104 protein-coding genes and 1 pseudogene (2 of these 105 only partly in view) are annotated in these 113,774 nt (G+C 53.9%); 45 read left to right on the forward strand and 60 right to left on the reverse strand.

Annotated elements, in window-relative coordinates; genetic code table 11:
* Window positions 1–1,564 carry the 3' portion of a transporter substrate-binding domain-containing protein gene (locus K5Y32_RS10035; protein ID WP_222183335.1) on the forward strand. Its footprint begins 1,277 nt before the window's first position, so the window shows 1,564 of its 2,841 coding nt (coding positions 1,278–2,841); the start codon falls outside the window, past its left edge; the stop codon is at window positions 1,562–1,564.
* A gap of 4 nt (window positions 1,565–1,568) precedes the next feature.
* Here K5Y32_RS10035 and K5Y32_RS10040 read toward each other — a convergent pair whose 3' ends face one another.
* Together K5Y32_RS10040 and K5Y32_RS10045 are read right to left on the reverse strand one after the other, a co-directional pair.
* Window positions 1,569–5,072: a transporter substrate-binding domain-containing protein gene (locus K5Y32_RS10040; RefSeq protein WP_370635097.1), complete on the reverse strand. Its 3,504-nt coding sequence runs from the start codon at window positions 5,070–5,072 to the stop codon at window positions 1,569–1,571.
* 122 nt (window positions 5,073–5,194) lie between these two features.
* The gene (locus K5Y32_RS10045; protein WP_222183339.1) at window positions 5,195–5,824 is read right to left on the reverse strand and encodes a response regulator transcription factor; all 630 of its coding nucleotides are present in this window, start codon (window positions 5,822–5,824) and stop codon (window positions 5,195–5,197) included.
* A gap of 499 nt (window positions 5,825–6,323) precedes the next feature.
* Between K5Y32_RS10045 and K5Y32_RS10050 the strand changes: the two genes are divergently transcribed.
* Window positions 6,324–7,457, forward strand: coding sequence for a fimbrial protein (locus K5Y32_RS10050; protein WP_222183342.1), 1,134 nt, complete (start codon window positions 6,324–6,326; stop codon window positions 7,455–7,457).
* A gap of 143 nt (window positions 7,458–7,600) precedes the next feature.
* Here K5Y32_RS10050 and K5Y32_RS10055 read toward each other — a convergent pair whose 3' ends face one another.
* The 6 genes from K5Y32_RS10055 to K5Y32_RS10080 form a co-directional block, all read right to left on the reverse strand.
* Entirely contained in the window at window positions 7,601–7,894 is a 294-nt protein-coding gene (locus K5Y32_RS10055) for a hypothetical protein (RefSeq protein WP_222183344.1), read from the reverse strand.
* A gap of 113 nt (window positions 7,895–8,007) precedes the next feature.
* Complete coding sequence (locus K5Y32_RS10060) at window positions 8,008–10,551, reverse strand: fimbria/pilus outer membrane usher protein (RefSeq protein ID WP_222183346.1); 2,544 nt, start codon at window positions 10,549–10,551, stop codon at window positions 8,008–8,010.
* 62 nt (window positions 10,552–10,613) lie between these two features.
* On the reverse strand, window positions 10,614–11,318 hold the full coding sequence (locus tag K5Y32_RS10065) for a molecular chaperone (protein WP_192234836.1): 705 nt from the start codon (window positions 11,316–11,318) through the stop codon (window positions 10,614–10,616).
* 48 nt (window positions 11,319–11,366) lie between these two features.
* Complete coding sequence (locus K5Y32_RS10070) at window positions 11,367–11,864, reverse strand: fimbrial protein (RefSeq protein ID WP_222184275.1); 498 nt, start codon at window positions 11,862–11,864, stop codon at window positions 11,367–11,369.
* Between the two features lie 301 nt (window positions 11,865–12,165).
* A complete protein-coding gene (locus K5Y32_RS10075; protein WP_222183348.1) occupies window positions 12,166–12,546 on the reverse strand; it encodes an Hpt domain-containing protein in 381 nt (126 codons plus the stop codon).
* Between the two features lie 29 nt (window positions 12,547–12,575).
* A complete protein-coding gene (locus tag K5Y32_RS10080) occupies window positions 12,576–13,202 on the reverse strand; it encodes a response regulator (RefSeq protein WP_110866872.1) in 627 nt (208 codons plus the stop codon).
* A 175-nt stretch (window positions 13,203–13,377) separates the two neighbouring features.
* Here K5Y32_RS10080 and K5Y32_RS10085 point away from each other — a divergent pair, with 175 nt between their 5' ends.
* Together K5Y32_RS10085 and K5Y32_RS10090 are read left to right on the forward strand one after the other, a co-directional pair.
* Window positions 13,378–13,920 carry a TetR/AcrR family transcriptional regulator gene (locus K5Y32_RS10085; RefSeq protein ID WP_137387367.1) on the forward strand — a complete coding sequence of 181 codons (543 nt, stop codon included), beginning with the start codon at window positions 13,378–13,380 and terminating at the stop codon, window positions 13,918–13,920.
* The gene (locus tag K5Y32_RS10090; RefSeq protein ID WP_222183350.1) at window positions 13,917–15,029 is read left to right on the forward strand and encodes an MFS transporter; all 1,113 of its coding nucleotides are present in this window, start codon (window positions 13,917–13,919) and stop codon (window positions 15,027–15,029) included. Before K5Y32_RS10085 ends, K5Y32_RS10090 begins: the two co-directional genes overlap by 4 nt.
* Here K5Y32_RS10090 and K5Y32_RS10095 read toward each other — a convergent pair.
* Together K5Y32_RS10095 and blaPSZ are read right to left on the reverse strand one after the other, a co-directional pair.
* A complete protein-coding gene (locus K5Y32_RS10095) occupies window positions 15,016–15,156 on the reverse strand; it encodes a hypothetical protein (RefSeq protein ID WP_167391175.1) in 141 nt (46 codons plus the stop codon). The genes K5Y32_RS10090 and K5Y32_RS10095 overlap by 14 nt on opposite strands.
* A 65-nt stretch (window positions 15,157–15,221) precedes the next feature.
* Complete coding sequence (gene blaPSZ, locus K5Y32_RS10100; protein ID WP_222184277.1) at window positions 15,222–16,355, reverse strand: PSZ family class C beta-lactamase; 1,134 nt, start codon at window positions 16,353–16,355, stop codon at window positions 15,222–15,224.
* Between the two features lie 116 nt (window positions 16,356–16,471).
* Between blaPSZ and ampR the strand changes: the two genes are divergently transcribed.
* Entirely contained in the window at window positions 16,472–17,356 is an 885-nt protein-coding gene (gene ampR / locus K5Y32_RS10105; RefSeq protein ID WP_222183352.1) for a LysR family transcriptional regulator AmpR, read from the forward strand.
* Window positions 17,357–17,464: 108 nt separating this feature from the next.
* Here the strand turns inward: ampR and clcA are convergent, their stop codons facing one another.
* Together clcA and K5Y32_RS10115 are read right to left on the reverse strand one after the other, a co-directional pair.
* Window positions 17,465–18,847: a H(+)/Cl(-) exchange transporter ClcA gene (clcA, locus tag K5Y32_RS10110; protein WP_222183354.1), complete on the reverse strand. Its 1,383-nt coding sequence runs from the start codon at window positions 18,845–18,847 to the stop codon at window positions 17,465–17,467.
* A 153-nt stretch (window positions 18,848–19,000) separates the two neighbouring features.
* A complete protein-coding gene (locus K5Y32_RS10115) occupies window positions 19,001–19,477 on the reverse strand; it encodes a ferritin-like domain-containing protein (RefSeq protein WP_222183357.1) in 477 nt (158 codons plus the stop codon).
* 195 nt (window positions 19,478–19,672) lie between these two features.
* Between K5Y32_RS10115 and K5Y32_RS10120 the strand changes: the two genes are divergently transcribed.
* Window positions 19,673–19,945, forward strand: a complete 273-nt coding sequence (locus tag K5Y32_RS10120) for a hypothetical protein (protein ID WP_222183359.1) — start codon at window positions 19,673–19,675, stop codon at window positions 19,943–19,945.
* 17 nt (window positions 19,946–19,962) lie between these two features.
* Here the strand turns inward: K5Y32_RS10120 and K5Y32_RS10125 are convergent, their stop codons facing one another.
* Window positions 19,963–20,208, reverse strand: a complete 246-nt coding sequence (locus K5Y32_RS10125) for a hypothetical protein (protein ID WP_222183361.1) — start codon at window positions 20,206–20,208, stop codon at window positions 19,963–19,965.
* A gap of 4 nt (window positions 20,209–20,212) precedes the next feature.
* The gene (locus K5Y32_RS10130; protein WP_217548267.1) at window positions 20,213–20,374 is read right to left on the reverse strand and encodes a YnfU family zinc-binding protein; all 162 of its coding nucleotides are present in this window, start codon (window positions 20,372–20,374) and stop codon (window positions 20,213–20,215) included.
* Window positions 20,375–20,644: 270 nt separating this feature from the next.
* Between K5Y32_RS10130 and K5Y32_RS10135 the strand changes: the two genes are divergently transcribed.
* The 5 genes from K5Y32_RS10135 (at window position 20,645) to K5Y32_RS10155 (ending at window position 32,731) form a co-directional block, all read left to right on the forward strand.
* The gene (locus tag K5Y32_RS10135; protein WP_222183363.1) at window positions 20,645–29,242 is read left to right on the forward strand and encodes a GH36-type glycosyl hydrolase domain-containing protein; all 8,598 of its coding nucleotides are present in this window, start codon (window positions 20,645–20,647) and stop codon (window positions 29,240–29,242) included.
* A gap of 106 nt (window positions 29,243–29,348) precedes the next feature.
* On the forward strand, window positions 29,349–30,719 hold the full coding sequence (locus K5Y32_RS10140) for an amidohydrolase (protein ID WP_222183365.1): 1,371 nt from the start codon (window positions 29,349–29,351) through the stop codon (window positions 30,717–30,719).
* 166 nt (window positions 30,720–30,885) lie between these two features.
* The gene (locus tag K5Y32_RS10145; RefSeq protein WP_222183367.1) at window positions 30,886–31,596 is read left to right on the forward strand and encodes an SDR family oxidoreductase; all 711 of its coding nucleotides are present in this window, start codon (window positions 30,886–30,888) and stop codon (window positions 31,594–31,596) included.
* A gap of 140 nt (window positions 31,597–31,736) precedes the next feature.
* Window positions 31,737–32,180 (forward strand): hypothetical protein, encoded by a 444-nt coding sequence (locus K5Y32_RS10150; protein ID WP_222183369.1) that lies wholly within the window; start codon window positions 31,737–31,739, stop codon window positions 32,178–32,180.
* 5 nt (window positions 32,181–32,185) lie between these two features.
* Window positions 32,186–32,731 carry an RNA polymerase sigma factor gene (locus K5Y32_RS10155; protein WP_222183371.1) on the forward strand — a complete coding sequence of 182 codons (546 nt, stop codon included), beginning with the start codon at window positions 32,186–32,188 and terminating at the stop codon, window positions 32,729–32,731.
* Between the two features lie 27 nt (window positions 32,732–32,758).
* Here the strand turns inward: K5Y32_RS10155 and K5Y32_RS10160 are convergent, their stop codons facing one another.
* Entirely contained in the window at window positions 32,759–33,778 is a 1,020-nt protein-coding gene (locus K5Y32_RS10160; protein ID WP_222183373.1) for an MBL fold metallo-hydrolase, read from the reverse strand.
* Window positions 33,779–33,912: 134 nt separating this feature from the next.
* On the opposite strand from K5Y32_RS10160, the gene K5Y32_RS10165 reads away from it, so the two are divergent.
* A complete protein-coding gene (locus K5Y32_RS10165; protein WP_222183375.1) occupies window positions 33,913–34,248 on the forward strand; it encodes a gamma-glutamylcyclotransferase family protein in 336 nt (111 codons plus the stop codon).
* 78 nt (window positions 34,249–34,326) lie between these two features.
* Window positions 34,327–34,488 carry a DUF1778 domain-containing protein gene (locus tag K5Y32_RS10170; protein ID WP_255602599.1) on the forward strand — a complete coding sequence of 54 codons (162 nt, stop codon included), beginning with the start codon at window positions 34,327–34,329 and terminating at the stop codon, window positions 34,486–34,488.
* Between the two features lie 5 nt (window positions 34,489–34,493).
* Here K5Y32_RS10170 and K5Y32_RS10175 read toward each other — a convergent pair whose 3' ends face one another.
* The gene (locus tag K5Y32_RS10175; RefSeq protein ID WP_255602545.1) at window positions 34,494–35,519 is read right to left on the reverse strand and encodes an LLM class flavin-dependent oxidoreductase; all 1,026 of its coding nucleotides are present in this window, start codon (window positions 35,517–35,519) and stop codon (window positions 34,494–34,496) included.
* 145 nt (window positions 35,520–35,664) lie between these two features.
* On the opposite strand from K5Y32_RS10175, the gene K5Y32_RS10180 reads away from it, so the two are divergent.
* Window positions 35,665–36,459, forward strand: coding sequence for an MBL fold metallo-hydrolase (locus K5Y32_RS10180; RefSeq protein ID WP_222184279.1), 795 nt, complete (start codon window positions 35,665–35,667; stop codon window positions 36,457–36,459).
* 91 nt (window positions 36,460–36,550) lie between these two features.
* Window positions 36,551–37,351, forward strand: a complete 801-nt coding sequence (locus tag K5Y32_RS10185; protein WP_222183381.1) for a MetQ/NlpA family ABC transporter substrate-binding protein — start codon at window positions 36,551–36,553, stop codon at window positions 37,349–37,351.
* 41 nt (window positions 37,352–37,392) lie between these two features.
* On the opposite strand, the gene K5Y32_RS10190 is transcribed toward K5Y32_RS10185, so the two are convergent.
* The gene (locus K5Y32_RS10190) at window positions 37,393–38,502 is read right to left on the reverse strand and encodes an SDR family oxidoreductase (RefSeq protein ID WP_222184281.1); all 1,110 of its coding nucleotides are present in this window, start codon (window positions 38,500–38,502) and stop codon (window positions 37,393–37,395) included.
* Between the two features lie 350 nt (window positions 38,503–38,852).
* Between K5Y32_RS10190 and kup the strand changes: the two genes are divergently transcribed.
* On the forward strand, window positions 38,853–40,721 hold the full coding sequence (kup, locus tag K5Y32_RS10195) for a low affinity potassium transporter Kup (RefSeq protein ID WP_222183383.1): 1,869 nt from the start codon (window positions 38,853–38,855) through the stop codon (window positions 40,719–40,721).
* 342 nt (window positions 40,722–41,063) lie between these two features.
* Entirely contained in the window at window positions 41,064–41,369 is a 306-nt protein-coding gene (locus K5Y32_RS10200) for a DUF1471 domain-containing protein (RefSeq protein WP_101761538.1), read from the forward strand.
* Between the two features lie 129 nt (window positions 41,370–41,498).
* On the opposite strand, the gene K5Y32_RS10205 is transcribed toward K5Y32_RS10200, so the two are convergent.
* The 4 genes from K5Y32_RS10205 to leuC are packed head-to-tail and all read right to left on the reverse strand — an operon-like array spanning window position 41,499 to window position 45,462.
* Window positions 41,499–42,461, reverse strand: coding sequence for a LysR substrate-binding domain-containing protein (locus tag K5Y32_RS10205; RefSeq protein ID WP_222183385.1), 963 nt, complete (start codon window positions 42,459–42,461; stop codon window positions 41,499–41,501).
* Window positions 42,462–42,492: 31 nt separating this feature from the next.
* Complete coding sequence (locus K5Y32_RS10210) at window positions 42,493–43,407, reverse strand: alpha/beta fold hydrolase (protein ID WP_222183387.1); 915 nt, start codon at window positions 43,405–43,407, stop codon at window positions 42,493–42,495.
* On the reverse strand, window positions 43,404–44,039 hold the full coding sequence (gene leuD, locus K5Y32_RS10215) for a 3-isopropylmalate dehydratase small subunit (protein ID WP_222183389.1): 636 nt from the start codon (window positions 44,037–44,039) through the stop codon (window positions 43,404–43,406). The genes K5Y32_RS10210 and leuD overlap by 4 nt, the downstream gene beginning before the upstream one ends.
* Window position 44,040: 1 nt before the next feature.
* Window positions 44,041–45,462 carry a 3-isopropylmalate dehydratase large subunit gene (gene leuC, locus K5Y32_RS10220; protein WP_222183391.1) on the reverse strand — a complete coding sequence of 474 codons (1,422 nt, stop codon included), beginning with the start codon at window positions 45,460–45,462 and terminating at the stop codon, window positions 44,041–44,043.
* 456 nt (window positions 45,463–45,918) lie between these two features.
* On the opposite strand from leuC, the gene mqo reads away from it, so the two are divergent.
* Window positions 45,919–47,565, forward strand: coding sequence for a malate dehydrogenase (quinone) (gene mqo, locus K5Y32_RS10225; protein WP_222183393.1), 1,647 nt, complete (start codon window positions 45,919–45,921; stop codon window positions 47,563–47,565).
* 89 nt (window positions 47,566–47,654) lie between these two features.
* On the opposite strand, the gene K5Y32_RS10230 is transcribed toward mqo, so the two are convergent.
* From K5Y32_RS10230 to K5Y32_RS10250, 5 genes are all read right to left on the reverse strand, one after another.
* Window positions 47,655–48,905 (reverse strand): NAD(P)/FAD-dependent oxidoreductase, encoded by a 1,251-nt coding sequence (locus K5Y32_RS10230; protein WP_222183395.1) that lies wholly within the window; start codon window positions 48,903–48,905, stop codon window positions 47,655–47,657.
* A 126-nt stretch (window positions 48,906–49,031) separates the two neighbouring features.
* Window positions 49,032–49,850: an ABC transporter permease gene (locus K5Y32_RS10235; protein WP_222183397.1), complete on the reverse strand. Its 819-nt coding sequence runs from the start codon at window positions 49,848–49,850 to the stop codon at window positions 49,032–49,034.
* Window position 49,851: 1 nt separating this feature from the next.
* Complete coding sequence (locus K5Y32_RS10240; RefSeq protein ID WP_222183399.1) at window positions 49,852–50,706, reverse strand: ABC transporter permease; 855 nt, start codon at window positions 50,704–50,706, stop codon at window positions 49,852–49,854.
* Window positions 50,707–50,769: 63 nt separating this feature from the next.
* A complete protein-coding gene (locus K5Y32_RS10245) occupies window positions 50,770–51,801 on the reverse strand; it encodes a polyamine ABC transporter substrate-binding protein (RefSeq protein WP_192413067.1) in 1,032 nt (343 codons plus the stop codon).
* Entirely contained in the window at window positions 51,791–52,117 is a 327-nt protein-coding gene (locus K5Y32_RS10250) for a hypothetical protein (RefSeq protein WP_222183401.1), read from the reverse strand. The genes K5Y32_RS10245 and K5Y32_RS10250 overlap by 11 nt, the downstream gene beginning before the upstream one ends.
* Window positions 52,118–52,169: 52 nt before the next feature.
* Here K5Y32_RS10250 and K5Y32_RS10255 point away from each other — a divergent pair, with 52 nt between their 5' ends.
* Window positions 52,170–53,132, forward strand: a complete 963-nt coding sequence (locus K5Y32_RS10255; protein WP_222183403.1) for a LysR substrate-binding domain-containing protein — start codon at window positions 52,170–52,172, stop codon at window positions 53,130–53,132.
* A gap of 32 nt (window positions 53,133–53,164) precedes the next feature.
* Here the strand turns inward: K5Y32_RS10255 and K5Y32_RS10260 are convergent, their stop codons facing one another.
* From K5Y32_RS10260 to K5Y32_RS10295, 8 genes are all read right to left on the reverse strand, one after another.
* Complete coding sequence (locus K5Y32_RS10260) at window positions 53,165–54,094, reverse strand: glyoxylate/hydroxypyruvate reductase A (protein ID WP_222183405.1); 930 nt, start codon at window positions 54,092–54,094, stop codon at window positions 53,165–53,167.
* The gene (locus K5Y32_RS10265) at window positions 54,091–54,540 is read right to left on the reverse strand and encodes a type II 3-dehydroquinate dehydratase (protein WP_222183407.1); all 450 of its coding nucleotides are present in this window, start codon (window positions 54,538–54,540) and stop codon (window positions 54,091–54,093) included. The genes K5Y32_RS10260 and K5Y32_RS10265 overlap by 4 nt, the downstream gene beginning before the upstream one ends.
* Window positions 54,541–54,604: 64 nt before the next feature.
* A complete protein-coding gene (locus K5Y32_RS10270; protein WP_222183409.1) occupies window positions 54,605–55,216 on the reverse strand; it encodes a glutathione S-transferase family protein in 612 nt (203 codons plus the stop codon).
* Window positions 55,213–56,211 (reverse strand): NAD(P)H-quinone oxidoreductase, encoded by a 999-nt coding sequence (locus K5Y32_RS10275; RefSeq protein ID WP_255602547.1) that lies wholly within the window; start codon window positions 56,209–56,211, stop codon window positions 55,213–55,215. Before K5Y32_RS10275 ends, K5Y32_RS10270 begins: the two co-directional genes overlap by 4 nt.
* Window positions 56,212–56,229: 18 nt before the next feature.
* A complete protein-coding gene (locus K5Y32_RS10280; RefSeq protein ID WP_222183420.1) occupies window positions 56,230–57,378 on the reverse strand; it encodes an ABC transporter ATP-binding protein in 1,149 nt (382 codons plus the stop codon).
* 39 nt (window positions 57,379–57,417) lie between these two features.
* Entirely contained in the window at window positions 57,418–58,569 is a 1,152-nt protein-coding gene (argE, locus tag K5Y32_RS10285) for an acetylornithine deacetylase (protein ID WP_222183422.1), read from the reverse strand.
* An 8-nt stretch (window positions 58,570–58,577) separates the two neighbouring features.
* Window positions 58,578–59,252: a DUF1028 domain-containing protein gene (locus K5Y32_RS10290; RefSeq protein WP_222183424.1), complete on the reverse strand. Its 675-nt coding sequence runs from the start codon at window positions 59,250–59,252 to the stop codon at window positions 58,578–58,580.
* A gap of 13 nt (window positions 59,253–59,265) precedes the next feature.
* Entirely contained in the window at window positions 59,266–59,691 is a 426-nt protein-coding gene (locus K5Y32_RS10295; protein ID WP_008106850.1) for a RidA family protein, read from the reverse strand.
* Window positions 59,692–59,923: 232 nt separating this feature from the next.
* Between K5Y32_RS10295 and K5Y32_RS10300 the strand changes: the two genes are divergently transcribed.
* Window positions 59,924–60,313: a thioesterase family protein gene (locus K5Y32_RS10300; RefSeq protein ID WP_192234762.1), complete on the forward strand. Its 390-nt coding sequence runs from the start codon at window positions 59,924–59,926 to the stop codon at window positions 60,311–60,313.
* Between the two features lie 191 nt (window positions 60,314–60,504).
* On the opposite strand, the gene K5Y32_RS10305 is transcribed toward K5Y32_RS10300, so the two are convergent.
* A complete protein-coding gene (locus K5Y32_RS10305) occupies window positions 60,505–61,524 on the reverse strand; it encodes a LacI family DNA-binding transcriptional regulator (RefSeq protein ID WP_192234760.1) in 1,020 nt (339 codons plus the stop codon).
* Window positions 61,525–61,773: 249 nt separating this feature from the next.
* On the opposite strand from K5Y32_RS10305, the gene ascF reads away from it, so the two are divergent.
* Window positions 61,774–63,225, forward strand: a complete 1,452-nt coding sequence (gene ascF / locus K5Y32_RS10310) for a PTS cellobiose/arbutin/salicin transporter subunit IIBC (protein ID WP_222183426.1) — start codon at window positions 61,774–61,776, stop codon at window positions 63,223–63,225.
* A gap of 11 nt (window positions 63,226–63,236) precedes the next feature.
* A complete protein-coding gene (locus K5Y32_RS10315; RefSeq protein ID WP_222183428.1) occupies window positions 63,237–64,673 on the forward strand; it encodes a 6-phospho-beta-glucosidase in 1,437 nt (478 codons plus the stop codon).
* 26 nt (window positions 64,674–64,699) lie between these two features.
* Here the strand turns inward: K5Y32_RS10315 and K5Y32_RS10320 are convergent, their stop codons facing one another.
* Window positions 64,700–66,748 (reverse strand): FUSC family protein, encoded by a 2,049-nt coding sequence (locus K5Y32_RS10320; protein WP_222183430.1) that lies wholly within the window; start codon window positions 66,746–66,748, stop codon window positions 64,700–64,702.
* A 378-nt stretch (window positions 66,749–67,126) separates the two neighbouring features.
* Here K5Y32_RS10320 and K5Y32_RS10325 point away from each other — a divergent pair, with 378 nt between their 5' ends.
* Genes K5Y32_RS10325 through K5Y32_RS10335 form a run of 3 tightly spaced genes read left to right on the forward strand, consistent with a single transcriptional unit; the run spans window position 67,127 to window position 69,466 of the window.
* Window positions 67,127–67,780 carry a YfiR family protein gene (locus K5Y32_RS10325; RefSeq protein ID WP_255602549.1) on the forward strand — a complete coding sequence of 218 codons (654 nt, stop codon included), beginning with the start codon at window positions 67,127–67,129 and terminating at the stop codon, window positions 67,778–67,780.
* A 1-nt stretch (window position 67,781) separates the two neighbouring features.
* Window positions 67,782–68,996 carry a diguanylate cyclase domain-containing protein gene (locus K5Y32_RS10330; RefSeq protein WP_110866835.1) on the forward strand — a complete coding sequence of 405 codons (1,215 nt, stop codon included), beginning with the start codon at window positions 67,782–67,784 and terminating at the stop codon, window positions 68,994–68,996.
* Window positions 68,993–69,466 (forward strand): OmpA family protein, encoded by a 474-nt coding sequence (locus tag K5Y32_RS10335; RefSeq protein ID WP_101761560.1) that lies wholly within the window; start codon window positions 68,993–68,995, stop codon window positions 69,464–69,466. The genes K5Y32_RS10330 and K5Y32_RS10335 overlap by 4 nt, the downstream gene beginning before the upstream one ends.
* On the opposite strand, the gene uvsE is transcribed toward K5Y32_RS10335, so the two are convergent.
* Together uvsE and K5Y32_RS10345 are read right to left on the reverse strand one after the other, a co-directional pair.
* On the reverse strand, window positions 69,453–70,427 hold the full coding sequence (gene uvsE, locus K5Y32_RS10340) for a UV DNA damage repair endonuclease UvsE (RefSeq protein WP_192413094.1): 975 nt from the start codon (window positions 70,425–70,427) through the stop codon (window positions 69,453–69,455). The two genes, K5Y32_RS10335 and uvsE, sit on opposite strands and share 14 nt — an antisense overlap.
* Before the next feature lie 83 nt (window positions 70,428–70,510).
* Window positions 70,511–72,541 (reverse strand): choline transporter, encoded by a 2,031-nt coding sequence (locus tag K5Y32_RS10345; protein ID WP_222183431.1) that lies wholly within the window; start codon window positions 72,539–72,541, stop codon window positions 70,511–70,513.
* A gap of 255 nt (window positions 72,542–72,796) precedes the next feature.
* Between K5Y32_RS10345 and betI the strand changes: the two genes are divergently transcribed.
* The 3 genes from betI to betA are packed head-to-tail and all read left to right on the forward strand — an operon-like array spanning window position 72,797 to window position 76,584.
* On the forward strand, window positions 72,797–73,390 hold the full coding sequence (gene betI / locus K5Y32_RS10350; protein ID WP_101761563.1) for a transcriptional regulator BetI: 594 nt from the start codon (window positions 72,797–72,799) through the stop codon (window positions 73,388–73,390).
* Window positions 73,391–73,403: 13 nt separating this feature from the next.
* A complete protein-coding gene (gene betB, locus K5Y32_RS10355; RefSeq protein ID WP_222183433.1) occupies window positions 73,404–74,876 on the forward strand; it encodes a betaine-aldehyde dehydrogenase in 1,473 nt (490 codons plus the stop codon).
* Window positions 74,877–74,904: 28 nt separating this feature from the next.
* Entirely contained in the window at window positions 74,905–76,584 is a 1,680-nt protein-coding gene (betA, locus tag K5Y32_RS10360; protein ID WP_222183435.1) for a choline dehydrogenase, read from the forward strand.
* Window positions 76,585–76,626: 42 nt separating this feature from the next.
* Here the strand turns inward: betA and K5Y32_RS24890 are convergent.
* Window positions 76,627–76,806, reverse strand: a pseudogene (locus tag K5Y32_RS24890) (VapC toxin family PIN domain ribonuclease); the annotation flags it as partial.
* A 186-nt stretch (window positions 76,807–76,992) separates the two neighbouring features.
* On the opposite strand from K5Y32_RS24890, the gene K5Y32_RS10365 reads away from it, so the two are divergent.
* Window positions 76,993–77,892: an alpha/beta hydrolase gene (locus K5Y32_RS10365; protein ID WP_222183438.1), complete on the forward strand. Its 900-nt coding sequence runs from the start codon at window positions 76,993–76,995 to the stop codon at window positions 77,890–77,892.
* Here the strand turns inward: K5Y32_RS10365 and K5Y32_RS10370 are convergent.
* The 4 genes from K5Y32_RS10370 to K5Y32_RS10385 form a co-directional block, all read right to left on the reverse strand.
* Window positions 77,889–78,596, reverse strand: coding sequence for a cysteine hydrolase family protein (locus tag K5Y32_RS10370; protein ID WP_101761567.1), 708 nt, complete (start codon window positions 78,594–78,596; stop codon window positions 77,889–77,891). The two genes, K5Y32_RS10365 and K5Y32_RS10370, sit on opposite strands and share 4 nt — an antisense overlap.
* Window positions 78,589–79,899 carry a cytosine permease gene (locus K5Y32_RS10375; protein ID WP_222183440.1) on the reverse strand — a complete coding sequence of 437 codons (1,311 nt, stop codon included), beginning with the start codon at window positions 79,897–79,899 and terminating at the stop codon, window positions 78,589–78,591. The genes K5Y32_RS10370 and K5Y32_RS10375 overlap by 8 nt, the downstream gene beginning before the upstream one ends.
* Complete coding sequence (locus tag K5Y32_RS10380; protein WP_222183442.1) at window positions 79,892–81,340, reverse strand: amidase; 1,449 nt, start codon at window positions 81,338–81,340, stop codon at window positions 79,892–79,894. Before K5Y32_RS10380 ends, K5Y32_RS10375 begins: the two co-directional genes overlap by 8 nt.
* A gap of 199 nt (window positions 81,341–81,539) precedes the next feature.
* The gene (locus K5Y32_RS10385; protein ID WP_222183444.1) at window positions 81,540–82,439 is read right to left on the reverse strand and encodes a LysR family transcriptional regulator; all 900 of its coding nucleotides are present in this window, start codon (window positions 82,437–82,439) and stop codon (window positions 81,540–81,542) included.
* A gap of 97 nt (window positions 82,440–82,536) precedes the next feature.
* On the opposite strand from K5Y32_RS10385, the gene K5Y32_RS10390 reads away from it, so the two are divergent.
* From K5Y32_RS10390 to K5Y32_RS10400, 3 genes are all read left to right on the forward strand, one after another.
* Entirely contained in the window at window positions 82,537–83,589 is a 1,053-nt protein-coding gene (locus tag K5Y32_RS10390) for an SDR family oxidoreductase (protein ID WP_222183446.1), read from the forward strand.
* Between the two features lie 109 nt (window positions 83,590–83,698).
* On the forward strand, window positions 83,699–84,769 hold the full coding sequence (locus K5Y32_RS10395; RefSeq protein WP_222183448.1) for an ABC transporter substrate-binding protein: 1,071 nt from the start codon (window positions 83,699–83,701) through the stop codon (window positions 84,767–84,769).
* Window positions 84,738–85,466 (forward strand): substrate-binding domain-containing protein, encoded by a 729-nt coding sequence (locus tag K5Y32_RS10400; protein ID WP_222183450.1) that lies wholly within the window; start codon window positions 84,738–84,740, stop codon window positions 85,464–85,466. Before K5Y32_RS10395 ends, K5Y32_RS10400 begins: the two co-directional genes overlap by 32 nt.
* Here K5Y32_RS10400 and K5Y32_RS10405 read toward each other — a convergent pair.
* Together K5Y32_RS10405 and K5Y32_RS10410 are read right to left on the reverse strand one after the other, a co-directional pair.
* A complete protein-coding gene (locus K5Y32_RS10405; RefSeq protein ID WP_222183452.1) occupies window positions 85,453–86,781 on the reverse strand; it encodes an HdeD family acid-resistance protein in 1,329 nt (442 codons plus the stop codon). The two genes, K5Y32_RS10400 and K5Y32_RS10405, sit on opposite strands and share 14 nt — an antisense overlap.
* 165 nt (window positions 86,782–86,946) lie before the next feature.
* Window positions 86,947–87,735: a sulfite exporter TauE/SafE family protein gene (locus tag K5Y32_RS10410; protein WP_222183454.1), complete on the reverse strand. Its 789-nt coding sequence runs from the start codon at window positions 87,733–87,735 to the stop codon at window positions 86,947–86,949.
* A gap of 117 nt (window positions 87,736–87,852) precedes the next feature.
* Between K5Y32_RS10410 and K5Y32_RS10415 the strand changes: the two genes are divergently transcribed.
* Window positions 87,853–88,623, forward strand: a complete 771-nt coding sequence (locus K5Y32_RS10415) for a helix-turn-helix transcriptional regulator (RefSeq protein WP_222183456.1) — start codon at window positions 87,853–87,855, stop codon at window positions 88,621–88,623.
* A 121-nt stretch (window positions 88,624–88,744) separates the two neighbouring features.
* Here K5Y32_RS10415 and K5Y32_RS10420 read toward each other — a convergent pair whose 3' ends face one another.
* Complete coding sequence (locus tag K5Y32_RS10420; RefSeq protein ID WP_222183458.1) at window positions 88,745–89,623, reverse strand: LysR family transcriptional regulator; 879 nt, start codon at window positions 89,621–89,623, stop codon at window positions 88,745–88,747.
* A 122-nt stretch (window positions 89,624–89,745) separates the two neighbouring features.
* Here K5Y32_RS10420 and K5Y32_RS10425 point away from each other — a divergent pair, with 122 nt between their 5' ends.
* From K5Y32_RS10425 to yddG, 7 genes are all read left to right on the forward strand, one after another.
* Entirely contained in the window at window positions 89,746–90,597 is an 852-nt protein-coding gene (locus K5Y32_RS10425; RefSeq protein ID WP_222183459.1) for a Vmh family MBL fold metallo-hydrolase, read from the forward strand.
* Between the two features lie 337 nt (window positions 90,598–90,934).
* Window positions 90,935–92,473 carry an ABC transporter substrate-binding protein gene (locus K5Y32_RS10430; protein ID WP_255602550.1) on the forward strand — a complete coding sequence of 513 codons (1,539 nt, stop codon included), beginning with the start codon at window positions 90,935–90,937 and terminating at the stop codon, window positions 92,471–92,473.
* Entirely contained in the window at window positions 92,470–93,195 is a 726-nt protein-coding gene (locus K5Y32_RS10435; protein WP_222183461.1) for an aspartate/glutamate racemase family protein, read from the forward strand. Before K5Y32_RS10430 ends, K5Y32_RS10435 begins: the two co-directional genes overlap by 4 nt.
* A complete protein-coding gene (locus K5Y32_RS10440; protein WP_255602551.1) occupies window positions 93,195–94,229 on the forward strand; it encodes an ABC transporter permease in 1,035 nt (344 codons plus the stop codon). Before K5Y32_RS10435 ends, K5Y32_RS10440 begins: the two co-directional genes overlap by 1 nt.
* Window positions 94,226–95,092 carry an ABC transporter permease gene (locus tag K5Y32_RS10445; RefSeq protein WP_222183462.1) on the forward strand — a complete coding sequence of 289 codons (867 nt, stop codon included), beginning with the start codon at window positions 94,226–94,228 and terminating at the stop codon, window positions 95,090–95,092. Before K5Y32_RS10440 ends, K5Y32_RS10445 begins: the two co-directional genes overlap by 4 nt.
* A complete protein-coding gene (locus K5Y32_RS10450; protein ID WP_222184285.1) occupies window positions 95,092–96,768 on the forward strand; it encodes an ABC transporter ATP-binding protein in 1,677 nt (558 codons plus the stop codon). The genes K5Y32_RS10445 and K5Y32_RS10450 overlap by 1 nt, the downstream gene beginning before the upstream one ends.
* Before the next feature lie 113 nt (window positions 96,769–96,881).
* A complete protein-coding gene (gene yddG / locus K5Y32_RS10455) occupies window positions 96,882–97,769 on the forward strand; it encodes an aromatic amino acid DMT transporter YddG (RefSeq protein WP_222183464.1) in 888 nt (295 codons plus the stop codon).
* Window positions 97,770–97,927: 158 nt separating this feature from the next.
* On the opposite strand, the gene K5Y32_RS10460 is transcribed toward yddG, so the two are convergent.
* Together K5Y32_RS10460 and K5Y32_RS10465 are read right to left on the reverse strand one after the other, a co-directional pair.
* A complete protein-coding gene (locus K5Y32_RS10460; protein ID WP_222183466.1) occupies window positions 97,928–99,130 on the reverse strand; it encodes an FAD-dependent oxidoreductase in 1,203 nt (400 codons plus the stop codon).
* Between the two features lie 54 nt (window positions 99,131–99,184).
* Complete coding sequence (locus K5Y32_RS10465; protein ID WP_222183468.1) at window positions 99,185–100,120, reverse strand: AraC family transcriptional regulator; 936 nt, start codon at window positions 100,118–100,120, stop codon at window positions 99,185–99,187.
* Window positions 100,121–100,231: 111 nt separating this feature from the next.
* Between K5Y32_RS10465 and K5Y32_RS10470 the strand changes: the two genes are divergently transcribed.
* Window positions 100,232–101,065, forward strand: a complete 834-nt coding sequence (locus K5Y32_RS10470; protein WP_222183470.1) for an oxidoreductase — start codon at window positions 100,232–100,234, stop codon at window positions 101,063–101,065.
* A 102-nt stretch (window positions 101,066–101,167) separates the two neighbouring features.
* Here the strand turns inward: K5Y32_RS10470 and K5Y32_RS10475 are convergent, their stop codons facing one another.
* Both K5Y32_RS10475 and K5Y32_RS10480 read right to left on the reverse strand, forming a co-directional pair.
* Window positions 101,168–101,494, reverse strand: coding sequence for a DNA-binding transcriptional regulator (locus tag K5Y32_RS10475; RefSeq protein ID WP_101761582.1), 327 nt, complete (start codon window positions 101,492–101,494; stop codon window positions 101,168–101,170).
* On the reverse strand, window positions 101,487–101,870 hold the full coding sequence (locus K5Y32_RS10480) for a type II toxin-antitoxin system RelE/ParE family toxin (protein WP_222183472.1): 384 nt from the start codon (window positions 101,868–101,870) through the stop codon (window positions 101,487–101,489). The genes K5Y32_RS10475 and K5Y32_RS10480 overlap by 8 nt, the downstream gene beginning before the upstream one ends.
* Before the next feature lie 274 nt (window positions 101,871–102,144).
* On the opposite strand from K5Y32_RS10480, the gene ycgZ reads away from it, so the two are divergent.
* Window positions 102,145–102,396 carry a regulatory protein YcgZ gene (gene ycgZ / locus K5Y32_RS10485; protein ID WP_110866812.1) on the forward strand — a complete coding sequence of 84 codons (252 nt, stop codon included), beginning with the start codon at window positions 102,145–102,147 and terminating at the stop codon, window positions 102,394–102,396.
* Window positions 102,397–102,513: 117 nt separating this feature from the next.
* Window positions 102,514–102,804, forward strand: coding sequence for a hypothetical protein (locus K5Y32_RS10490; protein WP_101761585.1), 291 nt, complete (start codon window positions 102,514–102,516; stop codon window positions 102,802–102,804).
* Between the two features lie 199 nt (window positions 102,805–103,003).
* Here the strand turns inward: K5Y32_RS10490 and K5Y32_RS10495 are convergent, their stop codons facing one another.
* The 4 genes from K5Y32_RS10495 to K5Y32_RS10510 all read right to left on the reverse strand — a co-directional run bounded on the left by K5Y32_RS10495 (window position 103,004) and on the right by K5Y32_RS10510 (window position 105,585).
* Complete coding sequence (locus K5Y32_RS10495; RefSeq protein ID WP_222183474.1) at window positions 103,004–103,354, reverse strand: DUF3147 family protein; 351 nt, start codon at window positions 103,352–103,354, stop codon at window positions 103,004–103,006.
* A gap of 26 nt (window positions 103,355–103,380) precedes the next feature.
* Complete coding sequence (locus K5Y32_RS10500) at window positions 103,381–104,244, reverse strand: substrate-binding domain-containing protein (RefSeq protein WP_192413134.1); 864 nt, start codon at window positions 104,242–104,244, stop codon at window positions 103,381–103,383.
* Between the two features lie 122 nt (window positions 104,245–104,366).
* Complete coding sequence (locus K5Y32_RS10505; RefSeq protein WP_110866809.1) at window positions 104,367–105,008, reverse strand: LysE family translocator; 642 nt, start codon at window positions 105,006–105,008, stop codon at window positions 104,367–104,369.
* A 223-nt stretch (window positions 105,009–105,231) separates the two neighbouring features.
* The gene (locus K5Y32_RS10510) at window positions 105,232–105,585 is read right to left on the reverse strand and encodes a DUF1428 domain-containing protein (RefSeq protein WP_222183476.1); all 354 of its coding nucleotides are present in this window, start codon (window positions 105,583–105,585) and stop codon (window positions 105,232–105,234) included.
* A gap of 178 nt (window positions 105,586–105,763) precedes the next feature.
* Between K5Y32_RS10510 and K5Y32_RS10515 the strand changes: the two genes are divergently transcribed.
* On the forward strand, window positions 105,764–106,450 hold the full coding sequence (locus K5Y32_RS10515; protein WP_222184287.1) for a hypothetical protein: 687 nt from the start codon (window positions 105,764–105,766) through the stop codon (window positions 106,448–106,450).
* A gap of 38 nt (window positions 106,451–106,488) precedes the next feature.
* Here K5Y32_RS10515 and K5Y32_RS10520 read toward each other — a convergent pair whose 3' ends face one another.
* From K5Y32_RS10520 to K5Y32_RS10545, 6 genes are all read right to left on the reverse strand, one after another.
* Window positions 106,489–107,922: a 6-phospho-beta-glucosidase gene (locus K5Y32_RS10520; protein WP_222183478.1), complete on the reverse strand. Its 1,434-nt coding sequence runs from the start codon at window positions 107,920–107,922 to the stop codon at window positions 106,489–106,491.
* Window positions 107,923–107,940: 18 nt separating this feature from the next.
* Window positions 107,941–109,449, reverse strand: a complete 1,509-nt coding sequence (locus tag K5Y32_RS10525) for a PTS transporter subunit EIIC (RefSeq protein WP_222183480.1) — start codon at window positions 109,447–109,449, stop codon at window positions 107,941–107,943.
* A gap of 117 nt (window positions 109,450–109,566) precedes the next feature.
* Window positions 109,567–110,325, reverse strand: a complete 759-nt coding sequence (locus K5Y32_RS10530) for a MurR/RpiR family transcriptional regulator (protein WP_222183482.1) — start codon at window positions 110,323–110,325, stop codon at window positions 109,567–109,569.
* A 158-nt stretch (window positions 110,326–110,483) separates the two neighbouring features.
* Window positions 110,484–110,966, reverse strand: coding sequence for a glutathione peroxidase (locus tag K5Y32_RS10535; RefSeq protein ID WP_222183484.1), 483 nt, complete (start codon window positions 110,964–110,966; stop codon window positions 110,484–110,486).
* A 105-nt stretch (window positions 110,967–111,071) separates the two neighbouring features.
* On the reverse strand, window positions 111,072–112,253 hold the full coding sequence (locus tag K5Y32_RS10540; protein WP_222183486.1) for an MFS transporter: 1,182 nt from the start codon (window positions 112,251–112,253) through the stop codon (window positions 111,072–111,074).
* A gap of 156 nt (window positions 112,254–112,409) precedes the next feature.
* Complete coding sequence (locus K5Y32_RS10545) at window positions 112,410–113,546, reverse strand: alpha/beta hydrolase (RefSeq protein ID WP_222183488.1); 1,137 nt, start codon at window positions 113,544–113,546, stop codon at window positions 112,410–112,412.
* A 173-nt stretch (window positions 113,547–113,719) separates the two neighbouring features.
* On the opposite strand from K5Y32_RS10545, the gene K5Y32_RS10550 reads away from it, so the two are divergent.
* A protein-coding gene (locus K5Y32_RS10550) for a LysR family transcriptional regulator (RefSeq protein WP_222184288.1) crosses the window boundary here: on the forward strand, window positions 113,720–113,774 show its beginning. Its footprint extends 830 nt past the window's final position; the window shows 55 of its 885 coding nt (coding positions 1–55); the start codon lies at window positions 113,720–113,722; the stop codon falls past the right edge of the window.

Consider the following 113,774-nt stretch of genomic DNA (forward strand, 5'->3'; position numbering starts at 1 on the left):
GGCGCACGGCGCGATTGGATCGCAATTCTCGGTACAGTATCAGCTGAAGCGCAACCCATTCCACCGTCTACACCAGTCGCTTTCGCTGCCGGTAAAACCTTACAGCGTGGGCTTTGCCGCTCAACGAGCAGACTCACCTGCTCTCAGTATTCTCAACAAAGCGCTACAACAAACGCCTCCCGATAGGCTGATGAGTATGGCCAGTTCCTGGCGTGACACACTCCTGGCGCCGGATCAGAAATCAGCACGCGCGTTTTCCCCCACCTTAATCGCGATCACCCTGTTGCTGGGGTTACTGTTGTTCCTGTTGGTAGGCTGGTGGATTGGTCGATTGTGCCAGTCGCTAAAGGCCCTGCGTGAACGTCTCAACAGTAATCAAACTTTGATTCGTCAACTGCAGGAAGCCAAAGCAGAAAATGATCGGGTGCTCGCGGCGCGTAACGCGTTTATGAAGAGCATGGGCCACGAAATTCGCACCCCGCTCAACGCCATTACCGGCCTGCTGGAGTTAGAGCTGGAGCGATTACACAGCCAGCATCAGCACAATGAAAATTTGCAAACGGTGTATGAATCCGCCTGCTCGCTGCTCTCCATCACCGGCGATGTGTTTGATATTTTCCGCGCCGAAGCGCGTGATGAACAGAGCCGCATCCGCGTGGTGAACCTGCCTTCATTACTGAGCAGTACGGTGGCGCTATTTCAGCAGCAAGCTGAGGAGAAAGGTTTGCACCTGCATGTTACGCTCGATCCCCTTGCGCCGCGCGTGGAGTTCGATCCGCTGCTGATCATTCGGATCACCTCCAGCCTGTTACGTAATGCCATTCAACACACTCAGCAAGGCGATATCACGGTGACGCTGTGGTGTGAAACGGAGGAACCTAATGGCTATTTACCGCTGGCGATCGCGGTTAGCAATCAGAGCGACGGCTTGCTGGCCGAGCGCTGGGAAAGCTTGCAAGGCGCTGACGATACGCGCGCCTGGGCGGAAACCGGCTTTAGCCTGGCCGCCTGCCAGCGTATGGCGCAGGACGCCGGTGCGCAGCTCAAAGTCAACAGCGTTGCCGGTGAAAGCAACAGCGTAAGCTTGCACTTCTCTGCGGCACCGGTAAACGCATCGCCAGCTGCACCGCGCGCTACGGCACAGCCCACCCTTAAAGTGCTAATTGTTGACGATTATCCCCCCGCTCGCCTGTTACTGAGCCAGCAGTTGCAAAAGGCGGGCTGCGAGGTACTGAGCGCGTTAGATGGCCAGCAAGGTCTGACGCTTTGGCAGCAACATCAGCATGAGATTGGATTAATCATTACCGACTGCACCATGCCGCAGATGGACGGTTTTGCCATGAGCCTTGCGATTCGGCAACAGGAGAAAAACCAGCAGCTGGCAGCAACACCCATCTACGCTTTAACAGCGATGAGCAGTTTTGATGCCGCCGAAGATTGCCGCAACGCAGGCATTGATGGCTGCCTGACCAAGCCGATTACGCCAACAGAGTTACGTGAAATTCTGTCGAATTGTCTGTGCACAAAGGAAACCACAGATTCCGCCCAGCGCGCCGGCTTTTAACCCTTCACTCCTCTTCGGCGATATCACTCAGAACCGCTGCACTCTCCAGCTGCGCCTGATAAGCTGCCAACCGCGTAACCAGCTCACTCAAACGTGGCTGCAATTCGTCGCTTTGCTGCTGTGGATCGCGGCAGGCAATCTCCAGTTGCAGACAGGCATCAGCCAACCGATGCTGGCGGGCGATACGCACGCTGCCCGCGATGCGATGTACCAGATCGGCAATTTCAGCACGATGATGGTCGAGGTTGAAATCGTCTAACTGCGCCAAATCTTCCGCCAGCGTGGCAACCATTAAATCGCGCATGGCCGCTTCCATCTGGCGATCAACATCGCTACTCTCTGGCGCTGCAGGCACGGTGACGTCCGCTGGAGATTGTTCTGCACCAATCGCGCGCAGTGCGGCCGCCAGGCTGCTGATCGAGCAGGGTTTAAACAGACAGCTGTTCATGCCGGCTTCCAGGCAGCGTTTGATTACCACATGCATGGCATTCGCGGTAAAGCCCATGATCCAAATCGGTTCACGCCCTAAATCTCCTTCCGATTCACGAATGATCTCGGTCATCTGATAACCGTTGAGCCCCGGCATGTTGCAGTCGGTGATCACCACATCGTAATTGCCACGCTGCCACATCTGCAGCGCTTCGTGACCATCGGCGGCTAAATCTGCATGCTGGCCCAACCAGCTCAACTGTTTCGCCAGCAGAATGCGGTTTGCGGCGTTATCGTCCACCACCAGCACTGAACGAAGCGGCAGTTTTTCGCCCTCTTCGGCTTGGTCTTCCAATGTGATGCTCTGACTCTCCGCCATCGGCAGCATTAAGGTGGCGCGGGCGCAGGTGCCTACGCCTTTTTCGCTGCTCAGCGTGAGCGTACCGCCCATTTTTTCACAGATGGTACGGCTGATATAAAGTCCCAACCCGGTTCCCGCGCGGCGGTTATCGGCCTGGCTGAAGGGTTTAAACAGCGCGGCCTGCTGTTTTTCATCAATGCCAATGCCGCTGTCCTGCACTTCGATGACCAGATAAACGCGGCCTGCGGCGACATCTTTCTGCTGGGTGAGCGTCAGCGAGACGCCGCCCTGATCGGTGAATTTGATCGCATTGCTTAACAGATTAGAAAGCACCTGCTTGATGCGTAGGGGATCGGCCAGCACCTGCTCAAGACCTTCTTCAGGGATGTGCTTTGTCAGGGTAATATTTTTGTCGATCGCCAGCCCCTGAAACACCTTCATCAGGTTGTCGATCAGCTTGCCGGGATGCACCGCTTCCGGATGATATTCCAGCTGGCCGCCCTCAATGCGCGAGATATCGAGGATATCGCCAATCAGACCTACCAGACTTTCTGCCGACTCGTACGCCACTTCCAAAGCCTGCAAATCCTGCTCGCCGCTGCGCCCTTTTTTCAGCGCCATATCCAGCATGCCGATAATCGCATTCATTGGCGTACGGATTTCATGGCTCATGGTCGAGAGGAACACCGATTTAGCGCGGCTGGAATCTTCCGCCCGCTCTTTGGCTTCGCGCAGTTCGGCAAACAGCGCTTCACGCTCGGAGATGTCCATCCAACCGGCGATAACACCGACCACGTTGCCATCGCTGTCGTTAAACGGCTGAATCCACTGATAAACGGTGACGCCAATCGAAGAATCCGGGTTGTCCCACAAGTCGTAACGGCGATCTTCGACGATCGGAACGCCAGTTTTTACCACATCAATCAGCTGATTGTGATAAAACGCCGCCTGCTCTGGCGTGCGTAAGCCGGGATGTTCGGGCATGGTTTTGCCCAACGCCTCTTCATAAATCACACCGGTTTCCACTAAATAGCGCTGGTTGCAGTAGGTTAAACGACCATCTTTGTCGCGCAGTGAAACCGGGAACGGCATGCTGGTCACCAACGCTTGTAACTGTGCCAGCTGAACATGCAGTTCACGCCGCAGCTCGGCTTTTCGGCGGATAATTTGTCGCTGATACAGCGCCCAGCCGATCACCATCAACATGAGCAATACAAAGAAGATGATGCTGGCGATCAGCACCCCCTGATAGCGCTGCCAGAAGCTGTCGTAAACAATCAGGTCGCTGGGCCGCCAGCGGTTAGCCAGCTCCTCAATCTCCACCGGCGGAATGCTCAGCAGCACTTTATCGAGAATGCTGCGCAGTTCGGGATCGGCGCGTCCAACACCAAACGAAACCCACGCGGGCGAACTGCCAATCGCGCTGACCATCTTTAACTTATTCTGGAAGTGAGTTTTGATCTGATAATCCACCATCACCAGAATATCGACGCCCGCATCGGCCTGGCCCTTTTCCACCTTCGCCATCATTTCTGTGATGTTCTGTACCGGCACAATCTCGATTTCAGGATAACGCGCATGCACCATATTTTCGACGCTGGTGTTGGCGACCATCGCCAGCCGCTTGCCGCGCAGATCGGGCAACGAATGAATATCGTTGTTACCCACGCGCGTAGTCAACGCAAAGGTGCTACGCAGATAAGGTCGGGTAAACAGGATTTGCTGTTCGCGCTGAGCGCTGGGTGTCAGCGAGGCGAACATATCAAAATCGGCGCTGTTGACACGGTTTACCAACTCTTGGGAGGTATCCACGGTTTCAAAACTGAAGCGCAAGCCGGTTTTTAATGTCACCAGCGTGATGAGGTCGCTCACCATGCCACGCAGCGCGCCACTCTGATCGATAATGGTCATCGGCGCGGCTTTGTCCTGGCTGAACATCACCATTTTTATTACCGGATGCGCCAACATCCATTTACGTTCCTCAGCGGTGAAAGGTGGGGTATTCAGCGACTGGTTCATCCCCACCATGTCGGGCTGCCAAATACGCAACAGTTCGTTTTTCTCTTCCCGCGGCACGTTACTGATTGCACGATTCACCAGCGTTTGAAGTTCTGTCGCCTGCTCGGAAAACGCAAAACTGATCATCTTCTGCGGCAGCTGGCTAAAGCGGACCATGCGCAAATTATTTAAAAAGTTACGGCTGAGGGAAAAACTGTTGCCCAGATAGACACGCGCGGTTCCAAAGGAGACGGCGCTCAGCGCATCCTGATAATTTTCATACATGCGGAAATTAGCGTGCGGATAAGCCTGACGCAGCAGGCTTAAAGGTAGATAGGTCTTCACCACGGCAACATCAATATTGTGGAGATCGCCGGGCAAAGGGTCGTTATCGTTGGCGCGCATGCCGAGAACCGGTTGTTCGCTGGCATAAGGATCAGAAAAAAGCAGCGGGATCTCATCCTGCCGCGCAGTGAGCGACGGCACCAAATCGATCTTGCCACTTTTCAACGCATTGAGTGCTTGCTCCAGCGACGCATATTGCTCAATGTGCAGCGTTAAGCCGAGCTGTTTAGCTACCAGTCCAGCATAGTCGGCGCTCAATCCTTCATATTCGTCCCGCATGTTAGTCATGCCATAAGGCGGTGACTCGCTGGGAAAAATGCCCATTGCTAACTGCTTTTTATCCTGCAGCAGATGACGGTCTTCCGTCGAAAGCACTAGCGGTTTGAGCCCCTCAAATGAGGCGCGAGTCAGTAAATGGAACTCTTTCGCCTGCACAGGAACTCGCGCGGCACAGAGCAATATCAGGAAAATGCAGCAAAGCGTACGCATAGCACCGGCTATTTGATCAGGTTGTTACGACGGGCAAAATCGATTAGATCGATCAGCGACTGCGCATTGAGCTTCTGCTTTAGGCGATGTTTATAAGTGCTGATCGTTTTTTCACTCAGCAGCAATTGTTCGCCAATCTGTTTATTACCCATGCCCTTACCGATGCTGATTAATACGCTCAGTTCACGATCGGAAAGTTGTTCTAACAATCCGGCGTCATCCTGATCGCTGTAGGTTGAATCCAGCGATGAATGTGTTGATTGCGGGAAAAAGCTGTAGCCGCGCATCACCATTTTGATGGCGTCTAATAACTCGCTCATATCATCGGATTTGGTGACAAAGCCATCGGCGCCCGCCTGTTTACAGCGCTGGGCGAAATGACTGCTGGACTGCGACGTCAGCACCAGGATTTTTAGCCGCAGATTCAGAGTGCGCAGCCGCTCCAGCACCTGGAAACCATCAATCTTTGGCAGGCCAATATCCAGCAGCACTAAATCTGGCAAACATTCCCGTGTTTTCTGAATAGCGTCGACACCGTTATTGGTTTCGGCCACCACTTCCATCTCATTGCGTTCCAGCAACATTTTTACGGCAAATCGGATAACCGGATGGTCATCAACAATGATTACTTTTTTCATAGAAATGAGATCCTGATGACTACGCTGAGCGGGTTATCAATGAGTTCCCAGGGCGGATTACACTATCCGGTTTTAACAGAATGGTCTGTAGGAAATTACTTATGCTTCCTATTCCTGACCCTGAGCTTTTCAGCAGTTTTGCGCCAATCCGATCCTACTCGTCCTGCTGTAACAATATAACTTAACAACACATTTTACCAAATTGTAGGACTCAGAGAATTTTTACCCAGCGGGAAGATGGATGTGAGTCGTGGCATAGCTTTTTTCTGATACGCTCGTTGCAGAACGGTGCATAAGGATGAGAGGCGTGACCTGTGAATAAGCAGAACACTATTTTTTCAAAGTAGATAAAAATCTCGCTAACGCTGTTTGTACGAAATGCCTTACATAATTGCGATTCCACTCTGATGGAGTGCCGGTAAAACAATTATTAAAATGACGTCCAATCCCTAACTTTGCCTTTAGCACATTCCACTAAACGCGTGAATTCGAGTTTGTCATGAAGAAAATTATTGTCGCTATATTATTTTCACTGATTAATACCACAAGCCAATTGGCTTGGGCAGATCGCTGTGATTATGATCCCGGTTCTGGCCCGGTAAATTTAACTGTTCCGCTTTCAGTTGCGAATATTTCCGTTGGCGCTGACGTTCCGGTTGGCTCGACAGTGCATACCCTTAAGGTGATAGGCAGTACAGGTAAACAACCTTGGTTAGTTTGTCGTCCTGAAGGAACATCAAATGGGTTCAGTATTGACCAGTATCTTAGCCTGACCAATGCACCGGCATTAGTTCCGGGCTGGACTGGAAATTATGCGGGCGCAGTATTTCAAACAGGTGTTCCCGGTCTTGGTGTCGCCATTGTCAATAATGACGGTACTACCGCCAATCAAGCCATTACCACTTCAGCGGTAAAAAAGTGGACGACGCCTGTGGGAAATACAGCCTATCATTTTTATTATGGTAACTCATTTACTCTTCATTTTATTAAGACCGGCCCAATGAGTGCAGGTACAGTTAATGGTGCACAGTTGCCAACCGTTTTATTGACCACCGGATCTGTTACGCCTGTAGTAAATATTCCTGATACGCCCTATCGACTTAACTTCTCCGGCAGTCTGAATGTGATCGCTGCCAGTTGCACCACACCCGATGTCAACGTCAACATGGGCAAATGGGAAATCAATAGCTGGTTTGGTACAGGCAAAGCCAATGCCACCTCATGGGTGCCATTCGATATTCGATTGACTAACTGCCCAGCATTTCAGGGTAATTATTCCAATCCCAGCGCACCGCCTACTTATCATACTGGCAGCGGATTTGCCGCAGGAACCTGGGTGACGAACAGTATCAAGATTAGATTCACACCGAGTAATGGGGTCATTGACGCCGCTCAGGGCATTATGAGTCTGGACAACAGTGCTGATTCCGCACAAGGTATAGGTATTCAAATTGCCGACGGAAAGGTTTCACCTGCACCGGTCAATCTCAACCAGACGCTCGATAAAAATATGGCCAGTAACGCGGTGGGGACGGTTTTACTGCCTTTCTCCGCACGCTATATCAAAACAGGCGGCACCGTTTCACCTGGTGTTGCAAATGGTAAAGTGATTTTCAATATAAGCTATTACTGATTAAGCATTGTTAAATGAGCGGGAATAAGGTTGTATACCTTATTCCCATTTTTATATCTGAATCCCATCATGTTAGTAGGAAACGCGCAAACCAACCGTTTTGGTTAGGTCGCAGTCAATCGCGTTCCATTCACCTGCAATACTCAACGATAGGTCGTCGTAATAATTCCTTTCTGCTTTGTATTATCAATCCACACTAACTTCATACTGCCTTGATGACTAGGCAAAGCCTTGAATCGGACATCAGAGTGAATTGCTGAAATACGCGGTTGAGTGGTTCTGGGACAATGGGTCTTAACATTTTTTTGCTGCAAGGTTATCTCGCACGTCTCTTCTTTTAAATAACCCTGAAAATGAAGCGTGCTGCCCGAAGCTGGCACATTGGCTGAATATAAGCTGGTGAGAAAGGCAAACAGGATGGCGTTGCGGGGAGTCATGTTGTGGCCTCTTATCAAGAATGACACCTTAATAATCGGCCAGATTGGGCAAAACTAAAATTTTTAGCGATGTTTAACTGCCCGGCGGAGTTGCTCCATCAGGCACTTGACATTTAGCCACCACAAACCGCATTAAAGGATTGCAGTGCAGGTTTGCTGTTTTTTGCTTCAGGCATGCGTTTATAGGGTAACTGACACGATTGATTTGCATTATTACCCCAGCGCACCGTCAATGTGCCCTGCTCTTGTTCCACCAAGGCGTATGCCTGTCCAGCCTGACCCACGGAACCCACCTGCTTGCCTTTGCTGTCCAGCACATCGGCGCCAAACGGTAAAGGTTTGCCTTGCCAAGTCGCGGAAATCAGTATTGGCAGACCACGGTGCGCCTTGTATTTCACTTTCACCACCGCACCTGAATAAGGTGCGACGCGTGAAGAGGTGTTCTCAAGCTCCACGCCAGCTGACGTGCCTTTGGGATCCACCACGATCTCATTCATCTGATAGGGATTGAGATAAGGTACCAGCGCATATCCGCTGTTATCGACAAACACGCCCGGATAGGACGACACGCTCGCGCCCTGCGCACCTTTGGCTTCCACCAGTGCATAGGTATCGCCGGTGTACGGGCTCAAGGTTACACCACCGCTGTGTGCCACGATCGTACCGTTAAGTCCCACAGAACCGCTCTGGTAACCTTTACCCGTACTCAATGAACCGCTGAGGTTAGTAGCACTGGCGCGATATTGTCCATTGAGCGAGCCGCTGCTGCCATCACCTGCCGCAGCGTGACGCGCCGTTGCGCCATAGCTGAACTGGTTATTATCTCCCGCCGTACCGGCAATCGAGGCGAGTTGCCCCCAACGACCATCATTGTCATGTGAAAGTTCAGTGCGGAATAGCGGCGTATGGCGTTGATTATCACTACCCAGCGGCATACTGAAACTCAGCAAGTAACTGTTTTGTGAACTGCCATAGCTGCTGTAGCTACGGTTGACGGAAATGCCCCATGACACGGAACCGGTGCGATTGTTATAGCCAAGCTGGAACTGTTTTTCATTACCTTCACGATTCCAGTAATCCTGCACCGAGCCACTGAGGTAGACATTTCCCCATACATCCGGCAGCGTTTGTCCGGCGGTGACCGAGAAACGATTTTTGGCACGATATACGGAATCCAGGCTAGCGCCACGCTGTAGCACATCACGGCTTTGCATCGCTGTCATAAAATCCATATAGCCGGACGTTGAGAAGCGGTAAGCAGCGATTGACAGATTACTGCCGCTTTCCGGCACTGCTTTGCTGTAGCTAATACGGTAACTTTGCCCGGTTATGCTGGCATCTTGCTGCTCATCAACACTGCGCAGATGGGTGCGCGCCTGCGTAATATCAAAAGCAAAAGCACCCAGCGGGGTACCTAACGCCGTTCCGCCTTGCAGCGCGTAATAATTCTGGCTCGCCTGCAATCCTGCGTAACCGGTAACATTGTTAGTTAAGCCATATTGCCAGGTGCCCTGATAGAGCGCGACGTCATCACGAATGTAGTCGGCACGCAATTTACCCGCCGTCACGTCATAGCGGGATGTTCCTGGGCGCAGCAATTGCGCTACCGCTGCATAAGGCACGCGGAAACTGCTTTTACTGCCATCCGCTTCGATCACCGTTACCTCGAGATCGCCACCGTAGCCGGTAGGATAAAGATCGTTGATTAGGAACTCGCCCGGCGACACGGTGGTTTCATAAATCACCTGACCTTGCTGACTAACCGTTACGCGTGCGTTGGTGCGCGCGATACCGCGAATTTCCGGCGCATAGCCGCGCTGAGATTCCGGCAACATGCGCTCGTCGCTGGCCAGTTGAACGCCACTGAACGGCAGCGTATCGAAAATCACACCGCTGGTATTTGATTGCCCGACGACAACGCGTCCACGCAATGGCACTACATCATGCTGCACATAGGTATTAAGCGACTGATAACCGCTGCCGCCTTGTTGCTGCCAGTTGTAGTTGCCGTTGTGACGCAGGTACCAACCGCCGATGTTCAACCCTGCGTTCACGCCGCCAAAGAAGGATTTATACACCTGTCCCGCCGAGCGGCTGGTGTAGGCATTGGTCGAGTATCCCAACATGAAGGCCGGGATCCCTTCATCCCATAACGCTGGATCAACGTAATCCTGTGGCACCTTATTCAGATAGATTTGCGGAATGGAGATGTCGAGACGCAACTGGTTGCTGTCGTAGCTCACGCTGGCGTCCGGCAATACAGACGTTAAATCGCTGCAATCCTTTTCACTCGTGAGCAGATCCGCAGCCGACGCTGGCAGCGCCGAGGCATTAAACGGGATCTTTTTCAGCAATGATGAAGGTATGCAGGCGCGAACTTGCTTATCTGCCATCTCGCGGAAGTTGATATCCTGATTGGCAATCAAGTGTTCATTAACGTACACCAACGTGCGATAGGTGCCCGGTGTAGCCGATGCGCCCTGGTTAAAGCGCGTCAGATCGATGGCTCCCCCTTTGCTGACCTGTAAAAAACTGGCGTCAAACTCCGCCTCTTCAGCGGCAAAGGCTTGATGTGCGCCACTTAATAACGCGGTAAACACCGCGCTCGCTAATAAGGTGTAACGCAGTGGCATTGAAGATTCTCTGGTAAAAGTCATAAGCGTGCCTTCCGGCACGTCCTGACATGCCGGCTATAGGAGATAGAGATTCAAGAGAGAAGTTATTTAATGGCAGCGGTAAAAGGCTGAACGGCCCCGAAATCGTTAACGTAGTCGCCGCTGACGTTGGCACCTGCGCTGGCGCTGATTTTGAAAGTCAACGAGGAGAGTGGCGGCACCATTTCACCGTCAATCGTGCGTCCATTCACCGTAACCGTCACTAGCGAGACGTTGTAAGGCGTTGGATTGCTGGCTTTCAGCTGGCCATTACTCACAGACCAATTCAGCGATTTCACCGCTTCATTCGCATCGCCCTTCAGTCCTGCTGGACGATAAAACAGTTTGATACGGGTGCGGAACGCCATCTGTAAGGTATTAAGTTCCGCCTTGTCTTTGGTTTTAGCCGGAATCTCCAGCACGTTTAGCCATGACACTGATTCACGATCGTGGGCAAACGCGCCAGAATTGCTTAAAGACAAACGTAAAGTCTGCCCTTTCCCTGCATCAACACGGTTCACCGGTGGCGTGATGATGTAAGGCGTTTGAATGTTCTCAGGCGTCGCATTGGCATCTCCGTTATCAACCCAGCTTTGGATCAACACGGGTGAAGCTCCCACGTTTTTCAGTTGCACGGAGACTTCTTTGTCATCCTGATGATAAATAACGCGCGTCCCAGTAATGACGATGCTGGCCAAAGCCTGGCTGCTAATTAACGCGGTGCAAAACAGAGCGAAAAAAGGAAGGGTTTTTCTGATGGAGATGTTCATGTGTGAATCCTGAGATAGAAAGGTGGGATTGCTCCCACCTGACTGCGATTACTTGTACATAATCGAGTAAACGACGCTGCTTTTAACCAGACCCGCGGTAGTCGCACCTTCAGCGTAATACTGCACGGCGTACGGCAGAGTTGCGCTGCCACTCGCGACGCTGGCGTAAGTATTTTGGGTGATCTGATTCTGGTTACCCGCCTGAATCACACTTGAGTTAGCGCCATCCAGCAACTGCAAGCTGACGTTAGTTGCGCCACCTGCAGAGGTGTTCTTCAGACGGCCATTAACGGTGTCAACCGTCGCGCCCGCTTCGAAGAACGCTGAAGCAGTTTGCAGCGTGCCAGTACAGTTGGTCAGCGCCATGTTGAAACCAGTACGACCCGCAACTTGAGCAGCGTTTGTCAGCTGATTAGTTGATACCGTTGGCAGCACGACAGTGGCATCTGCCGTCTGGCCGTCAACGATAACGTCACAGGTGCTGGCTGTCAGTTCGCCGTTGAAGGTGATGGTGCCGGTTGACGCAGCTTGAGACGACGCGCTCATCACCAGCAGAGCCAAAGCGGAAGCAGCGAAAATAGATTGAGTAGTTTTGCTCACGAGAATGATTCCCTGTTTGTCGTTTTTACGTGGAGGCTAATCGCTCCGGTCCTCAGACTGAGTACCCTTAAGAAGACCTGGTGTTGCTTAAGGGAAGGTGTCCGTCTGATGGCGTAAAGATTACGGTTTACAGGGGATGTCAGGTATCAGAGCGGAGGCCTACATTTGTCAAGATAGGCTGTAATTCTTGTAGTCCATTTTGTAGGCCGCTGTAGTCCAATGTAAGCATTGATGCGGGCGTCAGGATTTATTGGGCAGAATGCTGCTCGAGGTAATCAGCAATACTGGCATTGATCTCTTCAATTGCTGGAGAGACTTCCGACCACAGATTGGCTAAGAAGATGTTGTCAGGGGGAGATTGCAGGCAGGCTGTTTCTAACTGGCGACAGGCATGTTCAGCGCGACGAGCGCCGGTGATCTGCGCGGCTCCGGCAATACGGTGCACGCTTTTGGCGAGTTCACCCCAATCCGCGCGGGCATAAAGCGCTGCAGCTACGTTTAAATCCGTGGAATTACTTTTTAGTGTCATGGCAAGCATGGCGTAAAGCAGGGATTCATCGTGGCCAGTTAACGTGCGCAGGCGCTCCAGGCTAAGTAGTGAATCTAAGGATTTTGCAGATTTAGCCAAGAGAGCCTCTTTCTGTGCAACGCAGCACACTAATCGAGATGATGACGACGCGCGAAATCGATTAATTCGAGTGTAGAACTCAGCGCCAGTTTGGTCAGGATGCGGGTTTTGTAAGTACTGACAGTTTTGTTGCTGATGTGCATGATCTCAGAGATATCGATCACTTTCATACCGCGCGCCAGATGCTGCAGAACCTGAAATTCGCGGCTCGAGAGATTTTTAATCGCATCCACTTCCGCTTCGGGCATTTTATTGGTGCCTTTATTATCGCGGCGCTTCAGTGGGAAGTAGCCGTAACCGCGCATCACGGCGCGCACCGCATCACCCAGCTCTTCCAGATTATTACGCTTACCGACAAAACCATCGGCCCCGGTGCTCATACAGCGACTCAAATAGTGGTCATCATCGCGAGCGGTTAACACCAGAATGCCACCGCGATATTCCGCTGCGCGCAATTTCACGATCAGCTCAATGCCGCTTAGTCCAGGAATATCGAGGTCAAGCACGATGAGATCGGGATGATGTTCGTTGATCATTTTCAACGCCTGGTGGCCCTCTTCCGCTTCGGCTACCACCGTATGCCCATCTTTTTCCAGTAAAAAACGAACCGCAAGACGTGCGACTGGATGATCATCAATTATCAAAATACTCGCCATCTTCACCTCTTCTACGACGACAGGAGTTGTTCCATGTAGTTTAAAATAACTTACCAATAAAACAATCAGATAAGCGGTGCGATATTCCCAATTCCGGGGAAATGTCCTACAAAATGAGCGAAATGGATGACAAGCCAAATTTGCAAAAGTAAAACGATCGGTTTACTTTTTAAGGATGAAAAAGAAACTGGACATCATTAATGCCGCTGAGCGGCTGTTCTATCTCAACGGCTTTCACGCCATCAGCACCGATCGCATTTGCAGCGAGGCGAATGTCTCGACGCGCACCTTGTATCGCTATTTCCCCTCGCGTGAAGCGCTAACGGCCGCAGTGCTGGAGGCGCGACAAGATCGTTTCTTCGCCGCGTTGCAATCGCCGGACCATCCGCAAGCGGTCAGCCACATGTTCGATGCGATGGCCGACTGGATGCAGCAATATGGCAATAATGGCTGCTTGTTTCTCAAGGCATGGGGCGAATACGCCGGAGAAGATGCCGCGCTAGCCGAACAGGCGCTGGCTTATCGCCACAAGATGCGCGATTACATTGCACGCGCCATTCAGCAGGCGCTCGGCAAGCAGCATGTCGCGCTAGCGGATGCGGTTTGGCTGCTGTTTGAAGGTGTGCTGACTTCCGCGCTGATCATCGGCGCGGCGCAGGCGTGCGAAGCCGGTAAAAACGCCGCGCTGCAGCTTATCGCGTTCAGTGAACAGACATGAAGGGTACGGCGCTCGGCATCACCGGATTTGCACTTATCGCGGTGACCTACGGTATGGCGCGTTTCGCCTGGGGCTTGATGATGCCCGAGGTGATGCACGACATCCCCTTTACCCGGCGCGTTTCTGGCGTGCTTTCGGCCTGTAGCTTTGCCGCTTACTGTGTGGCGGTGTTGATCGCGCCGATGATGACCGCCCGCGCCGGGCCGCGATTTCCTGCTGCGGTTGCCGCGCTGTGTGCCGCGTTGGGTTTGTTGATCATCGCGAGCGCGGTATCGCCGTGGATGCTCGGCGTCGGATTGTTTATCGCCGGCATGAGCGCCGGTCTCGCCTCGCCTGCGTTAGCGAGCGCAGTCAGCCAGCGTATTGAGGCTGAGCAACAGCCGCCGATGAACACGGTTATCAATGCCGGAACCAGCATGGGCATTATGTTGTCAGTGCCAATTTTGTACTGGCTGCCCGGCGGTTGGCGCATCGCCTGTACGGTTTTTGCCGCGCTGGCGATGATCTGCCTGGTGCCGATTTGGCGCCAGCTACCCAATCACAATGAAAACGCTCAACGTGAATCCTGGTTAAGCCACCTGCGGCAGCGCTCGCTGCAGCGCCTTATCTTCATTGCACTGTTCAGCGGCGTCGCCAGCGCGGCTTGGTGGAGCTTCGGCCCGGATCTGCTGCATCACATTCACGTCAGCGACCGCATGGTTAGCCTGTTGTGGCTCATCGCTGGCGCAGCAGGCATTATCGGCGCGCTCACCGGCCCGATGGCGAAATGGATGGGGATGAAGCGGGTTTATTGGCTGTCGCAATGCTGCCTTGCCGTGCCCTTATTGCTACTGGCGTTCAGCCATCACTATTCAGCCTGGCTGTTTCCCGCCGTGGCGCTGGGTGGCGCGGCGTATGTTACGCTCTCGGGCGTGTTGCTGGTGTGGGGCGCAGAAGCAACCAACAATGCCCCCGCCGTTGGCGTAGGCATCTTGTTCTTTATGTTGGCTGCGGGTCAGGTGATGGGATCGCTGCTGTTTGGACAACTCTTTATGCTGACAGGCGCGCCAACCGCATTAACGCTGTTTGCCGCGCTGCCGTTGCTAATGATGTTTGTTATTCGTCGTTAAACGGATCTTTTTTGTCGTCTTCACTGTCATCGCGCGTTCTGGGGATCTCACCGTGTTCGCTGGGATTGTCCTTGGCGGGATGCTTTTCATCATTCACGTCGCGTTTATCTTTAGGGTGATTGCTCATCTGAAGCTCCTTTATTGATCACCCATTAAGTGTAGTTGATGGGGCGAGGAGTTCGCCCCATACGCTTACTGCAACGCTTTCAGAATCTGCATCGCGGCTTTAACCCGCTCGGTATTGGGATAATTTTTGTTCGCCAATATCACAATGCCAACCTGTTTCTCCGGGATGAAGGCGACATAAGCACCGAAGCCACCGGTTGCGCCAGTCTTATGCACCCACGACGCGCTGACACGCGGATGTGATTCGGCATCCCGCACCGGCTGCGGCCCAAGCGCCACCTTGTTATCCGCGCCCTTCACCGCCATCTCCGCCTGAGCGGGCCAATCCAGCATCTCCCAGCCCAAACCTTGATAGAGCGCATCGGTGCGATAGAAACGCGTTTGCGCGAAATCCAGCGCCTGCTGCAGCGGCTTATCGTTAACCTGCTGCGGATCCATATTGGCCTGCATCCAGCGCGCCATATCTTTAATCGACGACTTCACGCCATAGGCTTCAGCATCTAGCATGCCCGGCGACACGCGCACCGGTTTGCCTTCGCGGTAGCCCCATGCGTAAGCATTTTTCGCGGCGTCAGGCACGGTGATAAAGGTGTGCTTGAGCTGCAATGGCGTGAATACGCGCTGCTGCATTGCCTGTTCAAAAGTCAGCCCGCTGGGTTTCGTCGCCAGCCAGCCAAATAAGCCGATGCTGCTGTTGGCATATTGACGCGTGTTGCCCGGCGTCCATTGCGGTTGCCACTGTTGATAGAACTTGGCCAGCGCCTTTTCACTGGTTACGTCATCTGGCACCTGCAGCGGCAAGCCGCCAGCGGTGTAAGTCGCCAGCTGCAGCAGCGTGATGTCGCGCCACTGCGGCATATTCAGTGCCGGCCAATATTTACTGGCCGGATCGCTCAGCGTAATTTCGCCTTTATTCACCGCGATGCCACCCAGCACGCCGGTGAAGGTTTTACTCACCGAACCCAGCTCAAACAGCGTGTCTTGCGTGACCGGACGTTGCTGTTTGACATCCGCCATGCCCCAGGTGAAATAGTGGGGCTGGCCTTTAACCACCACCGCCACAGCCATGCCGGGAATCGATTGCTGCTGCATTAGCGGTTTGATCGCCCGATCAACGGTTGCCTGCACATCCGCCGTCGCGGCGAACGTCATTGAGCACGCCGCTGTCAGCGCTGTAGCTATCAATGTTTGAGAAATCAATTTCACTGTTATTAACCTTCCGGGTTGTTGTTCCGCGGGCAGTTTGCCCAATTTGACAGGGTGCAACAAACTGTTAATTTTAGCGTCAGACAATAGAAAATCTTACAGGTAAGCGCATGACTCGCCCCTATATTCCCCTTAACGCCCTCAGAGCTTTCGAAGCCGCCGCACGTCATCTAAGTTTTACTAATGCGGCGATTGAGCTGCACGTAACCCATGCCGCCGTGAGCCAGCAGGTAAAATCGCTGGAGCAGCAGCTCGGCTGCCAGCTGTTTGTGCGGGTATCGCGCGGATTGATGCTGACCACAGAAGGTGAAAGCCTGTTGCCAGTGCTCAACGACTCTTTCGATCGGATTGCCGATACGCTGGATCGTTTCTCATCCGGACAGATGCGCGAGAAATTGAAAGTCGGCGTGGTGGGAAGCTTTGCCACCGGTTTGCTGTTGCCGCGCTTAGAGGATTTTAACCGCGGCTATCCGCACATTGAGCTGCAACTCTCCACCCACAACAATCGCGTCGATCCGGCTGCCGAAGGCCACGATTACACTATTCGCTTTGGTAGCGGCGCCTGGCACGGCACCGAGGCGCAGTTTATTTGTCCTGCCCCGCTATCGCCGCTGTGTAATCCGCCCATTGCCCGGCAGTTGCAGCAGCCTGCAGACGTGCACAAATTTACCCTGCTGCGCTCGTTCCGGCGTGATGAGTGGAGCCAATGGCTGCAAAGCATTAACGAACATGCGCCATCGCCTGCGCATCCGGTGATGATATTTGACTCATCCCTGACGATGATTGAAGCGGCATTGTTGGGTGCGGGGATTGCGCTGGCACCGGTGAGGATTTTCGATCACCTGCTGCAAAGCGAGAAGCTGGTGCGCCCTTTTCCTGCTGAAATCGATCTCGGCGGCTACTGGTTAACGCGTTTGCAATCGAGGCCAGAAGGCGCCGCGATGACGGCGTTTTCGGGTTGGTTGATGAATACCTTTTTGCCCGGTGCGTATTAATTAAACGAACACGTGATTTGTAGCGCGAATGCGCAGGCCGGAGTCACTTTTGGTCCGGTGGTCCTCGCGCCGCAGCAGATGCGTCAGCGCCCGCACGTAAGCCATGCATTAAGCTATCTGTTTCGCCTTCGCCAGCGTGCGCGCAAGAATTGAAGAGTACAGCGGTTTGCCGCCGAAGAACTGCGCAGCCAACGTCGCGCCGAGGCAGGTAATGATCATCGGCAAAATCAGCTGATAATTGTTGGTCATCTCCAGCACCAGCACAATGCCGGTCAGCGGCGCGCGCACCGAGGCCGCAAACAGCGCGCCCATACCGGCCACGGCAAAGGTTGCCGGCTCCAGATGTAAACCCGGCAGCCATTGCATGCAGAGCTGTCCGAAGCAGGTACCGAGTAGCGTGCCTAGCGTCAGCATCGGGGCGAAAATACCGCCTGGCGCGCCAGAGGAGAAACAGCAGATGGTAATGATTGTGCGCAGTGCGAAGAGAGCAAAGAGCGCCAGCGCGCTGTAACCGCCACTGGAGAAATCAGGAATTAAGGCAATGCCGCCATTGATTGCTTGTGGCAGCACCAGACCAATCACGCCGCACACGCCAGCCAGTAAACTTCCCCACATCACCCACGGCGCTATGCGACCCTGGTGCAAACGCTGAAACTGATCCTGCGCGAGGAAAATGAAGCGGTTAAACGCCACGCCGCAGCCACCAAATAACACGCCTAACAGCAGATAAAGCCACAGCGTATTGGTTGGCGCATCCTGCAGTTGACCAATATTGATGATCGCCTCATTACCATTGCACACGCGGAAAACAATGCTGGAAACGATGACGCCAACAAACACCGCTTTGATGGAAATCAGGCTGTAGCGAAACTGCGGACGCATCTCTTCGATAATAAACAGAATGCCGGCAAGCGGCGCGTTGAAAGCGGCCGACAAACCAGCGGCAGCGCCGGTTGCCAGCAACGTGTGGCGAGATTCAGAAGATTTAACGCGGAACAGATCGACACACATGCCGCCGATATTGCCACCCAGTTGCACGGTTGGCCCTTCGCGACCCAACACCATGCCTGAACCTAACGCGCCCATGCCACCAATGAATTTCACCGGCAGCACGCGCCACCAGCGCACCGGTCGGAGCTCCTCCAGCGCGCCTTCGATTTCAGGAATACCCGATCCGCCCGCTTCTGGCGCATAACGTCGCACCAGGAAATAGCCAATAGCGCCTAATAATGCCGAAAGGAAAAACGCACCGACTATTTTCACCAGCAGATTGTCACCGGCATCCGCGAGCCAGCTCAATCGCGTCTGCACCACTAAATTCACGGCTTTATCAAAGGCTACGCCAACCAGGCCGGTTAACACACCGACCAGCGCGGCCAGCAGCAACAGCGCGACGGGCGTTTTGTCGCGGCGTAATAGTTTCTGCATCAGCATGAAGCGCCCGGCACGTAAAATCGTTTTGGGCTCTGCGGAGTGATGATTAGCAGGCATGCAAATCCCTCTGTTTTCAGAACAGTGTTCAAACGTTAGTTTGAGAAAAGAGGGATTAGCATACTGAGAATGAAGTGATTTTTAACCCAGGAATTCGCAAGCGGATTTTTCAGGTTGGAAGAGGCTGGCTGCATTAGCCTCCTCCACGGGGAATTAATCCTGCTCTTCAGCAATCAGCGTCAGTTTTTCGTCGGTGGCTTTTTCTTCTTCCAGCGTTTCACCCAACAACTTCGCGGCATCCTGATAATCCAGTTTCAGGGCTAACGCACGCAAAGTACCGTAGGTGGCGATCTCGTAGTGCTCAACCTTCTGCGCGGCACCGATCAGTCCCGCATCGCAAACTGGCCCTTTCTCCACTTCATCGATAATTTCCTGCGCCTCTTCAGCAAGACCTTCCAGCGCATGACATTTCATCCGTTTAATCTGCACGCCTTCCGTGAGCTCAACCAGTTGATCAATACGTTCAATTTGTCCGCGCGTTTCTTCGAGGTGCTGTTTAAAAGCTGCGACCAGATTAGGATCGGAGGCGGCGCGAATCATTTTTGGTAACGCTTTAGTAATCTGTTTTTCTGCGCTGTAAATATCAGAGAGATCATGCACAAACAGATCTTGCAGTGTTTTAATCGTCATAATAATGCCTTTTAGTAGAAGAGGATATTAGGTAGGTAAAACCATGGGCGAGAATGAACAAGAAATTACGCCGGCACATAAGCCTGACTTAATCATGGCGGACATTACATAATTCACAAGCGAAGCCTGAAAATAAACTCACCATATTGTTTGAATCGTTGCCAGACTTAAAACAGGTCATTCGGAGAGAACGTGATGAAAAAGCCAGCCCCGCCAGAACTCAACGGCGAAATTATTCACGAACGCAGATTAATGCCGCTCGGTTTAATTTCTCTTTATGAAGTTACCTTCAATAATGGCAAATATGCCGTTATGCGTTTGGATAAAGCCCAACCCTTTCATCAGGGTGACGTTTTTAAACGTGTTAATGACTGCTGGTATTGTGATGAAGAATTAATACATCCACTGGCTTTTCAGTTTGTCGATCAGGCTGAAGCGCAGCGGTCATTTATCGAATATGAGCGATAATATTATCTTGCGGTCTTTCACATCGGCGAATGAAACGCAGCGAGTTGGTCCGGTTGCGCTGGCGGCAAAGACATCCAGAAATTCACATCCATGCTGGTTTCATATTCCGCATGCGCCTCAAGAAAAATATGCTCGCCGCTGCGCGATTGCCCGCCGTAAAGCCAACCGCCCTGCACCTCACCATTTTCAAATTGCACGATGCACTCCTGCTTGTAGCCGGGCGCTTGTTCATTTACATCAATCCATTCAAGAATATGGCGCATTCTCTTACTCCTCGGCAATAAACAGTGATTTACAGTGCGGGCATAACATAGCTTGTCCGCGTGCTTGCTTTAAGGAAGATTGTGGGCAAAACTTTTTACAGACTGGACACTGAGTTTTGACTTCCCGGCGTGATAAGCTTTCTAAAAATTGATTTAACCAGCTCATGATTTATTTCCTTTTCAGTTAACTTATTCTAACACACCTGATTTTTTTCATTGCCACTCACACTTGACAACAACGTTAAAGATCCTCAACCCCATCATTACGTTCAGTTAAATGTTTTAAATTAACTTTTATTTTATAAACCAACCGTAAGATCGATTTGGCACTATACTCAAATAAGACAAATATTTTCCCTCGCCCTCTCTTATACCGTCGACTTTCCTGTTGATAGTGCTGACTTTTATAATCCATTGGATTTTTTGCGACGCCATTATGAAAAATAAACTTCCCACCGGGTCATTCACTAGCAGTAGTGCGCTTCCGGCAACGGCACGCAGTAGTTTTGAGTTTTTACATCACAGCGGTGTTTACCAGGCGAACCGGCCAGATGTTTTTTCCGAGCGGCAAATGGAAATATATGGCGAGCGTCTGGCAAAAACGCATCATCTTTCCGACGCCAAAAAAAGCTATAAATTATTGCAGCGGCTGACGGAAAACGAACAGGCGCTGATAAAAAGCGCTGAAATATTAAGTACCGGTGAGAAGCGTAATTTGACACCGGCTGGCGAATGGTTGCTGGATAATTTTTATATTATTGAAGAGCAAATTCGGATGGTGCGCCATCTGTTGCCCACCAAATTTGGTCAGGGTTTACCTGCGCTGAAAGACCCCGCGCACTATTTGCGTATTCAGGCGATCGCGGATGAGATGATCAGCCACAGTGATGGCCGCTTAGAGTCAGCAGTGTTGGCGACCTTTATTCATGCTTATCAATGCGTGACGCCGCTGCTAATGGGTGAACTCTGGGCGCTTCCCGCCATGCTGCGCTTTGCGCTGCTCGATAACCTCGCACGTATTGCGCAAGGTGTTGCTGAGATTCATCAGGAGCGCAGCCAGGCCGAAGCGTGGATTAATGAGATCGTTCATCACTCCGCCAGGGACGCCACTCGCGTGATTCAGGTGATCGCCGATATGGCGCACAAAAACGATCAGCTTTCCGGCGCGTTTGTCGCCGAACTGGCACGCAAACTGAATGGGCAGAATCACTCGCTGGCGCTAACGTGGGTGGAGCAACACCTGCTGAACACCGGGCGTAATACTGCGGATGTGATTGAACAATTCAACCGCCAGCTGGCACTGAGTCAGCTCTCGGTCAGCAACAGCATTGCCGGATTGCGCCAGCTGGGCGAAATCAACTGGCAGGATTTGGTTGAGTCGCTGAGCCTGGTAGAGCAGGTGCTGGCGCAGGATCCCGCCGGGATTTATCCGCAGATGCATTTTGACAGCCGCGATCAATATCGGCATGTGGTTGAAGAGCTGGCTCGCCAGAGCGAATTCGATGAGCTAAACGTGGCCAATCAGGTGCTGGCGCTGAGCCGTCAGGCCGCATTGCCAGCGCGCCAACAGCATATTGGTTACTTCCTACTGGATAAAGGGCGTGCGCAGCTTGAGCAACAGCTAAAGCCGCGCCGTTCCTGGCTGAATCAGGCGCGCCATCATCTCAGCCAAACGCCGCTGCTCTCCTGGCTGGGCAGCCTGACGTTATTGACAACCGCTTTCAGCGCCGAAGCGCTGTTTTTCACTCATCAATCCGCGATGTCGCTGGTGCTGTGGCTGTTACTGGTGCCGGCGGTAATTTTAATCAGCAGCCAGCTCGCCCTGCAGCTGCTCAGCGAAGTGACAACCCGCACCCGCCATCCGGTACCGCTTCCGCGACTTGATTACGAGCGGGCGGTACCGGATGGCGATCGCACGCTGGTGGTGATCCCCTGTTTAATCAGCAGCAAACATGGCACCGATGCGCTGCTGCGGTCGCTGGAAACCAGTTATCTCGGTAACGCGCTCGACAACATCAGCTTTATGCTGCTGGCCGATTTCACCGACAGCGCGGCCGAACACGATGACGATGATGCAGAAATCATCGGTTATGCGGTGCTGAAAATTCAGGCGCTCAACCGCCGTTACAGCAGCAAGTCGCACAATGATGGGCTTTTTTCTCTGCTGCATCGCAACCGTGTGCTAAACCCTTCGCAGGGCGTGTGGATGGGTTACGAGCGTAAGCGCGGCAAATTGCATGCGCTCAATCGCTGGCTGCAGGGCGAAGAGGAGACATTTAACGTTATCGTCGGTGCCAGCCAGGCGCAAATGCGCACCGTGAAATATGTCATCACCCTCGATAGCGACACCATTCTGCCGCGCGAAACCGCGCACAAGCTGATTGGCATTATGGCGCATCCACTCAATGCGCCGGTATTTGATGACAGCCTGAACCGCGTAGTGGAAGGCTACGCCATTCTGCAGCCGCGTCTGGCGGAGGAGATTCCGCCTTTTGGCCAAGGCCGCTACGCGCGCCTCTCCAGCAGCGTGCCGGGCAACGATGCCTACTCGTCGATGTCTTCCGATATCTATCAGGATCTGTTTGGCGAAGGCTCGTTTGTCGGCAAAGGCATTTACGATGTGGCCGCGTTCACCCGCGCGACGCGCAATACCTGCCCGGAAAATCTGGTGCTCAGCCATGATTTGCTGGAAGGCTGTTATGCGCGCTCCGGCGTGGTCAGCAATGTGGTGCTGTATGAACACTATCCGGATAACTATCTCAGCGATGTCGCGCGCCGTTTCCGCTGGGTGCGCGGTGACTGGCAGTTGCTGAACTGGCTGAAACTGCGCGTGCGACTGGAGGATGGCGGCTATCAGGCCAATCCGCTGAGTGCACTATCGCGCTGGAAATTATTCGATAACCTGCGTCGCAGCCTGATTGCGCCCGCCTTACTGCTGCTGATGTTTCTGGCCTTTAGCTGGGTGGCGAATCCGCCGTTTTGGCTCGGCTGCATTGCGCTGTTCCTGCTGTTGCCCAGCGCCTTAGCGTTGAGCATGGAAGGCATGCGCAAAAGCAAGACGCGCGCCTGGCAGCATCATCTCACTATCCTGTCTTCGGATGCGTTAATGCGCCTGAGCCGCGCGGGACTGACGCTGGCGACACTACCGCATGAAAGCTACTGGTCGCTGAAGGCGATTATTGTCACGCTGTGGCGACTCAACGTGAGCGGGCAGTTTCTCCATGAATGGAAAAGCGCCTCGGCGGGCAGTTCCTCGCCCACGCCGTCACTGCGCCATTTTTATCAGGCGATGTGGTTTAATCCGGCGGCGGGCGTTGCACTGTCACTTTTAACCGCGCTGGTTAATCCTGAATTGATTGCGCTGGCGTTGCCGATCTCGCTGCTGTGGCTGATCACGCCGTGGCTGTTGTGGCAGTTGAGTAAACCAGCCCATTCGCGCCAGAAAAAGCTCTCCGCCGAGCAGCAACAGTTTTTGCGCCATACCGCGCGTCACACCTGGGCTTGGTTTGAAGATTTCGTCACCGCTGAACATAACCACTTGCCGCCGGATAATTTTCAGGAAGTGTTGCAGCCGGTGGTGGCGCATCGCACCTCGCCGACCAATATCGGGCTGTCGCTGCTGGCCAATTTAACCGCATGGGATTTTGGCTACATTACGCAGAAACCGGTGATAGCCCGTTCGCTCGCCGCGCTGGATAGCCTCGATCGCATGGAGCATTTTCGTGGACATCTCTACAACTGGTATGACACTTACACGCTGAAGCCGTTAAATCCGCGCTACGTCTCCACCGTCGATAGCGGCAATCTCGCCGCGCACCTCGCCACCCTGCAGGCCGGGCTTGCGCAGTGGAAGCATCTACCGGTGCTCGCCTTGCCAGTGATCATGGCCGGTCTGCATGACACCTTGTTGCTGGCGAAAGCGCAAATGGGCACAGAGCGTAACGATCGCTGGGATGAGTTAACCGCGCAGTTTGCTGCGCTGCAACAGGCCGCGCCCGCTGCGATTGCCAGTCACCTCTCGTCGCTGATCGCGTCGAGTGAAATTCTGCTGGCGCAGATGCAGCTGCCGCCGTTGCAGGTGAAATGGTTCGAACGGTTTATCCACCAGCTCAGCGATTTGCAGCAGGAGTGGACGCTGTTTTTCAGCTGGCTCACGCCGGATGATGATCTGCCTGCCGCCTTACCTTCTCTGCTGTGGCTGAGTGAGTTAGAGCGTCATCGCCCCGGCCTCCATTCTCAGCTCGCGGCGTCTGTGATGTGGGCCGCACGTGAACGCATGGCGACCTTGCTGGAGCTGGAAGGACGGCTGGAAGATCATGCAAAAATGGATTTCCGCTTTCTCTATGTTGATAAAACCGCGCTGCTCAGCGTGGGTTACAATCTCGACAGCGGCGCGCTCGATAAAGGCCATTATGATCTCTTCCCGTCCGAAGTGCGCCTGACGCACTACTACGCCATCTCTGCTAATCAGCTGCCGGTAAAAAGCTGGTTCGTGCTGGGCCGTTTGTTTACCCAGCTGGATAACAAGCCGGCAGTGATGTCGTGGAGCGGCTCGATGTTTGAATACCTGATGCCGCATCTGGTGATGCCGGTTTACCCGGATACGCTGCTGGAGAAAATGGCGCTGTCGGCGGTGAAGCAGCAGATCGCGTTCGGTGATGCCGCGCAGATTCCGTGGGGCGTCTCCGAGTCGGCTTACGCCGCGTTCGATGACAGCCAAAACTATCAATACAAAGCCTTTGGTACGCCAGAGTTAGGGCTGAAGCGTGGCCTCAACGATGATCATGTGGTTGCGCCCTACGCCTCACTGTTGGCGCTGATGGTGCTGCCGCATCAGGCCACCGACAACCTGATGCGACTGAAGAAAATGGGTGCCTGCGGCAAATACGGTTTTTACGAGGCGCTCGATTTCACCGCGCAGCGCCTGGCGCGCGGCCAGCAATTTGTCGCGGTGAAAACCTACATGGCGCACCACCAGGGCATGGGTTTTCTGGCGATTTCGCACCTGCTGCATGAAGCCCCGATGGTGGCGCGGTTTATGTCGAGTGCGCGCTTCCAGTCTTCCTACTTGCTGCTGCAGGAGCGCGTGCCGGATGACATTGAGCTGTATACCCCGCGTCGGCAGTTCGTTGACACCAGCGAGATCAAGCCGCGTTCAGATACGCCCGAACTGCGCGAGTTCAGCGGCTCGGCGGCGCATCTGCCGCAGATCCAGCTGCTATCGAACGCCAATTATCATGTGATGGTGACGCAATCCGGCACCGGGTATAGCCAGTGGAAAGGATTGGCGTTAACCCGCTGGCGCGCCGATGGCACCAGCAATCAGCACGGTATCTTCTGCTACATCCGCGATCGCCAATCCGGCGAGCTGATTAGCCCGACGTTCCAGCCCAGCGGTGATGCGCGCCCGCAGCACATTGCGCGCTTTACCGACGCCGGCGCGGAGTTTGAATCGCGCATGGAAACGCTCAGCACCCGCACTCAGGTGGTGGTGTCGCCAGAAGATGATGTGGAAATCCGCCGCATCGTCCTGACCAACCATTCACGCCAGCTGCGTGAAATAGACATCACCAGCTATGCGGAAGTGGTGCTGGCTTCTGCCGCCAGCGATATGGCGCATCCGGCGTTCAGCAACCTGTTTGTGCAAACCGAAATCGTCACTGAACTGGAAGCGATCCTTGCGCATCGCCGCCCGCGCGATGAGAAAACCGAGCCGCTGTGGATGTTCCACGCCCTGCTGATTCACGGCACCAGCGAGCGTGATACGCATTATGAAACTGACCGCGCACAGTTTATTGGTCGCGGCAGAACCGCCGCCAATCCGCAGGCGATGGCAGCCGATGGCGTACTCAGCGGCAGCGCAGGTGCGGTGCTCGATCCATTGCTGTCGATTCGCCAGAAAATCGCCATCAAAGCGGGTAAATCCGTCACCCTCGATCTGGTGTATGGCGTCACCACGCAGCGTGATGCCTGCCTTGGCTTGCTTGAGAAGTATCGTAACAATGTCTACGCCAATCGGATATTTGAAATGGCGGCCTCGCACAGTCAGGTGGCGCTGCGCCAGCTGAATATCCTCGCTGAAGATGCCAGTTTGTATAACCAGCTCGCCAGCGCGGTGATTTTTGCCAGCCCTGAAATGCGCGGCGACAGCCAGCGTCTGCAGCAGAATCGCCTGGGACAATCGTCGCTGTGGCGACACTCGCTGTCTGGCGACTTACCGATCGTGCTGGTGCGCATCGAAAGCGATACCCAGCTCAGCCTGGTGAGCAATATGATCAAAGCGCATCAATACTGGCGTCAGAAAGGATTGACGGCAGATTTGGTGATCCTCAACGGCGAGCAAATCGGCTATCAGCAGCTGTTGCAAAATCAGCTGATCAAAATGATTTCATCGGGCGAGATGCAGATGCTGACCGACAAGCCTGGCGGCATCTTCCTGCGCCAAAGCGAGCACTTTGCGGCCGAAGATGTCACGCTGCTACTCAGCGTAGCTGCCGTGGTGCTGGAAGGCCGCAACGGCAGTTTGGCCGACCAGCTGACGGTGCTGTTAAAACCGCAGCCGGTGGCGCCGCCTTGCCGCTTCCTGGCGCATAAACAGGCCTTTCCTGCGCCCGCTCGCCTCGCTGAGCCGGAAAACATGCAGTTGTTTAATGGCACCGGCGGCTACAGCGCAGATGGCAGTGAATATCACATTTTGTTGTCCCCACATCAGCAGACGCCCGCGCCCTGGTGCAATGTGCTGGCAAATAAACAGTTTGGTAGCGTGATTTCAGAAAGTGGTCAGGCCTACACATGGTATGAAAATGCGCATGAATACCGCCTGACGCCGTGGCACAACGATCCGGTCAGCGATACGTCGGGCGAAGCCTTTTATTTGCGCGATGAGGAGAGCGGCGATGTCTGGTCGCCTATGCCGCTGCCGATGCGCGGCGCCGGAGATTATTTGACGCAGCACGGCATGGGTTACAGCCGCTTTATGCATCAGGAGCAAGGCATTAGCAGCACGCTCACCACCTTCATAGCTGGCGAGCAGGCGGCGAAAATCACCCTGATTCAGCTCAGTAATCTGTCTGGCAAAACCCGCCATTTGTCGATCACCGGCTACGTCGAATGGGTGCTGGGTGAGCTGGTGAGCCAATCTGCCCGCCATGTACAAACTTCTTCGGCGATGGTTGCGGATGGCAGCGCCATTCTGGCGGTAAATCCCTATACCAGCAGCGGATCGATGCGCACCGCCTTCTTCGCCGCATCCGGCAATCAGATTGCTTTCAGCGGTAATCGCCTTGAGTGTCTGGGCCGCAATGGCTCGACGCGTAAGCCAGCGATGATGCAAGCGCGTGGCTTGTCGGGTAACACCGGCGCGGGTCTCGATCCCTGCGCCACTCTGCAAACGCTGACCACCTTGATTGACGGCGATACGCGCACGCTGGTGTTTGTGTTAGGCGCGGCGGAAGATACCGCAGCGGCGTTGACGCTGATGCAGCAATTTCTTCCCAGCGAACAGGCGGAAGCCGAACTGGCGAAAGTGCAGCAGCAATGGCGCAATCTGTTAAACAAAGTCGAGGTGCAAACGCCCGATACAGCGGTGAATCTGCTGGCGAATAACTGGCTGCTGTACCAAACGCTGGCCAGCCGTTTGCTGGCGCGCAGCGGTTATTATCAGTCCGGTGGCGCATTTGGCTTCCGCGATCAGTTGCAGGATACGTTGTCGCTCACCCACGCCGCGCCAAACTTACTGCGCGATCAGCTGGTGCTGTGCACTTCCCGCCAGTTCCTCGAGGGCGATGTGCAGCATTGGTGGCATCCGCCTGCCGGACGCGGCGTGCGCACCCGCTGCTCAGATGATTATCTCTGGCTGCCCTTTGCACTCTGCCACTACATCACCGCCACGGAGGATCTTGCGCTGTTAGAACAGCCGATTAGCTATCTTGAAGCGCCACTGCTCACCGCCGAAGAAGAGTCAGTTTACAGCCTGCCGAACGTCAGTCAGCTGCAGGAAAACCTGTGGCAGCATGGCTTGCGTGCCATCCAGCATGGTCTGCGGTTTGGTGAGCATGGTTTGCCGCTGATGGGTTCCGGCGACTGGAATGACGGCATGAGCGAAGTGGGTATTGCCGGTAAAGGTGAAAGCGTCTGGCTCGGCTTTTTCCTCTACAGCGTGCTCACGCGCTTTGCCGCGCTCTCCACCCGTATCGATCAGCCGGAAGCCGCCAGCTTGTGCGAAAAACAGGCGGAGAAGCTGAAAACGGCGCTCAATCAGCTCGCCTGGGATGGTGAATGGTTCCTGCGTGGCTACTTCGATAACGGTGAAACCCTGGGTTCGCAGCGCAACGCCGAATGTCGCATTGATGCCATCGCGCAGAGTTGGTCGGTGCTGTCTGCGGCTGGCGATCACGACAAATGCGCCTCGGCAATGCAGGCGCTCGATCAGCAATTGGTGGATAGCGATAACGGCCTGATTAAACTGCTGACGCCGCCGTTCAATGGCGCAGGCCCCAATCCGGGATACATTCGCGGTTATCTGCCTGGCATCCGTGAAAACGGTGGGCAATACACGCACGGCGCGCTGTGGGCAATTATGGCGTTCGCCGAGATGGGCCAGGTCGAGCGCGCATGGGCGTTGCTGGCGCTGATCAATCCGATCAATCACAGCCTGGATGCGAATGCTGTTGCAACTTACAAAGTCGAACCTTACGTGATGGCGGCGGATGTTTACAGCGCCGAGAACCATGAAGGTCGTGGCGGCTGGACGTGGTACACCGGATCGGCGGGCTGGACTTATCAGCTGATCATCGAAAGCCTGCTCGGCATCACGCGCCACGGCGATACATTGCGGCTGCGTCCGCGTCTGCCCAAAGCATGGCCGGGCGCGAAGGTGATTTATCACGAAGGGGCCGCGCGCTATGAGATTGAGATGCTGCGCACGCCTGGCGCTTATCAGCTGTGGCTGGATGATGTGCTGAGTGCCGATGATGCCATCAGACTCAGCTCCGACGTCGGGAATCATCAGGTACGAATTCATCTCGCTGAGTAGTAATCACTAAGGTCATTAGTTTTCACCATAGCCAGCAGTGGAAAATATCGCAGCGCCCTGCCAGCGGCTATTTTAGGGTTATTCTCCCCTACAAGGAGAATGACTAATGAGCCTCTTATCACCCGGCAATCGCCGGGATTTTCTTTCCGCCGGCATGAAACTCACCGCCGCAGGCACCTTACTCAGCGCGGGCATGAGCCGCAGCGTTCAGGCTACTGAAACCTGCCAACCGGCGCCTGCCAGCCGCGTTGATGCCACACACTATCTGCTGCGCAATGTGCGACTGGAAGAAGCCTTTATCCGCAAACAGGATGTCATCACCGCCACGCAAACCGGTTTGTATGATGTCGAGGTGAATGCCGGTAAGATTGCCGCCGTTCATCCTGCGGGCGTCAGCCTTAATCTGCCAACGTGGGACGCCGCAGGTTATCTGCTGCTGCCCGCCACGCGCGACATGCACATCCATCTCGACAAAACTTTCTACGGCGAAAGCTGGCGCGCCCCGCTGCCGCGCCACAGCGTGATCGATATGATCCATCAGGAAGAGCAGATTCTGCCCGAGTTGGTTCCGACTTCTGAAATCCGCGCTGAGAAACTGATTGGCCTGCTGCAATCCAAAGGCAGCAGTTCTGCACGCAGCCATTGCAACATCGATCCGGTCAGTAAATTACAAGGTCTGGAACATCTGCAGCAGGCGATTGCCAACCATCGCGATGATTTTCATGCCGAAATTGTCGCCTTCCCGCAGCACGGATTACTACGCTCAAACGTTGAAGGCATGATGCGCGAAGCGATGAAGATGGGCGCGAATTATGTCGGCGGGCTGGATCCGACCAACGTTGACGGCGCGATGGAGAAGTCGCTGGATACCCTGTTCAGCATCGCGCTCGATTTCGCTGCACCGATCGATATTCATCTTCATGAAACCGAACCGCACGGTGTGGCGGCGATCCGCTACATGCTGAAAACGGTGCGCGACAATCCGCAGCTAAAAGGCAAAGTCACCCTCAGCCACGCCTTTGCCCTGGGAACGTTACAGGGTAACGAATTAGCGGCGATGATTGAGGAACTAAAAGAGCAGCAGTTTAGTATCGCCACCACCGTACCGATTGGTCGCGTAATCATGCCGCTGCCGCAACTGCGCGCCGCTGGCGTGCCGGTGTGGTCGGGCACCGACACCATCGCCGATCACTGGCAGCCCTTTGGCACCGGCAGCATGCTGGAGAAAGCCAACGTCTATTCGCAGCTCTATCGTGGGCCGGATGAGTATTCACTGAGCCGCGCGTTGGGTATCGCCACCAACGAGGTGCTGCCGCTGAATAGCCACGGCGAAAAGCAATGGCCGAAAGCGCAGGATCACGCCACCATGATGCTGGTTAACGCCAGCTGTTCTGCGGAAGCTGTCGCGCACATCGCGCCGGTGATGGCGACGTTCTTTAACGGCAAACAGACGTTTGGTGGATTGGCGAAGAAGTAGATTTCCTGCCAATAACGATGATGGTCGCCATGAATGGCGACCCTACGAATGGGCAAGGTTTTCGTTGGGGGCGCATTCATGCGCACCAGGTAAACATAGTCATTTTAGGCATTTGCCTGCGGCCGTCCTTTTCCTTAGCTTGACATCATCAACAGGAGAGGAACCTATGACAGCATCAGCATTACCGGTGGCGATTGTCACCGGCGGCAACAGCGGCATTGGCCTGGAAACCGCGAAGTTATTGGCGGCCGACCATCAGGTTTACGCCATCGGCCGCAATCAGCAAACGTTGCAGGCTTTAGAACAGGTCACCAATGTGAGTCCGGTTGCACTGGATATCACGGATTTTGCCGCCGTAGCCGCGTTCACTGCCACATTAAATCGGGTTGATGTGCTGGTGCATTCAGCGGCGATCTCGATTCTCAGCACCACCTTCTCCGCCACGCCTGAACTGTGGCAACAGCATCTGAATATTAACGTTATCGCGCCTGCTGAACTCACGCGCTTAACCTTGCCCGCACTGCGCGCCGCGCAGGGCAAAGTGGTGTTTATCAACTCCGGTTCGGGAACGCTGGCGCTGGCGGGACACGTCATTTACTCCGCCTCGAAATTTGCCCTCACCGCGCTGGCGCATGCGCTGCGTAGCGAAGAGAGCGAACATGGCGTGCGGGTCGCAACAGTCGCGCCCGGCCCGACCGATACGCCGATGAATCAAGCCTCGCGTGCCCGCGCGGGCAACCATGCGCCGATCAATCCGCAAGAGTATCTCGATGCAGCTTCGGTGGCGCGCGCCGTGCGGTTTATTGTGGATAGCCCGGAAGATACGCAGATTGCAGATATTGTGATTCGTCCGCGCCGCGATAAAGCAAAACGCTGATTAAGCAGTAAAAAATCCATAACGCGAGGCTGCCATCCGGCGGCCTTTTTCTTTTTTACGTTTTTTTAGCAATATTCTCACCGCTCATTCGTCTACCTCATCACCAGCAGTTATCCGTTAATGTAATGAGGACACAAACAATGAGAGATTTTGATATGCACAGACACGGTCATCGGGATCATTTTGGCGGCCATCGCCTGGCGAAACCGCTGCTGATGGGCGCGGTGATCATCGCCGCACTGGGCTTGTTGGTGATGTCGCTGTGGAATGCGTTGCTGCCGGGCATCATCGGCGTGAAAAGCATCAGCTTCTGGCAGGCGCTGGGTTTGCTGGCGTTGTGCCGCATCTTGTTTGGCGGTTTGGGATTCCGTCCGGGCATGTTCGGCATGGCGCGACGCCGTATGCACGAGCGCTGGATGCAGATGACGCCGGAACAGCGTGAAGAGTTTATGCAGCATCGCCGCAATCGCTTTGGTCATCGTGGCCACCACGATCGTTGCGACTGGCATGGTCGTCGTGATGAGCGAGGCGAAGCGCGTCCGCAGCCGGAGAATAATCCGCCTAAATCCAGCGACGCCGAGTAAGCGTGATGGCGCAGGATTCACTGCTGATGTCGGCAATCACCGCCTGTCGCACCAAGCTGAATGCGTTCATTCGCGGGCGAACCGTGATACGTGAAGATGCCGACGATATCTTGCAGGAAGTCACTTATAAGCTGATGCAGGTGGAGCAGCCGGTGGAGAATGTCGCCGCCTGGCTGTTCCGGGCGGCACGCAATGAAATGACCGATCGGGCGCGGAAAAAGCGTGAGCTGCCGCTGGCCGATTTATTCGGTGGCAACGAAGAGCAAGATTTCCCGGAAGATGAGCTGGCAGAAACCTTATTTGGCGTGCCGCAGACGCCAGAAGATGAATATCTGAAAACGCTGCTGTGGCAAGAACTCGAGGAAGCGTTAGCCGAATTACCTGACGCGCAACGCGAGGTATTCGAGAAAACCGAACTGCTCGGCTACAGCTATAACGAGTTGGCGCAAGAGAGCGGCAGCAGCGTGCAGACGTTATTATCGCGCAAGCACAAAGCGGTGCTATTTCTACGCACGCGGCTGCGTAACCTGTATGACGAAATAACCGGATAACCCGATTGCCTGGCAATCGGGCATCATTTACCACCACTTTTTCTCTTGCTGCGGCTGCAAAAATTGCACGCCCTGCCCAAGTTGTGGCATCGACACATTTATCTGCTGTTCCTGCGCCAGCGCCACAATTTGATTAAGCGGATCGTTCCATTGATGAAAGGCTAAATCGAAAGCGGCATTGTGAATCGGGAACAGCCATTTCGCGTTGAGATCGTTAAAGGCTTTAATGGTGTCCTGCGGCAGCATATGAATATCGGCCCAGCGACGGTCATAGGCGCCGTTTTCCAGAAAGGCCATATCGAATGGGCCGAATTTATTGCCGATCTGTTTGAAACCGTCGAAATAACCGGAATCCCCGCTAAAGAACAGGCGAAATTCATCGCTGATAATGCTCCATGAGCACCACAACCGTTTATTGCTATCAAACATGCCGCGGCCAGAAAAGTGCTGCGATGGCGTGGCGACAAAATGAATACCGCCGATATTCTTTGATTCCCACCAATCCAGCTGGGTAATTTTTTCCTGCGCCACGCCCCAGGATAACAGCAAATCACCGACGCCCAGCGGCGTCAGGAAATAGCGCACGTGATCTTTAAGCTGCAAAATGGTGTGGTAATCCAGATGATCGTAATGATCATGCGAAAGAATGATCCCTTCGATGGGCGGCAAATCTTCAAGCGCAATCGGCGCAGGCTGGAAGCGTTTGGGACCAAACCATTTAAAGGGCGAAGCGCGCTGCGTAAATACCGGATCGGTCAGCCAATATTTGCCCTGCATTTTAAACAGCAATGAAGAGTGACCGAGGCGAAATACGCTGTTATCCGCCGCCGCCGCAAGTTGCTGCGCGTCGAGTTTGATTAACGGCAATGCAGATTCAGGTGCGGTATTTTTCGGTTTATTAAAGGCAAAATCCCAGAATAGTTTGGCGAATTCAATCAATCCTAACTGCTGGCGTGGGATTTTATTGTTAAACCTTTTGCCATCAAACTGAGCGGATTGCGGATAGCGTTTTATATTGCAGCGAGAAATGCTCGAACTATTCAACATTGATCTTTTACCTCTCATCGCGGGTCCTTCAGAATAGCCACTTTTAAGGCATCGCACATCGCATATTGGGCGATTGATGACATCGCTATCGCCGATAGTTAAAGTAATGCTTTTGCTTGATTTTATGAGGGAAAATGAAACGTTTATTTGTTTACGGTACGCTCCAGCCAGGCCATTCAAACGCGCATATCCTGGAAAACATCGGCGGCGAATGGCTGGCGGGATCGGTTTCTGGCACCTTCTATGAACGCGGCTGGGGAGCAGCGGCCGATTTCCCCGGCATTGTGTTGCAGGAAAACGGCCCGCGCGTGCCAGGATATCTGTTTATCTCAGAGAAACTCGAACCGCATTGGCCGATGCTCGATGAGTTTGAAGATGGCTACGATCGCGTGGAAGTTGATGTCACCACCAGCAATGGAGAACAGGTGACAGCGTGGATTTATCAGTTGCAGCCGCGAACATCTTCATAAGGTATAATTTTTTTCAAAACGCGTGTAACTCTATAAACAACGGAAAAATATATGTCAGGTAAGACGAATGATAAAGGGATGAACAATGTCCCACTCGAGAGCAGCTGCATCGTTCTAACTGATGAGTCATGGAATGCGGTTGCGAAATCCTTAAAACAACCGCCATTACCTAATGCACGTTTACAAAAAGCGGCAGAGCTAAGTCGTGATGAAACATGTTGGGAATTTTATCGGGAGTAGAATGTTTAATTTCGCCCTTTCCTCTTCCACCCCAAATGCGGTGCGACGCCTTCAATAAAATCGGTGATGATCTGGCTGTACTCTTCGTTGGTGAATTCGTAGGGCAGTTCGACGCGGAACTCCGTCACTTCACGTAACAGCGGATCATCAATCAGCTGCGCGACGATCTCTTCACTGCTGCCGACAATATCCTCGGAGAAGATGGTGCGCTTCGGTCCTTGCGGCTCCAGCGTGCGTTGATAGCGGCTGGCAGCGAAATCCTGATAGCGTTTGATGGTTGCACGGTTGGCGTTATCGGTGGGAATAATCACGCGGCCTGCGGCAATGCGTGGCTGGCGCGACGCGTTTGCCGGCCAATGCTGTCTGAATGCGCGAATCAGCGCCAGTTGCGCCTGGTGATAATCGCTGCTGACCTCGGCTGACGTTAAATTGCCGATCAACAAATTGAACTGATTTTCCGCCGCCCACTGAATCGAACGGTGTGAATTGCCGCCGTACCACAAGCGATGCAGCAATTGCGGTGACGCGGGCTGCACACGCGGCCGCTGGCGATTGCCCGGCGAGATGACGTAAGTTTCATCATCGCCAAAGAATTGCCCGCTGAGGTTTTCCTGCAATTTTTTCAGTCGAGCGTAACTGAAATCCTGCTGCCGCCAGTCGCCGTGAAACACGTTATCGCCGATCAATTCGACATGGTTCGGCGCACCGGCGCTTAATCCTACGTTGAGTCGCCCATTGGACAGCACATCGACGGTGAGCAGATCTTCAGCCAGGCGAAATGGGCTTTCGTATCCCATCTGAATGACCGCGCTCCCCAGCTCAATCGTGCGCGTACGCTGCGTGGCGGCGGCGAGAAATACGCTGGCAGAAGAAACGCCATGCTCAAGATGACGCTGGCGCACCCACGCGCCGTCGTAGCCTAACGTTTCGCCCAGTTCGATCAGTTGCAGCGTCTCTTCCAGACCTTGTCCGGGCGCGTCATCCGCATAATTGCCCGGCGTGAGAAATGAGATGTGTGAAATGTTCAGCATGCTTCTCTTCCTTGTTATCTCGATAGCGCAAATTATGGCGATCGGCATTCCACGGAAGAAATAACCTATTCAGCACTGGTTATCTGATTAACGACTAATATCCTGCTGAGAGCGTTTTTTGCTGCCTATAACCAAGGATTACATGATGATCAAAGTCTGCAACGCATGCGGCACATCTTACGATGAGCAGCAAAGTAAAATCGAACACTGCAAAATATGTGAAGACGAGCGGCAGTTTGTGCCGGCCAGCGGGCAAAAATGGGCTTCGTTTAATGCCCTGCAAGCCACACACTGCAATAAATGGCAGCAGCTCGCTGCCAGTTTATTTAGCCTGCAAACCGTGCCCAGCTTTGCTATTAATCAACGCGCGTTTCTGCTGCAAACGCCGCACGGCAATATCCTGTGGGATTGCATCGCGAATTTTGATGATGCCACCAAAGCGATTATTACCGCGCTCGGCGGTATTCACGCCATCGCTATTTCGCATCCGCACTATTACAGCACCATGCAGGATTGGGCGGCGGCGTTCGACGCGCCGATCTATCTGCACGTTAACGATAGTGAATGGATTATGCGCGACAGCCCGCATATTCATCTTTGGCGAAATGACGAGCTGGAGATTGTGCCGGAAGTGAAGCTGGTTCGCCTTGGCGGACATTTTGCCGGCGGATGCGTGTTGCATTGGGCGCACGATGACGGCGTGCTGTTGAGTGGTGATATCGTGCAAGTCACGCCTGGCGCGGATGCGGTGTCATTTATGTGGAGCTATCCAAATATGCTGCCGTTACCGGCGGCGGCAGTCAGCGATATGATGCGTCGGCTGGCGGCGCTAAAATTTTCGCGCTTATACGGCGCATTCGAGCATCGCCAAATTCTCACTGACGCGCAGCGGATCGTGATGCAGTCGGGCGAAAAATATATTGCCTGCTTGAAGTCCTGAACGAATTGTAAGCAAACGCGCTACAGATGGATGTACAGACGTCTAAACATCCATTATAGTCCGTTCCCTACGTTAAGAGGGGATCTGCGCAATGAAGAAAATTTTACTCACGACGCTGCTGTCTGCATCCGTGGCGCTGCTTAGTGGCTGCAACAAAGACGATGAAAATCAAATCAAAGTGGCCATTAATACCGGACCTGACCAGGCGCTGTGGGATACCGTGAAGCAAGTTGCGCACGACAAATATCAGCTGGATGTCGATGTGGTGGCCTTCAATGATTACGTGCAGCCGAATGAAGCGCTGTTCAACAAAGATGTCGATGCCAACGCCTTCCAGAGTTTGCCTTATCTGGAGATGCAAGCCAAAGAGCGCGGTTATCACTTTGCCGTTGTCACCAACACCTTCGTGTTCCCGATTGCGGGTTACTCGCGCAAGATTAAATCACTGAAAGCGTTACCAGATGGCGCCACCGTGACCATCTCTAACGAAGCCACCACGCTCGGCCGCAGCCTGCTGCTGTTGCAGGCGCAGGGTTTAATCAAGGTGAAACCGGAAGCGGGCCTGCTACCAACCACGCTGGATATCACTGACAATCCGAAGAAGCTGAAAATTGTTGAGGTGGATACGCCGCAGCTGGCGCGTACGCTGGACGATCCGCAGGTTTATCTTTCGATCATCAACAACAACTTCGCCGCGCTGGTGAATCTCTCCGCCTCGCGTGACGGCATGTTTATGGAAGGCAAAGCCTCGCCTTATGTGAATGCGATTGTGGCGCGTGAAGATAATAAAGACAGCGCCAACGTACAGAAGCTGAAACAAGCCTTCCAGTCGCAGGAAGTGCTGGATAAAGCTAACGAGATCTATAAAGGCGATATTATTAAGGGCTGGTAATCCGGCGAAAACTGCGCAGTGCGTTACTGCGCAGTTTCAGCTTATTTAAAATCGACTTCCATCAATTCCGCAATAGTGGCATTACGCGTTGAATCGACACAATGATGCAAATAGTCGGTAAACTTTGACGAGGGCGGCATGCCAAGCTCCATTAATTTCTCATTACTGAATACCACATTCAGTTTTGAAAAATGACCGTATAAATTCATTGCCCGTAATACGATGCGTTCATTACAGGGACCAAACAGCGAGGAGAATGAATTCTTACTTGCTGCCAGTTCACGGTAGTTCACTTTCTGATACTTTTCAGCAACGGCATGACCTCCTGAAGCTTTGGCCATCGCTATATCAATCTCAGCAAATGTGACACTACTATTTTCCCCCGCCGATATATGAATAATCTTTCTCTCTACATTCGGTGCCGTCAGTAATAACTCCAGCGCATCGGCACAGTAATCGACTGGCACCACATCAATGCGGTCATTCAGCTCACACATAAATTTGCCCAGCGTGAGCGCCATGCGGAATACCCAAAAAATACTTGGCGATGGTGCACAGCCACAATTTGAATGCCCCACCACAATCGAGGGCCGCGCGATGACTAAGGGCAGATTAGGTAACATCTCGGTCATCATTCTTTCAACCGTAGCTTTACTCCACGTATATTCCACAACGTGCTGTTCGCGCAGCGTATACAGCTCACTCTCCACCACCAGCGAATTGGCTTCGGGCGCACAGGACATTGCGGTGCCGACATGAACAAAGCGTTTCAGCCCTTTCACTCGCGCCATACGACTGGCAAAGGCAAAGGTGCCCTCTACGTTCACTTTCCAGATTAGCGGATTGGCACCAAAAGAGGCGACGGCTGCGCAGTTAAGGACATGGGTAACTTCATTGAGACGACAATCATCAGCAAAGAGTTCGGGTTTGGCTAAATCGCCAATCAGGATATTTTCGCGTGTTAACTGATTTAATTGAAACTCTTCAATCGCAAATTTTGCCAGGTTATTTTTTACTCTTTTTAATCCTTCATCGCGACTATCAGCTCTAACCAGTAGCAGCAGATTTTGCTGTTGGCTTTTTTTTAGCAAGTTAACCGTGACCGCACCACCCAAAAAGCCGGTCGCACCCGTGATTAGGATTGTATTCATCATTTAGATCTTCGCGTTAGTTGAGGGGGAGAAGCATGTGTTTATCTGCGCTTGAATCTAAGCCTGCCGAGGTAAATGGTGCATAAATGGCCTCTTGCCGGTTGACTCAACTCTCAACCTGGTGAGCAATGGTTTAAATTTGTTTAATTTATGTTACGTGCGCGTTTAAATGGCGTGGATTAGCCAGCTACGCTTAGAACGAAAAATGAGCGCGATATAAAAATGGTGTAAAAATACCGGCGATACGCGTAAAAATGCTGTACGTAAAATCGCCTGCCACTGTTCGCTTCGGTCGCAAACAGGTATGTTCGCCCTCATTAGCCTCAAACCTGATAAACCACAGGAAATCTATGAGTCAAAGTGAAAAACAGTCCTTGCCTGCTGGCATGTTGGCGGCCGCTGGGATCGTGTTTGGGGATATCGGCACCAGCCCGCTTTATACCCTTAAAGAGTGCCTCTCCATTTTGCCTAACGGCGAGATCTCCACCACCGCGGTGATGGGATTTTTGTCGCTGATTTTCTGGGCGCTGACGCTGATCGTGACGCTGAAATACGTCTGTTTCGTGATGCGCGCCGATCATGATGGCGAAGGCGGCGTGTTAACGCTGATGTCACTGGCACGCCAGCATGTCGGGCCGAAAGCGTCGCACATCATTGTGTTAGCGGGCTTGATTGGCGGCGCCTTCTTCTATGGTGATGGCGTGATCACGCCAGCGATTTCAGTGCTGTCGGCGATCGAAGGTATCGAAGTGGTGTCACCGGAGCTGGATAAATATGTGGTGCCGCTGGCGGTGGCGATTCTCACGCTGCTGTTTATGATTCAAAAACACGGCACCGAAAAGGTCAGTAAAGTGTTCGGCCCGGTGATGTTTGTCTGGTTTGTGTCGATTGCCCTGTTAGGCATTCGCGGCATTCTGCTCAATCCTGAGGTGCTTTACGCGCTGAAACCCTCTTATGCACTGACGTTCCTGCTCAGCCACAAAGCGCTGTCGTTTGCCGCACTTGGCATGGTGGTGCTGGCCGTGACCGGCGCGGAAGCGCTCTACGCCGATATGGGACATCTGGGTAAAGCGCCGATTCGCATGGCCTGGCTGGTGATCGCCATGCCCGCGCTGGTGCTCAACTACTTCGGTCAGGGCGCGTTGGTAATTGCCGATGCGCAGGCCCTCAATAACCCGTTCTTTAATCTCGCGCCGGGTTGGGGACAGATCCCACTGATTGTGCTGTCAACGCTGGCCACGGTGATCGCCGCGCAGTCGGTGATTACCGGCGTGTATACGCTGACGCATCAGGCGATCCGTCAGGGATTTCTGCCGCCGATGCGCATCATCTTCACCTCGCACACGGAATCCGGTCAGATTTATATTCCGGTGGTGAACTGGCTGCTGTTTGTCGCGGTGACGGTGATTGTGCTGGCGTTCCGACAATCTTCGGCGCTCTCTTCGGCGTACGGCATAGTGGTGACCGGCACCATGGTGATCACCGCTTGTCTGGCGGGCGTGGTAGCACTGCGTAACTGGAAGTGGCCGCTGCCGGTGGCGCTGGTTTTCCTGCTGAGTATGTTAAGCATTGATGTGCCGCTCTTCAGCGCCAACCTGATGAAACTGCTGTCCGGTGGTTGGGTGCCGGTGCTGCTGGCGCTGAGCATGATGGGATTGATGCTCATTTGGAGCAGCGAGCGTAATCGCCTAATCCGCAAGTTGAATAACGATCCTGAGAGCCTGCAGGCGCTGGTGCGATCGCTGGAAACCCATCCACCCAGTCGTGTGCCGGGCACCGCAATCTTCCTCTCACGTAAAGAGCATGAGATTCCGCAGGCGCTGCTACATAACCTTAAACACAACCGCGTGCTGCATAAACGTGTGGTGCTGCTGCATATTCGCACCACCGATATCCCGCGCGTCTATAACCAGAAGCGTCTGAGCATCACTCAATTGTCGCCAACGTTCTGGCAGGTGACCGCCGCTTACGGCTGGCGCGAGACGCCATCGATGGCCGAGATCCTGCATTTGTGCGGGTTGGAAGGATTGGGTTGTACCGTCAATGAAGCCTCGTTCTTCACTTCGCACGACACGCTGGTGATGAAGAAGAGAAAAGGTTTGATGCGGGTTAAAGGCGGTATTTTCCATTTCTGCCAGCGCAATGCACAGCGCGCGCATGAGCAATTTAATATCCCGCCGAATCGGGTCATCGAGCTGGGCGGGCAGCGCGAGTTTTGATCGATTCACGGCGCGCATTCATGCGCACCTGGTCGCCATGAATGGCGACCCTACAAAATCCCGCGAAATAACCGTAGGGTCGCCATTCATGGCGACCTTATTTTTTCCGCCAAATGTAACCAGATGAAAAAATAGTCGCATAAGTTTGAATGAGTTGTGGCTGAATCTTTCTTAACATCTAATTAGCAATTAAAGCTAAAACGCTTAACCTGAAAAGGTGTTTATTAACTTCACCGGCAATCATCACTCGCCGTAAAATTTAGGGTGTCAGCACATTACCAACAATTGAAAGATTCGTAGCTGCGGCCATTGGCTCAGTTATTATTTGCGAGGAGTATCGCCATGAAACAATTAATTAATGACGTAATATCTATTTTCACACCGCAATCTGTTAAACCGGTTTTAATTCGCGGCGATTTAACCCATCGCGAGCTTTCATCGATTCATCCGGTAGGCTTTACTTCGGTGAGCTGGGCGACTTCAATGGAAGAGCTGAATGACGCCTTTGTGCAGAAAGCCGTTGCTGCCGGTGCGGTGGGTTATCACATCACCGAAGTGGAATCCCACGAACCGGCGCACGACGGCCAACACGTCATGGCCGCCACTGCCACTCTTTACCACATCAACAGCAAAGTGGCTTATGGCTAATGCTAATACCCGTCATACTTCAAGTTGCAGGAGCGTTGGCCGCGCATGTTCACCCCAGTCACTTACTAATGTAAGCTCCTGGGATTCACATACTTGCCGCCTTCCTGCAACTCGAATTATTTAGGGTATTTATAATTTACCCTTCATCATCGGCAGGCTTTTTTCTGCAAAATAGTCGACAAGAAAATCAATAAACACTTTAATGCGCGGCGATTCAGACGCGCGCTGCGTGTAAACCGCCCAGATATTCGCTTCCTGATACCATTGCGGTAATACGTGCAGCAATTGGTTTTCGCTTAAATACGGCGCCACATCCCAGGCAGAACGCAACGCAATACCGTGCGATTTTAACGCCCAATTCAGAATCACTTTTCCGCTGTTCGATGAGTAATGGCTATTCAGGCGACAAACGATTTTATTTTCGCCGTCCGTTAACGTCCAATGCCCAAAGGTATTATTATTTTCATTAATAATAAGACAGCTGTGATCGATTAAATCATCCAGCGTCTCCAGCGGACGCGACCGGGCTAAGTAATCTGCAGTTGCACAAAGAATGCGCCGATTGGCGGCTAATTTTCGTGCAATGTAGGCGTGATTCACATCATCACCCACCCGAATATCGACGTCTGTGCCTGACTGCAATAAATCAATATCGCGATCGCTGAGCATCAATTTGATGTTCAGTGACGGATGACGCGTCATAAATTCGGCAATCGCATCGGACAAATAATCCTGACCAAAGCCAAATGAACAGGCCACAGTCAGATCGCCGGTTAATTCGCCGCGCCACTGCTGAAAGTTATTCAGGAAGGAATCCATTTCGTGCATCACGTGCAACGCACCTTCCAACGCCTTTTCACCTTCTGGCGTCAGGCGCATTACGCGGTTGGTGCGGAAAAACAGCCGGGTTTCCAGCTGCTTTTCGAGGATGGCAATACGCTTGCTGATATAGGATGGCGACTGGCCGAGTTCAATCGCAGCGCGGCCAAAACCTTCATAGCGCGCTACGCTGATAAAGACATACAGATCTTCGACTGACGGCCAACCCTGAAGCGGCTTCTGATAACTTTTTCCGGCAAGCAGTATTTTCATCACCATCACGGCGTTAGCGAAATTTAGCCGGTTATAACACAGAATCCAGAAAGCACTGAAGCTGACTTAAAAACAGTTCAGGCACTTCCTCATGCGGTGAATGACCGCAAGGTAATGCGTTGCCCTGAATATTGCGCGCTTTGTCCCGCCAGGTTTCCACCACGTTATATAACTGGCCAACCGTGCCCTTTTCTCCCCATAACAACAGAAGCGGCGCTTCAATGCGTTTAGCGCTGTCCTGCGCATCATCGTCTAAATCAATCGTCGCCGCGGCGCGATAATCTTCGCATACCGCGTGAATCATCTCTTTATTTTGATAACAGCGCAGGTAATCGTTGAAGATGACCTCCTCGGTGGCGCCCGGCGTTTTTAATTGCCCATCAATGTGTTTACGCAGGAATAATGCCGGATCGTGGCCGATCAGGGTTTCAGGTAATGGATAAGGTTGAATCAGGAAGAACCACCAGAAATAGCGCGTGGCAAACGCTTTGTTGGTTAAGGCGTACATGGTCGCGGTCGGCGCAATATCAACAAACACGCAGCAGGAAAGTTTTTCTGGATGATCGAGCGCCAGTCGATGGCCCACGCGTGCACCGCGATCGTGCCCGACAAACACCACGCGCTCTAATCCCAACGCCTCGATTAACAGGCTGATATCCTGCGCCATCATCCGTTTCGAGTAAGCGCGATGCGCCTCATCACTCGGCGGCTTGTCGCTGTCGCCGTAACCGCGCAGATCCGGCAGGATTACGCGATACTGCTGCGCCAGCTGCGGTGCAATTTTGCGCCACGCCAGATGATTTTGCGGATGTCCGTGCAGCATCAGCAGTGGCGGACCTTCGCCACCCATCGCAACGCGCAGCGTCACGCCGTTCGCCAGACGCACATCGCTCAGCGTAAAGCCGTCAATAAAGGGTGAATCTCCGAGTGGCGTAATCTCACTCATGCTGGTGCATCCTGTTGGATTTGATCGCGCTTCAGCCACGGACGCTGGGCAAAATGCTGCGTTTCAAACTGGGTGATGTCAGATTCGTACTGCAACGTCCAGTCCACCGCGCTGCCGCCGCCCAATAACATCTCGCGTTTCAACGCACTGACCGAAAAGGCAATGCGTTGATTATTGAAGAGGATCGCCTGTTGTTCCAGCGACACGGTAATGCGATTACTGGTGGCATCGATCGCTACCGCGCTCAGGCGCTGATAATCCTCTTCGCTTAACGTCAGCGTCAAAACGCCATTGCGCTGGCAGTTATCGTCGAAGATGCCGGCAAAACTGGTGCCGATAATGGCGCGGATGCCGAGCTGATTAAGTCCCCAAACCGCATGTTCGCGGCTGGATCCACAGCCGAAATTGGCGCCCACCAGTAAGAAGGTGGCGTTTTCCCAACCGGCTTGATTAAGAATGAAAGCGGGATTTGGACGGCCGTCGGGCAGGAAGCGCAGGTCGAAGAACACACCGCGATCCAAATCCTTACGATCGATGCCTTTGAGAAACTGCTTTGGCATGATCACATCGGTATCAATATTGGCCGCCGGTAGTGGCGCCAGCGTGCCAGTAATGTTGTTAAATGCTTCCATCTTAAACCTCTGCAGTCATGAATTTGCGGACATCAACCAGATGACCGGCAATCGCGGCGGCGGCAACCATCGCCGGGCTCATTAAGTGCGTGCGCGCACCCGCGCCCTGGCGGCCAGGGAAATTGCGGTTGGTACCGGACGCACAGCGATCGCCGGGCGCTAACACATCTTCGTTCATCGCCAGGCACATCGAGCAGCCCGATTGACGCCATTCGAAACCGGCGTTGACGAAAATCGCCGCTAAACCTTCCGCTTCTGCCTGCTGACGCACCTGCGTCGATCCCGGCACGATAATGCCGCGTACGTGCGGCGCGATTTTGTGTCCGTCGATAATGGCGGCGGCAGCGCGCAGATCCTCAATGCGGCCGTTGGTGCAGGAACCAATAAAGGCATGCGTGATGGCGATCTCCGCTAACGGCGTGCCGGGTTCCAGCCCCATATATTGCAGCGCGCTACGCAGCGTCTGCTGTTTCACCGCATCTTTTTCCTGCGCCGGATCGGGCACGCGGCCAGTAATAGCGCTGGCCTGATCCGGGCTGATTCCCCAGGTCACTTTCGGTTCGAGATCGCTGCAATCGATGGCGATGCGGCTGTCGAAACGCGCGTCCGCATCGCTGCGTAAAGCGCGCCACTCCGCAACGGCCTGCTGCCACAGCTCGCCGGTCGGCATTTGCGGTTTGCCGGCGATATAGGCAAACACTTTTTCATCCGGCGCGATAATCGCACCGCGCGCACCGGCTTCCACCGCCATGTTGCACAGCGTCATGCGCCCTTCCATGCTAAGCGCTTCGATGGCATCACCGGCAAATTCAATGGCAAAACCGGTCGCGCCTGATGCGCCAATCTGCTCGATCAGCGCCATGATGATGTCCTTCGCCGAACACCCAAACGGCAGCTCGCCGCTGACCGTGACCAGCATGGTTTTCAGCGTGCGATAAATCAGGGTTTGCGTCGCCAGCAGATGCTCGATTTCCGAGGTGCCGATACCGAAACCGAGCGCGCCAAACGCGCCGTAAGTGGTGGTATGGCTGTCGCCTGCGGCAATCACCATACCGGGCATTACCAGGCCTTGCTCGTGCGCCACAACGTGTTCGATGCCTTGACGCGGGTCAAGCACATCGAACAGTTCGATGCCAAAATGCGCGGCGTTCTGGCGAAAGTAATCGACTTGTAACTGTCCGCCCGCGTCGGTCATCGCCTCATCACGCTCGGGGCGCGTCGGGTTAACGTGATCGACATTCAGCAAAATGGTGCCCGGATTGCGCACAAGACGCTGGTGATCGCGCAGGCCGCTAAACGCCTGCGGGCTGGTGTACTCATTGAGAATCGAGCGATCGATGTAGAGCAGCACATGCCCTTCGTCATCTAACTTACGAACCACATGCTGATCGATCAGTTTTTCATACAGTGTTTTGTTAGCCATGCCGTTGCCCACGCGAAAAGTAAAACAAGTCATTAGAGGCGTTAGGGTAAATCAGTTTGTGCGCGGGGAACGAACACGCTTCGTGAAGTGATGTTTTATGAAATGTGCAGTAGCTAAGTTGGTCGCCATGAACAGCAAAAACTTCGCGCACGCTTTGTAGCGGCGCAATTGATTGCGCGATGAATCGCGCCGCTACGCAATGTGCTTAAAATAGCAGGAGTTTTATTTGACCTAAGTCGCGTCTACCGATATAAAGAATAACCGCGCAGCTTAAGCGGTTTATCTCCGATTAATTCCCCCTTCTGCTTATATTTCACGCTATTTTATTTTTTTAAGTTAATTAATTAACACCAATACTTTATTAACTAAAAACAAGTTAATCATTCCGTAACAATCTCTTAATGTGCAAACCGAATTTTTAACGTTCACCTGCATTGCATAATAAGTAGGACTGGAATGACTCACACCAAAAAGATCGTGTCTGCCCTATCGCTGGCAGCGCTGCTTGTCTCATCAGCGGTTCGCGCTGAAGACGCACCAGAAAAAACTGACGTTCTGCTGATTGGCGGCGGCATCATGAGCGCCTCGCTCGGCACCTGGCTGCAAGAGCTGCAACCGGGCTGGAAACAGCTGATGGTTGAGAAGCTGGACGGCGTCGCGCTGGAATCGTCCAACGGCTGGAACAACGCCGGTACGGGTCACTCTGCTAACATGGAGCTGAACTACACGCCTGAGCGTGCAGACGGTTCAATCGACGTTAGCAAAGCGCTGGAAATTAACGAATCCTTCATGATTTCGCGCCAGTTCTGGACGTCGCAGGTGCAGCGCGGTGTGTTGCACGATCCGCACTCCTTCATTAACTCTACGCCGCACATGAGCTTCGTCTGGGGCGACAAAAACGTCGAGTACCTGACAAAGCGTTACGATGCGCTGCAGAAAACCACCCTGTTCCAGGGCATGAAATTCTCTACCGATCATCAGCAGATCCAGCAATGGGCACCGCTGGTGATGGAAGGTCGTGACCCGAACCAGAAAGTCGCGGCAACCTGGACGCCAGTCGGCACCGATGTTAACTACGGTGAAATCACCCGTCAGCTGATCGGTAGCCTGAAGAAAGATCAGAACTTCAAGCTGGAAACCTCGTCAGAAGTCACTGATTTCAAGCGTAACGGCGATAACTCGTGGCACGTCACTATTAAAGATGTGAAGAGCGGCGATAAGCGTTCAGTTGATGCGAAATACGTGTTCATCGGTGCTGGCGGCGGCGCGATTAAGCTGCTGCAGAAAACCGGCATTCCGGAAGCAGATAACTACGGCGGCTTCCCGGTCGGCGGTTCGTTCCTGATGACCGAGAACCCAGAGATCGCTAATCGTCACCTGGAAAAAGTGTACGGTCAGGCTTCCGTAGGTGCGCCACCGATGTCGGTTCCACACATCGATTCACGTACCCTCGACGGTAAGAAAGTGGTGCTGTTTGGACCTTTCGCTACCTTCTCCACCAAGTACCTGAAAAACGGTTCGCTGTTCGATCTGCTGAGCGCGACCACCACCAGCAACATCATTCCGATGACGCATGTGGGCATCGACAACTTCGACCTGGTGAAATACCTGATTGGTCAGGTGATGCTGAATGACGACGACCGTTTTGCTGCGCTGAAAGAGTACTATCCAAACGCGCGTAAAGAGGACTGGAAACTGATTCAGGCGGGTCAACGTGTGCAGATCATCAAGAAAGATGCCGAAAAAGGTGGCTTGCTGAAACTGGGTACCGAAATCGTGACCGATCAGCAGAAAACCCTGGCGGCACTGTTGGGCGCGTCCCCGGGCGCATCGACTGCTGCACCAATCACCCTCGACGTGATGAAGAAGCTGTTCCCAGAGCAGTTCGCTTCGCCAGAGTGGCAGCAGAAGATCCGCGCTATCGTGCCAAGCTTCGGTCAGAAGCTGAACGGCAACACCGCGCTGACGCAGCAAGTTTGGGACAACACCGCAGCGACGCTGCTGTTGACCAAGCCGCCGGTCATCAACATGGGTGATCAGACGGTTGCGCCAACGCAGGCTAAGCCGCGTACCGAATCAGGCAAACAGGATATGGCGCTGTAATTCCCGCCAGAAGTGAATCAAGCCGGACACTGTCCGGCTTTTTTATTGTCTTTTCTAGGGCGCCATTAACGGCGATCTCACGGAGATTTTTACGACTTTTTATAATCGGTGTAGGCGTTTTGTAAAACCACATGGTCGGCAATATATTTGGCATCGTGCCATACGCCATAAATAAACGATGATGCGCGATTCACCAGATTGGGCAAGCCAAGGAAGTAAATACCCCGTTCGGCGGAAATACCGCGTTTATGGAACGGCGCACCATTGGCATCAAAGGCATCCACTTTCAACCAGCTAAAATCAAATTTAAAACCGGTGGCCCAGATAATGCTGGTAATCCCTGCGGCCTGTAGATCCAATTCTGATAATGGATTAATTAAACATTCTGGATCTGGCAATAATTCCCATGCTTGCGGCTCGGGCGGTAAGTCCAGGCCATTACGTTCAATATAGGCATCGGCATCACGCAGTACGTCGAAATACGCTTTGTCGCCTTCAGCAATATTGTCCATTATACCCTCAGCAAAGCTCAGCACGCCGTTATCCCAGGTTTTGGTGATCCCCACCAACGTAATGCCCATGTGCGCCAGTCGGCGAAAATCGACCGTTTTGCCACCTTCATAACCACTCACGGCAAAAGCAACGTGCTGTTTCTTCGGCTTGATTTTGACTTCATCCCATAAGCCCAGCGCGCCCAGCCACCAGCAATAATCGCGGTCACGATAGGAGCGTGGCGGACGATAATGTTCGCCGATGGAGAGCGTCACTTCACGGCCAGATTTACGCAACTCTTCCGCAATTTGTGAGCCTGAAGCACCCGCGCCCACCACCAGCACGCCACCGTGCGGCAGCTGCTGCGGATTTTTATACGCCGATGAATGGATCTGATGCAGCGCAGCGCTTTCCGGCACGATCTGCGGAAAAGCGGGTTTCTGGAAAGGACCGGTTGCCGCCACCACATTGTCAGCTTCAAATTCACCGGCCGACGTCAGTATCTTAAAACCGCTACGTTCTGGTAGACGCTCAACCGAATGGACTTCCACGCCGGTGCGCACCGGCGCATCGAGCATTTTTACGTAGTCTTCGAAATATTGCGCCATCCGCTCTTTCGGTGGGAACGCTTCCTGGGAAATATTATCGAATTTCATTGAAGGAAAACGATCGTGCCAGGCTGGGCCATTGGCCACCAATGAATCCCAACGTTCTGAACGCCAGCGTTCAGCAATACGGCTACGCTCTAACACCACATGTGGCACGCCCATTAACGACAGATGTTCACTCATCGCAATACCTGCCTGACCCGCTCCGACCACCACGGTATTAATTTTTTCTACTGACATGTGAGATCCCTAAAGATGATCGACCCCGATCTTTTCATGGAAAAGAGTAATCAGGTGCCGGATGACTACTATTCAGATTAATAAATGCTGTGCTATTCAATCAGCACAGCATTCCGTGCGAATACATTAATGCCCTGCTTCGACGTTCAATATTCTCCCCAAGCCTAAAAACTTATTCGCGATAATTAACATCGTCGCAGTTACGGCAATATAAATAACCGACAGTGCAGCCAGCGTTGGGTCGGCAAATTCACGCACATAGTTGTACATTGCCACTGGTAAGGTCTGCGTCGCTTGCGTGGTAATAAACAGCGAAGCGGTAAATTCGTTGAAGGAGAGAATTGCGGCAAATAACCAACCGCCAAACAACCCCGGCAAAATCAACGGCACGGTTATGGTCCAGACCACGCGCAACGGCGAAGCGCCGAGGCTTGCAGCCGCCATTTCAATACGTTGCTCAAGGTTTTTCAGCGACACATACACGCTGCGCAGCACAAACGGCAGTACCAGCACAACATGGCAGAAGATCACCAGTGAATAACCGCGTCCAATGCCTAACTGCGAGACAAGCATCAGTAAGCCGAGGCCAATGGTGAAGTGCGGAATAAACAGCGGTGACAACAGCACGCCTTCCAGTACCTGTTTACAGGGGAAAGTGTAACGTTCAATGGCAATCGCCAGCGTGGCGCCAATAATTACCGCCAACGTTGAGGTCCACGCCGTCACAATCAAACCTGAATAGAAGCCGTGGCGGAAGTCATCGTAGTTCACAGCACGCTCAAACCAACGCAGCGACAAGCCTTTCGGTGGGAAGAACAGCACCGAGGTGCTGCTGAAGGAAGAGATCAACACCACAATGGTTGGCAGCAACACGAACAACAAAATCGCAATCACCAGCGAGCGTCCCGCCAGGGTAATCAATTTGTCGTTGAGGGATCGGGTCATTTCAGTGGTCTCCCATCGCATGGAGGAAGCGGCTCATACGTTTCAGCGCCATCAACAGCAGAATGGTCAAAATCAAACCGGCAATGCTGAGCGCAGCGGCAAACGGAAAATTCATTGAAGAGAAGCCCAGTTGATACACCATGGTAGCCACGGTGTTGACGCGTCCGCCACCAATGAGTTGCGGCGTAGCGAAGGCGCTGAACGTCCAGGCAAACGCGGTGGTCAGGCTGGAAACGATACCGGGAATCGATAGCGGAATGGTCACCGTCAGCAAGGTGCGAATCGGCCCCGCCCCCAGACTGGTCGCGGCTTTCTCATAATCAGGATTGATGTGCGACAGCGCAGTCGCCAGCATCATCACCATGATTGGCATGGTCACATGCACCAGCGCGACTACCACGCCGGTTTGGGTAAACATAAACTGGATCGGCTTGTTTATCAGACCCATCGCCAGCAGCAAGCTATTGAGGAAGCCGCTATTACCCAGCACGATGATCCAAGAATATGTCCGTACCACTTCGCCGAGAAACAGCGGCGTAATGGCGATAATCAAGATGGTGGATTTGATCCAGGTGGTGCGCGTTCTCACCAGCGCATACGCCAGCGGATAACTCATCAGCAGCCCAAAAATCGCCGTTTTCGCACTGAGCATCACCGTGTTGATAAACGCATCGGCATAGATTTTCTTGAATAGACCGTTAAAGTTCGCCAGCGTGAATCCGCCTACATCAAGCGATCCTGGAATATAGGCCCGCACGCTAAACTGCATCACGGCAAACATGGCCACCACCAGCCCAAGCGCCGTGAACGTGGCGGGGATAATGAACCAGGGTAAGAATGTCGGTTTTTTCGTCATAGACGTTGCTGCCTGAATAAAGTGTTGCAACTCACCGGGCGGCCAATCGGCCGCCGCTATTTATCAATGTGACATGATGTTTTCAGAGAACCACTGACGCCACTCGGCGGTTTTCTCCGCACGCAGTTGCGGATCGGTGTTGATGGTGGCATTCCACTGCTCAGGCGTGGTCAGCATGCCAGGCAGCTTCGCCAGTTCTGGATCGATATGCGCATTGGTTACCGTTGGGCTGCCGCGATAAATTTTCGCCACTTCCTGCTGGATTTCCGGTTTCAGCGCAATATTTATGAACTTGTAGGCCAGTTCCGCATGTTTGCTGCCTTTATTGATACCGACGGTATCGACGCCCAAAATCGCGCCCTCTTTTGGCACTGCCAGCTTAATGTTGACGCCTTCTGCAATCATGCTGTAGGCGTTCATCGACAGCATCACCTGTACCGGCGTTTCACCTGTGGAGATCAGCTGCTGGCTGTTGGCATCATCGGTATAGAAGGATTTGATGTTCGGGATCAGCGCTTTCAGCCTGGACTGGCCTTGTTCCCAATGCGCTGCATCCGAGCCAGAAAGTTTGGCGGACACCGCGATGATATGGCTCGGATCCCAATCTGGCAGCGCAATCGAGCTCTTCAGCTCCGGACGCCACAAATCGTTCCAGCTGGTAAATTCTTCGCCCTTCGGCACTAAATCTGGACGATAGCCGATGGTGTAAACGTAGCCCCACACGCCAAGGTGATACGGGCTGACTTTGGCCTGCTGTACCAGATTTACCGCGTTAGGGATTTTGCTCATGTCGAGCTTTTCAAACAGGCCGCTATTGGCATACAGATAACCGACATGCGCGGTGGTAAAGGTGACGTCAGTTTCCGGCGAACCGCCCGCCAGCTTGGCTTTGTTCAAACGATCGATGGTGCCGCCGGTGACGAACTGCACTTCTACGCCGGTTTCTTTGGTGAACTCTTTGGCGATAGTTTGATCAATCAGATCCTTAAAGCTGCCACCCCAGGTGCTGACAATCAGCTTATCTGCGGCCACTGCATTCCCTGCGCTCAATACACACGTGGTCAATAACGTTAAGGCACCCATCTTACGCAACATATTCTTGTCCCCAATGAATGAAATGGCTGTTGTAGCTGCTTTGCACCACCGTCTGGTCCATCGCGTCGCAATGCTCTAAAACAGTGCGAAGGCGGCTCTCGGGTGTTGAAGCGATAATGCCGTTGCGGTGAGATTGGGTAAAACAGCATTTCCCTCGCTGTTGCATCAGGATTTCTGAGGCTAAAAAAGCGGCCTGCTTAACAAGGATTTTCTGAAGCAGGAGTGAGGCAGACGCGAATGGTCGCTGGCGCAAGGACAGGTGATTATGCTGTGAGTCGGAATTTGGCATGAGAAATGCTTGAGTTGAATCGACCATATTAGAATGACTGACGCGACATGAGCGTGTCAGCGATCTCAGGAGAACCTGCATGCTCAGTCGCATCACCCAGCGTCAGCTGGAATATTTTGTCGCTTCCGGTGAAGCGGGCAGCATTATTGGCGCCTCGGAGCGTATTCACGTCTCCTCTCCGTCAATTTCCGCCGCCATCACCCACATTGAGTCTGAGCTTGGCGTGCAGCTGTTTGTGCGTCACCATGCCCAGGGCGTTTCACTCACCGCAATCGGCCACCAGGTATTAAAAGAGGCCAAACTGATCCTCGAACAGATGTCGAACCTTTACACCATTGCATCGGAATCAATGAACAACGTGCGCGGCCCGCTGCGTGTCGGTTGCCTCGATACGTTAGCGCCAATGTTGACGCCGGAATTGGTGTTTGGCTTTGGCCGCGCCTTTCCCGGCGTGCGTATCTCGCTGGTGGAAGGCAACCATGAGTTGCTGTTAAAACAGCTGCGTTCAGCGGATATCGATATCGCCCTCACCTATGATTTGGTTCCCGCCAGCGATGTGACTTTCCAGTCGCTGGCGCAACTGCCGCCCTACGTGATGGTGGGCGAGCATCATCCGTTCGCCACACAATCCGCGGTTTCGATGCAGGATCTGGCTGCAGCGCCGATGGTGCTGCTGGATATGCCGTGGAGTCGTGAATATTTTCTTGGCTTGTTCAGCGAAGCCGGGGTGACGCCGAATGTGGTGATGCGATCCAGTAGTATGGAAACGGTGCGCGCGATGGTGGCCAACGGTGTCGGCTTTGGTATCGCTAACGTACGACCTGAAGCGCATTTGTCGCAGGATGGTAAACGCTTGATTCGCGTGCGGTTGGCGGGGGTTAACAAGGCGATGCAGTTGGGTTATGCCACCATGGCGCAGGTACAGCAATCCAGGGTGGTGAGCGCTTTTGCCGAGCGTTGCCGCATGTTTATTTCCGACCAATATATTCCCGGCATGGCGGCACCGAGTTATTTCGATCCGCAAGTGGTGCGAGTAGCGTGAGATCCCAGGTCGCCATGAATGGCGACCAACGGTTAATACCCCTGCTGCGGGAAGACCTGATGCAATACCGCTTCGCCGCGTGCGGCGCGCTGGATATTCGCGGCGACCTGCGGTGCCGCGCTGGCCGGAATGGCAACCGAAGCCAGATGCGGGGTGATCAATACATTACCCATGCCCCACAGCGCATCTTCAGGCGGCAACGGTTCGCGGTCAAACACATCCAGCGTCGCCTCGGCGATCTGTCCACGCTGCAACGCCTGAATTAACGCCGCCTGATCAACAATCGCTCCGCGCGACACATTGATAAACGCGCAGCCGTGCGGTAACCGTGCCAGTCGTTCAGCACTCAGTAAGCCCTGGGTTTGCGGCGTGAGCGGCAGCATCACTACCAAAATATCGCTGCTGGCGAGGAAAGCATCCAACGCGTCTATTCCGCTGCTACAGGTAATGCCATCGATGGTTTTCTGCGATCGTGACCAGCCGCGCACATCCAATCCCTGGCGCGCCAGCTCCTGCGCGGCGTGCGCGCCCAATTCACCCAATCCCAGCACGCCAACGCGCACGGTTTCCGGCGAACGCGGATGCAGGTAATGCCAGCGTCGTTCACGTTGTGCCCGCTCAAAAGCCGGAATGTCACGCACATAACGCAGCACGGCAAACAGCACGAAGCTGGCCATCATCCGCGCCATATGCGGATCAGACAAACGAACAATGGGGATATCCGGTAAATCATCGCGCCCGACCAGCGAATCAACGCCCGCACCCAGATTTATAAGCAGTTTCAGGTTGCGATAAGGGGCGAAAAAACCGTGCGGCGGCTTCCACACCAACGCGAAATGCACCTCATCATCGTTTTGCACCTCTTCCGCCCGACAAAGCGTTACGCCCGGCAGATGCGGTGCGAGCAACGCTGACCACTGTTCAAAACTGTCGAACTCGCTGTAAAAGACCAAAATACTCATGCCGCATTCGCCTTGATCAACTCAACTACCGCATCAATTGCCAGTTCGTAACCGATCACGCCCAAGCCGGCAATCACGCCGGTGGCGACTTTTGATACCAGCGAATGATGGCGGAACGGCTCGCGTTTCCAGATGTTACTCATGTGCGCTTCGATGATCGGGCCATCAAACATCAGCAATGCATCGAGAATCGGCACCGAACTGTAGGTTAAACCGGCGGCGTTAATGATCAATCCGGCAGCCTGCTGACGCGCTTCCTGAATCCAGTCAACCAGCACGCCTTCGTGATTGCTTTGGCGAAATTGCAGTGTGATGTTGTGTGATGCTGCCCGGCGCTGGCAGCGTTCATCAATGCTGGCAAAGCTTTCGCTGCCGTAAGTGCCGTTCTTGTCCATGCCGTACAGATTAGCGTTCGGGCCGTTAAGAAAAAAAATCTGCTGTGTCATCTGAGCTCCTGAGTCACTGTGCCGTTGTCGCCCGAAAGGGTGACCGAATGACGATTAATGGCGATCAATGCGGGCGCGTGGCGGCCATCGCGGGATGGGCATCGAACAGGGCGAACCACGCGGCAGTCAGCGGATGGTTTGCCCGCCAGTTAAGAACATCGAAGCGGAAATCGAGATAACCGAGCGCGCAGCCGATGGCAATCAAACCCACGTCATCAGGCTGCGTACTAAAAGCCGCAACCTGACACTCAATTTCCCGTAGCGCGGCATGGACTTTTTTCAGCTGAGCATCGGCCCAGCCTTGCCACTGCTTTTCCAATGGGCGGGCACTGAACTCGTAACGCGCCAGCAAGGCGGCATCGATCAAACCGTCGCCCAATGCCTGGCGCGACAAACTCAACCAGCGCGCATCACCCTGTGACGGGATTAAGTCGCCCTTCGCGCGGGCATTGAGGTATTCGCATATCACGCGGCTGTCGTACAGACATGCCCCTTGTTCGGTTCGCAGTGCGGGCACTTTGGCTAACGGATTAACGATGGCGATGCGCTCATCACGTTCAACCGGATGCGCCGCCGAATCCAGAAGCTCAATCTCATTCGTGAGCCCAAGACAATGCGCAGTCACCATCACTTTACGCACATAGGCAGACGTGGTGGCGTGAAACAGTTGCATCATGCCAACGCTCCTTGCTGATCCACGCTCAGCAACACTTTGCCAATGTTGGCGTTGGCCTCAAGGATTCGATGTGCCTCCGCCGCCTGCGCCAGCGGCAAAATTTGATGCAGCGTGGGTTTGATTTTGCCTGCTACGATCAGCGGCAGCAGATGTTTGCGGATGCACACCGCCAGGCGCGCCTTTTCAGCAGCGCTTTTGGGGCGCAGCGTGGAAGAGGTCAAACTCAGTCCTTTACGCATCACCAATTGCAGATCGAGCTCGATCTTCGCGCCCTGCATAAATGACAAGCTCACATGACGTCCGCCTTGCGCTAATACGCTAAGATTGCGCGCCACGTAATCACCACCCACGTTATCCAGCACCACATCCACGCCTTGCCCTGCGGTTTCCGCTGCAATCACCGCGACAAAATCCTCTTTATGGCGATCGATGGCGCGCCAGACGCCAAGCTGTTGCAGCGCCGCAGTTTTGTTGGCACCGCCTGCGGTGGCCACCACACGTGCACCACAGGCGTGCGCACATTGGATGGCAAAGGTGCCAACGCCGCTGGCGGCACCGTGAATCAGTACGGTTTCACCGGGGGCTAAACGGCCCAGCTCAAACAGGTTGTGCCACACAGTAAATGCCGCTTCGGGGATGCCCGCTGCATGCGCCAACGGCAGATTATCGGGCACCGGCAAACACAACTCAGCGCGCGCCACGCAATAGTCGGCATAACCGCCACCGTTCAGCAGCGCCATTACCGCGTCGCCGATGGCGAAACCACTAACCTCTGCACCTAACGCCACCACTTTACCTGCTACCTCCAGACCGAATACATCTGAGCTGCCCGGTGGGATTGGCATGCCGTTACGCTGCATAATGTCAGGACGATTAACGCCCGCGCTGGCGACGCGAATCAATACTTCACCCGCCGCAGGTTGTGGCACGGTACGTTCTACCACCGTTAACACCTCTGCGCCGCCCGGCTGGCGGGCAATTACCGCGTTCATCATTTCAGGCACCATCGGATTTTATCCTTGCTTAGCGGCGGTAAAGGCGCACACACCTTCATCATCAAAGGTGATGCCCACTACGCTACCCACTGGCCAGCGGGTTAGGGATTCCAGACCCGACTGGCGCGCAAACAGCGAGGCGCTGCCGAGGGCTGGCACATCAAGATGCACATCAACGTGATCGCCCTGAAACACATGGGTGATCACCGTGGCGCTCAGGAAACAATGCGAAGAGAGCGGCCCCAATTGAATGTTTTCCGGACGCACGTACACATCGAGTCGCTCGCCAACGCTCGCCTGCACGCGTTCTGCCGGCAGACGCAGCGCGTTGCCGCCCAGCTCAAGCACCGCAGCGTGATCGCGCCCGGCATAACGTCCAGGCAAGATGTTGACGTCACCGACAAAGCCCGCCACAAACGGATCGCGCGGCTGGCGATAGATTTCATCCGGTGTACCGATTTGGCGCACATGCCCCGCCGACATCACCACCACGCGATCGCTCATGCTAAGCGCTTCGCCCTGATCGTGGGTGACAAACACCGTGGTGACGCCTAACTTGCGCTGGATGGCTTTCAGTTCGACCTGCATCGATAAACGCAGATTCTTGTCCAGCGCGGAAAATGGCTCATCCAGCAACAAGACTTTTGGACGGATCACCAGCGCACGCGCCAGTGCCACACGCTGCTGTTGTCCGCCGGAGAGTTCACGCGGTTTGCGATGGCCGTAACCCGCCAGTTTGACCAACGCTAATGCTTGCTCAACGCGCTCCGCGATTTCGGTCTTTGGCACCCCGCGCATACGCAGACCATAACCCACATTTTTTTCCACCGTCATATGCGGAAACAGCGCGTAGTTCTGGAACACGATGCCGATTTCACGCTGGTAAGGGGGAATTTCCGTGACCAATTCGCCATCAATAAAAATCTCGCCGCCATCAGCTTCAGCAAAACCGGCCATCAAATTGAGCAACGTGGTTTTGCCGCAGCCCGAGGGGCCGAGCAGGGTAATAAATTCCCCTTCATCAATAGTCAGGGAAATTTTGTGCAGTGCGATAGCGTCGCCAAACTTCTTCAGCACGCCATCTAACTGTACGGCGATGTTGCTGCTTTTCACTGCGGGGCGCGGCATATCGGGTTGTGGGAATCGAGTGATTTCTGCACTAACCATGAACTCTCCAAAGCAATTGGTGTGACGTTGTCACAGTAATTATTGACTCATCCATGCGGCTAAGCGCTGCAACATGGCGTCACAGGCATCCAACTGAGCGATGCTGATGAATTCGTCGGGTTTATGACCTTGCGCCATGCTGCCAGGCCCACAAATCACGCTGGGAATACCGGCCTGGTGGAACAAGCCGCCTTCGGTGCCAAAGGCTACCGTGCTGAAGTCGTTGGATTGAGTGAGATAGGCGATCAATCGCGCAGCCTCACTTTGGGCATCGGTTAATAACCCGGGATAGCCACTGATAGGATAAAAACGGATCGCGCTGTCCACTGCGACTGCCTGCATACGCGGCACCAGCTCTGATTGCGCGAAGGTGTCGATCTCAGCGGCAACGGCTTGCGCGTCATGCTGTGGCAAGGTGCGCACTTCGAAATCAAAGACACATTCAGCGGGCACGATGTTCAATACAGTGCCGCCACGGATAATTCCGGTTTGCACCGTCGTAAAAGGGGGATCAAAACGTGTGTCATGTTGTTCAGTCTGCGCCAGGCGCTCGCCGATCGCCGTTAATTGGTGAACTAGCTGCGCAGCATATTCGATGGCATTGACACCCTGCGGCGCATAGGCAGAATGGCAAGCCGCGCCCTTCACTTCGCAGCGCACACCCAGTTTTCCCTTATGACCGAGCACCGGTTGCAATTCGGTGGGTTCACCAATCAGGCAGATTGACGGCTTTTCCGGGCGCTGCGACAGCGCCTCCAGCAGGGTGCGCACGCCCAGGCAGCCGACCTCTTCGTCATAGGAGATTGCCAGATGCAGCGGCTGCTTTAGCGGCTGTGCCAGAAAATGGGGCACTGCCGCCAGCATGCAGGCGATGTAACCTTTCATATCAGCGGTGCCGCGCCCGTATAACTTGCCGTCACGTTCGGTGAGGGCGAACGGTGGCACGCTCCAGTTTTGTCCCTCCACCGGCACCACATCACTGTGGCCGGAGAGCATTACGCCGCCATCGCCAGCGGGTCCAAGACGTGCATACAAATTGGCTTTACTGCGTTCCGCGTTGTGAATTAGCTCACCGCTTACACCCAAATCATTCAGGTAACGCCAGACGAAATCGATCAATGCCAGGTTGGATTCACGGCTGGTGGTGTCAAACGCCACCAGCTTTTCAAGCAGTTGTCGGCTGGTAAACATGGAAACTCCTACTCGTCGCCCGGCACGCCATAACGGGGTGCCTGCGTTGGATCGATGGCGCGCGTCACGTAATCGTTCATTTGCGGTTGATAAGCCAGCCACAACTGGTCGAGTTCGCTAATTGGATCGCCATCCGTCCAGTCAACACGCAGATCGACAATCGGCCACACCTGATCATCAACGATCGACAAGGCTGAAGAGTGCACCGGCCCCGCTTCCCCACCCGCCTGCATGCCCGCTTGCAGCGCCGCTATTAAGCGCTCGGCTAAATGACCGGAATGCTGTTCGAAGGCGTTTACCATCGCCGGAATCACCTCAGGATTAGCCAGCAGATTGCCCGCCGCAACACAGTGATGACCGTTTTGCGCGTTATGAATGCCCAGCGTTTTGTCACCGCTAAAGCAGGCCGTTTGGCCATCGGCGGCAAACACCGTCACCTGCCGATAAGAGGAATAGTCGTCGCTGGCGAGTCCGGCTTTGAGCGCGGCTTCTGCGCTGTCGCCTTGTTGCAGGCGATCAAGAATGCGCGGGCCTAGCGCGGGTAAGGTAATGTTCTGGGTTGATACTGCGCCCACTGCCGCGCGTAGCCATGGGCAACGCGCGCCTACCGCAATGCTGGATGAGCTAATGGCAATGCCGATTTGACCGGTTGCGTCGCAGCGTCCCACAATGGATAACGTCATCGTTTCGCGCCTCTTATTCCGCTTGCCAGTCGTCAGGAATAACCGCGATAACATCGATTTCCATCAACCATTGCGGTTGACCTAAACCGGAAATCACCAAACCGGTGGAGATCGGGAACACACCTTTCAGCCACTTGCCCACCACCTGATACACCGGCTCGCGATAGCGGGGATCAATGATGTAAGTGGTGGTTTTGACGATATGCGATAAATCGCTGCCCGCTTCTTCCAGTAGCTGTTTAACGTTTTTCATCGCCTGTTCGGCTTGCGCGGCGGGATCGCCTAATCCTACCAGGTTGCCCGCAAAGTCGGTGCCAATCTGCCCACGAACATACACGGTATTGCCTGCGCGCACCGCCTGACAGAGATCGTTATCCAGTGCCTGATTGGGATAGGTTTCTTTGGTGTTGAATTTACGGATGCGAGTATGTGTGGTCATGCTGGCCTGCTCTGCGAAAAAAGGGTTTCGCAAGGTATACCCTCCCACGCCTGGCAGCGAAAACAGCATTAACCGAGGTGTTGCTTTGAAAAATCCGAAGGAGCTAATGATGGTGATTTTTAGCATTAAATTGTGAACATCATCACCTGCCGACTAACCGGCGTTTACCGGACGTGCGTTCTGAGGTATACCAGCCTGCTTATTCCCCTAACTCTCAGATAAGGATATAAAAATGTTTGCAAAGCAGTATGAGGTGGATGAAAAGCATATTGATTTTCAGGGCGTGGTCGATGGCCTTTATTATCCGTTTTATATGGAGTGGACGCGCCACGCTTATATGCGTGAAGCTTTAGGTATCGATATTGAAGAAGAGTTTAAACAGGGCAAACTTTACATGGTGCTGGAGTATTCCCTGCGCTTTCGTAAGAGCCTGGTGAAAGGTGACAAGGTGGAAGTGACCTGCGTGCTGGCAAAGAATGAGAAGCGCAATCGCGTCAATTTTGTGCAACAGATTCTGGTGAATGGTGTGGTGTATGCCGATGCCACTTTTGTTGCCACCTGCCTGCAGAATGGACGCCCTTCCATGCCAGATGCGGTGTTGAACGCGTTAGCGGAAGCGTAATGCGGTTTTGGTCATGGTCGCCATGATAGCGAGCCTTTGACCTGCAGAATGATGAAGAGTAAGTGATTACGCTCCCGCACCGGATGGCGGTGCGGGGGGAATCCGTTTTCCCTTCAGCCTGTTAATACAGAAATAAATTTCCACATAACATCAGTGACTCAATTACTGGAATCAGTAACCCCAATTTTTCATCACTGAGGGTGATGCGGTCCCGGCCCAACTGATTCACGCATAATTAATTCTCCGGCAAAGGTTTTGTCATTGCGCATTTCGCCGCCATCCAGCATGGAAATCAGGCGTTCAATGGTTTCCTGAATCATCTCGGTTACCGGCATTTTCACGCTGGATAACGCCGGAATGGTAAACGGCGCCAGCGGGATGTCATCGAAACCGATCACTGCCACTTGTGCGGGCACCGCAATCTGCGCGGCCGCCAGCGCTTTGAGCGCGCCCACCGCCATATCATCGTTACTGGCCACCAGCGCCGTGAAATTTCTGCCCTGCTTCAGTAACTGTTGCACCGCTGTCATGCCGTTTTGCGCCTGCCATTTTCCTTCGACCACCAGCGCATCTTCAACGGCAATGCCATGTTTGGTCAGCGCCGCGTGGTAGCCCGCCAGACGTTCGCGGCCGGTCGGCGAATCCAGCGAACCGGTGATAAAGGCGATGTCGCGATGGCCCAGCGCAATCAGCTGCTCCACCGCTGCGCTGCTGCTGCGCTGTTGATCCGAGTAAATGCAGTAACTGTCGTGCTGACGCAGACGGCGGTTGATCACCAATATCGGGTGTTTATGCTGCGCAATGATGCTGTCCATTTCATCGGTGGTGAGAAAACGCGGATAGATGATCACGCCATCGCAGCGCAAATCGAGCAGGAACTGAATGGCCGCACGCTCCTCTTCGGCGCTGTGTTTACCATCCACCAGCAACAACTGACGTCCCTGCTGTTCCATCAGGCGCGCAGAGTGCTGCATCAACTCGCTGAAGTAGCTGCCGGTGTAAAGGGTATTGGTGATCACTAGCCCAATCGTCTGGCTGGATTTGGTCGCCAGATTGCGCGCCAGCAAGTTAGGGCGGAAATCAGTAGCGGCAATCGCCTGATACACCTTCTCGCGTTTTTCCTGGCTGACATAGCCGTTGCCAGACAGCACACGCGATACAGTCGCTTTGGATACGCCTGCTACTTTTGCCACCTCGATTATCGTCGCCATGATTTACTCTTTTTCCATGCTCATCGCAGCAGTGTACCTAAGCTCCGAAACAGGCGGCAATTTTTCTGCCATCACCGCATAGCCGTCCAATTAGTCAAAGCGATCAACTTCACACTTTCAACTATCGAATTTTAAATTTCTTGCCTGGATTAGATTGCATCTTCATGATTTTGTGAAACCGGTTTCTCATGATGAAAAATCACGCAGAAACCGCTGTACCTCTACCAAATAATCAGAGATCAAAAATCCATGGCTAAAAACTATGCGGATGTCTCGCGCGCCATCGTGGCTGCACTCGGCGGCCTGAACAATATCGAAGCGGTGACGCACTGCATGACGCGCCTGCGTTTCGTGGTGAAAGACAGCGCAAACATTGATAACGCCACACTGAAAGCCATTCCCGGCGTGATGGGCGTGGTGCACACCGACACGCAATGTCAGGTGATCATTGGTAACAACGTGAACCTCGCCTATCAGGAAGTATTAAAGCTCGGCACGCCGAACAGCGAAGGCGCCGCGCCAGTGAAACGCAAAATCACCTTGCGCAGCATCGGTGCCGGCATTCTGGATGCGCTGGTGGGCACCATGTCGCCGCTAATCCCGGCGATTATTGGTGGCTCGATGGTAAAGCTGTTGGCGATGGTACTGGAGATGAGCGGCGTGCTGGAGAAAGGCTCTTCCACACTGATCATCCTCAACGTGATAGGTGACGGCGCGTTCTTCTTCCTGCCGATTATGGTGGCCGCCTCCGCCGCGCTGAAATTCAAAACCAACATGTCGCTGGCGATTGCCATCGCGGGTGTGCTGGTGCATCCCAACTTTGTAGATTTAATGGCGAAAGCCGCACAAGGCCAGGCGGTGGAATTTGCTTACATTCCAGTGACGGCGGTGAAGTACACCTACACGGTTATTCCGGCGTTAGTGATGACGTGGATTCTGTCGCATATCGAATACTGGGTTGATCGCATCACGCCTGCGGTTACCAAGAACTTCCTCAAGCCGATGCTGATTGTGCTGGTGGCCGCGCCGATTGCCATTGTGCTGATTGGACCGCTCGGCATCTGGATTGGTAGCGGCATTTCGGCGCTGGTCTACACCATTCACGGCTATCTTGGTTGGTTGTCGGTGGCGATTATGGGCGCACTGTGGCCGCTGCTGGTGATGACCGGGATGCATCGCGTGTTTACCCCAACCATCATCCAGACCATCGCCGAAACCGGCAAAGAAGGCATGGTTATGCCGTCGGAGATCGGGGCCAACCTGTCGCTGGGCGGTTCTTCTCTGGCGGTGGCATTCAAAACTAAAAACCCTGAACTGCGTCAAACTGCGTTTGCAGCGGCGGCATCGGCGATTGTCGCGGGCATTTCTGAACCAGCGCTGTATGGCGTGGCGGTCAGGTTGAAACGTCCGCTGATCTCCAGCCTGATCAGCGGCTTTATCTGCGGCGCGGTGGCGGGGATTGGTGGGCTCGCCAGCCATTCGATGGCCTCGCCTGGCTTGTTCACCAGCGTACAGTTTTTCGATCCCACCAATCCGATGAGCATCGTGTGGGTCGCTGGCGTGATGGTGCTGTCGGTGGTGCTCTCCTTCATTCTGACGTTGATTCTCGGCTTTGAAGATATCCCGGTCACCGAGCCCGCACAGCCAAAGCCGGTGACGGATGATGCCAAACCCGCCAACGTTAATTTATCCAAGGTGTAAATGAGGTTTTTATGTCTGAAGTGACATTTCCAGAGGGATTTTTGTGGGGCGGCGCATTAGCCGCTAATCAGTCAGAGGGGAGCTATCTGGCGGGTGGTAAAGGTTTAACCACGGTGGATATGATCCCCCACGGCGCGCATCGCATGCCGGTAAAGTTGGGCCAGGAAAAGCGTTTCGAACTGCGCAGCGATGAGTATTACCCAAGCCATGACGCCATCGATTTTTACCGTCGCTATAAAGACGATATCGCGCTGATGGCAGAAATGGGTTTTACCGTGTTTCGTACCTCGATTGCCTGGAGCCGTATTTATCCGCAAGGCGATGAATTGACGCCAAACGCGGAAGGCATCGCGTTCTATCGCAGCCTGTTTGAAGAGTGCCAGAAATATGGCATCACGCCGCTGGTGACGCTGTGCCACTTCGATGTACCGATGCATTTGGTGACCGAATACGGTTCGTGGCGCAATCGCAAAATGATCGAATTTTTCAGCCGCTATGCGCGTACCTGCTTTGAAGAATTTAACGTTCTGGTGAAGTATTGGCTGACCTTTAACGAGATCAATATCCTGCTGCACAGCCCGTTTTCCGGTGCAGGTTTGGTGTTTGAACCGGGCGAAAACCCGGATCAGGTGAAGTATCAGGCGGCGCATCACGAGCTGGTTGCAAGCGCGCTGGTGACCAAAATCGCCCATGAAATTAACCCGGAAAACCAGGTCGGCTGCATGCTGGCGGGTGGCAACTTCTATCCGTGGTCATGTAAGCCGGAGGATGTATGGGCCGCGCTTGAGAAGGATCGCGAAAACCTGTTCTTTATCGATGTGCAGGCGCGCGGCGCTTATCCTTCGTATGCCGCGCGGGTGTTCCGAGAGAAAGGCGTAGAGATTGCGATGGAAGCGGAAGATGCCGCTACGCTGCGTCACACCGTTGATTTCGTCTCCTTCAGCTATTACGCCTCACGCTGCGCCTCGGCAGAGATGAACGAGCAAAACAGCAGCGCCGCTAACGTGGTGAAATCGCTGACCAATCCGCATGTCAAACGTAGCGATTGGGGCTGGGGCATCGATCCACTCGGTCTGCGTATCACCATGAACATGATGTATGACCGCTACCAGAAGCCGCTGTTTCTGGTGGAAAACGGCCTCGGCGCGCACGATGAAATCAATGCCGACGGCGAGATTAACGACGATTATCGCATCAGCTATCTGAAAGAGCATATTCAGGCGATGGGCGAAGCGATTGCCGATGGTATCCCGCTGATCGGTTATACCACGTGGGGCTGCATCGATTTGGTGGCGGCCTCGACCGGCGAAATGAGTAAGCGTTATGGGTTTGTTTATGTCGATCGTGATGACAAAGGCAACGGCAGCCTGGAACGCATCCGCAAAAAATCATTCTGGTGGTACAAGCAGGTGATCGCAAGCAATGGGCGGAATCTTGAGGCGCTGTAAATAGGTGGTCGCCATGAATGGCGACCCTACTTAATGATTGGCCATGCTTGTTGCGGGAACAGATAGAGCCGAATACTGAACAGATGGAACAGCGGCGTCAGCACCCTCTCGTCGTGCTTCGCCAGTTGTTCCAGCTTCAGCAACAGTAAATCCAGCTCCTCCTGCAAATCCGCATGCGGTGGGGTTTGCAGTGACTTCAGGCGGCGTTTGAGAAACAGCGCCAGCTCATGAAACATCTGTCCACTATCCAGATGATATTGCTGCAGCAGCTCTTTGTGGCGCGCGTAATAATCAAAACTGTTCACGCCCAGCCACACTTCCTTGAGCAACATGCCGGCTGAACGCATATCGGGATGCGGATCGAGCCGTAAGCGCGGCAACACCACATTCACTTTATCCAGCATCAGGCTGATAAAACGTTGCCGTCCCAGCAGTGATGAACCGTTTCGTTCCGTCTCTTTAATAAAGCGCAATAGCTCGCGCAGACCTTGTCGCACGGCGCGGCGCGCGGTCCAGGATGGACGTTTGTTGCGCATGATGGCGGTGATGATCACTGCAAACATCACGCCCGCCATGGTGGCAATCGCGTTATTGATTAGCAGGACCAAATCGGGTTTTAAATGGTGGCCGAGGCCGATAAAGCCGGGGATCTGAATCGCCACGCTCAGGCCTATCATGTTGGTCGAGGGCCGCGCGATCATCAGCGCCAGAATCATCAGTCCGGGCGCGAGACAAATCATCAGCGCCTCAAACGAAGTGGCTTGCGGCAGCAGCAACGCCACATAAATTACGCTGATAATGATCGCCACGATTACGCCGCGCACAAACAGCTTCATCGAGGTCAGCGGCGTATCCTGGCTGGCGAGCAATGAGCAGAGAATCGCCGCCATCACCGGTGCCGATGCGCCATCACGCCAGCCCGATCCCATCCACAGCAAGCAGGAACCGAAGGTGGCACAGAACGCGGTTAACGCCGAAAGCCGAATTAGCCCTTTATCAAAAAAACGGTGCGTGCGTTTGCCGCGCGCCAGTGTGGTGTCGCCCGACAGGTCGCTCACCAATCCACCAACGCTTTGATAGGCCCCGGCAATACGGACAAAATCCGCCAGCCGTTCCATTAATCCGGTAAAAAGCAGCCAGTTTTCAGTAGGCAATTCGCCGTTTTGCCAGGCGAAGTTAAGTTCAGCCTGACAAGCGCTTAACGTCTGCTGGATGCCGCTGGTTTCCCCTACCGCTTCACCATCATTGAGCCACTGTAGAAACAGCTGAAAGGTTTGCGCCACGTTTTCCGGAAAGGCGATTTGCAGTATCGAGAGCCGCTGCAGGCGCATCTCAATAGCCGTGAGCGTCGGGATCAAATAGGAGAGATGTTGATACTGCACGCTCACCAGGCGAATCAGCCGCCGCGCGGCGTCACCTTCATAGACGCAGTGGGTGATCAGCACTTCTACCTGCTGCGGATGCGTTGCCATGCGGATCAGAATGTCGTCACGCTCGGGCGAACTGTCGCTGGGAATGCCGGAAAGCAGATCGCTGCACAGTTTGCGCGCGTTGAGATACCAGTGGCTGACGCTCTGCTCCAGCAGGCTGCGCATTGATACCGGAAACAGCAGCGCATGTACCAGGCTGCTGCAGACGATGCCGAGCGTGATCTCTTCTATGCGCGAAATCACCGTGCTGGTGATCGACAGCGGCGTGGTGACTTCCGGAAACCCCATGATCGCCGCGCTGTAACCGGCCAGCATAAACACGTAACTCTTTGGCGTGCGGTCGTGCAGTGACAGATAGAGGCAAACGCTGACCCATAGCGAAATGCAGAAACAGAACAGCAGCGGATGCTGCACGGTCGGCGGAAAGATAAAGAAGACGAATACGCCGCCCAATAGTGTCCCCAGAAGACGGAACACCGATTTGGAAATGGTTGAGGCTGAATAGAGTTGTGACGCGAGCAACACCGTGGTCACCGCCCACGCCGGTTTATCCAGATTCAGTTCGAGTGCGAAATAGAGTGCCAGAAAGGCGGCCAGACAGGTTTTTACAGCAAAAAAAACGGCGTTTTTTGAAAACCACTGCATGACACGGTGACCAGGATGTACTGAATGTTGCGTATCCTGCCAGAATGTGAAAAAGCCTCACCTCGATAAATATGTCGAATTATTTCGTAATCGAAAACCATGTTCATCGCGCAGATTGTGCGTTGCGCAAATCCGTTAGCGTCGCTAATGAAAATCCACGACAAAGATGCGGTTTTGTCGCTAATTTACACACCATCAACGTTTTGAGCCGCTTTAGGGCGGTTCAGTTATCAGGCCGATAAATGTGTGCTGGATCACATTTTGTTGAAATGTGCCCTTTTTGGCTTCTTATCCATAAAATAATTTCGCGCAGCGACATGTACTAATATCGTCGGGATTTTCTCAGTGTGTGTATTTATGCATGCAAGGTCGCCATGAATGGCGACCCTACGGGGAGATGTGTACTTTTTTAACCGCAGCGATGGTAATATTTGCGCGCTGAATAATGCGAAGAACTCTCGGGAACGCAGTATGTTACGTAAACATCAACTTCATCGGGAAGCCGACGTACTGCTTTCCCTGCTCCATATCTGCAAAATCGTCGTAACTGCCCTATTTCTGCTGCTGTTTATTTCTCGCTCAGCAATTGCTGAAATAAAAGACGATAAAGCCAATCGCATTGTCAGCGGTATTATTAGTTTTACCCATTGGCCGGGTTTAACCGGCGCGCCACAACTCTGCGTATTTTCCTCCGCGCAACATCTCTCATTGCCACAAAATAGTGTGCCTTCAGCCGTTCCGTTTAGCGTGGTTTATCTCGCCAGTGAAAGTGAACTGGCAACGCAGCATTGCGATGCGGTCTATTTTGGCGATCAGACGCCGCAACAACAGGTTGAACTTTTTAATCACCTCAAAGGTAAGGCGGTATTAACCCTCGCTGAAAACAATGCGGAATGTACCATTGGCGCCGCCTTCTGCCTGATTTTTAAACCCGACCACACGCTGTTCTCAGTCAACCTTGATTCGCTTGCCAGGAGCGGCGTCAAGGTGAGTCCGGACGTACTGTTGCTGTCCCGCAATGGAAGCAAATAAGATGAAAATAGAAAATTCACTAAATGACAAATCATCGATTCGTAACAAGCTGCGCAAGATTAGCACCATCAACTCTGCGGTGATTTTATTGCTGTGCTGGCTGCTGCTCTCATCGACTTCCCTGCTGTTTATTAAAAGCTACGAGAAAAGAAATCTGGAATTAATTGCCGCCACGCTCAGCACCACGCTGACGGCCGCCACGGTATTTGAAGACAGCTACGACGCGCATAATAAAATCGCGCGCCTCGGCAATGAAGGCATGTTCGATTCCGCCAAACTGGTGACTGACGATCACACTGTTTTAGTTGACTGGCATGATCGACAAGAACAGACCGGCTGGTATCCGCGATTATTACGTGAGTGGATTTATCTTAAACCGCTCAGCGTTAATATTAACCACTCGGAAGCCAATGTCGGTACGCTGACGCTGGAAGGCACCGTTACCGGTGCGGCCGATTTCATCCGTTATTCGCTGATGATTCTGACCAGCGGCATGCTGTGCGTGTTAATCATCTCCTTCCTGCTGAGTGAATTTCTCCATCGCGGCATACTTGCCTCGTTGCGTAATATCACCAGCTCGATCCACTACGTGATCCATTCTGGTGATTTTTCCTTACGTATCCCGGAAAGCCCGACGCGCGAATTTCAGCTGTTTTCCAATGACCTCAACTCGTTGCTGACAGAGATGCAGACGCTGCAGGCTTCTCTGATCCGCGATAATCGCACGCTGGCCGCCAAAGCGCTGGAAGACCCGCTAACCGGCCTCGCCAATCGCGCCGCCTTTGTGGCGCGTTTAACCCAACTGCTCGATCAGCAACTGGCGAAAGAGCGCTTTGCTTTGCTGTTTCTCGATGGCGATCGCTTTAAAAGCATCAATGATAACTGGGGCCATGCCGCCGGTGATGAAGTACTTAAAGCGATTGGTTCGCGCCTTTCCGCATTGGCATATAAACAGGATTTAGTCGCGCGTTTAGGCGGCGATGAGTTCGCCATGCTGGTGAGCAGCCGCGCCAGCGAGGCGCAATTGCAGTTGCTGATGCAGGATATTAATGAAGCCATCAGCCAGAAAATAGTTATTGCTGAAGGCACTCCGATTTCCACCTCGGTGACCATTGGCTACGCCTGGTCGCAGCACGGCGATACGGTTGAGTCGATTCTGGAACGCGCAGATACGAACATGTACAAAAATAAGGGAAAGAGTAAGGTGCGGAGATGAAGATGAAAATTTTCCTGATGGTGTGTGTGCTGGCGCTGGTCGGTTGCCAGGCAAAGGGACGTTTCAGCGATGAACAGATCGCGGCGATGCGTAATGCCGGTTTCAGCCAAAATAGCGAAGGTTGGGGATTAGGTTTGTCGGACAAAATTCTGTTTGGCGTCAACGAATCTGAGCTCACTCCCGCCAGTAAAAACACCATTCAGACAATGGCGAAAAATCTGGCGACGACCGGCATTAAGCATGTGCGTATTGATGGTCATACCGATAATTACGGCAAAGCGGATTACAACCAGCAGCTGTCGTTGAAAAGAGCCAACGCCGTTGCGACACAATGGGCGCAAGGCGCAGCAATTCCGCGCGAAAATATCGTTACGCGCGGCTTAGGAATGAGCGCGCCGATTGCCAGCAACAATAACCCGCAGGGCCGGGCGCAAAACCGCCGCGTGGCGATTGTGATTACGGCGCCGTGATGATCTGGCGCTCGACTGCATAATCGTACAAACGGTCGCGCGCTAAATTTTTCATTTTCACTTCGCACATAATATCGAAGGCATCAAACGACAGCGCCCAATCATTTAAGCTTTGATTGAAGTAATAATCGGCATGGGCGCGAAGTTTGGTTTTCGACACCGCTAAATCCTGCTGATCCGGGAAACCGTGATCGGGAATCAAACCTTCCTGCGCAATCGAATAGTGCAAAACTGGCCGCACACCGCGCCACGACGCTTTTATCAGCGCGATGCGCGCATCATCAGCCTGAATATAGTGATTCTCTTTCACCCAATGATGGTGAATATCCAGCACTACCGGACACAACTCACGCGCCTGCAACACATCGTCCAGCGAACAGGATATTTCATCATTTTCCACCGTTAGCATATTGCGCGCTTCAGGAGTGAGCCGCAGAAACGCGGCGCGGAAGCCCTCAAAGCCCTTTTTGCCGTTCATATGGATGTTGATTTTGAAATCCTGAAACTGTCGGCCATAACCCATTAATACCGCACAGGTGGCGTGATACTCCACATCCTCAATCGCGCGATCGACCACGCCATCATTATCGGAGGCCAGCACCGTATATTGGCCGGGGTGGAATGAAAGCCGAATATTATTAGCGCGCGCCAGCTCGCCGCAGCGGCGTAGTAACGGCGTAAGATCGGGCAATAATTCCCCGTACAGCTGAGTCGCTTGCGGCACCGTGTAAAGCGGCAATAGATCGCTGCCGATGCGCATCATGCGCAGCGCGTCGGGCTGCGTGGCCAGCTTTTCAAGCGTGAGAGTGAGATTTTGCAGATTGTTTTGCGCCAGTTGGTTTAGCAGCGTGATGCGTGATTCATCATCGAGACTAAGAAAGCGCGTGCGGGTGGTGCTTTTGAAGGGATACGGCTGTTTAGCCTGTTGATCCAGATACTTACAAGCAAAGCCTAATTTCATTTCATCCCCCGTTTAATCAGCGTGAAAGTGTAGCTGCGATCGGAGAAAGTGCCAGGTGCGCATCGAGGCGCACCTGGCTGAGATCACACGTCCGGGAAGGTCATATTGCTGCCCGGCGCTTCACGATGCAGGTGGATAAAGTTCAGGTGACGTTCGTACTGATCGAGAATATCGATGATCACCTGCTCTTTGTTGTAGTCCATCAAATCATTGCCCTGGCTGCCTTCCAGCAAGAAGGTTTCCAGGCGGTAATAGGTCGATTTACCGCTACGTGCGCGATAGGTAAAGCCCGGTACCGAATACTGCTGTGGCCAGATTTGATAAACGAAATCCTGCTCCTCGCCCAGCAACACGCGCAGATCAAGGTGGCCCAGCGGCTGCCCTTCTTCTGGCTCGGCACGCTCCAGCGATACACGTCCACCGCGCAGCTCCAGCTCTTTCGCCACATCCTGCATCGCCGGGAACAGCACATCTTCCATCATCTTCTGCGTATAGCGCGTGCCCGGATAGTTCATCAGACGCGACAGGCGCTTCTTCCAACTCAGGCGATCGTTACTGGCTGAAATGTACGGCGCAGTGTCGCGGCTGGCGCTGGCGCGGCGGTGATCTTCCACCTTCAGCGATTTATACAGCCCGGCCATCACAAAGAAGATCACAAAGCTAAACGGTAAGCCCATGATCACCGTGGCGTTCTGCAAGGCAGAAATCCCGTTGGTCATCAGCATGCCCATCGTCAGCACACCAATCGCAATCGACCAGAAGATACGCAGCCAGTTTGGTGCATCGCTGTTGATGTCTTTCAGCTTCGAGGTGAAGTTACCCAGCACCAGCGAACCGGAATCCGCCGACGTCACGTAGAACAGCATGCCGGTGATGGTGGCCACCGAAGCACTGAATTTAAACGCCGGATACTGCGCCAGCAGGCTGTAGAAGCCGCGTTCGGCATGCGCCATCACTTCCTGCGCAAAGCCGGCGTCACCGTGAATGATTTCATATAGCGCCGCGTTACCAAACACCGACAGCCACAGCAGCGTAAAGGTGAACGGGATAATCAGCGTACCCAGCACGAACTCACGAATGGTACGACCGCGCGAAATACGTGCCAGGAACAGACCGACAAATGGCGACCAGGCAACCCACCACGCCCAGAAGAACAGCGTCCAGCTATTCATCCACTCGCGTGGCTGATCGAAGGCAAAGGTATTCAACGTCATGCCCATAAAGCGATTGACGTAATCACCAACGTTTAGCACCAGTGCGTTGAGCAGGAAATCGGTCTTGCCCATAAACAGCACGAACAGAATTAAGCCCAGCGCCAGCGCGACGTTCAGCTCAGAAAGAATACGGATGCCTTTATCCACGCCGGATGTTACTGAGATGGTGGCGATGATCACTGACAGCACAATTAGCGCGGCCTGCGCCGTGAAACCTTCCGGCACATCGAACAGCACGTTGAGGCCGTAGTTCAGCTGCACCACACCAATTCCCAACGTGGTGGCGATACCAAAGATGGTGCCGATCACCGCAGCGATATCAACCGTGTGACCAATCGGGCCATTAATGCGTTTGCCGAAAATCGGATAGAGCGCCGAACGGATGGTGAGCGGCAGGTTGTAGCGATAGCTGAAGTAGCCGAGCGCGATGCCCATTAATGCGTACATCGACCAGCCGGTGACGCCGTAGTGGAACAGCGTCCACACCATCGCCTGACGCGCGGCTTCCATGGTCTGCCCTGCACCTTCTGGCGGCTGCATGTATTGGGTTACCGGCTCGGCAACCGAGAAGAACATCAGGTCAATACCGATGCCGGCGGCAAACAGCATCGCCGACCAGCTCAGCAAACTGAACTCGGGTTTAGATTGCTCCGGCCCCAGCTTGATAGCGCCGTAGCGCGAACACGCCATGTAGATGACGAACACGATGTACAGCGTGGCAGCGAGCATGTAGTACCAGCCAAACGTAGAGGTGACCCAATTAACGGCGGTCAGAAGCCAGCTGGCAGCGAGTTCGCTGTAAAAAATCGTGACAAGTGAAAATGTCAGAATCAGTCCGGCGGAGGTGTAAAACACCACAGGATTGATTCTGTCTTTTTCACTGGCAGGTGGATTAATCATCGATTACCTCTGGTTAATTTCCTGTAGTACGTGCCAAAGAAGCTCGCGGAGATCGCCATTAACGGCATCCCGACGAGGCAAAATGCGGTTTTCGTGGGATGCGCGTGCATACGCATCCGCTGAGTCCCTTCGCTTCCCCGCTTCGTTTTTGTAACAATCCAAGCACAGCATCCTAACAAATTTCTTTTTTATATTGAACGTGCAATCAAAAAAAGTTTTAATAGCGTTCTAAGATTGAAGTGGAGCTGGAGTGTTATGCCAAAGGTGGGAATGCAGCCGATACGTCGTCGGCAACTGATTGATGCGACCCTGAGCACCATCAACGAAGTCGGGATCAACGATGCCACCATTGCGCAGATTGCGCGACGTGCTGGCGTATCGACAGGCATCATTAGCCACTACTTCAAAGACAAGAACGGTCTGCTGGAAGCCACGATGCGTGACGTAACACGTCAGCTACGTGATGCGGTAGCAGCAAGGTTAAAACCGCTGGCAGACGCCACAACGGAAGCGCGCCTGCTGGCGATAGTGGAAGGCAACTTTGATGATTCGCAGGTGCACAGCGCCGCAATGAAAGCCTGGCTGGATTTCTGGGCCAGCAGCATGCATCAGCCACAGTTGGGCCGCTTAGAACGCGTGAGCAGCCGTCGCCTGTTTTCCACGCTGGCAGCCGAGTTTCGACGCGTAATCCCGCGCGAAAAGGCGCGTCTGGCGGCACATGGCCTCGCTTCATTGATTGATGGCTTGTGGCTGCGCGCGGCGCTCAGCGGCAAACCGTTCGATTTGGCTATCGCCAGACAGCTCACCACCCAATTCATTCGTCAGCAATTGGCTGACCAGAATCACTGAGGAAGGAGAAATCATGTCCCGATTCACCGAGCAACACCTTTATATTGATGGCGCATTGGTTCCCGCTGCGGCTGGCAACACATTCCAGACCATCAACCCGGCGAACGGCGAAGTGCTGGCCGACGTGCATGAAGCGGAACGCGCAGATGTTGATCGCGCTGTTGCCGCCGCGAAAAAAGGCCAGAAAATCTGGGCGGCGAAGACCGCTATGGAGCGTTCACGCATCCTGCGTCGTGCGGTCGATATTCTGCGTGAACGCAATGATGAACTGGCCGCGCTGGAAACCCTTGATACCGGCAAACCGCTGAGCGAAACCCAATATGTGGATATCGTGACCGGTGCCGACGTGCTGGAGTACTACGCGGGCTTGATTCCTTCTCTGGAAGGCCAGCAAATCCCGCTGCGCGACACCTCTTTCGTGTATACCCGCCGCGAACCATTGGGCGTGGTGGCCGGTATCGGCGCGTGGAACTATCCGATTCAGATCGCTTTGTGGAAATCCGCGCCCGCGCTGGCTGCTGGTAACGCGATGATCTTCAAACCGAGCGAAGTCACGCCGCTAACCGCGCTGAAACTGGCAGAAATCTACTCCGAAGCGGGCGTACCAAACGGCGTGTTCAACGTGTTGAACGGTCGTGGCGCGGTTACCGGCCAGCTGCTCACCGATCATCCGGGCATTGATAAAGTCTCCTTCACCGGTGGCGTTGCCAGCGGTAAGAAAGTGATGGCCAATGCGGCCGGTTCGACGCTGAAAGACGTCACCATGGAGCTGGGCGGCAAATCTCCACTGATCATCTTTGACGACGCCGATCTCGACCTCGCCGCGGATATCGCGATGATGGCGAACTTCTACAGCTCGGGCCAGGTTTGCACCAACGGCACGCGCGTGTTTATCCCGGCTAATTTGCAAGCGGCGTTTGAAGCCAAAATCGCTGAGCGCGTGGCGCGTATTAAGGCCGGCGATCTCAACCATCCAGATACCAACTTCGGTCCGCTGGTGAGCTTCGCGCATCGCGACAACGTGATGCGCTTCATCGAATCTGGCATCAGCGAAGGTGCGCGTCTGCTGTGCGGCGGTAAACGTCTGAGCGGTGCGGCTTTCGATAACGGCGCATGGGTAGAACCGACCGTGTTCACCGACTGCCGCGATGAGATGACCATTGTGCGCGAAGAGATTTTCGGGCCAGTGATGTCGATTCTGACTTATGAAAGCGAAGAAGAAGTGGTTCGCCGCGCCAACGCTACTGAATTTGGCCTGGCGGCCGGTGTGGTAACCCAGGATCTCAACCGCGCGCACCGCGTGATTCACCAGATTGAAGCAGGTATCTGCTGGATCAATACCTGGGGCGAATCCGCCGCTGAGATGCCGGTGGGCGGTTACAAACATTCGGGTGTGGGCCGTGAAAATGGCCTGATGACGCTGCAAAACTACACGCAGGTGAAATCTGTACAGCTCGAAATGACCCGTTTTCAGTCCGTATTTTAATTTTGGCTTTTAACCTGAGGAACGACTAATGGAATTTGATTACATCATTATCGGAGCCGGATCCGCAGGGAACGTTTTGGCAACAAGACTGACCGAAGATAGCAGCGTCAATGTGCTGCTTTTAGAAGCGGGCGGCCCAGATTACCGCTTCGACTTCCGCACGCAGATGCCTGCGGCGCTGGCTTTCCCGCTGCAGGGAAAACGCTACAACTGGGCGTATGAAACCGAACCTGAGCCGTACATGAACAACCGTCGCATGGAGTGCGGACGCGGCAAAGGTTTGGGCGGTTCGTCGCTGATCAACGGCATGTGCTACATCCGTGGTAACGCGATGGATCTCGATAACTGGGCCAATGAGCCTGGTCTGGAAAACTGGAGCTACCTGAACTGCCTGCCCTACTATCGCAAATCTGAAACGCGCGATATCGGTGCCAATGATTATCACGGCGGCGAAGGTCCGGTGAGCATCACCACCTGTAAACCTGGCAATAATCCGCTGTTCGCGGCGATGATTGAAGCTGGCGTGCAGGCGGGTTATCCGCGCACTGACGACCTGAATGGCTACCAGCAGGAAGGTTTCGGGCCAATGGATCGTTTTGTGACGCCGAAAGGTCGCCGCTCCAGCACCGCGCGCGGTTACCTCGATACCGCAAAAACGCGTCCAAACCTGAAAATCGTTACCCATGCGACCACCGACCGCATTCTGTTTGAAGGTAAACGCGCGGTTGGCGTGCAGTATCTGCTGGGTTCCAGCAATACCTCGCACCAGGCGCATGCGCGCCGTGAAGTGCTGCTGTGCGCTGGTGCCATCGCCTCGCCGCAGATTCTGCAGCGCTCCGGTGTTGGTTCCGCTGAACTGCTGAAACAGTTCGATATCCCGCTGGTGCATGATTTGCCGGGCGTGGGCGAGAACTTGCAGGATCACCTCGAAATGTACCTGCAATATGAGTGCAAAGAGCCAGTTTCGCTCTACCCGGCCTTGAAGTGGTGGAACCAACCGAAAATCGGTGCGGAGTGGCTGTTTAATGGCACCGGTGTCGGCGCCAGCAACCACTTTGAAGGCGGCGGCTTTATCCGCAGTCGTGAAGAGTTCAGCTGGCCGAATATTCAGTATCACTTCCTGCCGGTGGCGATTAACTACAACGGCTCGAACGCGGTGGAAGCGCACGGCTTCCAGTGCCACGTTGGGTCAATGCGCTCACCGAGCCGCGGTCATGTACGCCTGAAATCACGCGATCCGCGTCGCCATCCAGCGATTCTGTTCAACTACATGTCACATGAGCAGGATTGGCAGGAGTTCCGCGATGCGATTCGTATCACGCGCCAGATCATCAACCAGCCGGCGCTGGATAAATATCGCGGTAAAGAGATCAGCCCTGGCCTGGATTGCCAGACCGATGAGCAGTTAGATGAGTTTGTGCGAAATCACGGCGAAACGGCTTATCACCCGTGCGGCACCTGTAAAATGGGTAACGACGAGATGTCTGTCGTCGATGGTGAAGGCCGCGTTCATGGCGTTGAAGCCCTGCGCGTGGTAGATGCTTCAATCATGCCGCTGATCATCACCGGTAACCTGAACGCGACAACCATCATGATCGGCGAGAAAATCGCAGATAACATTCGTGGTCGCCAGCCGCTGCCGCGCAGCGAAGCGGATTACTTTGTTGCCGGTGATAAACCGGTTCGCACTGAACCGATGCGTGGTTGAGGTTGATTTAGGGGCGACGTTGGTCGCCCTTTTCTTTGGTGGCTAACTAGCCCAATCCTGAAGATCCAAATCCACTACCCGAGCGAATACCCGCGTATTGTTAGTGACTAAAATTGTGCCTGCCGCAATGGCATGTCCGGCGATCGCCGCATCATTAGTACCCATCGGAGTACCAGACGCAGCCAAGGACATTGTCACTTTCGTCGTAGCATCTATAGCCGCGCTTCACTGTCACAACGACAATCGCACTGCTGCCAGGCTCACGATTAAGGAAACAATTAAAAGTATGTTGTAACTACAAACCTTAATGTTTGTCCCGTCGCATTTGTTCATACATAGCAACGCCCTCTTCATCTTTTCTGCTGATTTATCTGCTTCAATAAGCCTCCAATTTCGTGAGGATCCGCCATGAAGCGCCGCCATTTTTTGTCGTATCTCACTCTTTCCGCGCTGACAGTGCGCAGCGGGCTAATCTGGGCTGCTTCGAAACGCGTAACGACCCACATCTTACCGCTATGGCCAGATTTACCGCCGGGTGGTGGCGGTCCTGCTGGCGATCTGGTGATTTCAACCAAAGGCGCGCAGCGTAATATCGTACAGCCCACACTCACCGTATTAACGCCGCCCGCGCCGAATGGTCGCGCAGTATTGATTGCCGCAGGTGGCGGCTATACGCGTATTGAAATGGGCAAAGAAGCCTGGCCCGCCGCAGCCTGGTTGACGGCGCGCGAATATACCGCTTACGTACTGAGTTATCGTTTGCCGCATGAAGGCTGGAAAGATGGCGCGATGGTTCCACTGCAGGATGCACAGCGCGCACTGCGTCTGGTGCGGCAGCGTGAGAAACATGTCAGCGTGCTGGGATTTTCCGCTGGCGGTCATCTGCTCGGTATGGCGGTCACGCGAGCAGATTTTCGATCTTATAGGGCAACCGATGCCCTGGATAACCTGCCCGCCACGGCCGATCGCGCGGCGCTGATCTATCCCATCATCACGCTGGAAGCGCCTTACACCCACACTTCAACCCACAAAATGCTGGTTGGTAACCACGCGCCCGCCAGTGAAAACGCCGCATGGTCAGTGCAGGAGTTTGTCAATCCGCAATCGCCGCCCTTCTTTCTGGTGCAGGCAGAGGACGATCCGATCTCCGATCCGCATAACACGCTGATTATGGCTGACGCCTGTAAGCGTCATGTGCCGGTTGAGATGCATCGCTACAGCAGCGGCGGACATGGATTTGGTATGGGCAGGCCCGGCACGCCGACCATGGCGTGGCCAGAGCACTATGAAAAGTGGTTAAAGAGCTAATCCACCTCAACCGTTTGCTTGCTAATTAATCCCGCCAGCAAGGTCTGCGAACTGGCCACTGCACCAAAAATCCCGCCCTGCATATGGATCATGCTAAGCGCCGCTTCGTGGTGTTTCAGCTCCGTCGCCGCGCAGCAGTCTGACAACACCAAACACTCAAAGCCGCGATCGTTGGCCTCGCGCAGCGTGGTGTGGACGCAGACATCAGTGGTGATGCCGCTGATGATCAGATTGCGAATGCCGCGGCTGCGCAGAATCAGTTCGAGATCGGTAGCGTAAAACGAGCCTTTGCCCGGTTTATCGATAATGACTTCTCCCGGCAATGGCGCCAGTTCCGGGATAATTTCCCAGCCCGGTTCACCGCGCACCAGAATGCGGCCGCACGGACCGGGCGCGCCGATTTCCGCCTGCATGCGCCGGGATCGCCAACGCTTATTCGCAGGCAGATCACTTAAATCCGGCCGATGCCCTTCGCGCGTGTGGATGATCGGGAAGCCCAACTCGCGCATCGTTGCAAGCACCTGCTGCAGCGGCTTAATGGGCGCGCGCGTTAAGGCGATATCGTAGCCCATACTATCGACGTAACCGCCCTTACCGCAAAAATCGGTTTGCATATCGATAACGATCAGCGCGGTATCCTGTGGGCTGCAGCGACCGTCATACGGCCAAGAGTAAGGTGTTGAATCAATCGCGTAATCAGGCATTTTTTTCCTCCATCACAGTTACTGTGCTTTCGCCTTTCAGTTTCACAATCAGCGTGTAGCTGGCGGCGGCAGTCACCAGGCCAATCACCGCTTCACCGAACTGTGGGAAGGCGATGTGCGCAATCACCGCACACAAGCTACCAATCGCCCAGGCGGCAAAGGCGCTACCGCGCATGCGGCGCAATTGGCGCTGCTCGCTGATTTTCGCCATAAAGATCAAATCGACAATCATCACCGCGCCAAACGGCGGCACCACGATGCCGAGCAAACTCAGCCATTCGAGGAAATAGGACCACACGCCAGCCAGCGCCAGCGCCCCACCAATCACGCCAAGGATCACCGTCCACAGACGCATTTTGCTGCTGAACAGATGACTGAAGCCGACCGCGCCGTTATACAGGCAGTGCGTACACACCGAACCGAGATTGATGAACACAAACAGGAAGGCAATCACCGACAGCAGCATGCCGTGACCCATCAGCATTGGCAGGAAGTTGCCGCCGTTACTCGCTGGATCAACCGCCGCGCCCACCGCCACAATCACCACGCCAAACAGATAAGAGATGACGTTCGCCACCGGGAACGCTGAGAACGCGGCAATCACCGCCGATTTACCGTCTTTTGACCAGCGTGTGAAATCTGCCGTCATGGTGCCGGAATCGGCAAAACCGGCCACCACCATGGTGACGGCGGTGCCCATACTCATCGCGCCGACAGCGCTGCTGCTGCCGGTAAACTGCGTGATGGTGCTGAAATCGTGATCCTTACTGATCAGCCACAGCGCCACCAATCCCAACACCACAAACAGCGGCGCAGCGATCATGCCGAGCACGGACAATGCGCGCACGCCAAGGAAGGTGATGGCGGTGTACAGCACCATGGCAAACGCCGTTACCGCCAGCGCATTCCAGCCAAAGGTTTGATTAATCACCGTGCCGGTTAAACCGGTCTGGAAGGCGTACCAGCCGATCACCACAGTAGAAAGAAAGCCCGAAACCAAAATGTAGCCTTTGGTGCCAAAGGTCCGTTTCGCCTGTAGCGCGAAGTTCATGCCGGTATTACCGGCGAACCAGCTCAGCGCACCCACATAGGCAAACAGCACCAGATTACCCAGCAGAATGGCAATCAGCGCCGGCCAGAAGCCGAGATGCCAGGTAATGATGCCGCCAAATAGTGCATTGGTGAGGATCATCGGGAAACCAAACCACACCGCCGATACCGAACCCGTCGAGTGGCGATGGCTGAGCGGAACCGGTTCATGCTCGAACTCCTGCTCTAAAGCCGGTGAATTTTTGTTAGTCATGGGCAACTCCGATTGAAACAGGTGTGATGTGATTCCAGGGTTGTATGCGCTCGAACGCGGCACTCGCCGCCAGCACCAGGCCATCGTCCAGATGACGACCCACGATTTGCATGCCAATCGGCAATCCGCTGGCGGTAAAGCCCGCAGGAACAGACGCCGCCGGTTGGCCGGTGAAATTGAACGGGAAGCAGAATGAGAGCCAGTGATCGCTGCGCACCATGCGGCCATCGATGATCTCGGGTCCCTGCATATTAAGCGGGAACGGCGGCACCGCCAGCGTCGGCGACAGCAGCAGATCGTAATGCTGCATAAAACGCCACATCTGGTTACACAGCTTTTTGCGTGTGGTATTGGCGTCGGTAAAGGTTTCAGCGCGCCAGTCGCGTTGCAGCATGGCGCTGAGATGCGGTGACATGCGTGCCCCCAACTCGGCGTGCATGTGACGCATGCCGGTGAGATCGCTCTCAAAAGCCACCAGCGCGGCAAAGGTGGCACCTTCATCGGCGATACCGGGATCGACTTCATCCAGTTCAGCGCCGAGCTCACGGGCAAAACGACGCGCGGCTTGCGTGACAATGTCACGCACTTCGGGATCAACGGCGATGTAGCCGAAATCCGCGCTAAAAGCGATGCGCAGACCGCTCAGCGGTTTTTCCAGCGAGGCCAGCCAATCCACGTCGTTGCAGGGAATCGAGTGGCGATCGCGCATATCTGGCCCCGCCATCACCGACATCATCAGCGCGCTGTCGCGCACCGAACGCGTCATCGGGCCGATATGCTCCAGCGACTCCCAGCTGGAAACGCCGGGATAGCGCTCGTCGCGACAGCCCGGCCATAAGGGTACGCGCCCCATTGACGCCTTCAGACCAAACACGCCGCAGTGCGCGGCGGGAATTCTTACCGAACCGCCGCCGTCGCTGCCCAGCGCAATCGGACACAGGCGCGCCGCCAATGCCGCACCGGAACCGGCGCTCGATCCGCCCGGCGTTTTAGAGAGATCCCACGGATTACGCGGTGATGGAAACAGTGGATTGTGCCCAACGCCGCTATAGCCAAACTCCGGTGCGGTGGTTTTCCCCAGCAGCACCGCATCGGCCGCCAGCAGGCGCTCAACGGTGATGTCATCTTCTTCCGGGACAAAATCAGCGTAGGCATGCGATCCAGAAGTGGTTTTCACGCCTGCGGTACAAATCAGGTCTTTCACCGCCAGCGGAACGCCCGCCAGCGCCCCCAGCGTTTCGCCGCGCGCGCGTTTTGCATCAACAGCGGCCGCCTGTTGCAGCGCCAGCTTTGGCGTAGCGGTACAAAACGCCTGAATCTGCGGCTCGCGCTGCTCCATGCGATTGATGGCGGCTTGCGTCACTTCCTGCGCCGAAACGTCTCCGCCGCGAATTAACGCCGCCAGCGTAGTGGCATCTTCATCCAACAGTGCATCAAACATGCGAATACTCCCGATTTATCACTTATCGGAAACGTTGCAGTTTGCGTGCCAGAAAATTCCATAAACGAGGGCGTTAGCGGCCAGGCCAGATGGGATACGCTCTTGGATACAAGATCGAATACTTATGTTTCTTTACAATGCAGCGGTTGCGATAAGAAGCACGAAAATGGCGCAGCCATGCGCCACGATGGAGAGCGGCTTAATCGGCCGCAGGAATTAACGCATCCACAACCTGTTCGATCACTTCCACCACACGTTTGACGCGCTGCGGGATAAAGCGCGCATCCGGGAATACCGCGTAGAGAAAACGGTCTGGCAGACGATATTGCGGCAAGATGCGCACCAGCGAAGCTGATTTTAATGCCTCCTGCACCAGCGGTAACTGCATGCCGCCGACGCCGATGTCCGCCTGCAGCGCCTGCAACAACCCTTCGCTGCTATTGGCGCGAAACACGGTATTCACGGTTAGCGCTACGGTTTCCTGGTTGGATATCAGGCGCAGCGGTGCCTGTTTGTCGATACCGCTAAAGCGAACATGCGGATGCGCGGCCAGCTCTGCCAGCGAGGTAATCGGTGTTGCGCGTACCCGCTCAGGCGCAGCAAACAGCGGCGTTTCAATACGCGCCAGTAAGCGCGCCGGAAACATCTCAGGCGGCATTTCACTCAGGCGCAACGCGATATCCACGCCTTCACTCACCAGTTCGGCCACGCGATCGTCGAGCGCGATGGTCAGATGCAGTTCTGGGTTCACGCGTTGCAGCGCCAGCAAAGGCGGCAGCAAGCGCTGGCCTAATCCGCTGGGTAATTGGATATGCACGCTGCCTTGCAGCGCTTGCTGCGCCGGGCGCAACTGGCTTTCAACATCCTGCATCGCGGCCAGCAGCGGCTGCATCTGCTGTAAGTATCGCTCGCCCTGCTCAGTCAATTTCATCGCGCGCGTGGTGCGGTGCAACAACACGACGCCGAGTTCTTCCTCCAGCGCCGCGATTTGCTGGCTCACGGCGGATTGCTTCATCCCGCTCAGGCGCGCTGCTGCCGAAAACGATCCGGCTTCCGCCACGCGAAGGAAAGTATTGATGGCATTGAGTTTATTATTCATTTAATGATTTTTCTGATAAGTGGCATCTGGATAGTGGGATATCAGCAATAAAAATAATAGATAACACTGTGCCTGTCTTGTTCACAGGAGAATCATCATGTCGCAAACACATCACGTCGCGCTGGTCGCGGGCGCAACCGGCATTGTCGGCAGTGAGTTGGTAAAAACGCTGCGTCAGCAGGATTGGCAGGTGATCGGCCTGACGCGCCAGCCTGCAATCTCAACGCAGGATATCCCTTTCATCCATGTCGATCTGCTGGATGCGCAGCACAGTACACAGGCGCTGGCCCCGCTTAATCAGGTCACGCATATTTTCTACAGCGCCTGGCTGAATGCTGCCAACTGGCGTGAAATGGTCGAACCCAACGTGACGATGCTGCGCAATCTGGTGGTTAACATCGATAAAATCGCGCAGTTGCGCAGCGTCAGTTTGATGCAGGGATACAAAGTGTATGGCGCGCATCTGGGACCGTTCAAAACGCCCGCGCGCGAAAGCGATCCCGGCGTCGCGGGAGCCGAATTCAATGCGCAACAGCTGCGTTGGCTAAGTGACTTTCAGCGCGGTAAAAGCTGGCACTGGCACGCCTTGCGTCCCGGTGTGGTCGGCAGCGCGGTACCCGGTAATGCCATGAACCTGGCGCTGAGCATCGCGCTCTACGCATCGCTGTGTAAAGCTCAGGACTTACCGCTGCGTTTCCCCGGTTCATCACATGCCTGGCACAGTATGGTCGATCATACCGATGCGGGATTACTCGCGCAGGCCACGCTGTGGGCGGCCAATGCGCCTGGCGCGCGCAATCAAGCTTTCAACGTTAACAACGGCGATTTATGGCGCTGGAGTGAGCTGTGGCCTGCGATTGCCCGGTGGTTTGAACTGGAAAGCGCGCCGGCGGTGAATCTGTCGTTTTCTCAGCTGTTTCAGGATTACCGCGCGCTATGGCAAACCATCGCTATAGAACATCAGCTGATAGAGCCAGATATCTTGCAGCTGAATGATGGGCAGTTTGCCGATTTTGTTTTTGGCTGGGATTACGACATGTTTGGTGATGGCAGTAAAATACGGCGCGCGGGTTTTAACGGCTATCAGGCAACGGATGAGATGTTCTTTGCTCTGTTTGCGCAGTTACGCAGCGCACGAATCATTCCTTAAGCCGCGTCAGGGAAGCCCCCGCTTCCCTTTTTAGGTCAGCATGAAAAGGTCATATCCCGCTCCACATTATCGCTATATACTCCAATGCATATCGAATTAAGGAGCGACTATGCACATCTCTTTTAACCGGATTATTATCGCCGGTCTGCTCACTTTTACCTCTTTACACAGCTATGCCAGCCGCGTGGTGACCGATCAGATTGGTCGTCAGGTGACGATTCCCGACAACATCGATCGCGTGGTGGTGCTACAACATCAAACTCTGAACCTGCTGGTGCAGCTCAACTCCACCGATAAAATTGTCGGTATCCTGGCGAACTGGCAACAGCAGCTGGGCGAAGGTTATGCGCAGCTGGTGCCGGAACTCACGCACAAAGCGATGCTGGGTGATTTAACGCATGTCGATTTGGAGCGGCTGGTGGCGCTGCATCCGCAAGTAGTGTTTGTCACCAACTATGCGCCGAAGGAGATGATCGACCAGATTTCTGCCTTGGGCATTCCGGTGCTGGCGATCTCACTGCGTCGCGATGATCCCGGTCAGCAAGGCAAAATCAATCCCAGCATGCAGAACGAAGATCAGGCCTACGATCTCGGTATTAAGGAAGGCATCACGCTGATAGGCAAGGTAGTTAATAAGCCAAAGCAGGCGCAGGAGCTGATTGATGCCGCGTTTGCCGGCCGCAAAATCGTCAGCGACCGTCTGAAAAATCTGCCCGATCAGCAGCGCGTGCGCGCCTATATGGCGAATCCCGACCTCACCACTTACGGCTCGGGCAAATACACCGGCTTGATGATGGCGCATGCGGGCGCATTCAATGTCGCTGCCGCGACCGTACAGGGTTTCAAACAGGTCAGCATGGAACAGGTTGTGGCATGGAATCCGCAGGTGATTTTTGTGCAGGATCGTTATCCAAATGTGGTGCAGGAAATCCAGCAAGATGCGCGCTGGCAAACCATTAATGCAGTGAAAAATCATCAGGTGTGGCTAATGCCGGAATACGCCAAAGCCTGGGGCTATCCGATGCCGGAAGCGATTGGCCTCGGCGAACTGTGGATGGCGAAAAAGCTCTATCCGGAAAAATTCCGCGACATCGACATGCAACAACAAGCTGATCGCTGGTATCAGCGCTTTTACCGGACGCACTATCATGACAACGCTGAAGATTCTGGCAGCCGGTAGTTTGCGCGCGGCGTGGCCGGATGTGGTGGCGGCATTTACCTCGCTCTCCGGCATCGCGGTGAACACCGATTTTGGTCCGGCGGGCATGCTGCGCCAGCGTATTGAGGCGGGCGAACCGTGCGACTTTTTTGCATCTGCAAATCGACTGCATCCTGAAGCGCTGTTGCAGCAAGGATGCGCAACAGAAGTGGGATTATTTGCCGCCAACTCGCTGTGCCTGACGGATAAGCGTGACGTTGTCACGCATGATGATGACTGGTTAGCGCTGCTTTGTCGGAATAATTTACGCTTAGCCACTTCGACGCCGCTAAGCGATCCTTCGGGCGATTACACCTGGCAACTGTTTGAAAATATTGAGCAACGTCATCCGGGATTGGGAAGCACGTTGAAAGCCAAAGCGCGCACCTTGGTTGGCGGCCCGAATAGTGTAACAGTGCCCGCCGGTAAGCTGGCGGCGCAGTGGCTAATCGAACAGCAGCACGCGGATATGTTTATCGGCTACGCCAGCTATGCGCCGCGTTTGCGTGGCTGCCCACAACTTGAGGTGTTGGATATCCCTGCGCCTTATAACGTGCAGGCCAGATACGGCTGGGCATGCTGCTCTGAAGTCGCACAGCCCTTCGCGGCATTTCTCTCTTCAGTCACGGCGCAGACCATCTTGCGCTTACACGGTTTTGCATCGGTTACGGATCCGTAGCCGAACGCTTATTACTGAGCTGATGCTGAAGCCAACTCATCGCCCTTTTATAACGGCTAAAGCGCTGTGCTGGCGCCAAAACCTGGCGCAGTAGCAGGCAATAATCCATCACCAATCCCGGCGTCCAGGTCATGCCTTCGGCGCGGCTGCGCACCAGGCTTAACAGCCAGAAGTCGGGATTGAACAGCACCCATAACCCTTGCAAGCCTCGCTCACCGAGTAGACCTTCGGTTGCGACATCCAGCGCCTGAATCACACTGGTTGAACAGTTACGTGACGTCAGGTTGTAGCGCGTATCGTGGGCGTTGCTGAACCAGAAATTGCGTAGCGCCTGCTGATTGTAGTGTGGCAACGTCAGGCGTTTGTCAGGCCGACACCACGCCTTGATCTCTTTCTCCAGTGAAAGCAGGTAGCAACCTTCCACATCAAACTCCTCTTTCGCGCGCAACGTTTTCAGAAAGCCGCGAAAATCGCGGGAAACGTCATCCGCAGGATAGAGGCTGATGTAAATCTCTTCGCCCATCTCCAGCGAAGTATGGCCGGTAGAGACTTCGCCGCGATGGTCAATTGCCGCCACCCAGCGATCAAACCACGGACGGCGTCCTGCCACATCACCCGAACCTACCGGCGTCCAGATGTAAACGTTAAGCGGCGTGCTCACCGCATGCTGACTCAGCGGCGGATGCACATACCCTAATCCGTGAGGCGCACGCAAACCGGAACGCGTAAACAGCGGCAATGCGGTGACGCTGGTGTTGACGGGCAAGGCGTGGATTTGTGCTGTCATCATTAACAGATTGATACCCCAACCCAACAGCAACAGGGCAAAACAGAGCGGCACAATGGCATGCGGTGATAACGGCCAGCTGGTGGCAATCATCACGCTGAACACCAGTTCGGTACAGCCAAGCGTTAATTTGCGCGTCCAGCGCCGACAGCGCATCAGGCAACATGAGATGATGCGGAATCCGCCATCGAGTAAAAACACCGCTGCGAATGCCAGTGAAAGGCAAACGCCGCTGTCGTGGGGGGCAAGAAACACCAGCGCGCCAAACATTAGCAATACGGTCGATTTCAGCAGTGACGGCCAGGCGATACCGGCAGGCGCATAGAACGCATTCAGCACCTCCGCTCCGGCTTCTAACGTGAGAAACATCCCTAATAGCTGCAAGGGAAATGAAACCGTTCCATGTTGCAGCAGATCCATTACGATCCCGGCACTTGCCCCGACACACATCACACCTAACGCGGCGAGATACGGCCAGCCGGATCTCAGTGCCGGCCCACCCATCAGCATAAACAGTAATCGCAACAAATGAACACTCCAGCGCTTAACTCAAAGCTCAGTACGCTCTGTAGACGTGGGCAATCCGCAGGAGTTCGGCGATCGCCCTCTAATTCTGACTTCGTTTACTGATGGTTGTAACAATGAGGGCAATGTACGTGGCGAAGCTTAGAATTGGCTTAACGATCGCCTTTTTTAAACCGCGATAGCCACCAGCACCATGCACAACAGCAGCACATAGATACGCGCATGCCAGACATCGGGCACCGCCGGAATACAGCGGCGGGCAAACACGATCCCGATAAAACCGGCGACCACCAGCAGCAGTAAAATTTTCAGGCTGATAAAACCGAGATAACCGCTGGCGGGAATCTGCTGCCAGCCGCTGATGGCGTACGTCGTAGCACCCAAAATGGCCACCGGCAGCGACAGCGGATTGGCCGCGCTGACGCAGTCGCGCATGGCATAGCCATGACGACGCAGCAGCGGCACGGTCATCACGCTGCCGCCGACGCCGAGCATCGCAGCAATAACACCAATCATTGTGCCGCCCACGCTGGCGGTTAGGCGCGACAACCTTCGCGGTGCCGCGCGGCTGAAGAAACCTTTGCGCAGCAGGCAATCGGCGATGGTTACCACCATGTAAACCATAAACAGCCTGCGCACCCACGTATCGCTGATCATGCCTGCCAGCCAGGATCCAATCACCGCACCCAGCGCGATAAACCTGATTAGCGGCAGCAAAATGTCTGTATGCAATTTGCCCGCCCGCCAGTTTTGATAGCTGGCCCAACCGGCGTTGAAAATCATCACCGCCGTTGAGGTCGCCACCGCGATATGCATCGCCTGCGCCGCCAGTAATGGCTGCTGCGACAGCAGTTGATAGACAAACGGCACCACCACAAAACCACCGCCAAAGCCAAACAACACCGTGGTGATGCCGGTGGCAAACCCCGCCAGCCCAATTATTAACAGCTCGTTCATCGCCTTTCTCTACGTCATGAAAAGAGTGATGCAGCTTACGCAGCAACCTACCCGCTTCCCATTTGTGCAGCGCTCAATTACCCTTGCAAATCAGTCAATTTGCGGTGGATGCCGGGTATGCGTAATAGCCACATTGATAAATACGACAAGATTGATCGTGACGTGGTGGCGCTGGGGAATGACTATGCGCAGGGATTTGTGCTGCCAGCGCATCGCCATCGCCGCGCGCAGTTGCTGTATGGCGCGACGGGTTTGATGCACGTTTCGACCCAGGCGGGCGAATGGGTGGTTCCGCCGCAGCATGCGGTGTGGATTCCGCCTGACACCGCGCACAGTGTGAAGTTTGTCGGCGTCTCAACGCGCAGTCTGTATATCGAGCCGGTTTGCGCGGCAGATTTGCGCGATAGCGATCGCTGCCGCGTCATCAGCGTCTCGCCGCTGCTGCGACAGCTATTGATTGAAGCCGTTGATTTACCGCTGTTATACGCATCGGATCGCGATCGATCGCTGGTGCAGTTGCTGCTGCTGGAGTTAGCGGCAATGCCTGTACGGGAATTTGATATTCCACTGCCGCAGCATCCGGCGCTGTTGGCGCAATGCCAGAACTTCTTGCAGGCGCCAACCATTCATGACGCGGCTGATCGCTGGGCCAGCGCACTGTTTATGAGCCTCAGCACCTTCCGCCGCCATTTCCTTCAGCAGACCGGTTTATCCTTCTCCGCCTGGCGACAACGCGCCTGCGTGGTAACGGCGCTGGCGCGGCTGGTGGCGGGCAAATCCGTCAACGACGTGGCGCTCTCGCTCGGCTATGACAGCAGTTCGGCCTTCTCCACCATGTTTCGCCGCGTAACCGGTCAGGTTCCGTCGTTCTATAGCGATCACAGCTGAGCAAAGTTTCACCACGTATTTGGCGATTTCAGGCTGAAAACCGGCTCTCTAAAGCTACCTTTACTTGCTTAACACACTGAATATGCTCTGATTACTTGCACACCAATTGCGTGTCGAACGTTTAGGCGGTTAACTGCTGTTGCACCGCATCGAGAAACGCCCGCAGCGCCGCCGGTTGCCGTTCCCGTGACATGTAGAGGCCATAGATCGCCAGCGTTTTTGGCTGATATGCCGGCAGCACGGTTTGCAGCTGTCCATTGTCGATGGCGTGGCGCGCTTCCATCTCCGGCACCATCGCTAAACCGCAACCGGCGACCGCCGCATCACACAACACCGACGAGATACCGGCGCTGAAATTGCCGTGTACCGCCGCTGAAATAGTTTCGCCCTGCGCATCGGAAAACTGCCAGCTCTGCCCGGCGAAACGGCTGTAATGCAGGCAGTTATACTGCGTAAGATCGGCAGGCGTTTGCGGCGCACCGCGCGCCTGCAAATAGTCTGGCGATGCGCACACTACCGAAACACACTCGCCTAAGCGGCGCGCAATGGCGCCAGATTCGGGATCGTCGGTAATCCGTACCGCCACATCAATGCGCTCGCCGATTAAACTCACCGGCTGATTGTTGATCTCCAGCTCGATGCGCACCGCCGGAAAACGGGCGAGAAATGCCGGAATCATCGGGCCAAGAATATGCGTGGCGGTAGAGTGCGCACAGGCGACGCGCAAGGTGCCGTGTGGTTCGCTATCCGCGCCCTGATCGGCAATCTCTTCAGCCAATCTCGCCAGCGCGCGCGATTTTTCGAGGATCTTCTCGCCAGCGGGCGTGATAGTTAGTTTGCGCGATGATCGGTGCAGTAAACGCGCACCGGCCCACTTCTCCATTTCATCCAGATAGCGGCTGACCATCGGCCGCGAAATATCCAGCGCACGCGCCGCAGCACTTAAGCTGCCTAGCTCGCAAATGCGGTTGAACACCGTTGACGCCGTGACTCTGTCCATGTTGGCTCCATCTGATCGTTTTATGAAACTGATCATATCCAGTTTCGGGAATTCTACCAGCCAGCAATTTCTCTACAATAAAGCCCTCAAAGACGGCGAGGTGCCGGAGAAAGGAAAATTCGATGAAAATGAAAACGTTGACGCTGGCATTGGCCTTTGCCGCCCTGCCGGCCTTCGCTGCGCCGCTCAATTTAGAAGTGTATAACCCGCAGGAGAACGGCATTTTCCCGGTCTCTTCGACGCTGGTTTCTGGTCCGCACGAAGCGATACTGTTTGATGCGCAGTTCAGCACCAAAGACGGCGAGAAGCTGGTGCAGATGATCAAAGCCAGCGGCAAAAAGCTGACGCAGATCGTTATCACCTCTGGCGATCCTGACTTCTATTTTGGTCTGGAACCGATTGTAAAAGCGTTCCCTCAGGTGAAGATCGTGGCAACGCCGGAGGTGGTAAAACACATCGAAGCCAGCAAAGCCGCCAAGCTGGCGTATTGGGGTCCGCAGATGAAGGACGGCGCACCAAAGCAGCTGTATGTTCCGCAGGTTACGCATGCCACCAGCTTTAAAGTCGACGGTGAAACGCTGGAACTGCGTCACGCCAATGATTACGCGGCTTACGTGTGGATCCCGGCGAATAAAACGATTCTCGGCGGCACCGGCGTGGCTTCCGGCATTCACGTCTGGACTGCTGATACGCAAACGCCTGCCATTCGTCAGCAGTGGCGCAATGTGTTGAGCGAGATGCAAAAACTGCAGCCTAAGCAGGTGATTCCGGGGCATTATCTCGGCGAGCGCCCGACGGGTGATGCGGCAATTACGTTTACTTTGAACTATCTACAAACCTTTGAGAAAGCGCTGCAGCAGCATAAAGGTTCGGCGCAGGTGATCGAGACCATGAAAGCCGCTTATCCGCATCTGCTGGAGGAAAGTTCGTTGGATTTGAGCGCCAAAGTGAATACTGGCGAGATGAAGTGGTAATTGATGTTCCAGTGAGTGAGGTCGCCATAAATGGCGACCCTACGAAAACCCGCACTAATCCGTTGTAGGGTCGCCATTTATGGCGACCGTTCGAAAACCCGTACCAATCCGTTGTAGGGTCGCCATTTATGGCGACCGTTATTCCAACCCGCACTAAACCCAACCTCCGCAAATATCCATATTCCAGCAATCCAAAGCCATTTTAGTTAATAGGAAAAACAGAATTCGCCTGTTAATTTCCCTGAGCCTGCATCGTTACTGATTATTCTCACAAAGGGTTATTACAATGAATTCATTACGGCTATTAGGTCGGATTTTATTATTTACACTATTGGGAATGCTTTTAATTAATTCTGCTAACGCAGAAACGCCGCAAAAAGGCGGCACGCTCACGCTGATTTTGCCAAGCGAACCTTCGGCGCTGGTGGCGCTGGCGACCGTGGCGCAGCCGGTGATTGCCGCCAGCGCCAAGGTCAACGAAGGCCTGCTCACCTACGATTACAACCTCAAGCCGCTGCCGCAGCTGGCCACTTCATGGGAGATCAGCCCAGACGGCAAACGTTACACCTTCCATCTGCGTAGAGGCGTGAAGTGGCATGACGGCCAGCCCTTTACCTCAACCGATGTGGCGTTCTCGATTGATTTATTGAAGAAAACTCACCCGCGTGCGAAATCTACTTTTGCCAACGTCGCCAGCATCGAAACGCCGGATGAGTTAACCGCCGTGCTGGTATTAAGCCATCCCGCGCCCTATTTAATTACCGCCTTTGCGGCCGGTGAAACGCCAATTCTGCCGAAACATATTTATGAAAACAGCGATGTTTTGAAGAATCCCAATAATAATGCGCCGATTGGCACCGGGCCTTATATTTTCGAAAAATGGGAGCGCGGCAGCTATATCCTTTATAAGCGCAACCCGAATTACTGGGATGCACCAAAACCGTATATCGATCAATTGGTAGTGAAGTTCTCGACCGATCCCACCGTGCGATCACTTGCGCTGCAAACCGGCCAGGCTGATATCGGTTATCGCACGCCGGTGGCGCTCAGCGAGCTGAAGCGTTTGCAGGAAAATCCAAAGCTGGTATTTGAAACCAAAGGCAATAATTACTCCTACAGCGTGGCATCGATTCACTTCAATCTGGATGATCCGCTGTTCAAAGATCTGCGCGTTCGTCAGGCGATTGCGCATGCCATCAACCGCAAAGCCTTGCTCAACGTGGTCTATTTCGGTTATGCCACGCCAACCGAAACGCCGGTCGCGCCGGGCCTGAAAGCTTTCCACAGCAACAAACTTTCGCCGTATCAGTACGATCTGGCGGCCGCCAATAAACTGTTGGACGAGACGGGCTACAAGAAAGGCGATGATGGCGTGCGTCTGCGCGTCACGCTTGATTACAACACCTTTGACGATACCTTCTGTCGCAACGCCGAGTTTGTGCGTTCGGCGCTGGCGCGCATCGGTATCGCCGCCACGCTGCGTTCGCAGGACTTGTCAACCTACGCCACGCGCGTCTTTACCCAGCGTGACTTCCAGTTCTCCATCGATCAGTACGCCAATCTCTACGATCCTACCGTCGGCGTGCAGCGTCTTTACTGGTCGAAGAACTACCGCCCGGGCGTGCCGTTTACCAATATTTCCCATTACCAGAATGCTGAGGTTGATCGCCTGCTCGAAGCGGCTCAAACCGAGAATGACAATAGTAAACGTCTGCAAGAGTTCCAGCAGTTCCAGGATATCGTGCAGCGTGACGTGCCGGATGTGAATCTCGCCTCACCGCAGTTCATCACCATCAGCAACAAACGCGTGCACGATCACTCGCCAACCGCCGATGGCCTCGAAGGCAATTTATCCAGCGTATGGGTGGAAAAATGAGTCGCGCCGCTTACCAGCCCGCCACCATTGGTATTCTGATGGTGAAAACCGCGTTTCGCCGCTATCAGGGCGATATTGGCAATCCGCAAACCTGGCCGTTCCCGGTACGTTATCAGGTGGTGGAAGAAGCCATCCCGCAGCGCATGGGACATCTCGGCGAACATCAATTGCTGGAACCGTTTAAGCGTGCGGCGCAGATCCTTATCGATCAAGGCGTCGATGGCTTGACCACCAGCTGCGGCTACTTATCGTGGTATCAGCAAGAGCTGGCGGCGTGGTCGCCGGTGCCGATTGTCACCAGCAGCTTGTTGCAATATGTCAGCCTGCGGCAAATTTTGCCTGCCGAAAAACCGCCGCTGATCCTCACTTTTGATGAGAGCACGCTGAAAGCCGATTACCTGACGCGCGTCGGCATTCCCGCCGATGCCCAGGTTGCCGGCATGCCGCCCGAGTCAGAATTTGTGCGCTCGATTCGCACCGGTGACAGCAGCGTCAACTGGGAAACACTCGCCTACGAAGTGCTTGCGGCGACTGCTGCCGCGCTACAACGCTTCCCCAACAGCGGCGCGCTGCTGCTGGAGTGCACCAATCTGGCGCCGTTTAGCGCCCTGCTGCAACAGCGCTTTGGCTTGCCGGTTTACGACACGCTGACGCTGGTGAACAGCTTCCAGGCCGCGCTGCGCCCGTCGCACTGGGATCGAGGTGCGCAATGGACCCTTTGATGTCACGCAGCCATGCGGCGGAGCAGAAACCTGCGTTGCCGCTGTCGCGCACCAGCAAGCGCGTGCTGTACGCGCTGCGCAGTGCGCTGATTCAGGCGGTGCCCGCCGCGCTCGGCATTGTGCTGGTGGTGTTCGTGCTACTGCAACTGGTGCCGGGCGATGTGGTGGATGTGATGGCGAGCCAGTCGGGCAGCGCGTCGGCAGAAACCATGGCGTGGCTGCGTGCCGAGTACGGGCTGGATCAGCCGGTGCTGACGCAGTTCTGGAACTATTTATGGCATCTGGCGCACTTCAGCCTCGGCTATTCGCCGCGCTTTGGCACCGATGTCACGTCGCTGATTGTTGGGCGCTTGCCTGACACGCTGCTGCTGATGCTGTTGGCGCAAGCGGTGGCGCTGCTGGTCGGCATCGGGTTTGGTGTGATCATGGCGGTGTGGGCCAATAAATGGCCGGATCGCCTGTTAACGCTGGTCAATCTGCTGCTCTATTCGCTACCGGGATTCTGGATCGGCTTGCTGGTGCTGCTACTGTTTTCCGTGCAGTTGAACTGGCTGCCCAGCGGCGGCAATCAAATCATTGGCGCGAATTTGTCTGGCGGCGACGCGCTGCTGGATAAACTGCGCCACGCGGTGTTGCCGGTGCTGGCGCTGAGCAGCTACTTCATCGCTATCTATGCGCGCCCGACGCGCAGCGCTCTGCTTGACGTCGCCGATCAGGATTTTATCCGCACCGCTCACGCCAAAGGCTTAGCGCCGTGGCGCATCGTGTCACGCCACATGCTGCGCTGCGCCCTAACACCGGTAACCACCGTTGCCGGGCTCTATTTTGGCAACCTGCTTGGCGGCGCGGCGGTGATTGAAACCGTGTTCAGCTGGCCGGGATTGGGCAGCCTGGCGATGGAAGCGATCATCGCGCGCGACTTCAACGTGGTGCTGGGCATTTTGCTGCTGTCGGCCTTTATGGTGGTGATCGTTAACGTGCTGGTCGATCTGCTGCAAAGCCTGATCGATCCGCGCATGGAGGGCCGCGCATGAAGAGCTTAGCGTTACATTCCTCACCAGTGCGGCCGCGCTGGCATCGTCTGTTTCGTTCGCTGGAAGCGATAATCGGCAGCGTGCTGCTGGCCGCCGTGCTGCTGATGGCGTTGCTCGCCGACTGGCTTTTCCCCGGCGATCCGCTGGAGATGATCGCGCAGCCGTTTCTCTGGCCCGGCGATGACGCGCAATTTCCGCTTGGCACCGATTCGCTCGGGCGCGACGTAGCCGCCGGGATTTTCCACGGTGCGCGCGTGTCGCTGCAAATTGGCGCGACGGCAGTGCTGGTAAGCCTGATCATCGGCCTGCTTGCCGGTGCCAGCGCCGGCTATTTCGGCGGCAAAACCGACCGCATCGTCACGCGCATCAGCGAGCTGTTTCAAACCTTTCCGGCGTTTCTGCTGGTGGTGGTGCTAGTGGCGATTGGTCATCCCACGGTAAATTACATCGCTTGCGCCATTGGCGTGGCGAGCTGGCCGATGATTGCGCGGCTGGTGCGCGCCGAATGTCGTCTGCTGCGCCATCAGGAGTTTGTACTGGCCGCGCAAACGCTGGGTTATAGCCCGCTGCGGATTCTGCTGCGTGAGCTGCTGCCCAATTTGCTGCCGACGCTGATCGTCACGCTGTCGGTGATGATGGCGAGCGCCATTCTCACTGAATCCTCACTGGGTTTTCTCGGCTTCAGCGATCCCAATCGCATCAGTTGGGGCGGCATGATTGGCGATGGCCGACAATCGCTGCAAAATGCCTGGTTTCTCGCGGTGCTGCCCGGCAGCGCGCTGGCCGCCACCATTCTGGCGTTGAATCTGCTGGGCGATGCGCTGAATGACTGGCTCAATCCCCGCCGCAAAGGAGCTGCATGATGAGTGCGATTCTCGAGTTCCGTCACTTTAGTGCGCGTTTCGGCGATCGCCATGCGGTGCAGGATCTGAATCTCAGCTTGCAGCCCGGCGAAATGCTGGCGCTGGTGGGCGAATCCGGCAGCGGTAAATCAATCACCGCGCTGGCCGCGCTGCGCCTGACGCCTTCAGCCGCTACGCTCGCCGGAGAAATCCGTTATCAGGGTCTGGATTTACTGGCGCAGCCGGAAGCGACGCTGCGCCGTTTGCGCGGCAAATCCATCGCCATGATCTTTCAGGATCCGATGACGTCACTCAATCCGGTGCTTACTGTCGGGCAGCAACTTGCCGAAACCGTGCAGCTGCATCTTGGGCTGCGTGCGCGGGAAGCGCGTCAGCGCGCGATTGCCTTACTGGAGCAGGTGAATATTCCCCACGCGCAGCAACGTATTGATGATTATCCGCACCATTTTTCCGGCGGGCAGCGCCAGCGCATCATGATTGCCATGGCGATTGCCTGCGAGCCGCAGCTGCTGATTGCCGATGAACCGACCACCGCGCTGGATGCCACGGTGCAAAAACAAATCCTCGAACTGCTGGATCGCCTGCGCCATCAACTCGGCATGAGCGTTCTGTTTATCACCCACGATTTAGGACTGGTGGAGCAATACGCCGATCGCGTGGCCGTGCTATATCGCGGAATCAAAGTCGAGGAGAGCAGCAAAGCCGCGCTGTTCGCTCAGCCGCAGCATCCTTACACGCGTGGCTTGCTGGCCGCCTCGCTGCACGCTGGCGAAACGCCGCATTATCGCCAGCGACGCTTGACGGAGATCGTGCATCATCCGGATGGACCGCCGCGCCTGATGACGCCGGAGGCGTTAGCGCTGCCGGAGATTGATGCGCAATCTGCCCCGCTGCTGTCGCTGGATCAGCTGCATTTTCGTTATCCCGCGATGCCGCCGGGCAGCGCCTCGGTACGCGGTGTGTCGCTGCATATCCGACAAGGTGAAACGCTTGGATTGGTAGGCGAATCGGGCTGCGGGAAATCCACGCTATCGCGCCTGATCCTCGGCCTGCTGAAACCCGACGGCGGCGAGATTCAGTTTGCCGGGCAGCGCATCGATCACCTGCGCAACGGCCAGCGCGCGCTGCTGCGTCCGCGTATCCAGATGATTTTTCAGGATCCGTTTTCGTCGCTTAATCCACGTCACTCGGTGGAGGAGATTTTGCGCACGCCGCTGCGTGTACACGGACGCGGATCACGTGCTGAGCAGCAGCGCGCGGTGCGTGACATCCTTGATCAGGTGGGTTTGCCGGAGCATGCGTTGCAACGCTATCCGCACGAGTTTTCCGGCGGCCAGCGCCAGCGCATCGGCATTGCGCGCGCGCTGATTCTCGATCCTGATTTGCTGATTTGTGATGAGCCGGTGTCGGCGCTGGATGTGTCGGTGCAGGCGCAGATCCTCAATTTGCTGGTGAGCCTGAAGCAGCAGCGCAATCTTTCGCTGCTGTTTATCTCGCACGATCTGGCGGTGGTGCGTTACATCGCCGACCGCGTGATGGTGATGTATCAGGGCGAGATGGTGGAGCAAGGCGATCATCAGCAGATTTGGCAGCGCCCGGTGCATGCGTATACCCAACAGTTGCTGGCGTCGGTGCGTAAGCCTGCGGTTCAGTCGCTGATGACGGGAACGGGTTAACTTTGCGGTCACTATAAATGGCGACCATCATCCCAGAAGGAAATCCAGCAAATACAAAGCACGTTTGATTTGATAGGATTTTGGCCCGAATTTGCGAAATAAGGTGGCGGGTCATGCCCCAAAAGAAGGCGACGCTGATTGGCTTGCTGGCCATTCTGCTGTGGAGCGCGATTGTAGGACTGATTAAAAATGTCAGCGAAGGATTCGGCCCGGTGGGCGGCGCGGCGCTTATCTATAGCGCCAGCGCTATTTTGCTGATTTTCACCGTAGGCTTGCCAAAGCTGCGCGCTTTCCCGCGCAGTTATTTGATTATCGGCAGCGTGCTGTTCGTCTGTTATGAACTCTGCCTGTCACTCTCATTAGGCTTTACCCACAGCGGTCGCCAGGCGATTGAAGTTGGCATGGTCAATTATCTGTGGCCAAGTTTGACCATTGTTTTCGCGGTGATAGTCAATCGACAAAAAACCCATCCGCTGATTGTTCCGGGTTTGTTGCTGGCGGTTGCCGGCATTTGTCGCGTGTTGGGCGGCGACCAAGGTTTTTCATTCAGCGAAATCACCCATAACGTGATGGATAATCCGTTGAGTTACGGCCTGGCGTTGAGCGGCGCGGTTATCTGGGCGGTGTACTGTGTGGTAACCAAAAAAATTGCTGACGGCAACAATGGGATAACGCTGTTCTTTATCCTGACTGCGCTGACGCTGTGGCTGAAGTTTTTGCTCTCGCCGCAGCCGCCGTTTATGCTATCCGCTGAGGTTTGCATCAGTCTGGCGCTTGCTGCGATGGCGATGGGCTTTGGCTATGCCGCATGGAATGTCGGCATTTTGCATGGCAACGTGACCCTTTTGGCCGCCGCGTCCTACTTCATTCCGATCATCTCTTCGATTCTCGCCGCCTTTATTCTGCGCTCGCATTTGACCGTCGCCTTCTGGCAAGGCACCGCGATGGTCAGCCTGGGATCGCTGATGTGCTGGTGGTCAACGCGGGTGCAGCAAGCATAATGCTTATCCTTAGAACAAAATTAACTCGTTGATCCTTTCCTGCACAGATGGCGATCTGTTGCTATTATAGCGACGCAACACACAGCAATGCGTTGCTACGAGAATTTTAGATTGGTAACCTTTACCTGGCCCGCGCTTAGCGGGCTTTTTTTTGCCGGTTATAAATAACGCGGCTTTTCGGTGCGGAATCCGAGGCCAATCAGGCGGCCAAACAGATGGCGCAGGAACGGAAAGCGGCTGATGATCTGCGGCACTTTGCTTGGTGTGCTGCGTTTGCGCTTGTTGCTGCTCATTTTGATTTGCAGGAATTGGGTGGCGACCGTTGGGAACTGGCGGCGCTGCTGTACTTTTTGCAGATCGTGCAAGGCAACATTGCCCTGCTGCAGCGGTTTGGTCAGCATATTGGCTGCGGCCACCGCATCCTGAATCGCCAGGTTAACCCCCACGCCGCCAATCGGCGACATCGCATGCGCAGCATCGCCGATACAGAGCACGCCCGGTTTCATCCAGTGATCGAGGCGGTCGATGCGAATCGACAACAGCTTAAGTTTGTCCCACTCATCAACTTCCGCCATGCGCTCTGCACTGAACGGAGCCACCTGCGCCATGCTGCTTTTTAGCGCATCCAGTCCCGCCAGCTTTAACTCGTCGAACTGGTTTTTCTGGATGGTGTAGCCGCACTGCCAGTAATCGCCGCGATCGATGACAATAAAGTTCTGCTTGGGTCCTTTATGGCCCATACCGAGTTGCGGATCGTCGGGATGTTTCTCCAGCCGGAACCACAACACATCGCGTGGCGCACCAAAGCTTTTCCCGGTTAATCCGGCTTTGGCTTTGACCTGCGAATTGCGGCCATCCGCACCTATCACTAAAGCGGTGCGTATGATGTGACACTCGTTACCCTGTAACGTTTGCACGCCACTGATTACGCCATCGTCATAAACAAAGTCATCAAATGCGGTGGATTGCAACAGGGTAAAACCTGGAAATTTGGCGGCTTTTTTGGCGAGAAAGTTGAGGAAGTCCCACTGCGGCATAAAGGCGATAAAGCGGCACTGAACCGGCAGACGCGAGAAATCCGCCATGGTGATCTCTTCCCCAGCCACTTCCGCTTGCAGCTTCTCCGCGCGCTGGTGCGGCAAGGTCAGCAGCTCATCGAGCAATCCCAGCTGGCGCATAATCTCCAGCGTTGAGGGATGAATGGTGTCACCGCGAAAATCGCGCAGGAAGTCGGGATGTTTCTCAATAACCACGGCGCGTAAGCCCGCGCGCGCCAGTAAATAGCCCAACATTAATCCTGCCGGACCGCCGCCAACGATACAACAATCCGCGTTTATCGCGTTTTCCTGTGCTGCCTGCATCCTCTGCCTCACGCCAAAAATGATAATCGTTATCATTTATAGCATACCCTGGCGTTAATGCGATGAAACGAACGCCGATGCCTGATGTGCTGGCGGCACGGCAAAGTTACGCTGCATGCGTTTGATCTCTTCGGCCGGCGGCAAACCGAACAGACGCTTGAACTCACGATTAAACTGCGAGGCGCTCTCATAGCCCACCGCGTGACAGGCCGCAGCCGCCGTCATCTCCTGACGCACCATCAACATGCGCGCCTGATGCAATCGTACCGACTTCACATACTGCATCGGCGGCTGATTAGTGATGCCTTTGAAATGGGTGTGAAAAGTGGGCACGCTCATGCCAGCCAGCGCCGCGAGTTGTCCCAGCGTCAGCGGCTGCGCATAGTGCGAATGAATGTGGCTCAGCGCTTTGCCCACTTTGCCAAATTGCCCTTGCAGGGTGAGCGCCGCTCGCAGCGCGCTGCCCTGCGCACCGGTCAGCACGCGGTAATAGAGCTCACGCACCAGCGCTGGACCGAGCATCTTCGCATCCAGCGGATGATTTAGCGTTGTGAGAAAGCGCAAGACCGTCTCGCGCAACGTCTGGTCCATGGGGCTCGACATCATGCTCTGCGCCGCCTGGCTCTCAAGGGCCACATCTTGCTGCTCCAGCTGCAACAGCAACTCCGTCGCCACGCTGAAATCGAGATGCAGGTAAATCGCCAGCAGCGGATGTTCCGCCGATGCCGAGGTTTCCATGGTAAAAGGCACCGGCACCGCAACCGCCAGATAGTGCTGCTCATCGTAGAGATAAACCTGATCGCCAAAGAAGCCGCGTTTCGATCCCTGACAAACAATCACGATGCCCGGGTCGTACAGCACCGGCGTACGCGCCAGCGGCCGATTGGAACGCAGGATGCGCACGTCCGGCAACGCGGTGAGGTTGTAACCTTCCTGTGGCGCTAACGTTTTAAGCAGTTGTACGGTTTGCTGCTGGAGCGTTTCTTTCATCGAATAACATCACCTTCATAATATTAGGCAAGAATTAAACAAGATAAGGCCTTATAGCTGTTTCATCTCCAGAATATTATGCATCCTCTACTTTTTGAGGAGAAACCGCAAATGTCCAACGTTAAAACATTATTCATCACTGGCGTCAGCAGCGGATTTGGCCGCGCGCTGGCGCAGGTTGCGCTAAATCGTGGCTATCGCGTGGTCGGTACGGTGCGCAATGCTACGGCAAAAGCCGAGTTTGAAAATTTGCATACGGAAAATGCCTTCGCCTATGAATTGGATGTCACCCATTTCGCCGCCATTGAGGCGTTAATTGCCGATGTTGAAACCCACGTTGGCCCAATTGATGTGTTGGTGAACAACGCCGGTTACGGTCACGAAGGCGTGATGGAGGAATCATCACTGGACGAGATGCGCCGCCAGTTTGACGTCAACGTGTTTGGCGCGGTGGCGATGATTAAAGCGCTGCTGCCCTTTATGCGCCAGCGCCGTCAGGGCCACATTCTCAACATCACCTCGATGGGCGGTTTTATCACCCTGCCTGGCATCAGCTATTACTGCGGCAGCAAGTTTGCGCTGGAAGGGATTTCGGAAACCCTGAGCAAAGAGCTGGCGCCGTTCAATATTCATGTAACCGCCGTCGCACCCGGATCGTTTCGCACCGATTGGGCCGGGCGTTCGATGGTGCGCAGCGCACGCAGCATCGCCGATTATGATGCGCTGTTCGATCCGATTCGGCAGGCGCGTGAAGAGAAGAATGGCAAACAGTTGGGCGATCCGCATAAAGCCGCCAGCGCGATGCTCAATGTGATCGAAAGCAGCAATCCACCCGCGCATCTGTTGCTGGGCAGCGATGCTTTGGCATTGGTGCGGCAGAAGATGGAATCATTCAGCGCGGAGATTGATCGCTGGGAAGCACTGACGCGATCGACGGATGGCTGATGGAATAATTGCGGTGATATTCAGGTGCGCATGAATGCGCACCCTATAAAATCTCGCCACGCTGACATTCATGGCGACCGATTTACCCTCAACTGACAGGCATTATTGCAGCACTTCCAACCCCTTTCGCTCGATAAGATTGAGCAATCGCAGTGCTGCTCCGTTAGGTTTTTTCTCTTCTCGTTCCCACTTCACTACCGTCCCCACTGACATGCCGACGTAGGCGGCCAGCATCGCCTGGCTCAGATTATAACGTTGACGTAACTGATTTATTTCATCTCCCGACATCATGTGCAGGACAGGTAGCGAAGCGCGCAATTCACGCAATCTCACACGAGAATCAATTTTTTCTTTTAGCTCATCGGTGACCACGCCAATTTCATTAAAATCCTTGGCGATCTCTTGTAAATCTTTCAGATGATTAACCATCACATTTTACCTCACGCATCTTGCCAGTCTTGATGGCTACTTTTGCTTGTTCTGATGTCATTTCAAATAGTTGTTTGGCCACTTCCTTGTAGAGAGCGAGATCAGATTCAGATATCTCTCGACCACTACTTTTGAATGCGGATTTAGCATAGCCGTTGACGAAAAAAAGATGTTTTTCAGTTTTAAAGGCTACAACCGCCCGGGCCCCGCCACTTTTTCCAACAACTAAAGGAATGCGCTTCTTGTAAACTCCCCCGCCGAAACTGGCTTCATAAATCCCTGCCATGACTTCCAGCGCCGCTTTGCATAATTTTGCACTATCGATAGCGTCACCTTTGGTGTTTCTATCGAATGGCTTTAAGACATAAATTGCCATGTGTTCCCTCCGTTCTTAATGAGGACTCTCCTTGTCCTGGCATGAAAACCTATTGTACTAAGTGCAATACATATACTCAAGAACAGCCTTCATCACTAAGCATTGTATGAAATACACTCAGCCTCCCTGACCTGTTCCTTAAGTGATTGTTAACAATAAATTAGCACTTTTGGCCAAATGACTAGGCAACTGATTCGCCATATTCCTGTACATATTAATTAAATTTGTATAAGTTTGATGGCTAAAGTTATACGTCAACCTTGAGGATGGAACCATGCGTCAGGATCGTAACTTTTCCACAGCGTCGGAAGCAATTGCACGCTACTTCAAAGAAGCCTCTTTGCCTTCGCAGCAGGAAACGCTGGGGCAGATTGTGGTTGAAATCTTACGTTCAGGACGGACGTTAAGCCGTAAAACACTATGCACCAAGCTGCTGTGCCGTATGGAGCAAGCACGCGGTACTGAAGCGGAAATTCACTATCAGCAATTAATCGGCCTGATGTTTTCCGTAGAACGAGAAGCCTAAATCAGGCGCCGCTGGCCTGAGAATTAACCAAGTGGTTTCCGCCTCATTCAGCTACTGGTTAGACTGAATCCACTTAGTTATTTGCCGCAGGTCTGCCGCGGTAATCAGAGAGAATATATGTACAGAAGTGATGAAGAACGGCTCACCGACATCATCATGGGCGATGCGATTTTACAGTTGCTGAAAAAATCCGGCCCGGTTTCTACTCGCGCGCTGCTTGATAAATTGCGCGTGATGGCTTCGATTGAACGCGATCCGCCGCGCCAGCAAGCGCTGAGCCGTGCGATGTCGGAAGTGATGAATCATATCGAAACCCCGCAGCAGAGCGGAATAGCGATCAAAAACACCGATAACGTGACGCATATTTTCCGCAATCGTGACGGTTCAGGTAATGGAACCAAGCACTAAACGTTGGGCGAATGCTGGTTGATCCGCGTTCGCCCTTTTGTTTTTCAATGTAAACACATCACGCTTATTTTCTTCGCGCGCCACACTGGACCGGAAGGATCGCCTTTCGCCGAGAGCGGCCTGTTGACTCAGCTTATTCCTGAAATGCAGATGGATGCATTGCAAGATCGGATATTGGTGAAGCGTTATCCTAATAAACTTACACCAACTCAATACCAAAACGCTTGAGCAGCGTGGCCCAAAGCAGAAATAGCAAGATGGTGAGCACGCAACTCGCGAACAACGTCGGCCAGAATCCGAGGCGTTGATAGAGAAATGGAAAGGCGACAAACATCGGCAAGGTCGGCACCACATACCAGAAGGTGTACCACGCGTGACTGGCAATTTTGGCCTGACTTTGGCCTTCCAGCTTCATCCAGATCAGCACCAGCACCGTCACCAAAGGCAGTGCGGCAATCAGCCCGCCAAGGCGATCGCTACGCTTAGCCACTTCAGATATCAGCACTACCATGCCAGCGGTTATGACGTATTTGGCGATGAGCCAGAGCATCCGATTATCCTTCCTGCTTCAGGCGATTAATGCCGAATCGCACATCCGCACTGCGACATTTCGCCCGGCACATGTTTGCCGTGATGTGAATGGCGCACCTGCATTTCGCCCTGCTGCCAGGCGTTACTGGTATCGGCACGGTTTTCCAGTAAACGATTCAGCGCTTCGGCCACCAGCAAATCCCGTCGCTGCGCCCAACTGGTGAGATGCCAGGTTGACGCGCGCGCCTCATCGACATCATCAAAACCCACCACCGCAACATGTGCGCCTTGCGCGAAGTCGCGCACCGCTTGTAACGCGCCGAACGCCAGCACATCACTTTCGCAAAACAGCGCATTGATGCGCTCGGCAGCGCGCGTTTTCTTCAAGTACGCCATCATTGCCTGATAAGCCAGTTCGCGATCGTTGCCACCGGCAGAGAGCTCGATATTCAGTTCTTTCTGTTCAGCTTGCAGGCTAGCGACAAAACCGTCCATCTGTCGCGCGGGCGCGCTATTTTCCTGACTGTGCATAAAGCCGAAACGTTGATGACCTTGCGACAGCAGCAGCAGTCCCATCTCTTCGCCTGCGTCATAACCATCCGCAATCACAACGTTAGCATCCGCGCTGGCGCTGTGGCTGAGATGAACCGTTGCCGTCTGCGGCAGAATCTCGGCCGACACACTCAATTCATCGCTAAACAGCGAAGTCAGAAAAACCAAGCCGCCGACAGGAAGTTGCGCCGCATTACGCAGCGCGCTTTGAAAACTTTCGCGGGAATTCGCATTCAGCAGCAGCGTAATAAAACCACGCTCATTCAACTGGCGTGTGACTTCATTAAGCAGCTTTACGGTGTTGGGATTGATGAACTCATCGCTGACAATGCCGACGATATTAGAATTAACGGCCATGAAATGACTCTCCTGCAACTTAGCGTGCGGTAATTATTTGTAGGTAACAAAGTTAAGCATTCCACGTTACCCGAATAATCCGCGAGCGCCAATCGCTGGCCGTTATTACTGAGACGAATTTGTTAACGACGCGTCAGCGCCAGGCGTACGCCTAAACCGATAAAGGTGATGCCCACCACACGATCAAGCAATTTCTGCAACATCACGTTGCGCGACACCGCGCTAGCCGCGCTGCCAGCAACCAGAGCAAATATCACGTCAGTCATTAAACCCACAACCGCATACGTCAGGCCGAGCAACAGAAACGAGCTGGCATGATGATCGCCATCAACTACCACGAATTGTGGAAAAAAGGAGATGAAAAACAGCAATACTTTTGGATTGGTAATCGATGTAATAAAACCGCGAATTAATAAGCTGCGCGTATTAGAGCGTGGAATTTCAGCCTGCGGTGTTTTCTCTTCTTCACGGCTAAAAAAGGTTCCCCATACCATCTTACTGCCCAGATAAATTAAATACGCCGCACCAATATATTTAATCACCGTAAATAACAGTGGCGAAGCGGTAATTAGCGCCGTTAACCCGATTGCGCTGGCAATGGCATGCGTGCAACTTCCTAGCGCTACGCCACTGGCTGATATCACACCGCTACGTCGTCCATTCGCTACGCTTTGTCCTACGACATAAGCTAAATCCGGTCCCGGTGTAATACACAGCAGAAATACGGATGCGAGGAAAAGCGGAAAGTGCGTGATATCCAGCATAGTGACTCCTTGTAAAAGGTGAATAATTCCAGCACCTATCGTAGCGGCGCAATTAATTGCGCACAATAGAAGTAAGAGACACACAATGATTAAACATATCGAGATAAATCGCGTAAGGCCGATAAATTAAGTACCGCATCAAATCACCGTACATTTCGTAGCGACGCGAATTATCGCGCAATAAATTGCGCCGCTACGGTTCACTGCAGTTGCAAATACTCAACTACGCCTCCAGCAATATCGCGAATCCGCCATAGATCATACGCTTACCATCGAACGGCATATTCTCGCCCATCTCTTTCATACGCGGATCGGACATCATTTTGGCATTGGCGGCGTCACGCACTTCTCGCGATGGGTATTCGATCCAGCTGAACACCACCGTTTCGCCCTCTTCGGCTTTTACCGCACGATAAAAATCGGTCTGCGCGCCTTCGGGAACATCGTCTGCCCAGCACTCGACAACACGCGTGGCGCCAAACTCTTTAAACAGCGGTGCGGCTTTAGCCGCCATGGCACGATAATCCTCCTTATTAGCTTCCGGCACCGCTACGGCAAAACCATCAACATACGACATAGCTCGCTACTCCGTCGTCATTTGCGCGGTCAGTAATAACCGCGCATTAATTGTATAAATGATGTGCAAGCTGAGCCGAAACAGAGATGAAAATTTGCGCGCTTACTCGCAGATTCTGCGCGCGCCAGACGATTTACGTTACACTGACGCCTTTGATCGTTACGTCACCGAGAAATCTATGCGCATCACCATTGAACCGGCCGATCAGCCGTTTATTCACCGTTTGTTGGGTGAAGAGATTGAGAGTATTGACACTGCATCCACCGATGCCACGTTATTACAGCAGGCGCTGCACAGCGCACGACATCAAAAGAATCACGAAGCCGACCTCGACTGGCGCCGCAACGCGCTGTTTCTGCTGCTGTTTGTATTTTTATATGCCGCACTCGGCGCGTCCTTAACGCTGGATCTCACGCCGCAGGCATCAAGCCATAAAAGCCTAGCTTATGCGCTGGAAGCGGTGCCGGTACTGATTGCTTTTTCTGGTTTATTCGTCTCGCTGCTGTACGTATTTCTGACTCGCAGCGGCGCTCGACGCTTGCGTAACTGGGAACAGGGAATATTTGTGCTGGAGAAATACAGCGGCGCTAATTTCAGTCGGCAAATTAATGAAATGGGATCACGCACCACGAATTATTCGCAATCGGCAATTAACGTTGCGCTAGCGCTGTTTATTTGTGTGACCTGGGTGGTGATGTATAACTATTTCACTTTCACCACCAGCGGCGTGATTGGCAGCGTGATTTCACTGTTCATCACCACCATGACCTACGTGATTCTGGATATTCAGCTGCTGAAATCTAATTCATCCATCGCTATTGATGAACCGCTGATTCCAGTTGAAGACGAAAAAGAGAAGCCATAAGGATCTCAATGTGCGACATCCCTGTCGCACATATTTCGCTAGAGTTCTTCGCCGTTGCTGGCGATGACCCGGCGATACCAGTCAAAACTCTTCTTCTTCGAGCGGGAAAAATCACCGCTACCATCATCGTTTTTATTTACGTAAATAAAACCATAGCGCTTGCTGTATTGGCCGGTGGTGAAAGACACGCAGTCAATACATCCCCAAGGGGTATATCCCATAAGATCGACGCCATCTTCGGTCACGGCTTTCTTCATCTGTTCAATATGCGCCCGCAGATAATCGATGCGGTAGTCATCATTGATCTCGCCCTTTTCATCCATTTTGTCGATGGCACCAAAACCGTTTTCCACCACGAATAGCGGCTTTTCGTAACGCTCATAAAGAATATTCAGAACATAACGCAGCCCAACCGGATCGATCTGCCAGCCCCAATCTGAAGCTTTAACGTGCGGATTCGGTACGCTGCCCTCAAAGCCTGAAAGCGCCGTCCCGCTGCCGGCATTTTCTTTACTGACCGCATTACTCATGTAATAGCTCAGCCCGATATAATCGGCACAGCCTTCCCGCAGGATCTGCGCATCATCGGCTTCCATTGCAATGTGGTATCCCTTGCGTTGCCATTCATTGAGAATATAAGCCGGATAATGACCGCGCATGTGCACGTCACTGAATAGGAATCGCTCCCTCATCGCTTCCTGAGCATACATCACGTCATCTGGATGACAGGAAAACGGATAGAGCGGCACCATGGCGATCATGCATCCAATTTGTAGTGCAGGATTAATTTCATGTCCCAACTTCACCACTTGAGCACTCGCCACAAATTGATGGTGCAGAACCTGATACATGCACTCTTCAGGATTAGGCTCGTGGGTGAAAATAACGCCCGAGCAGCAATAACCAAACAGCGGGGTTTTCCAGTTGCGCTGATTATTAATTTCGTTGAAGGTCATCCAGTATTTTACTTTGTGCTGGAAACGATTAATGACCACCGCGCTGAAGCGGACAAAGAATTCCAAAACTTTTCTATTTTTCCAGCCGCCATATTCGGTGACCAGGAAGTTTGGCATCTCAAAATGGGACAGCGTAATTACCGGTTCAATCCCGTATTTCAGCAGCTCATCGAATAGCGCATCGTAAAAACGCAACCCCTCTTCGTTCGGCTCGGCTTCATCGCCACGTGGAAAAATACGCGACCAGGCAATTGAGGTGCGGAAGCAGCGGAAGCCCATTTCGGCCAACAGCGCGATATCCTCAGGATAGCGATGGTAAAAGTCTGATGCCTCGTGATTGGCATAAAAGCAGTCATCCTGAATGTCGGCGGTGATGACGCGATCAACACCTTGCGCCCCGCTGGTCAGGACATCGACTATGCTCGGGCCTTTACCGCCTTTATCCCAGGCTCCCTCGACCTGATGAGCGGCAACAGCGCCGCCCCACATGAAATTTTCTGGAAATGGCTTATTCATAATCTTTATCTCTATTTATCAGAGGGTGCCAGGCTGCGGCACAGAGCGAACGTCAGGTTGGCTGTTTTCTTTAAATCCCGCGACCCAGGAGAAAACCATGCCCAATATGAAGGCGACGAATATGGATACCAGGAAGCCGAGGAACTGCGTCATGTGCCCCTCTTTAAAGAACACCGGCAGGACGGCAATGCCGGGAATGCAGTAACTCCATGAAACCGCGTTGAAAGCCCCGGCGATCATGCCGCCGGCAGCGCCCGCCAGGCAGCCACAAATCATCGGTCGTTTAAGACGCAGAGCCACACCGTAAATGGCGGGTTCAGTGATGCCGAACAGCGCCGTTACACCCGCAGAGAGCGCCATGCGCTTAAGCTCAGCGTCTTTCGCCTTCAGGTATACGCCCAGTACCGCACCCGCCATACCGAATACCGCGGAGGCTTGCAGTCCGGTAAAGGTGTCGTAGCCCAGGGTGGCATAGTTACCGACGGTCACTGGCGTGATGCCCCAATGCACGCCCAAGGTAACCAGTGGCATCCACAAGGCACCAACCACAAATCCGGCAATGGCAGGGCTGAGATGATAAAGGGTGTTATAGACGCCACCGATGGCGCCGCCGATCATATTACCGATCGGACCGAATGCCAGAAGCGTGAACGGAACCATGATGGCGAGGCAGAACATAGGCGTGAACAGGTTGCGTATCACCATCGGAAGCAGGCGCTCGAAGAAACGCTGTACATACGACATGCCCCACACCATCAAAATAATGGGGATCACTGACGAGGTGTAACTCAAATACTCTACCGGCAGCCCAATAAAGGTCAGCGGCGCGGCATCAAGCGGAATGCCAGCGATCTGCACCATCACCCTTGAAATCTCGGGATTTTCAACCGCGCCCTTCATCAAGGCCTGCACTGCGGGATCGGCTGAGTTAGCGGTAAGGATTTTGTTGGCCGTCAACATACTCAGATAATCCGGCGACACCAGCGCGCAGGCGGAGATAACCGCTGTGAACGGATTGACATTGAATTTTTTGGCGGCGGTAAACGCCACCATCACGGGCAGGAAGGTGAAACCGGTCCAAGAAACGAAGTTAAGGATGCGATAAGTGCCGCTTGCCGGATCCATCAGGTCGATGGCGGTCAGCAGCGAAATGATGCCCTGCAACACACCGCAGGCTGCCAGTGGATAGAGAAAAGGCGCAAATATGCTGGAGATGATATCCATAATGCGGCTAACCATACCGACACTAGGCGGTGGTACCGCTGTACTTTCGTCGAAAGTGAGTAGATTCTGCACTTCGCGATAAGCATCACCAACGTGATTGCCAATCACCACCTGCATCTGGCCGCTGGCCTGCATCGCGGTGATAACGCCTTTTACCCGCTTTAGTGATTCAACCTCGACCAGAGAATAATCTTTCAGCACAAACCTCAAACGTGTAGCGCAATGTGTCACACTTATCACATTATTATCGCTACCTATCAGTCTAACGATCTCTTTCGCAGAATCCGCATAATCTATTGCCATGGTTTTCTTCCATTGCCAGAGGGAATTCAGTCCGTCAGGAGCGAACTAATTCCGGCAATGTTAGAAAATCATCCCGGCAATGTCACGAGGTCACAATATGTTATAACGGGTCGCTAATTACAAAAATGTCACACCGCGTGACATATCGCTGAGATTATTCACCACCAGCTTTCTGCCTATCGATTCAAGAATAAAAATGACCGGAACCTGAGTGGTAATATCGTATTCGCTTTCAATCAAAATGCGAGAAACATGGTAAGGAACAATAAAGTCAGAAAGTTTTGCCAGTGTTGAATCCGGGTTACAGGTAATAGAAATTACTTTGCACTTGTGAATAACAAACTGCCTGGCAAGCTTCAATATTTCGGGAGTTTCGCCAGAGACAGAAAGCACGATAGCCACTGAACTCTGCACCATATCGGTACTCACCGGATAATAGGGATCATCAATGTGATTACTGAACTTGCCTACATTAGAGAAGAAACGCGCACCATACCTGCCAAGCGTGCCAGAGCTGCCTGCGCCAGCAAAGAACACCCGTTCGGCATCACGAATGTATTGAGCCGCCTGATTGATCATCTCATCAAATTCATCGTTTCTGATGCTTTTAAAAAAGGTCAATATTTCCTCAGCTCCATGAGGAATCAGTAATGTGCTATTTTTGTTCAGGTGCAACTTCATACTGGCTTTGAGTTCTGAGTAACCTTTGAAGTCCATTTTTTTACAGAATCTCAGAACAGTCGCGGTAGATACGCCACAATTATCAGCTAGCTCTCTTATCGTCATATAAATAACGGCATTGATGTTTTTAATAATGTAATTATGCACGCTGCTTTCGAGGGCATTTAAGGTTGATAGTTTTCTGGCGTTAAACATCTATTCAAACATCCTGACGATTCAATTATGACGCTTATCATGTCACAAACCGTGACATCTGAGGGATGTTTAACGAGTAAACCCGCGCGGCTAACCAAAAGAAATTGTATTAATTGTGATAGCTCGCACAATTTGGATCAAGCATGGCGGAATGCATATTAGTTTTCCAGCGCAGCAAGGATCGTCGCTTCCATTTTTTCCGGTTTGGTGATCGGTGCAAATCGCTTGATCGGTTTGCCGTCGCGCCCGATCAGAAACTTAGTAAAGTTCCATTTGATCCGCCCGCCCAACACACCGGGTAATTCGGCTTTCAGGTAGCGAAATACGGGGTGCGTTGCGGCGCCGTTAACCTCGACTTTCTCGAACATCGGGAAGCTCACACCGTAGTTGATGAGGCAGGTCTGCGCGATATCATCGGCTCCGCCAGGTTCCTGCTTGCCAAACTGATTGCAGGGGAAACCCAATATCATCAGCCCCTTGTCGCCGTAATTCTTGTAAAGCGCTTCAAGGCCTGCATATTGTGGTGTGAATCCACAATGGCTGGCGGTATTCACCACCAGAACCAGCTTACCGGCGTAATCGGCCATAGCGATGGGCTGGCCACGCAGGCTGATGGCATTGAGTTGATGAAAGGTGGTCATGTATAAATCCTCAGAGCAGAATCAGTTCGGCGTTAAAGACGGTGCTTTCGTCTGTTACAGGATAGCCGCCTCTGCTCCTTATTCTATGATTAAACCGCCTGCGATTCATGTTTGACGTGATGTGTGAAACGTCATTACTACCGCACTAAGAAGTAATAAAGCACTCAAGCCGAAAGCACTTTCCCAACCTAAACTGTCGAAAATCAAACCCCCAACGGTTGAACCCAGCGCAATGGAGAGTTGGATGACAGCAACCATCAGACCACCACCTGCCTCTGCATCTTCGGGAAGCGTCCGCGCGAGCCATGTCCACCATCCCGTTGGCGCGGCTGTCGCAAGCATTCCCCACAGACTCAGCAAAACGGCAACAATCCACATGCTGTGGCCAAATAAAAGTAACGTACCGGCAATCGCTGACATAAGCAGTGGTATCAAGATTAATGTCGGATAAAACCTTGAGTTCAGGAAGGTCGAAACAATCGTTGTGCCGATAAAACCTGCTGCGCCTATAGCAAGCAAAATCCAGGACAGGCCTGGCGCGCTCACTTTGGTCACGTTCTCCAGAAACGGTCGCACGTAGGTAAATAAGGCAAATTGTCCCATAAAGAAGAGTCCGCAAGCCAGCAGCCCCGTTGATACGATAGAGACTCTGAACAGACGAAGCATCGATCCCTGTGGCTTGCGCTCATTATCGCTTTCCATCGAAGGCAGGCTGAGGCATTGCCAGATGAACGCCACTATCGCAAGCGGTACGAGACATAAAAAGGCGCCCCGCCATCCGACAGTCGCCCCGAGGTAGCTACCCAGCGGTGCCGCCACAACGGTGGCCAGCGCGTTCCCGCCGTTAAAAATCGCCAGCGCGCGGGGAACATGATGCTGAGGCACCAAACGAATGGCTGTAGCCGCCGACATTGACCAGAATCCACCAATGACGATCCCAATCAGCGCCCTCCCCAGCATATAAACCGGATAACTGGCCGCCAGCGCGACAATGATTCCAGATACCGCCATTAAAATCGTCAGTCCCAGCAGAAGATATTTACGATTCAGATCCCCGGTAATGCGGGAGATTGTCAGGCTGGTAATGACCGCCAGCGCGCCAGAAATGGCTATTCCCTGTCCTGCCAGCCCTTCCGTGACGTGCAAGTCGCGGGCAATAGGGGTTAGCAGACTAACCGGCATAAATTCAGAAGCGATCAACACAAAAACGCAGAGCGTCATGGCAAATACGCCGCCCCAATACGACTGGGTTTTATAGTAAGAGGGTTTAATATTAACTGTGGACATTATCAACTTCTCTTAAATCGATCCGACCTGCTTCAGGCGAAGCAGGGAGATGCGCTTTTCAGGAAATAACATCATCATTTCACTGGGTCACATCAGGCAAGTTAATGCCACCCGTGAAATAAGGGTGGCATGGTAAATGCAAATTATTTCAGAAAGTTATCTTAAATTTGATTTGAAAAATTGTTCAAATTTAGCAAACGGAATCTTTCCTGCAACGTTGTCATATAAGTCCACATGGTTTGCCCCAGGAATAATCACCAGCTCTTTCTCGTTACTCCCGATCGCTTTAAAAGCGTCTTCAGCAAAATAACGTGAATGGGCTTTTTCACCGGTCACCACAAGCGCAGGGATGGTGATTTCATTTGCATAACTCAGCAGCGGCATATTCATAAATGACAGTGGCATAGTTGCATTCCATGCGCCGGTTGAATTGATCGAACGCGCATGGAAACCACGCGGCATGCGGTAATAATCAAAGAATTCTTTCAAGACGGGATTCGGATTAGCGGGTAACGTTTCCGGCAGAATACGCTCAGAAGCGCTGACTTTCCCTTTTTCGTCAACATAGATGTCGTGACCACCGGGCGCGGAAGTGCCGTTTTCCGCATCCTTCCAGCGCTGCGCGTTCAGATACTGCAGCACAGCACGACGATTGGCGGTGGTGTAACGGTCTTTGCCATCGCCCACGCCATGGCCCATTGCGCGGCTCATGTCATACATCACGCTGGTTGCCACGGCTTTAACCCGTGTATCCATAGCGGCGTCGTTTAAGGCCATGCCGCCCAGGCCGCAAATACCGAGCAGCCCGATACGGTTGCGGTCCACCTCTTTTTGCAGACCTAAGAAATCTATTGCCGCGCTGAAATCCTCGGTATTGATATCCGGAGACGCCACATTACGTGGGTAGCCGCCACTTTCGCCCGTATATGAAGGGTCAAATGCGAGGGTGACAAATCCCTGTTCAGCTAAAGTTTGCGCGTACAGGCCGCTGGATTGTTCTTTGACTGCACCGAAAGGCCCGCTGATGGCAACGGCTGCCAGCTTGCGCTCGCCGCGATCCTTTGGAAGATAGAGATCCCCAACTAAGGTGATCCCATAACGGTTCTTAAAGGTAACCTTACGGTGATCAACTTTGGTACTTTCAGGAAAGGTTTTATCCCACTTTTTGACCAGCGAAATGGGTGCATTCGGATTGGTGGTATCAGCATAACTCATCGTTGAAACTCCACTTAATGATGCGCATAGCAGCATTGCAGGTAACACCGCTGTCAATTTTTTAGTGAAAACAGTCATTAAAATCCCCCAGAAAAAACATCAAAGAGTCAGGTTTCATACCGACAACACTGCTGTGCTTTATTGCAATGCGCACAGTTTAGCCAGCAGCTGGTGTTCTGATTAGAGGGGAATTTTTGCTAGGATTAATATCTAATTGTTATAAATAGCGATGCAGTCACGAGGGTGGAATGATGGCAAAACGGGAAAATTACAACGATCTCTACTTGTTCATGCTGGTGGTGCGCG

Origin of the sequence: Pantoea sp. DY-15, from assembly GCF_019795935.1 — a bacterium.
Taxonomy (GTDB): domain Bacteria; phylum Pseudomonadota; class Gammaproteobacteria; order Enterobacterales; family Enterobacteriaceae; genus Pantoea; species Pantoea leporis.

What these genes read in the sequence shown, in the direction of transcription:
- K5Y32_RS10045 (WP_222183339.1), bottom strand. Translation starts at nt 5,824, where the DNA reads ATGAAAAAAGTAATCATTGTTGATGACCATCCGGTTATCCGATTTGCC.
- K5Y32_RS10050 (WP_222183342.1), top strand. Translation starts at nt 6,324, where the DNA reads ATGAAGAAAATTATTGTCGCTATATTATTTTCACTGATTAATACCACA.
- K5Y32_RS10055 (WP_222183344.1), bottom strand. Translation starts at nt 7,894, where the DNA reads ATGACTCCCCGCAACGCCATCCTGTTTGCCTTTCTCACCAGCTTATAT.
- K5Y32_RS10060 (WP_222183346.1), bottom strand. Translation starts at nt 10,551, where the DNA reads ATGACTTTTACCAGAGAATCTTCAATGCCACTGCGTTACACCTTATTA.
- K5Y32_RS10065 (WP_192234836.1), bottom strand. Translation starts at nt 11,318, where the DNA reads ATGAACATCTCCATCAGAAAAACCCTTCCTTTTTTCGCTCTGTTTTGC.
- K5Y32_RS10070 (WP_222184275.1), bottom strand. Translation starts at nt 11,864, where the DNA reads ATGAGCGCGTCGTCTCAAGCTGCGTCAACCGGCACCATCACCTTCAAC.
- K5Y32_RS10080 (WP_110866872.1), bottom strand. Translation starts at nt 13,202, where the DNA reads ATGGCGAGTATTTTGATAATTGATGATCATCCAGTCGCACGTCTTGCG.
- K5Y32_RS10085 (WP_137387367.1), top strand. Translation starts at nt 13,378, where the DNA reads ATGAAAAAGAAACTGGACATCATTAATGCCGCTGAGCGGCTGTTCTAT.
- K5Y32_RS10090 (WP_222183350.1), top strand. Translation starts at nt 13,917, where the DNA reads ATGAAGGGTACGGCGCTCGGCATCACCGGATTTGCACTTATCGCGGTG.
- K5Y32_RS10095 (WP_167391175.1), bottom strand. Translation starts at nt 15,156, where the DNA reads ATGAGCAATCACCCTAAAGATAAACGCGACGTGAATGATGAAAAGCAT.
- ampR (WP_222183352.1), top strand. Translation starts at nt 16,472, where the DNA reads ATGACTCGCCCCTATATTCCCCTTAACGCCCTCAGAGCTTTCGAAGCC.
- clcA (WP_222183354.1), bottom strand. Translation starts at nt 18,847, where the DNA reads ATGCCTGCTAATCATCACTCCGCAGAGCCCAAAACGATTTTACGTGCC.
- K5Y32_RS10115 (WP_222183357.1), bottom strand. Translation starts at nt 19,477, where the DNA reads ATGACGATTAAAACACTGCAAGATCTGTTTGTGCATGATCTCTCTGAT.
- K5Y32_RS10120 (WP_222183359.1), top strand. Translation starts at nt 19,673, where the DNA reads ATGAAAAAGCCAGCCCCGCCAGAACTCAACGGCGAAATTATTCACGAA.
- K5Y32_RS10125 (WP_222183361.1), bottom strand. Translation starts at nt 20,208, where the DNA reads ATGCGCCATATTCTTGAATGGATTGATGTAAATGAACAAGCGCCCGGC.
- K5Y32_RS10130 (WP_217548267.1), bottom strand. Translation starts at nt 20,374, where the DNA reads ATGAGCTGGTTAAATCAATTTTTAGAAAGCTTATCACGCCGGGAAGTC.
- K5Y32_RS10135 (WP_222183363.1), top strand. Translation starts at nt 20,645, where the DNA reads ATGAAAAATAAACTTCCCACCGGGTCATTCACTAGCAGTAGTGCGCTT.
- K5Y32_RS10140 (WP_222183365.1), top strand. Translation starts at nt 29,349, where the DNA reads ATGAGCCTCTTATCACCCGGCAATCGCCGGGATTTTCTTTCCGCCGGC.
- K5Y32_RS10145 (WP_222183367.1), top strand. Translation starts at nt 30,886, where the DNA reads ATGACAGCATCAGCATTACCGGTGGCGATTGTCACCGGCGGCAACAGC.
- K5Y32_RS10150 (WP_222183369.1), top strand. Translation starts at nt 31,737, where the DNA reads ATGAGAGATTTTGATATGCACAGACACGGTCATCGGGATCATTTTGGC.
- K5Y32_RS10155 (WP_222183371.1), top strand. Translation starts at nt 32,186, where the DNA reads ATGGCGCAGGATTCACTGCTGATGTCGGCAATCACCGCCTGTCGCACC.
- K5Y32_RS10160 (WP_222183373.1), bottom strand. Translation starts at nt 33,778, where the DNA reads ATGTTGAATAGTTCGAGCATTTCTCGCTGCAATATAAAACGCTATCCG.
- K5Y32_RS10165 (WP_222183375.1), top strand. Translation starts at nt 33,913, where the DNA reads ATGAAACGTTTATTTGTTTACGGTACGCTCCAGCCAGGCCATTCAAAC.
- K5Y32_RS10170 (WP_255602599.1), top strand. Translation starts at nt 34,327, where the DNA reads ATGAACAATGTCCCACTCGAGAGCAGCTGCATCGTTCTAACTGATGAG.
- K5Y32_RS10175 (WP_255602545.1), bottom strand. Translation starts at nt 35,519, where the DNA reads ATGCTGAACATTTCACACATCTCATTTCTCACGCCGGGCAATTATGCG.
- K5Y32_RS10180 (WP_222184279.1), top strand. Translation starts at nt 35,665, where the DNA reads ATGATCAAAGTCTGCAACGCATGCGGCACATCTTACGATGAGCAGCAA.
- K5Y32_RS10185 (WP_222183381.1), top strand. Translation starts at nt 36,551, where the DNA reads ATGAAGAAAATTTTACTCACGACGCTGCTGTCTGCATCCGTGGCGCTG.
- K5Y32_RS10190 (WP_222184281.1), bottom strand. Translation starts at nt 38,502, where the DNA reads ATGAATACAATCCTAATCACGGGTGCGACCGGCTTTTTGGGTGGTGCG.
- kup (WP_222183383.1), top strand. Translation starts at nt 38,853, where the DNA reads ATGAGTCAAAGTGAAAAACAGTCCTTGCCTGCTGGCATGTTGGCGGCC.
- K5Y32_RS10200 (WP_101761538.1), top strand. Translation starts at nt 41,064, where the DNA reads ATGAAACAATTAATTAATGACGTAATATCTATTTTCACACCGCAATCT.
- K5Y32_RS10205 (WP_222183385.1), bottom strand. Translation starts at nt 42,461, where the DNA reads ATGAAAATACTGCTTGCCGGAAAAAGTTATCAGAAGCCGCTTCAGGGT.
- K5Y32_RS10210 (WP_222183387.1), bottom strand. Translation starts at nt 43,407, where the DNA reads ATGAGTGAGATTACGCCACTCGGAGATTCACCCTTTATTGACGGCTTT.
- leuD (WP_222183389.1), bottom strand. Translation starts at nt 44,039, where the DNA reads ATGGAAGCATTTAACAACATTACTGGCACGCTGGCGCCACTACCGGCG.
- leuC (WP_222183391.1), bottom strand. Translation starts at nt 45,462, where the DNA reads ATGGCTAACAAAACACTGTATGAAAAACTGATCGATCAGCATGTGGTT.
- mqo (WP_222183393.1), top strand. Translation starts at nt 45,919, where the DNA reads ATGACTCACACCAAAAAGATCGTGTCTGCCCTATCGCTGGCAGCGCTG.
- K5Y32_RS10230 (WP_222183395.1), bottom strand. Translation starts at nt 48,905, where the DNA reads ATGTCAGTAGAAAAAATTAATACCGTGGTGGTCGGAGCGGGTCAGGCA.
- K5Y32_RS10235 (WP_222183397.1), bottom strand. Translation starts at nt 49,850, where the DNA reads ATGACCCGATCCCTCAACGACAAATTGATTACCCTGGCGGGACGCTCG.
- K5Y32_RS10240 (WP_222183399.1), bottom strand. Translation starts at nt 50,706, where the DNA reads ATGACGAAAAAACCGACATTCTTACCCTGGTTCATTATCCCCGCCACG.
- K5Y32_RS10245 (WP_192413067.1), bottom strand. Translation starts at nt 51,801, where the DNA reads ATGTTGCGTAAGATGGGTGCCTTAACGTTATTGACCACGTGTGTATTG.
- K5Y32_RS10250 (WP_222183401.1), bottom strand. Translation starts at nt 52,117, where the DNA reads ATGGTCGATTCAACTCAAGCATTTCTCATGCCAAATTCCGACTCACAG.
- K5Y32_RS10255 (WP_222183403.1), top strand. Translation starts at nt 52,170, where the DNA reads ATGCTCAGTCGCATCACCCAGCGTCAGCTGGAATATTTTGTCGCTTCC.
- K5Y32_RS10260 (WP_222183405.1), bottom strand. Translation starts at nt 54,094, where the DNA reads ATGAGTATTTTGGTCTTTTACAGCGAGTTCGACAGTTTTGAACAGTGG.
- K5Y32_RS10265 (WP_222183407.1), bottom strand. Translation starts at nt 54,540, where the DNA reads ATGACACAGCAGATTTTTTTTCTTAACGGCCCGAACGCTAATCTGTAC.
- K5Y32_RS10270 (WP_222183409.1), bottom strand. Translation starts at nt 55,216, where the DNA reads ATGATGCAACTGTTTCACGCCACCACGTCTGCCTATGTGCGTAAAGTG.
- K5Y32_RS10275 (WP_255602547.1), bottom strand. Translation starts at nt 56,211, where the DNA reads ATGATGAACGCGGTAATTGCCCGCCAGCCGGGCGGCGCAGAGGTGTTA.
- K5Y32_RS10280 (WP_222183420.1), bottom strand. Translation starts at nt 57,378, where the DNA reads ATGGTTAGTGCAGAAATCACTCGATTCCCACAACCCGATATGCCGCGC.
- argE (WP_222183422.1), bottom strand. Translation starts at nt 58,569, where the DNA reads ATGTTTACCAGCCGACAACTGCTTGAAAAGCTGGTGGCGTTTGACACC.
- K5Y32_RS10290 (WP_222183424.1), bottom strand. Translation starts at nt 59,252, where the DNA reads ATGACGTTATCCATTGTGGGACGCTGCGACGCAACCGGTCAAATCGGC.
- K5Y32_RS10295 (WP_008106850.1), bottom strand. Translation starts at nt 59,691, where the DNA reads ATGACCACACATACTCGCATCCGTAAATTCAACACCAAAGAAACCTAT.
- K5Y32_RS10300 (WP_192234762.1), top strand. Translation starts at nt 59,924, where the DNA reads ATGTTTGCAAAGCAGTATGAGGTGGATGAAAAGCATATTGATTTTCAG.
- K5Y32_RS10305 (WP_192234760.1), bottom strand. Translation starts at nt 61,524, where the DNA reads ATGGCGACGATAATCGAGGTGGCAAAAGTAGCAGGCGTATCCAAAGCG.
- ascF (WP_222183426.1), top strand. Translation starts at nt 61,774, where the DNA reads ATGGCTAAAAACTATGCGGATGTCTCGCGCGCCATCGTGGCTGCACTC.
- K5Y32_RS10315 (WP_222183428.1), top strand. Translation starts at nt 63,237, where the DNA reads ATGTCTGAAGTGACATTTCCAGAGGGATTTTTGTGGGGCGGCGCATTA.
- K5Y32_RS10320 (WP_222183430.1), bottom strand. Translation starts at nt 66,748, where the DNA reads ATGCAGTGGTTTTCAAAAAACGCCGTTTTTTTTGCTGTAAAAACCTGT.
- K5Y32_RS10325 (WP_255602549.1), top strand. Translation starts at nt 67,127, where the DNA reads ATGGCGACCCTACGGGGAGATGTGTACTTTTTTAACCGCAGCGATGGT.
- K5Y32_RS10330 (WP_110866835.1), top strand. Translation starts at nt 67,782, where the DNA reads ATGAAAATAGAAAATTCACTAAATGACAAATCATCGATTCGTAACAAG.
- K5Y32_RS10335 (WP_101761560.1), top strand. Translation starts at nt 68,993, where the DNA reads ATGAAGATGAAAATTTTCCTGATGGTGTGTGTGCTGGCGCTGGTCGGT.
- uvsE (WP_192413094.1), bottom strand. Translation starts at nt 70,427, where the DNA reads ATGAAATTAGGCTTTGCTTGTAAGTATCTGGATCAACAGGCTAAACAG.
- K5Y32_RS10345 (WP_222183431.1), bottom strand. Translation starts at nt 72,541, where the DNA reads ATGATTAATCCACCTGCCAGTGAAAAAGACAGAATCAATCCTGTGGTG.
- betI (WP_101761563.1), top strand. Translation starts at nt 72,797, where the DNA reads ATGCCAAAGGTGGGAATGCAGCCGATACGTCGTCGGCAACTGATTGAT.
- betB (WP_222183433.1), top strand. Translation starts at nt 73,404, where the DNA reads ATGTCCCGATTCACCGAGCAACACCTTTATATTGATGGCGCATTGGTT.
- betA (WP_222183435.1), top strand. Translation starts at nt 74,905, where the DNA reads ATGGAATTTGATTACATCATTATCGGAGCCGGATCCGCAGGGAACGTT.
- K5Y32_RS10365 (WP_222183438.1), top strand. Translation starts at nt 76,993, where the DNA reads ATGAAGCGCCGCCATTTTTTGTCGTATCTCACTCTTTCCGCGCTGACA.
- K5Y32_RS10370 (WP_101761567.1), bottom strand. Translation starts at nt 78,596, where the DNA reads ATGCCTGATTACGCGATTGATTCAACACCTTACTCTTGGCCGTATGAC.
- K5Y32_RS10375 (WP_222183440.1), bottom strand. Translation starts at nt 79,899, where the DNA reads ATGACTAACAAAAATTCACCGGCTTTAGAGCAGGAGTTCGAGCATGAA.
- K5Y32_RS10380 (WP_222183442.1), bottom strand. Translation starts at nt 81,340, where the DNA reads ATGTTTGATGCACTGTTGGATGAAGATGCCACTACGCTGGCGGCGTTA.
- K5Y32_RS10385 (WP_222183444.1), bottom strand. Translation starts at nt 82,439, where the DNA reads ATGAATAATAAACTCAATGCCATCAATACTTTCCTTCGCGTGGCGGAA.
- K5Y32_RS10390 (WP_222183446.1), top strand. Translation starts at nt 82,537, where the DNA reads ATGTCGCAAACACATCACGTCGCGCTGGTCGCGGGCGCAACCGGCATT.
- K5Y32_RS10395 (WP_222183448.1), top strand. Translation starts at nt 83,699, where the DNA reads ATGCACATCTCTTTTAACCGGATTATTATCGCCGGTCTGCTCACTTTT.
- K5Y32_RS10400 (WP_222183450.1), top strand. Translation starts at nt 84,738, where the DNA reads ATGACAACGCTGAAGATTCTGGCAGCCGGTAGTTTGCGCGCGGCGTGG.
- K5Y32_RS10410 (WP_222183454.1), bottom strand. Translation starts at nt 87,735, where the DNA reads ATGAACGAGCTGTTAATAATTGGGCTGGCGGGGTTTGCCACCGGCATC.
- K5Y32_RS10415 (WP_222183456.1), top strand. Translation starts at nt 87,853, where the DNA reads ATGCGTAATAGCCACATTGATAAATACGACAAGATTGATCGTGACGTG.
- K5Y32_RS10420 (WP_222183458.1), bottom strand. Translation starts at nt 89,623, where the DNA reads ATGGACAGAGTCACGGCGTCAACGGTGTTCAACCGCATTTGCGAGCTA.
- K5Y32_RS10425 (WP_222183459.1), top strand. Translation starts at nt 89,746, where the DNA reads ATGAAAATGAAAACGTTGACGCTGGCATTGGCCTTTGCCGCCCTGCCG.
- K5Y32_RS10430 (WP_255602550.1), top strand. Translation starts at nt 90,935, where the DNA reads ATGCTTTTAATTAATTCTGCTAACGCAGAAACGCCGCAAAAAGGCGGC.
- K5Y32_RS10435 (WP_222183461.1), top strand. Translation starts at nt 92,470, where the DNA reads ATGAGTCGCGCCGCTTACCAGCCCGCCACCATTGGTATTCTGATGGTG.
- K5Y32_RS10440 (WP_255602551.1), top strand. Translation starts at nt 93,195, where the DNA reads ATGTCACGCAGCCATGCGGCGGAGCAGAAACCTGCGTTGCCGCTGTCG.
- K5Y32_RS10445 (WP_222183462.1), top strand. Translation starts at nt 94,226, where the DNA reads ATGAAGAGCTTAGCGTTACATTCCTCACCAGTGCGGCCGCGCTGGCAT.
- K5Y32_RS10450 (WP_222184285.1), top strand. Translation starts at nt 95,092, where the DNA reads ATGAGTGCGATTCTCGAGTTCCGTCACTTTAGTGCGCGTTTCGGCGAT.
- yddG (WP_222183464.1), top strand. Translation starts at nt 96,882, where the DNA reads ATGCCCCAAAAGAAGGCGACGCTGATTGGCTTGCTGGCCATTCTGCTG.
- K5Y32_RS10460 (WP_222183466.1), bottom strand. Translation starts at nt 99,130, where the DNA reads ATGCAGGCAGCACAGGAAAACGCGATAAACGCGGATTGTTGTATCGTT.
- K5Y32_RS10465 (WP_222183468.1), bottom strand. Translation starts at nt 100,120, where the DNA reads ATGAAAGAAACGCTCCAGCAGCAAACCGTACAACTGCTTAAAACGTTA.
- K5Y32_RS10470 (WP_222183470.1), top strand. Translation starts at nt 100,232, where the DNA reads ATGTCCAACGTTAAAACATTATTCATCACTGGCGTCAGCAGCGGATTT.
- K5Y32_RS10475 (WP_101761582.1), bottom strand. Translation starts at nt 101,494, where the DNA reads ATGGTTAATCATCTGAAAGATTTACAAGAGATCGCCAAGGATTTTAAT.
- K5Y32_RS10480 (WP_222183472.1), bottom strand. Translation starts at nt 101,870, where the DNA reads ATGGCAATTTATGTCTTAAAGCCATTCGATAGAAACACCAAAGGTGAC.
- ycgZ (WP_110866812.1), top strand. Translation starts at nt 102,145, where the DNA reads ATGCGTCAGGATCGTAACTTTTCCACAGCGTCGGAAGCAATTGCACGC.
- K5Y32_RS10490 (WP_101761585.1), top strand. Translation starts at nt 102,514, where the DNA reads ATGTACAGAAGTGATGAAGAACGGCTCACCGACATCATCATGGGCGAT.
- K5Y32_RS10495 (WP_222183474.1), bottom strand. Translation starts at nt 103,354, where the DNA reads ATGCTCTGGCTCATCGCCAAATACGTCATAACCGCTGGCATGGTAGTG.
- K5Y32_RS10500 (WP_192413134.1), bottom strand. Translation starts at nt 104,244, where the DNA reads ATGGCCGTTAATTCTAATATCGTCGGCATTGTCAGCGATGAGTTCATC.
- K5Y32_RS10505 (WP_110866809.1), bottom strand. Translation starts at nt 105,008, where the DNA reads ATGCTGGATATCACGCACTTTCCGCTTTTCCTCGCATCCGTATTTCTG.
- K5Y32_RS10510 (WP_222183476.1), bottom strand. Translation starts at nt 105,585, where the DNA reads ATGTCGTATGTTGATGGTTTTGCCGTAGCGGTGCCGGAAGCTAATAAG.
- K5Y32_RS10515 (WP_222184287.1), top strand. Translation starts at nt 105,764, where the DNA reads ATGCGCATCACCATTGAACCGGCCGATCAGCCGTTTATTCACCGTTTG.
- K5Y32_RS10520 (WP_222183478.1), bottom strand. Translation starts at nt 107,922, where the DNA reads ATGAATAAGCCATTTCCAGAAAATTTCATGTGGGGCGGCGCTGTTGCC.
- K5Y32_RS10525 (WP_222183480.1), bottom strand. Translation starts at nt 109,449, where the DNA reads ATGGCAATAGATTATGCGGATTCTGCGAAAGAGATCGTTAGACTGATA.
- K5Y32_RS10530 (WP_222183482.1), bottom strand. Translation starts at nt 110,325, where the DNA reads ATGTTTAACGCCAGAAAACTATCAACCTTAAATGCCCTCGAAAGCAGC.
- K5Y32_RS10535 (WP_222183484.1), bottom strand. Translation starts at nt 110,966, where the DNA reads ATGACCACCTTTCATCAACTCAATGCCATCAGCCTGCGTGGCCAGCCC.
- K5Y32_RS10540 (WP_222183486.1), bottom strand. Translation starts at nt 112,253, where the DNA reads ATGTCCACAGTTAATATTAAACCCTCTTACTATAAAACCCAGTCGTAT.
- K5Y32_RS10545 (WP_222183488.1), bottom strand. Translation starts at nt 113,546, where the DNA reads ATGACTGTTTTCACTAAAAAATTGACAGCGGTGTTACCTGCAATGCTG.